Origin of the sequence: Polaribacter sp. AHE13PA (genome assembly GCF_019278505.1) — a bacterium.
Taxonomy (GTDB): domain Bacteria; phylum Bacteroidota; class Bacteroidia; order Flavobacteriales; family Flavobacteriaceae; genus Polaribacter.
The window spans coordinates 3,615,343-3,730,685 of sequence record NZ_CP058985.1; the positions used below are offsets into that span (position 1 = coordinate 3,615,343).

Genomic DNA, 115,343 nt, shown 5'->3' on the forward strand with positions numbered 1-115,343 from the left:
CATTAGGCATTACATCTGAAATGTTAATATTTGTAACAGGATTAACACCTTTACTTTCTACTATAATTTTAAAAGTAATGTTTTCTCCTTCCATAACTTCAGTCTTATCAGCAGTTTTGTTAATAATGATATCTGGGTTACAATAATAAGCAGAAATTGGTTGAGAATCATAGGTACAACCTCCTTTAGAAACACGTACGTAATAATCTCCAGATGTTGTTGGGGTATATGTAGGTCCGTTTTCACCAGGTACTAAAACACCATTGTCATACCATTGGTAAGATTCAAAATTTTTAGTTACTACTTCAATAGCACCACCAGGTAAACAACCTCCACCTGTTATAGCTAATTCTGTAACAGGTACAGTATCAAACCCAGAAAAATAACCAGCAATACCTCTAGCTCCATTAAAACCTAAAAATCCTACAGCTATAGGTCCTGAAGATTTTACAGATACATCTCCTGTAAGTCCTGTAATATAAAATGTTTTCCAGTCTGATGTGCCTGAAACAGTTTTTTCTGTAGGTAAATTAATTTGAGTAGTACCGTCAGTACCGTTATAAACTTCAATAGCTGAGTTTGGTGTTGTAGTTGATGCTATAATATATAAACCTCCAGAAGCTGTAATTCCAGAAATATCTTCAATATTAGAAATTTGATCCATTGTGTCAGGCAATAAACAGTTTACGGGAGCAACGAAATTTAAACTTACCGTTATAATAGATGTATCTCCTGAAAGAACTTGATATGCATAAACGTCTTTTGTTGATGAAACAAACATATTTTCACCACTTGAAGTCCCAGAATATTTAGAAGATGGTATTTCTGCATATTCTCCTACACCAATTGTAGCATAAGGAGTGGTTTCGTCATTTACATAGATTTCTGTGTTTGCTTGGGTTCCTATGATAATCACAAACTCATTGCTTGAACCTCCGTTGCCACGTACAAAAACGTATTCTTTTCCTAATTTGTCTTCAGGTACAGGCTGGTCTGCACCAGCATCTCTAGCTTGACTATTAGCATTTACACCAAAATTTAACATTCCGTTACTAATAGCAATATCTTTATCAGACACAATAGAAGCGCCAATCCATCCGTCTATATTGGCTGTAGTAGCATCTTTTGCAGCTTCAAGAACATAAGACTGTCCTTTATTTAATGTAATATTTATGGTGTTAGCAGTAATACCATCAACAGTGGTTGTAGCTCTAAATTTACATTCTGTATTATAACCACTTATTGTTATCGAGGTATTGTCTTCAGTAGCCATAACACCTAATGTAGCACTCATTGTTTTATGGTTCGCTTCAATAGGAGCGCCTCCCCATTTAAATTTCTGACCTAAGGCTGCTCTACCTTTAGAGGTAATTGAAGCTGCTTGTGAAGCAGATCTACCTCTATAGTTTACATAAAATTTTTCACCATTTTCAGATTCGAAACGTAACCCGCTATTAGATAATACGATACCTGTGTTTGCGTTGGTTACTAAAGTTATATTGTTGTCTCCGTTACCTGGGTTGTATGTTTTTGGAGTTGTTTTTGATAGAGATAAAGTAGCAACTGCTGTAGTACTAGTTCCTTTATAGATCTTTACATTAAAACTTGAAGTTTCTGGTGTAGATAAATAGATGGTTTGTTGCTGAATAGCTTGGTTATTAGCATCCTGTTTTAATGGCGGAAGGAAGTGTAAGTCACTTAATTGACTATAACCAACTTGTGTTATGGTTAATAAAACTATACAGATAAATATTTTATGTAAATTATGTTTCATTTTATAAGTCTTTTAAAATTTGTATAACAATGTGCAAAGTGTTATAAGTTAATCTGTTGCGATACAAATTTATAGAAGACTCTTTAAAATTAGGATATTATTATTTGATTCGTTTTGTAGGTTAGACGAATTGCAAGTTACTTTCTTTAAACGGTATTTTTTTTTTGATAAAAAAGAGTAATAGTAGCTGTGTGTAGTGTTTTAAAGCTTTTTCTCGTTTTATGAAAGGTATTTGTGTGTTGTTTTAAAAAAACTACACTTTATCTAACAGAATCTCAAAAGTAGTTCCTTTTCCTATTTCAGATTTTTGCACAAATATTTTTCCTTTGTGATAATCAGAAACAATACGTTTAGATAGCGACAAACCTAAGCCCCAACCACGTTTTTTGGTCGTAAAACCCGGTTTAAAAATCTGTCTAAATAGTTTTTTTGGCATTCCTTTTCCGGTGTCTGAAATTGTAATTTTTACTTTTTTAGGTGTGTTTTCTATGTTTAGGTCTAGTAGGCCTTTGCCTAACATGGCGTCAATAGCATTTTTAATAAGGTTTTCTATAACCCAACCAAACAATTCTGTATTTAAATTGGTGTAAATCTCTGTATCTGAAGTTGTAAAAGAGAAAGAAATTTGTTTAGAACTTCTAGATTCTAGGTAATCGAAAGCTTGTTTTGTTATGGCAACTACGTTTTCTTTTTCAAGCTCTGGCGTAGAACCAATTTTAGAAAAACGATTGGCAATGGTATTTAATCTACTAACATCTTTTTCTATTTCTTCTACATATTTGTCATCTACTTTTTCCATTTTTAAAATGGCAATCCATCCTAAAAGAGAAGACAAAGGTGTACCAATTTGATGTGCCGTTTCCTTAGCCATACCAGTCCAAAGTTTATTAGTTTCTGCAACTTTATTAGAGCTGTAAAACATATAAATAACACTCAAAAATAGAAATAAAATTAAAATTAACGCAATAGGATAATAGGTTAATCTGTTTAGTAAATCAGAATTCCGGTAATAGATAAATTGTTTATTTTTTCCTTTATAGCTAACCTCTATTGGTAGGTTTTCTGCCTTCATTTCTAGCAGCTGTTTTTCTAGATATTTAGGGTTTAAAGCTTTTACGGAATCAAGGTTCTGAAAATATTCTATTTCTCCTTTATCATTCACCAAAATCATAGGAATATTATTGTTATTCTCAATAATTTTTAAGGGTAAATCTACATTGGCATCTAAGTTGGTATCGCTAGCAATTTCTTTTTGGGCAGTTGCTAAAATTTCCATTTTTATACGCTCTTCTTGTTTAAATTTCTGAAAGAAAGTATAGGTGTTCCATAAAATTAAAGAAACAATAATAAACGAAACAAGAATGGTAATTCGTTTAAATAAAAGGGTATTAGAAAAAATGTTCATCAAAACAAATATAAGGTTTCCTCTGTATAACTCATTTAAAGATTAGATAGTATCTTTACAAAGCAAATAATATTTGCCAGTTAGCATTTTTACTTTTTTTCAAAATTTTATTCTGATAAAAGTATCAAACGAAGATATAGAATTTCGTTAAACTTTTTAGTTGTGCTCTAAATGGCATTTAGTAAAATTTATAAGTATGCTATCTATCAATCCAAAAGAGATTTCTACCCAAAAATTACATGGTTATTTATTAGGCGCCATTGCGCCAAGACCTATTGCTTTTGCAAGTACGGTTGATGCAGATGGAAACCCTAATTTATCTCCTTTTAGTTTTTTTAATATTTTTGGAGCAAATCCGCCTATATTAGTTTTTTCGCCTGCCAGAAGAGTAAAAGATAATACTACAAAACACACGTTAGAGAATGTTTTGGTTACCAAAGAAGTGGTTATAAATGTGGTAAACTATGCCATGGTGCAACAAATGTCTTTAAGTAGTACAGAATATCCGCAAGGGGTAAATGAATTTGAAAAAGCTGGGTTTACCATGTTGCCTTCAGATCTTATAAAACCATTTAGAGTAGCAGAATCTCCAGTGCAATTAGAATGCAAAGTAAATGATGTTATTTTTACTGGTGATGAAGGTGGAGCTGGAAATTTAATAGTTTGCGAGGTGGTTAAAGTACATATTTCTGAAGACGTTTTAGGAGATGACGGAAGCATAGATCAGCATAAAATAGACTTGGTAGCAAGAGCTGGTGGTAATTTTTATACTAGGGCTAAAGATGGTTTTTTTGAGATACCAAAACCAGTAAGTACTTTAGGTATTGGAGTTGACAAAATACCTTTAGAAATAAGAAATAGTACGGTGTTAACGGGGAATAATTTAGGCATGTTAGGTAATGTAGAACAATTGCCAACAGAAGCAGATGTTAATAACTTTAAGAAAGATCATTTAGAGTTTATTGGACTAGAAACCACAAAAAAACATACATTTGCCCAAGAGTATTTAAAAAAGAATGATGTAGAAAGTGCTTGGAAAGTACTTTTATTAAATTAGAAATTATGGAAGTTATTGGTAAAGTAAAATTAATTGGAGACGTTCAAACATTTGGATCAAACGGATTTCAAAAAAGAGAATTAGTGGTTACAACAGATGATCAATATCCGCAAATGATTAATATCGAGTTTCAACAAGATAAAACTGATTTATTAAACAATTACAAAGTTGGGCAAGATGTAAAAGTATCTATCAATTTAAGAGGTAGAGAGTGGATTAACCCACAAGGTGAAGCTAAATATTTTAACTCAATAGTTGGGTGGAGAATAGAGAATTTATCTCAAGCAGCTGCAGGTGGTGGTAATTTGCCTCCAGTAGATCAATTTCAGCCAGCATCTAAAGTTACAGATGAAGAGCCAGACGATTTACCGTTTTAAATAGCATCAAGATTTTTAGCATTAAGAATCAAGACAAATAAAAAGAGAGATTTCATTATTGAAATCTCTCTTTTATATTTTATAAAGGTTTGTTTATTTTTTTGTTAGTCTTGTTTCTTGTGTCTAAAAGCGAAACAATCTAAACATCAAAAAAATAAAAACTTATTTCTTTTCACCTTTTTTAGGCATTGGTCCACGTAAATGAACAACCAATCCGTTTAAGAAATTACGTAATATTTGATCTTGACATTCTACATATTTTGGGTGTTCTTCACTTCTAAATAAGGCACCTAGTTCTGCTTTACTTACTTTAAAATCTACCAAAGCACAAATCTCTACAATATCTGTATCTCGTAATTTATGAGCTACACGTAGTTTTTTTAAAATGTCATTATTTGTTAATCCCATAATACTAATATAATTATTTTAATCTGAATTTAATCTACAACCTGAAAAATTGCCCAAGCATATATTGCAAATCTAATAAAACGAAATAAACCAAAAAAGATAACTTTATTAAATGGGTATTTTATCATTCCTGCAGCAATACAAGCAATAGAAAAGGGTAATGGAAACAAAGCACCTACTAGAATTAAAATACCACCCCATTTTCGAGTGTTTTTTAAATTCTTAGCCATTTTTACTTCTAAATATTCTTTAACAGATTTAATTCTTAATGCAGTTTTACCTATAAAGTAAGAAACTAAACCACCAGAATATGATAAAGTAGCTAAAATTGCTAAGTTTAATATTGGGTCTGGTGTTTTTTTAGACCACGCAATAAATATTTCTGGAGGTACCAAGCCTAACAAGGTTTCAGAAGCAAAGAAGAATATTAAAACTGTAAGTCTAGAAACCGTTTCTGTAAAATGATGTAATCCATCATTAATGTTGTATACATATTCGTTAAAAAGAAATAAACATGCAACAACAATTACAATTGGCCAGAAAGCTTTCTTTAAACTCTCCCATATAAACATATAGAACCCTGTTCTATGGAAATAGGAGTGCATCAATTTAGCTCTATGCGTTTTTGTTTTTTGTTTTGTTTTTTTTGCCATTTTTAGATTTCTCTTTTTCTTTAAACAGAGTACAAAAATAAGGACTTAATTTTTATAAAGTGAACAATAATTTATATTCCTACTCTTTTATGAATTCCTTAATTTAGCAACAAATAAATTTTTATGATTTGGCTTACAGATAAAATTGAATTTCCGCCCTATGAATTTACTACAAATGATGGAATTATCGCTTTAGGTGGAGATTTATCTGATGAACGGTTAATTTGTGCCTACAAAAATGGAATTTTTCCTTGGTTTTCAGAAGGAGAACCTATTGTTTGGTATTGTCCGTTGGAAAGAATGGTGTTGTTTCCCGGTGAAATTAAAGTTTCTAAATCGATGCGAAAAATCATTAATAAAGGTGAGTTTACCATCACAGAAAATAAAGCGTTTAGAGAAGTAATCTACCATTGTAAAAACATTGAAAGAAGTGATGGTTTTGGTACTTGGATTACTGATGATATGGAGCAGGCTTACATTAATTTACATAATAAAGGTATTGCAAAATCTATAGAGGTTTGGCAAGACAATCAATTAGTGGGTGGTTTATACGGTTTAGAGATCAACAATATTTTCTGTGGAGAAAGTATGTTTAGTAAAGTTTCTAATGCTTCTAAATTGGCATTTATTCATCTAGCTGAAAAGAAAGAGTATACTTTAATAGATTGCCAAATGTATAATGATCATTTAGCGAGTTTAGGAGCCCAAGAAATTGATAGAAATATATTTTTAAAAATACTAAAGGATTAAATATTAAAAAGAATATAGGCAATGGAATAGTTATTGCTTAGGTTTTGGTACCCAATATGATGCAATGAAAAAAATACTACTTTTACTCCTTTTTTTTTGTACGATTCAAACTTTACTATCACAAGAAAAACTTGGAAAACCCTTTTTTACAGGTTCTGCAAACTTAACTTTTGCGGTTAATGAAAATTACACGTTAGACCCAGATGATGGCGAAACGTTTTTTATTCCTTCAGCAATTTTTTTTAGAATGGGGTTCGGTTACGAATTTAAAAAAAGAGTAGCCGTCAGTGTAAACGGTGGTTTCGATTATCATTGGAGTTATGCCGTTAGTGCTTTTCCTACTTATGTGAGTCTAAAGTACAATATTACAGAAGATGAAGATGATACTTTTTTTACGGAAGTGAGTTACGGAAAAATGTGGCGACCTTCTACTAATTATCCAGATGGCAATTATTACAGAATAGGTTTAGGTACTCAAATTGCAGGAGAAGAAAGATGGAACACAATTATTCGATTAGATTTTCATAGAAAAGGAATAATTGGTTTCGAAAATGATAGGTTAGATAGTGTTTCTTTAGGGATAGGTTTCTCGTTTTTCTAAAAATTTGGGGCTACTGTAAAGCTCATTTTTTTATGAGTTGTCGGATGCGAGAATTCAATAAATTCTGCATGTAAATGCAACCTGTTTTCTTTGTTTCCGTATAAGTCGTCACCAATAATAGGTTTATTTAGTCCCTTTTTATGCGCTGCATGAACTCTTAATTGATGTGTTCGTCCTGTAATAGGATAAAAATGAACTCTTGTCCTTCCGTTTTCTCTTTTGATGATTTTCCAATCGGTTTCAGCATTTTTTCCATGAACAAAATCTACCAATTGCTTAGGTCTGTCATCTAAATCTACACGTAAAGGGAGTTTTATTTTTCCTTTTTCTTCGGTTAAGTTTCCGTCTAATAAAGCAACGTAACGCTTCTTTACAGTTCTGTTTATAAACTGACTTTGTAGTACTTTATTGGCCTCTTTTGTTTTGGTCAATAATAAAATTCCAGAAGTAGACATGTCTAATCGGTGTACAATTAATGGCCCTGTAGCATCTGGATATTTTTCTTTAATGCGAGTATATACAGAGTCGGAAATATCTTTTCCTGGTACAGATAAAAACTCGGTTGGTTTATTTACAACCAATAAAACATCATCTTCATAAATGATTTCTAATTCTTGTTTTTCAGCTAAATTTTCTAACAATAAATTTTCATCCATTGTAATACCATCTAACATATGTGTTAAAATAGGTTTACATCTACCTTGGCAGGCAGGATAAAAGTTCTTGTGTTTTCTAATTGCTGAGTTTGGCGAAATTCCCCACCAAAATTCTGCCATACAAATAGGCGTATAGTCGTTTAAAAAAGCATGTTGTAGTAATTTAGGAGCAGAACATTCACCTGAACCTGCAGGAGGCTTTATTGTAGGATTGTTAAAAATATCTAACAAATTAAGTTCCTCTTTTTCTTTGTTCAAAAAAGCATATTTACTAAAAAGAGTCTGTTGTAAATAATTTGATTTTTCTTTTCTATCTTTTTTTAATGCTGCAATTTTGTCTTCAAAAAGAATTAATTCTGTCCTTTTTTTTGCGATTTTATCTTCGTAGTATTCTACTAATTCTTTGTAATAAAATTGGTCGTTAAAACTTTCTTGGACTAATTCTTTGCTGAGGTTGTTAAAATCTATCTCATTTAAAGTTGCTTGTCCGTTTGTTTTTCTAGTCTTTCTATTTTTTTTTTGAAGTTTCAGTTTTTTTCTTTCTAGGACTAAATCTTCTTCTATTTCTTTGGATAGTTTCTGAACCGTTTTCTTCAGTTTTAAATAACTTCTATCTTTTTTTAAAAGAGATAATTGAGCGTTTATTTGGTCTATTTCTTTTTCCCCTTTTATGTAAAAACTTCCTTCTTTTCTCATGTTAAAAACAGGAGGAACAAATTTTACTGGCAAACTTTTATCGGCTAATTTTCCTGAAAAGGCAGCTAAATAACCAATTTCATTTTGTTTGTTTTTAACCACTAAAACCCCAAACATTTTTCCAATTGGCAATTCGTTTTCTATTTCCGTAAGACCAAAATTATGTTTAAAATCTGTCTGATTTTCTAAATATTCTTGCAACTCATTTGTGGCAATTGTAGCCAATTGATGAGGTTGATAGTAAAACGGAAAAGTAAATTTTTCTGGAAGTTTAATGTCAGAAATATCTGCTTTAAATTTTTGAAAATAAGTCAAATTAAAAAAATATCAAGTTAAAGGCTAAAAGTTGCTCTTTGCAAACGGTCGTTAATAGATTTTCCTAAACCAAATTCAGGGAATCTTTCTGCAATAATTACATCTAATTTTAGATGGTCTAATTCGTGTAAAGAATCGTATAATTTTGATGCAGCTTCGTGCATAGATCCTTTTTCTGATAATATAATTTCTGTTAGAGAAACATCATTCAAAGAATTTTTAAAAGGTAATACACCAATTTTTTTGCCTAAATGCTTTTTAATTTCATTCGCAATATCATCAACCAAAAAAGTACGAGTAGCAGGCGCATAATGTCTTGCCAACATTCCTGGAGCATCCGGACTTACTTCTTTTTTGTTTTTAATGCTAATTTTACCAATAACCGCTTCAATATCTTCTAATGCCAAAGCGCCTAATCTGTAAATAATAGGTTCGTCATTTATAAAACCAATAATGGTAGATTCAATTCCGTTTGTACAAGCTCCACCATCCAGCACCATTTTTATATCGTCTTTAAAATAACGTTCTACATGTGCTGGTTTTGTAGGGCTTATGCTTCCAAAAGGATTCGCACTTGGTGCTGCTAAAGGAAATGGTAATTGTCTTAATAACTCTAAAGTTACTGGGTGATTAGGTACACGAACGGCAACCGTATCTTTGCCTGCAGTAATAATATCCGGAATGTTTTTGTTCTTTTTTAAGACCAAAGTCATAGACCCTGGCCAAAAAGCATCTGCTAATAACTTTGCTTTTTCAGGAATGTGCGTTACAATTCCGTCTAAAGCATCAACAGAAGGAATGTGTACAATTAACGGATTAAAAAATGGACGCTTTTTAGTTGAAAAAATACTTTTAATTGCTTTTTCGCTAAAAATATTCCCTGCTAAACCATAAACTGTTTCCGTAGGTATGGCAACCAATTCTTCATTGGTTAATAATTGTATGGCTTTTTGTATGTCTTTAGAAATGATGCTCATTGATTATTCTTATAGACCGCAAATTTAATTATAAAATAGCACAAATAGGTTTAGTTAGTTTGATAAGAAATAAAGATCTAATTTTTTTTGATAATTAATGCTGTTTTTATTTTGTTATGAACGTAGGTTCATTAACTTTGTGTAAAATTTAAGAGATGCCTAGACCTCATAAGAAAAGAAAAGTAAATCATCCACCAAAAATGCTGGGTTTTAAGCCGTTTGGAATTCGGTTTTGTGATACGGAGCATGTCGATATGCAGTATGAAGAATATGAGGCTGTAAAGTTGGTTATTTATGATAATCTTTCTCAAGATGCTGCGGCAGAAAAAATGGAGGTTTCTAGACCTACGCTTACTAGAATTTATAACAGTGCCTTAAAAAAAATTGCACAAGGTTTTGTGGAAGGTAAATCGATTGTTATTAAAGGAGGGAACTTCGAATTTGAAAAAGATTGGTACAAATGTAAAACGTGTTTTAAATTAATTGATGGTGTTACAAATCCTACAACATGTGGTGATTGTCCTGCCAATGATAAAGATGAGTTAGTGAATCTAAATGAATAGAATATGCCAAATTTTGATAACAATGGTCCACAAGGTTTAGGTCCAAAAACAGGAATGAAATTAGGAGAATGTAGAAAAACTAAATCCGATGCCAATCAATCTCCAGAAAATAGACCTTTTAGAAAAGGAAGACGTAAAAAAGACAATACGAGAACAATAGTGATAATAAATGATTCGTTATGAAAAAAATAGCAATACCAATAACAAAAGACAACAAGATTGCAGACCATTTTGGAAGATGTAAGTTCTATGAAATCTATACTTTTTCTAATACAAATGAAATTTTAGACTTAAAATTGTTAGAGTCGGATGGTAAGTGTGGTTGTAAATCTAATATTGTTAGTGTTTTAGTAAAGGAATGTGTAACATTTATGTTGGCGGGTAATATTGGTGATAGTGCAATGAGTAAGTTAGTGGTTGCTGGTATTGGCGTAATACGCGGTTGTTCTGGTAAATCTGCAGACGTTATTTTAGAGTTTGTTGAAGGTAAAATTTCTGATACAGATGTTAGTTGTGCAAGTCATGGTCACAAGCATAAAAAAGAGCATGCACACGCATGTCATCATTAGTAATTTATACATTATTTAAAAACTAAAGAGCGTCAAATGGGGAATCAACTTAGTGATGAAAAATTAGAGCGGAATTGTTATGATAACTGATCTTTTTCAATTAAAACCTCGTTATGGAGAAGTCGATAAAATGGGCTATGTTTACCATGCCAATTATGTAGTCTATTGTCATCAAGCACGCAATGAATTATTGCGAAAATTGGGTTTAGATGAAGTCAAGTTAGAGGAAAATCAAATAATGTTACCTGTAGTTTCTTTTGATATAAAATACAGAAAACCAGCTCACTTTGATGAGTTGATTACCATAAAAACAATTATTAAAGAAATGCCAAAAGTTCGTTTCAGTTTTGAATTTGAAATAACAAATGAACAAAAGGAGTTGCTAAGTAAAGCTAAATTAGATGTTGTTTTTGTCGATATTCTGTCTCGTTTGCCGAAAAGAATTCCAAGTTTTATTGGAAAGAAATTAGCTACTTATTTTTAAAATATAACTGTGTAAAATGATTGATTTTAAAAGCTACTTATTTCTGGTTAGAAACCTACACAGTCTCTTTTTGTGATTGATTTAATAATGCAGAGTTAAAAACTGAAACAGTTCTGTGGTATTACAGTTTATATAAATAAAAAATTAACAAAGTAATTCATTAATTAACCCTTTTTTTTCAGAGTTTTGCAACTGAAAAAACACTAAATATTTACAGGTTAAATAATCTGTAAAATATTCTCATTAGAGAAAGCGACGTTGTAATAAACGTTTAAAATAAAGCACTTATGACAAATAATATAGCGATAGAAGATCAATATAAAAGAACTTCTTTATTTGAAAAAGAAAATATTAATTATCTAGTTCATGTTTTAAAGAGATTTAATACGGTCCCAAAAATAAATAACATTAATATTATTACTTCTAATACGGTCCCAAAAGTTTTTAAAATTGTTCCGAATGAATCGATAATAATTGGTGCTTTATATTTAAGAAACCCAGTTTTGGCATTGGTTTATTTACGATACGGAATAGAATGGCAACTTTGGTATAAAGCCTTAGAAAGTGAAAAGAAAGATACTTCTTTATGTAATATTGCTGCCTTAGAAGTAACTAGAATTTTTTACAAGTTGCTACCTAAAGAGGATAAAGAAAAGTTAGAAAATGTTGATTATTTTTTAATTAATTTGATTAAAAATGAAGACAGTCTAAGTGCTGAATCTTTATTAGAGCATGAAGAATTAGAAGCGTTTCATGGATTAAATACAGGGAGTAAAGTATTTGAAAAATCTTGGAAACCTATTATTGATAACCTTGCAAAACCAACAGAGTATTTATTAATGGATGGAGGTGACCATAGATTAAATATTGATGAAATAGCTTTATTAAATAAATATGGTTGCAGGCCTTTTCCAAGACCAGAAGCTTTTACGTTTGCCTCTTCTACAGCAACCAGTGTTTCTAATTTTTCTTTTGATAAAACAGATAAAGCTAGAAGTATTTTAATTAAGAATAGCTTAAAAAATGGATTTAAAGAGAGTGCCATAGAATTTTCTGAATTATTAAAAAGTAATTTGAGAAAAATTTTCACTTTAAATGATGCTTGCGAAATAATTTTTTCTCCTTCAGGTACAGATTCATCACTTCAAATAGCAGCTATTAGTCAAATTGTTACGGACAAAGAAATTACACATATTTTAGTTGCTTCCGATGAAACGGGTAGTGGAGTTCCTGCGGCATTAAAAGGATGTCATTTCGAAAATAATACAGCTTTAAATTTTCCAGTGAATAAAGGCGATAAAATGGAAGGTTTTAGAGACGTAGATCTTATTAAAATTCCGTTTAGAGATGAAAAAGGAGCATTAAAATCAACAGAAAAATTAGATTCTGAAGTTTTTACAGCAATTACTGAAACTCATAAATTAGGAAGACAAGTTGTATTACACGTGATGGATCATTCTAAATTAGGTTATCAGTCACCTAGTGTAAAAATGATGCGAGAAATAGATGCTCTTAAAGATTTGTCATTGCAAGTAATTATTGATGCAGCACAGTTAAGATTAGATCCTACAGATATTCAGAACTATTTAAACAAGGGATATATTGTTAGTATTACCGGGAGTAAATATTTTACAGGACCTCCGTATTCTGGAGCATTAATTTTTCCGGAATGTGTAAGTCTGCAAATTAATGATGCCAAAAAGAAGTTGCCAAAAGGATTAACGCAATATTTTAATCATTCTGATTGGCCAGTTAATTGGTTTTGTTCTAAAGAATTATCAGACGGATTTAATTATGGTTCTTATATGCGTTGGAATGCTGCAATTGTAGAGATGGAACGATATTATAAAACACCTATTTTATATAGAAATATGGGAATAGAAATGTTTTGTAATTTTGTAGAAGACTCTATAAAAGAAGCTACTTTTTTAGAACCTGTTTATGGTTATGAGTCTAATTTAAATACAAATAATGACGAAGAATTTGGAATTAGAAATATTCGAACTATTTTTCCTTTTTTCATCCTTAAAAATAAAGAAGCATTGTCTGTTGATAAAGTGAAAAAACTTTATGCGCTTTTAAATTCTGATCTTTCCAATAAATTTGAAGGAGCTTCTTTAGAAATTATAAGACTTGCAGCACAAAAATGTCATATTGGGCAAGCAGTAAACGTAAAGTTTGAAGACGATATACAAAGTGCTGTCTTAAGAATTAGTTTAGGGGCCAGAGTAATTTCTGAAAGTTGGGTAAATAGAGATATCAGTCTATATTTTAGAAATATTGAAGCACAATTGAGTCAAATTACTGTAATTATCAAGAAAATAGAATTGATTCTTAATACGCCAGAATTATTGAAATAATTTTTTAATTGATTGGAGCATTACCTTGTTGTTAAATTTACAAGGTGATGTGTTTCGTCTCTTTATAATTTTGACTTATTTTAATACCAAAATCGTTGACTTTTTTCCAGTCAGTGAACTCTATAGGTTCTTTAGATTTTGTAGGGCCATCAGTTAATCTCATAATTAGTTTAATCATAATTCTATCTAATAAAGAGTATGATTTATAATCTAATTTACCAGCAAACACTTCTAATAAATCAGGAGTCCAGTTTATATCTTTTATAAATTTAATTAGATATGGATTTGTAGAAGGGCTGTTTTTATTTTCTTTTCTTGCTACCAAATTAACTGAGAAAAAGGCTGTTTTTATTTCTTTAAGGTACTCTTTGTTTTTTAAGATAAAATCATAAACTTGTTTATTGTGTTTTCCATATCTAATACTTGCTCCAATTATTAGTGTGTCAAATTCCGATAAATTATCATTAAAATTCTCAATTGAAAATAGTGCTGATTTTATTTGCTCTTTCTTGAAATGAGCATTTAGTTCTTCACAAATTTTTTTAGTTTGTCCGTCTATAGAAGAGTAAATAATTCCGATTTTTCTTTTCATAACATTCTTTTGTCACTTTGTCTTGAATTATTACTTTATTACTTTATTACTGTAAAATGTTCCTATTTTACAGACTACTAATTTACGAAATTCAGTGGAGTTTTTTGTTATTTAAAAAGGAGGAATATTGTATGTTTTTAAAGGGGGCGGTTTTTCGTGTCTATTGATTTTTATTGAATAATTTACTCCTCATCAAAAGTAGCTGTGGGGCAAAATAATAAATCGGTAGGGTTGTCAATTTCATATAAATATTCATATCCTTTAGACTCTTTTTTGCAAAAAGGTTCCAAAAGTCTTGCCATATTTCTAAACCCTTCTAGGGTTAAAATACAGAAAAAAGTTTCGTTATCTTTGGTTAAGATTCCTTCATCAGTTTTAAATAAACCGAAAATTAAATTGCAATTTCGTGGCGTTATAAAATCTAAGGTAGCTAAATCTAACTTTTGTTTTTTATCAATAATGGTATCTACAATTAGGTCTCTAAATAGAATTGCTTCTGCTTTGTCAAAATTGTATAAACGAACAATGTTCTGATCATGTCCGTCTATGTTTTCAATATAATCTAATTCCATTTATCGTTTTTAATAAGTTTTTCTACAGGTTATAGTAGAAAGTGAGGTGTAATGAATAATTGCTGAAAGTATTTTAAATTTCCTTCATCACTAAAAATAATATCTTTTTATCTTTTTCTGTTAATTCATGAGATAACTCCTTTGGGTTAAAATGAAGTTTAAAAGAATAAATAGCATTTTTAATATTGTCTGTATTGTAGCCAATATATTTTAAAGCAAAAGTAATATTAAAGTCTACCGGAAGTGTTACGGTCTTTAAATCCTCTTCAGTATACCAAATTCCAAAACCACTTTCAGCTAATGATTTCCAAGGAAATAATGCACTCGGATCTGTTTTTCTTCCAGGAGCAATATCCGAATGACCAATAATATTTTGCGCAGGTATTTTATATTTTTTCGTCAGCTTTTCTAATAAGAAAGTTAAACTATTAATTTGAGCATAAGAAAAAGGTTCTGTACCATTATTATCTAGTTCAATACCAATAGAAGAGCTGTTTATGTCGGTGTTTTTACCCCAACTTCCATTGCCTGCATGCCAACCTCTAACCAAGTCGTTTAGCATTTGTGTAATGGTTCCATCATCGCAAATTACGTAGTGAGAGCTTACTTGTGTACGCTCTAAAGCAAAGGTTTTATAGGTTTGCATACAACTATCTTGAGCAGTGTGATGTATAACAACTAAATTAGGTTTTCTTAAATTAAAATTCTGAGATTCTATAACCTTACTCGTTCTGTTTCCTATGGTGTCTGACTCAATTTTAACTAGAGATTTACCGAGTTTTTTTGCTTTTTTATGATACGTGTTCTTAGATATTTGATAGATGTTTTTAGAACACGAAGCAAATACCGTAATGATGATTAAAAGTCTTAAATATTTCATTGTTTAATTTTTAATGTGCCTGTAACCAGTTTTCTCCAATTCCCATTTCAACATCTAAAGGAACACTCATTTTAAAAGCGTTTTCCATTTCGTACTTTATAATAGGTCTAATAATTTCTAACTCGTCTTTATGCGCGTCAAAAACCAATTCATCATGTACTTGTAAAAGCATTCTAGATTTAAAACCTTCTTTTTCAAATCGATTATGAATGTTAATCATGGCTAGTTTTATAATGTCTGCAGCAGAACCTTGTATAGGAGCATTTACAGCATTTCTTTCTGCACCAGATCTAACCATGGCATTCCTAGAATTGATGTCTTTTAAGTACCTACGTCGGTTTAATATGGTTTCTACATAACCATGTTCTCTAGCAAAATCTACTTGTGCAGACATGTATGCTTTTAACTTCGGATACGTTTCATAATACGTGTCAATCAATTCTTTTGCTTCACTTCTGGATAAATCAGTTTGATTGCTTAATCCGAAAGCAGAAACTCCATAGACAATTCCGAAATTGACTGTTTTAGCGTTACTTCTTTGTTCTCTTGTAACTTCATCTAACGGAACGTTAAAAACTTTTGCAGCGGTAGAAGCATGAATATCTTCACCATTTTTAAAAGCTTCCATCATATTTTCTTCTTCACTTAAAGCCGCAATAATTCTTAATTCTATTTGAGAATAATCCGCCGCTAATAATACATAGTTTTCATCTCTTGGAATAAACGATTTTCTAACTTCTTTTCCTCTTTCGGTTCTAATAGGAATGTTCTGTAAATTTGGGTTGTTAGAACTCAATCTTCCTGTAGCAGCAACCGCTTGCATGTACTCTGTATGAATTCTTCCTGTTTTCGGATTCACTTCATTTGGCAAGGCATCTACATAGGTACTTTGTAATTTTTTATACTGACGATATTCTTGAATATCTCTAATAATTTTATGGTCTTTTGCTAAGAATGATAAAATATCTTCGCCTGTTTTATACTGACCTGTTTTTGTCTTTTTAGGTTTTTTAACCAATTCCATTTTCTCGAACAACACAATTCCTAATTGTTTTGGTGAAGCAATATTAAATTCTTCACCTGCTTGTTCGTAAATATTTTTTTCAAGTCTGTTGATGTCATCCGTTAAGGCAACAGATAATTCTTTTAAGAAATCAATATCGATGTTAATTCCTTCAATTTCCATGGCTGTTAAAACCGAAACTAAAGGCAATTCAATAGTATTAAAAAGAGTGCTAACATTTCCGCTTTCTAATTCACCGGTAAAAAGTTGTTTTAATTGAAACGTGATGTCTGCATCTTCCACCGCATATTCTGTTTGATCTGCAACCGGCACAACACGCATAGAAAGCTGATTTTTCCCTTTTTTACCAATCAAATCTACAATAGAAACCGGCTGATAATTCAAATATGTCTCTGCCAACATATCCATATTGTGGCGCATATCTGGATTGATTAAATAATGCGCAATCATCGTATCAAATAATTTCCCTTTTACAGGCATTTCATAATTCGATAACACTTTTATATCATACTTTAAATTATGACCTATTTTTTCGATTCCATCGGATGTGAAAAATGGACGAAATTCCTCTAAAATTGCTTTTGTTTTTTCTTGGTCTTCAGGGAAAGAAACATAATATCCTTTACCAACTTCGTAAGAAAAAGCAATTCCTATTAGTTCCACTTCCAAAGCTCTTAAACCCGTAGTTTCTGTATCAAAACAAACCGAAGTTTGTTCCATTAATTTTTTAAGTAATAATTTTCTAGCAAAAGGCGAATCTATATGTTGGTAAAAATGACTCGTATCTTTTATCGATTTAAAACCAGATGCAATTTCTTCTTCAGAAACACTTCCGCTTCCTGGTGCTGCAAATAAATCAAACTGACCTTCAGGAACTGGAGCTGCTTTTTTAGTTGATGACTTCTCAACTGCGCTCGAAGGGACATCTATAGAATTTTCGGCAGAATTTGCTTTTTCAGCATTTTCAACAGCAAAAGTTCGTAAGAAATTGGTTAATAGATTTCTAAATTCTAGCTCGTTAAACAGTTCTGTTACCTTGTCTTTATCTGGCTGATCTAATTCAAAATCTTTGGCATCAAAAGTTACCGGAACATCCAACATTATTGTTGCCAATTGTTTAGAAAGCAAGCCTAATTCTCCGTTTGCTTCTATTTTTTCTTTCATTTTTCCTTTTAGCTCGTGCGTATTTGCTAAAAGATTTTCCATAGAACCGTAAGCAGCCAAAAACTTTTTAGCTGTTTTTTCTCCAACACCAGGTAAACCTGGGATATTATCTGCAGAATCTCCCATCATTCCTAAGAAATCGATTACTTGATCTGGATTTTCTACACCAAATTTTTCTTTCACTTCATCCACGCCCCAAATATCGTAACCACCACCAAAACGAGGTTTGTACATAAAAATATTCTCAGAAACTAACTGAGCAAAATCCTTATCTGGCGTTACCATATAGGTTTTATAACCTTCTTTTTCTGCTTGTTTAGAAAGGGTTCCAATAACATCATCAGCCTCAAAACCTTCTTTTACCATAATAGGAATGTGCATGGCTTTTAAGATTTCTTGTATGTAAGGAACGGCTAATTTAATCGCTTCCGGAGTTTCATCTCTGTTGGCTTTATAAGCTTCAAACATTTCTACTCTGTCTACACTTCCGCCTTTATCAAAACAAACCGCTAAATGATCTGGTCTTTCACGTTTTATAACGTCTAAAAGCGAGTTCATAAAACCCATAATTGCAGATGTGTCTAAACCTTTGCTGTTAATTCTTGGGTTTTTTATAAAAGCATAATATCCTCTAAAAATTAATGCAAAAGCATCCACTAAAAAAACTCTTTTTTGATCTGACATTATATTTGTTTTGTGGTTTAAGTTGATGAAAATTTGACCTCAAAAATAGTGTTTTTTGAGATGCGAGAAAGGTACAAAACTTTAACAAGACGTTAAAATCCAATCGAAACTTAAAAACTTACCTTTGCCAACATTTTAAAATTTATTTATGCCACGTTGGGTTTTTCCTTTAATCATATTAACTATTGTTATCACGCTTGTAGAAATTTATACGTTTCAAGCGTTTAAAACAGTCTCTAAAAGTAAAATAGTTCGTTATTCTTTTCTATTGATAAGTATCGCGGTATACATTAATTTTTTCATCACTTTCTTAACATACTCTAGAAGTGTAGGACAAACGCCACAGTTTCAAATGGCCGTAGGTTTGTTGCTAACAATTTCTATTCCTAAATTGGTTATTATCATCTTGCTTTTTGGAGAAGATGCATATCGTTGGGTTTTAAAATTATTTTCTGCAATTTCAAGCGGAGAAACAAAACAGCTTGTAGGTAGAAGAAAGTTTATTTCGCAGATTGCTTTAGGTTTGGCAGCAATTCCTTTTGCAGCTTTTATTTACGGAATTATTCAAGGGAAATACAATTACAAAGTTTTAAAATACCAACTAAGCTTTAAAGATTTACCAGATGCTTTTGATGGTTATACCATTACGCAAATCTCAGACATTCATTCTGGGAGTTTTACCAACAAAGAAAAAATTAAATATGGTGTAGATTTGATAAATCAGCAAAAATCGGACATAATGTTATTTACAGGAGACATTGTGAATAACAAAGCAGATGAAATGGATAATTGGATGGATGTTTTTGATAAGTTAGAAGCAAAAGACGGTAAATATTCCATTCTTGGTAATCATGATTATGGCGATTATATGGATTGGGATAATCCGCAAGACAAAATAGATAATTTTCAAAAAGTAAAAGATATTCACCAGAAAATAGGGTTCGATTTATTACTAGACGAGCACCGTTATTTAGAAAAAGACGGACAAAAAATTGCGTTATTAGGCGTAGAAAATTGGGGAAAAGGATTCAACCAAGCGGGAGACCTTGCAAGGGCATCGGCAAACATAAAACAAGAAGATTTTAAAATATTAATGAGTCACGATCCAAGCCATTGGGAAATCAAAGTAAAACAAGATCCTTTTAACTATCAACTTACGTTAAGTGGGCATACACATGGTTTGCAAATGGGTATCGAAATTCCGGGTTGGTTAAAATGGAGTCCTTCAAAATATGTTTACAAACAATGGGCAGGTTTGTATGAAGAAGCAGGTAGGTTTATCAACGTAAACCGAGGTTTTGGTTACCATGCATTTCCGGGTAGAGTAGGTATTTGGCCAGAAATTACAGTGATAGAATTGAAAAAAGGCTGATCCTCAGACCATTTAATTACTTTTCTATATATTTGTTAAGTTACAAGTGATTATTTATACGTTTTTTCCCCCTTAAAAAATCTATATTATGGCAAAATTTGGTGATTTAATAAGTGCTGAAAAGCCTGTTCTAATTGACTTTTATAAAGATTGGAGCGAGGTAGATAATACCGTACATACTTTAAGAGATGTTGCTGCCGTTTTAGGTGATAAAGCTAAAGTAATTAAGATTGACATCGCTAAAAATGAAGCGCTTGCAGAAGCGTTGTTAGTTAAAGGAAATCCTACTTTTATGATTTATAAAAATGGCGAAATGAAATGGCGCCAAACAGGTGCTCAAGATGCAAATACTTTAATTGGTTTGGTGCTTAAGTATCTTTAATTTTTAGAAGCTATTTCCTGCTTTCCACTATATCTTTTTGTTTAAAAAAAAACAAAAAGGATGCCGTTTCAATCAGGGCTAAAACTTGGTTGTAGAATTTAAATATCTATTGCTCTGTAAAAAACTCATTGAAGCAATTAATTCTGCTAAAATCTGTTTCAATTTCTATTTTTTGAGAAGTTGTATTTGCTATCCAAACTTTTTTAATATTCTTAATTTTTAAACGATCTGTTTTATCAACGATTGCAATAATATTTGTACTGTTATCCGTATTTAGATTGCAGTAACCTATGGTTATAGATTCAGCATTTTTTAAATTAGAAATACTTAAAGTATCTAAAATTTTATAAGAAACGTTTTTAACGGAGTCGGTAGTAATGCCTTTAAAAATCACTAAATGTGTCAATTCGTTTTTTAGATGTAGAATTCCATATTTGTCTTCTCTTTTATTTTCATAAATAGTGGTATCAGTAACTTTTACATACGCTTTAAGTAGAGATATGTCTTTAAAGTTTCGAGAAGCAGATTCCATTCCAATTATAGAGTGATTTTTTTTGTTTGTTTTATGACCACAACTAACAATCATCAATAAAATTATTATATAGAATGCATTTTTCATGATGTTTGCTTTTAGAATCACTTTTTTGAATTACAAAAGTTATGCCTTTTTTAATTATAAGACTATTTTTTATAAAACTTATACCAGATGAGGCGTGTGTGAAATACAAAAGAAGGGTGTTATAAGGTTTGTCAACGTGCAAAAAAATATTTAGAAATGATACTCCGTAACTTTTATATTGACTTAAATACAAATCCTTTATCAGAAAAATGTTTTAATACTTTAGGTAGCGCATATTTCATTCTTTCAGCAGCTTTTACGCTATCATGAAAAACAATAATGCTTCCTGGTTCAGTATTTTTTAAAACGTTTTCTAAACACTTTTCATTAGAAATTTTGGTGTCAAAATCTGCAGATAAAACACTCCACATAATAATTTTGTACCCTTTTTTAATTAGTTGTTTTGCTTGGTTCTTTTTTATTTTTCCGTAAGGAGGCCTAAAGAGTTTCTGTGTAATTGTTGAAGTGTTAAATTGTTTAATTGTTTGCTCGCACTCTAAAGCATTTTTTACATAGGTGTTGGTTTCGCTTTTCCAGCCCTTTAAATGGTTTTGGGTATGGTTGCCAATGCTATGACCATCAGAAATAAGTTTACTGAATATTTCTGGGTGATTTTGTATGTTTTTTCCAATGCAAAAAAAGGTGGCTTTTGCTTGGTGTTTTCTTAATTCAGTTAAAACAAACTCGGTGATTTCTGCCGTAGGTCCATCATCAAAAGTGAGAAAAATCTCTTTTTTATCAGAAAGAAAACGCCACGTATATGTAGAGAAAAATCTCATCATAAAACGTGGCGTTCTGGGGAAATAACTTTTCATTTAAAAGGTGTTATTCTTCATCTGGCATTAGATGATCAAATAGTTTTACAATGCTTATAAATTCGTTTTGTAAGTCATCTAAATATTCTTTATCTACTTCGCCTTGTTCTACTTGTGTAATAATGTTTCTGTACATGTACAACGTAGTATCAATGTCATCAAAAATTAATTCAGTATCTTCCATAGAGAAAGTACTTAACCAAATTAATTTTTCTTTAAATAAATCAATCAATGTTCTAGCAGTTTCTCTAGCTTTTTTACTGTCTTTTAGATTGTAATAAGCTTCTGGGTATCCCATAGATAAACTATAATGATCAAAGTCTTTAATAGGCATTTTATCTAATGATAAATCTAAAATTTCTAAAGCTTTTGCTGTGTCTCCTTCTTTTGCGAAAGCTTCAGATAAACGCAATAAGCTATTACGCATAGAAATTGAATTTCTTTTGGTTTGTTCGTCTAAATAAATTTTACCATCGTTAATATTTCTCCAATCCCATTTCTGAACATTGGTGTACATTTTTTCGGTGTCTATTCTACCCATATCAAACAAGCTCTTGTTAGCCATAGGGGTTTTAATAGGTACTAACTTGTAAGCCAAACCATCTAACTGTAGGTAATCTTTTAGCCAAAGGTACTCTTCTGCAGCATTTGCGCCACCTGTAAAGTAAATTGGTCTTTCCCAATTGTTATTGGCAAGAATATCTAACATTAAAATTCTGTTCTTAAACAAAGCTCTATCATCAATAGTAATGTCTATGTATGGTAAAATTTTATCAGCATCTTTTTGTGCTACAATTCCGCTTTTTAAGACCGCTTCTTTATTAACAGGAAGTCTAATTTTATTAGTCGGATAAAACTTTTCTTTCTGCCCATTTTCTGTTTCTACATAAGTTGCATCACTATCTGAAGCAATCCAACGCATAAAGTTTTTAATAGTCATCACAGAGTCTTTAAAACGCGGGTGATCCATAGAATAAGCAACATCTAAAGTTCCGTATTTGTATTGATCGTGTTCTAATTGAGACGGAATAGGAGCAGCCTTATAGGTAGCTCTTTTCATTTGGTCTATGTACCAATCTGTAGCAAAAAGTGAAGTGTTTACAAGTTTTACATCTGTTCTAAAGTCTTCTACCTCTTGCATGTACCAAAGTGGAAATGTATCATTGTCTCCAATGGTAAACATAATAGCGTTTTCGTCACAACTTTGTAAATATGCCTTCGCGTTTAAGTGTGTTGTGTATCTGTTAGAACGATCATGATCATCCCAGTTTTGAGAAGCCATTAAAGTTGGTACTGCTAATAGAGAAACCAAAGAAACTGCAATGGCAATTGTTTTTTTATTACCAAAATTCTTTAAGTATTCATAGAGTGCAAGTACACCAAAGCCAATCCAAATGGCAAAAATGTAGAAACTTCCTACAACGGCATAGTCTCTTTCTCTAGGTTCAAATGGTTTAGGGTTTGTGTAAAATATAATAGCAAATCCTGTAAACGCAAAGAATAAGAAGAGCGTAAAGAAATTTTCCTTATCCCATTTAATTTGATATAATAAACCAATAATACCTAAAATTAACGGTAAAAAGTAGTATTTGTTTCTTCCTTTGTTTTCTAAGGTTTGAGAAGGTAGATCCTTTTGTGAACCTAATCTCATTTCGTCTAATGCATTAATTCCACTAATCCAATTTCCGTTAAAAATATCTAAGTTTCCTTGTATATCATTTTGCCTTCCAACAAAATTCCACATAAAATAACGTCCGTACATGTAGCCAAACTGATAGCTCATCATAAACTTTACATTCTCTGCAAAAGTAGGTCTACGTTTACTGTTTTGCGGAATGCCAGCAATAGATTTGTACATTTTTTCTGAAGCAGGGTTTACCATTCTTGGTATAAAACCTTTGTGCTTGTCAGACCAGTTTGGTACAACTCCTTCGTAGTTATTTACAATCTCGTATTTACCATTTAATTTTTCATATTTTGGCTTATCATCTTTGTAAGGATTCTTGGCGTCTTGCTCTCTGTCGTAAGAATTTGAGTAATACGTGTCATAAAAAACATTAGCATCACCATATTGTTCACGATCATAATACGCTAATAATTCACGTGCACTAGAAGGATTATTTTCGTTAATTGTGGTGTTTGCGTTTGCTCTAATTGGTAACATCATCCAAGAAGAGAACCCAATCATAATAAATAATACAGAAAGAATTAAGGTGTTTGTGTGAATTTTATTTTTCTTACGAGTGTAGTTTAATCCTAAGTAAAATAACACAATTAAAATAATTGCAGCAATAATACTTCCAGAATTATAAGGCATTCCTATAGAATTGATGAAAAATAACTCTGAAGCACTAAAGAATTTTAATGTAAACGGAAATAAGAATTTAAAGACAAACATTAACGCTAAAACAGAAATTACGGTTGCAATAGCAGTTGTTTTTATGTTGATGTTTTTGTACATCTTAAAGAAATATAACATTACAATAGCCGGAATAACCAACAAAGAAAGAATATGTACTCCAAATGATAATCCTACCACAAAACTGATTAAAATTAACCATTTGTTTCCTCTAGCTGTGTGTAGTTCGCTTTCCCACTTTAAACCTAACCAGAATAATAAAGCCATTAAAAAAGATGACATTGCGTATACTTCTCCTTCTACGGCACTAAACCAAAAACTATCTGAAAAAGTGTATGCTAAAGCTCCTACTACAGAACTTCCTAAAATTGCTATGTATTTACCTTCTGAACCTTCACCATTTTTTAAAGCAAGTTTTAGAGCTAAATTAGATATAGTCCAAAACATAAACAAAATGGTGAATGCACTTGCTAATGCAGACATAAAGTTTACCATTTTAGCAATATGTGTAATATCTGTAGTAAACATTGCAAAAAATGCACCTAACATTTGAAATAAAGGCGCTCCCGGTGGATGTCCAACTTCTAATTTAACGGATGTAGAAATGTACTCTCCACAATCCCAAGCACTCACAGTTGGTTCTAGTGTAAGGTAGTATGTAATTAAAGCAATTACAAATGTTGCCCATCCTAAGATGATGTCCCATTTTTTAAAGTTTGCTGATGTCATAGTCGTTTTAATAATGTGTGGCGAATTTACTAATAAATATGAATTAAATTAGTTTGGGATTGGTATTATAACTGATAATTTCATCTTAAATGTTTGTTAAATGTAAAAAAAAATAAAAAAATGTTTGCAGATTCTAAATAAAGGTTTAAATTTGCACCCGCATTACAGTATTGGCCTATGGTGTAATTGGTAACACACCGGTTTTTGGTACCGACATTCAAGGTTCGAGTCCTTGTAGGCCAACTGCAAACCCTTTTAATTATTTGATTAAAAGGGTTTTTTATTTTTAGCTTTTTTTTTGTGTTGGTAATTGTGTCGGTTTTGTAAGATTACTTATCAAGCAATAATACGCCAAATGAGGTTGGTGTATGAAAATCAGGAGTTTCTGTGTTTGGGTTTATCCAAGTAATCCAAGTAGGTTTAAATGTATTGTCTTCTTGTTGGTTGTATTTTGCTCTATAAATTCCTGTTTCTATAGCACCATTTTTTAACAAGTTTAGATCTTTTAAAGATTGAAGTGAAATTTCAATTTCTACAATAAAGTTATTTTTGTTTACTGACGTCTTAACTGCTATTTCTTGTGTGGGCCAATTCCAATTAAAATCGAATTCTCTATTTGGACGAGCTTTAAAATCCATAATTCTACCTGTAGTGTCTATTTCTAAACAGTAATATGGGTCTAAAGAAGTATCACTTCTAAAAAATAATTCTACTCTATCAGAATCATTTATACTTTTATTTTTATCATCAGAAGGATGTATGTGTGTCTGATGATCTTCTACTTTAAATTGGAAGAATATTTTTTCTGAAGTATGAAGGGCTCTCAATTCTATTTTCTTTACAGGTTTGTCATTCCAAGGAGATGTAAAATTGGTTAAAGAATCTGCTTTTTTCCAGATCGGATTATTGCCATCTGCTGAAATATTTATTTCTGTATCTTTTATTAATTTTACGTTGTAGCTATTCATTTGTAATTTTATGTTATCAAATTTATTTTCTTCCAATACGGGAACATTACCTTTTCTAGCAGATGTAATCACGGTTTGTCAAAAGATGATGTATTATATCCAAATTTACTATTTAAATTTCTTTTATATTTTGTGAGTAGACGAAGTATTAGATGTTGTTGTTCTTTTGATGTATGTGTCTCTTTTTTTAGTCTTTTAGTTTCAAGTTTATTAAACAGATAGCGTTAATATAAATATCATCTCAGTTAAAAGGGATTCTACATAAAATTTATTTTTGTATTGAAATAGAATATTAATCTTTAAAAATATAAAAAAATGAAAGTACAATCATATTTAGCATTTAATGGAAATTGTCAAGAAGCATTAAATTTTTATGGAGAATTATTTAACGCAAAAATAGAAAACAAGACAACTTACGAAGATAAAAAAATAGATGTTCCTTCTTCGTATAGAAAAAAGTTACAGCATGCAGAGTTAAAAGGTAAGGGTGTGGGTTTTATGGCTTATGATGCTGCTCCAGATACACCAATAAATTCAGGGAATCAGGTTCATATGAGTGTTGATTTTAATGACAAACATGAAGCGGAGTCCGTTTTTAATGATTTATCTAAAAATGGAATTACGCATACCGGATTCGGAGAAAAGGAATGGGGTTTTTATGGAAGGTGTACAGATGAATTTGGTATAAATTGGATGGTAAATTCCAAGAAATAAGAAATTTAAAAATAAAAAAGGATAGCAAATTAATGTTATCCTTTTTTTGTTTTTACCCTTTGTTTTAAGATGTTTTGTTTAGTATTTTTTATAACCTTATCTGTTTTAGTGTCTTTAATGATGATTATCTTAGTAAGTGTAGGGGTAACACCATAAAAGTTAACAACAATAGATGTACTGGTAGTGTTTTGTTAGCTGATTTTTTTTTTTAAAGCAACAAAATCACAATTTATAGCTACTTTTTTCGAATCAAAGACATCTAGGTAATGTGTAGAAAAAATCACCTTAGATTGGGAGGTTTTGAAGCTTAGTTTCATGAAACAAAACTTAGAACTTAGTTTAAAAGTTTTAAATTCTTTTGAAATCATATTTAATTCAGTGAGATTGAAGTGAAGCTTATTTTATTTGAGGTTCTGTTTAGTTAGTTTAAAATAAGTGAAAAGAGTTATTGGTAATAATAATTTTAGAATATCAATTGAACTGTCTCTAATAGTAAGGTTTTAAAGAGCAAGGTTCTTATTCTTTATATTACTCCAAAGGTTTTTATATTGTTTTGGTTTTTATCCAAGTAATCCAAGTAGGTTTAAATGTATCGTCTTTTTGTTGGTTGTACTGTGCTCTGTAAATTCCTGTTTCTATAATATCGTTTTTTAACAAGTTTAAATTTTTTAAAGATTGAATTGAAATTTCGATTTCTACAATAAAGTTATTTTTGTTTAATGATGATTTAACTGCTATTTCTTGCGTTGGCCAATTCCAATTAAAATCTAATTTTTTATTTGGGCGAGCTATAGGATTCTTAATTCTACCTTTTGTGTCTATTTCTAAAAAGTAATTCGACTCTATCAGAATCTTTATAATTTCATTTTTATGTTTAGAGGTGTATGTGGTATTCTACTTTAATAAAATGAAAAAAATGTTTTTCCTAAATTATGAGTTGATTTAAAATCTAATTTTTCACATTAAAAATAGTTAGAATATTTGTATTCCTAATTTTAAAAAAAAAGTTTAAGATAAAATTATGATATTTTCTGAGTGGTACAAGTTTATATTTTTGTAGTACTGTATTATTGCTAATGATAGCTTTATTTTTTGAGGAATTGATTTGGGTTTGTGGATTATTTTTATGTTTCTTTGTGTGTTGAAATAAATATATAATATATTTATTTTATTAGTCTTTTTTGATTTTTTTTTAATGTACCAAATTATAAAATATATATTATTGATGAGATTTTTACTTTTACTATTGATTCCATTTTTTGTTTTCTCTCAAACCAATACTAATAGTCAGTCTCAAAAATTTGATTCTATTTATTACGGCATTGCTGTTAATGTTTCATCTGAAAATCCAATTAAAGCAAAATATTTAGCAGATTCGTTGTTGGTTTACTCATCTAATGACAAGCAAAGAATAAAAATATTGATGCTTATAGCTGATGTTTTAGATAAACAAGAAAAAAAAGGAGAATCTATATTAAAGGCTTTAGATGCTTTAGAAATATCTAAAAAAGAAAGGGATTATATTTGGCAATCTAGGATTTATGGTTTTTTATCAAGCCAGTACAGGTCTATTGGTTTTATTGACAAGGGTAGAAGTTTTTTGAATGAAGGGGTAGAGGTTAGTAATCAAATTAACGATAAAAGAAAAGTATTAAAATATAAGGCTATGATTAATCATGAGTTGGCCGAATATGCTTTTGAAGAAAAAGATTATTACAAGGCTATTGATTATTTGCAATTGGCCATGATTTCATATGAAAAAGAAGAAGACCCTAGTTTTAAAAACTTTGTTAAAGCTAATGTAGAAGAATTAATTGGTCGTTCTTTTCTGTGTTTGGGTAAAAAGAATTTGGCAATAACCCATTTCTCTAGGGCAAATATACTTATTAATAAATCTGGATCGGGAAATTCATTACATGCTGCTTTAATTTATCAAGGTTTAGGAGATTCTTTTTTACATAAAAAGAAATGTGACAGTGCAATAATTTATTTAAATAGAGCTTTGGGTATTTCGGAAAAAAGTGATAATGAAAACCTGAAAGAAAAGGTTTATGGTAGTGTTTCTAAGTATTATGCCAAAGTTAACGTTTTAGATAGTTTTATTGTCTTTAGTAATAAGTACCATGGAATTTTAAGTAAAAATAGTAATCATAAAAAACAAATGATTAATAGTGCATATAATGCGCTTCAAGTTGGTATTAGTACTAATAATAATTTATATTATATTATAATTGTTATTATTGTGTTTTTAATATTATTTTTTGTTTTCTTTGGTAAAATAATGGCTATGTTTGGAATTACTAATGATAATTCTATTTTAATTACTGATGATAATAAAGTTAGAGATTTTGTAATTTCACAAAAAACGGAGATAGAATTACTTGAGAGGTTGAAGGAATTTGAGGCGTCGAATAACTTTCTAGATAAAGATATTTCTTTACCTACACTAATAGGTCAACTAAATACAAATACAAGGTATTTTAGGCAATTTCTAAAAAAGAATAGAGATACAGATTATAACGATTACATTAATGAATTAAGAATTCGTTATATTTTAGATAAGTTAAAAACTGATAATAAATATTTAACATACAAAATAAGTTATTTGGCTGATGAGTGTGGATTTTCTTCGCATAGTAAATTTTCAGCTAGTTTTAAAAATGTAACAGGCTATACTCCTTCTGATTTTATACGTAAAATTAAGTGTGATAATTACGCTTAAATTTTTCATAAAACATATTATCTTAATAAATTATTAATTTTAGTTAATACTAATGTTATTTAGTAAAATGTTTTTCTCGAAAAATTAGAAGATATAAAAAAGTTCTATTTGTGGTAAATAAATGATGTTACAAAATTGCTTAGTTAATGCATGTTACTTTACTACAGGTATAATTTAGTGTTTTTCTTTATTGAATGATTTTGCTCATTCAAAAGTATCTTAGAAAAGAAAAATATTGAGATTTATATCTTAATTTCGTAAAATTAAGTATTTATTTTTTTAAGAAACTTTATCTTTTCTGTAATAATAAATTATTCACTTTGTATTTTTAGATAACAAGGCGAATTAAAACAGGAGGGTTTTATGGTGAATTATGAGAATATAGTGTTAAAATTAAAATTTTCTTTGAAACTTAATTGTTCAGCAAAATACTTTAGATAGTGAATAGCAAGAAAAGTATTTGATTATATAGTTAGAATTATTTTAAAAATAAAGTAATTATAGAGCAGTAAATGATGTTAAAAAAATACTTTTAAAATTCAATATTTAGATAATTATTATAATAAAACAATCTTTCTTTTTTAATCTCTATAAAAACCTTAAATATTCTACCTAATAATATTATTACTTAGTTAAAGTTAGTCTGTAGCAGGTTGTTTTCTTGTTTTTTTTGTGTTTGAGAGTCTAAAAGTAATTCTTTTTCTGTAATACTAAAACATCTTACTAATATATATATGCACATATATATATATTAGTAAGGTGTTTTTTTTAAATTATTGTCAGTGTTTTTGGCTTTTCGTTATGTAATGTTAGCTGTTTTGCGGTAAATGGCTACTGGATAAGTTTAAAATAAGTGTTGTGTGATGTATTTTCGTCCAATAAAAATAGTTATTAGAGATTTTTGAAATTTCAGTAAACTGTTTTGGGGGAACTTTTAGTTATGCTTTTAATTCTTTAAAAAGAGTAATGAATTCAAATCATTCACAGGCTAAGTAATTAAAAAAAAATGTTAATTTTATGAAGAAGAAATGGTTAGTGTTTATATTATTGGGGGGGGTTTTTATTCAATCAAACTTTTCTCAAGAAATTTGTAATAATGGTATTGATGATGATAATGATGGTTATGTAGATGAACATGATTCAGATTGTTATTTGGCTACGGTGCCGGCGTGTACTGCTTTAGCTGCAGCACCAGATTTTTCAATACGGGTAGCTATGCAAGGGCCTGCAAATACATTAGACCCTTCCATGTCACCTACTATAGGTGATCTAGATGGAGATGGTGTTTCAGAAATTATTGCCCCTTTAGGTGATAGTTCTAAAGGGTATATGACCTATCATGTAGATAATGGGGCTGTTGTTGATGCAGGTGTTAATTTTACAATTTCCATACATGCACCAGTAGACGGTTCTGTAGTTCAACCAGCTATTGCAGATATAGATAAAGATGGTGTGCCAGAAGTTATAACGGTAGGTGTAGACGGTTATGTTTATGTATTTGCCAATACAGGGGGTAGTGCTACTACCTATAAATACAAATCAGACCTTAATACGTATATCAATTATGGATCTCCAAGAATAGCAGATATAGATGAAGATGGTGTGCCAGAAATTATTGTAGGTACCAGTGTCTTTAAATTTGATTTAATAAACAACACTTTAAATAGGGTTATTTATATGCCGGCAGGTTACCCTCGTGGTCGTGATGGTGCTGTGCCTTCTGGTTATTGGGGGGCAGACGTAGTAGTTGTAGATATATTACCTTCTAATCCAGGTAAAGAAATAGTTGCTGGTTCTATTGTTTATGGAGTAGATTTAACAGCAGGGACCTTTACCGTATTAAAAAATTTATACAATATTAATGCTGGTTTTGGAGCATGGTCAGATGGGCCAACAGCTGTAGCGGATGTAGATCTTGATGGTGATTTAGATATTGCTTTTGACACCGGTACTTTCTTTACCGTTTGGGATCCTAATGAAGATAAAACATTAATGATTGTATGGTCAACTTCAGGTTCGGAGTATAGAAGTATGCCTACTATTACTAATATTTATGATGATATTTCAAATGATGGACAATCAGAAGATTACCCCGAGATTTTAATAGGTCAAAATAATAGAATCATGGCTTATAATGTTCAAAGAACAAATTTTCAAGTTTGGAATTTAGCTACAACAGATAGTTCTGGAGAAACAGGGATTACTTCCTTTGATTTTAATGGAGATGGAGTGCAAGAACTTATTTATAATGATCAAACTCAAATTCGTATTATTGATGGAAATACTACAAGTCCTACAACTTTAGCCGCCTTTACTTCAGGTACATTAACATGGATGGAGCATCCTGTAGTGGCAGATGTAGATAATGATGGTCAAGCAGAAATGATTACTTTCACTGGAAATGTTAATGCGAGTAATGGGACAGGTCGTGTTAATATTTTTAAAGCAGGTGTAGGAACAGTTTGGCAACCCGCCAGAAATATGTGGAATCAACGTGGATATCGTGTGGTAAATATTAAAGATGATTTAACGGTTCCAGTAGAAGAAACAAATATTTCAAACTTTATTCCTACAAACTCTACTACCTCAAGAGCTTTAAATCAATTTAACGTTCAGTTTAATCCTAATAATTTAATATTAGAACCTGGCACTGTTGCGGCAACGGATGCACAAGTAGATACTGCAATTTATAGTTTAATAACAGGGGAGTTAGTAATAGATGTCAGTGTTTCTGGAAGCGCAAATTTGCCTGTAGGCACACCAATACAAGTGTATGATGGAGATCCTACAAGCATAGCTTCTTCAGTAATAGCAACTACAAATACAGCAGAGACTATTTTTATTGGAGATTCTAAAACCATAACTATTACAGTTCCTACAAAACCAGTTAACTCACTGTATGTTATTATTAATGATGACGCTTCTATACCAACACCTTTTAATTTAGTAGATTTTCCGTCTACGGGTATTGTAGAGTGTGATTACACTAATAACATGAAGTTGGCTATTAATGATGCAGATGGAGATGGTATTTCTGATGAAATTGATATCGATGATGATAATGATGGAATTTTAGATACGGTAGAAGGTGTTAAAACAACAAATCAATTAATCGAAGGTGGTTTTGATGGTTTTGTAGCGCCAAATGAAGGGAGTAATCTGGATGTGTCAATATCTCCTTGGGTATTATCATCGGGTCCGGGTAGAACTAATGTAATTAAAGTAAATGGTACCTCTACAACTGTACCGGTACCTCCTTTTGATGCTAGAGGTGGAGCGGGTAATATGTTTGATATTTATGGAGCAGATGCAAATATCTATCAAACTTTTACTTTAACAGAAGCTTCCTTAGTTCAATTTGGAGGGTATTTTTCTGTAATAAATAATGTTGCCTCAATTGGAGTTATTAATCTATTTTCTGGAGCAGCAGGTGCAGCTGGTACTCAACTAACAACAACAGGCGTAATAACCTATACAAGTAGTGATGCTTGGGTGTTAAATAAAAACGCTGTATCCCTTCCGGCGGGTACCTATTCATTTGTTATGTATATGGATAACTTTACCGTTTTTGATGAAGCTTTTGTATATGCGACACCAGACAATGATTTAGATGAAATACCAGATTATTTAGACCTAGATGCTGATAATGATGGAATACCTGATAATATAGAAGCACAAACTACCTTGGGTTATATTACGCCAAGTGGATTTAGTGCAGCAATGGCAGATACAAACAATAATGGTTTAGATGATAATTATGAAGACTTAACAAATATAGGAATTACCACTGTAGATACAGATTTAGATACAATACCAGATTATTTAGATTCTGATTCTGATGATGATGGAATACCAGATATTTCAGAAAATGGAGATACGGATAACGCACTTTCAGGAAATGATGCCGATGGAGATGGGTTAGACGATAACTTTGAAGAGAATATAGGAGCTATTGTAAATGATGGTGTAAATACGACTACCACCATTACAATTGTGAATGATTTATTAGCTTATGGAGACAATGATAATGATTACAATACCTTTGGAGATTTAGACTATAGAGATAGTACCGTAGACGGAACTCCTATGATAACTCAAATCTATCAAAAGGGTTCAGAAAGGTGGTTAGAGATTACTAATGTTAGTAAAACCCATAGTATTTCAGCCAATAGTATTCAGATACAGTTATATGCAGATTTATTAGCTACTGAAGTTCCAAGTGGTATTCCTACATCAACGTTGACTATTTCTAGTATTTTAGAGCCAGGTAAATCTGTGTTAATTAAAAATAGTACTGATGTTATTACAAATATAAGTGCTAATGCAACGGTTATTGTCGATGATCTTTTGATAGCAATTGCAGGTGGTGATGATGTAATTACCTTGTCAGGGACCAACGATGCTACTTCTTACTCTAATAGATATGATGCTATAGCGTCTTTTGCAGATAATACCTCTTTTGTAAGAATAGATGAAATCTTAATACCTAATAAAGACTATGAAGCAGATGAATGGGTAGTTTTTATAGATGATGCAATTGAAACCTATTCTAATCTAGCCGATACAGACCCAAATAATGAACGTCATGCTCATGTACCTTTAATTTCTGAGATTGCAAATGCAAATGCAGAAGCAAATATTAGATTAGGTTTACATAGTATTGAATTAACAGATAGAACTAGTGGTATTTGGTCTAATGGATATCCTGATAGATCTAGAAATGTAAAAGTTTCAGAAGATTATAATCACAATGATAATGTCTTAAATAAATTAAGTGCAAGAAAGTTAGAGGTAAAAAACGGAAGTATACTGAGTGTTACGGATAATTTATTAGTTGTTACTAATAACATAGTAATAGCAACGGCTAATGATCAAATTAGATTAATCAGTTCTAATGATACTAACCTAGCTCAGTTAATACAAACGCATACAACTGGTTCTCAAGTAACAGGAGATGGTAAATTGTTGATAGACCAAAACTCTAAAATACCAAGTAGATACAGATATAACTATTTAAGTTCTCCTGTAAATACTATCGGAGCTACAACCTACTCTATAGAAGATGTTTTAAAAGACGGGACAACACCATTAAGTGCTACTTCTGCGATTACAGACATTACTTTTGTAGCTGGTTATGACGGAGATTATACAAAATCTCCTATAGAAATTGCAGATTACTGGATTTATAATTACACAGCATCTTCAGATGGAAGATCTAATTGGAACCACATGTATAAATCTGGAGATATCAAACAAACAGATGGATTTATCTTTAAAGGACCAGGGAGTTTAAATCAGAGTACAAATGGACAAAATTATACGTTTGTAGGTACTCCAAAAGACGGTTTGTTAGAAACGACTATTGGTACAGGAGAGTCTTATTTATTAGGAAATCCGTATGCATCTGCTATAAGTGCTAAAAAGTTTATAGAAGATAATTTAGATATAAGTACTGGTAGTTTATATTTCTGGGAGCATGAACAAAGTGTTTTAGGGGATAACGATATTAGAGGTCATTATTATGGTGGTTATATTGGAGGTTATGGAGTAAGAAACCTATCTATGGGAACTGCGGCTAATAATGTATCTATAAACGCTGATGACCCTAACGATGGTGCTCCGAGTTTAGGGAGTGGTTCTTATACAGAGCCAAAAGCTTTTATTGCTATCGGCCAAGGATTCTTTATAGAAGGAGATGATGCGGCCTCTACAGGTGTAGATAATATTAAATTTAACAATAGCCAAAGAGAGTATATACAAGAAGGAACAAATTCTCATTTCTTTAAAAGTGAAAACAAGGAATCTAGTGCTAAAACAACAACTTATCAAAATACGTTACCTATTATTAAATTAGGAATGGATTATGTTAATGATGATAATTTAGGACTGCATAGACAATTAGGTATTTCTTTTAAAAATAACAATTCATTTGAGTTTGATAAAGGATATGATACCGGAATTTTTGATATCGGAACTACGGATGTTTATTGGAAGTTTCCAGGTGATGATAGTAAATACGTAATTGCTGGTGTACAAAGTATTTCTGATGATTTAGAAGTGCCTTTAGAATTGCTAATGTCTAAAAAAGGAGAAGTGACTTTTGGTATAGATGAATGGAATGCAATTAATAAAAATGTTTATATAATAGATAAATTAACCAATACTTCTTATAAAATTACAGAAGGAAAAGTTACTGTAGCCATAGAAAAAGGTATTTATTCAGATCGTTTCGTACTTGCTTTTAGAGAAAGAGGTGTGCTTGGCTTAGAAGGAAATGTTTGGTCCAATGGTCTTCATATTTATTCGGATAATAATAACCATAGTATTGTAATTTCTAAAAATCTAGAATTAAACCTTCACAAAGTAGAATTGTTTGATATTCTAGGCAAAAAAGTAAGCTTTTGGAATATTAATGAACAGAAAACGTCTTACCAATTAGAGATTGAAGAGCAGATTACAACAGGTATTTACATCGTAAAAATAAATACGGATAATGGTATCATAAATAAGAAAGTTGTAGTAGAATAAAAAAGTAGAGATAATTTTTCTAAAAACACAAAAAACCAATAGAAATAAGCTACAATAGAAAAGATTAATTAGAGGGGGTTTAAGTAAGTTTCTCCTTTTAATTGTAATTTTTAGTTCAATCCCCATAGAACTAAACTCTTTTCAATTGAGCTTTTAAAAAAAAAAGAAGATATGATTTTTTTACAAGTACCACCACCAATGGGACCACCACCACCTCCAGGACTTCCTATTGATTCAGGAGTAATTATATTACTAAGTATAGCTGTTATTTATGGAATACTACTTATTAGAGCAAAATCCAGTAAGGATCATCTAAAAAGTAGCTCTATTTATAATTTAAAAAAAAATAATCGTTTAGACAAAAGTTATTTTTTTAAAGGAATAGCTATTCTTACTAAAAAATATGATTTTAAAAATGTATTTGTAATACTGCTGTTTTCGAAAGTAAAGCGTAAGGTTGTTTTTACAATTCAAGACAATAACTAAGTTGAATTTTAACTGATATAAAACAATACTGATGAGAAATTTTTTATGTATTCTATTTAGTACCTTTATCATTGCTCAATCCTTTGGTCAATCTAATGATGAAAAAACTATAAATAAAGACAGTATCGAAGTAAAAGGTAAGGACATTATTAAAGACAATAACACCTGGGCAATTGGTGGTGGTTTTAGTAATTTTATGATGCATGGAGATTTACGTTCTATAAGCGTTGCTGATGATTCTAATTATTGGAATTTCGGTGGTTATATATATGTAGATAAAATGTTCAACCCAATCTTAGGTTTAGAACTTAAAGCTACATATACTAAAATGTCTGGAGGAGTACAATCATTCTCAAACGGATATTCTCTTATGTATGTACCAAACAATGTTATTAGTGATGCTGATTTTCGCTTTGAAGGTAGATCTTACGGTGCTGAGTTAAATTTAATCGTAAGTTTTACAAATATGTTTAAAAGAGAGGCTACTAAATGGCATGCTGCAGGATATTTTGGAGTTGGATATCATCAATATGATTCTGCTCTTTATAAAACGGATCCAACAGGAGCAACACCAGATGAACTTTTAGTTGACTTTGGTTACAACCGTGATAGAAATAGTGTAAATGAAGCAAGTTCTATCTTTTTATCTGCACAACTAGGGGTAAAAAGAAAAATAAGTAGAAGATTAGATCTAGAATTTAGAACAGGAATGTACTTTAATAATGAAGATCATTTAGACGCAGCTATTTCTGATAAACAAACTTGGGAAAGCTTTTTTGTGACTAGTTTAGGAGTTGTTTTTAAATTAGGAAAGAAAAAAGAATACATTATATGGGCTGCTGAAGAAGCTCCTGGAGCACAATTTAAAATTGTTGATACAGATAACGATGGCGTAATGGATCAATTAGATGTAGAGCCCAACACTCCAAAAGGTGCAATGGTATATGGTAACGGTCAGGCTGTAGATACAGACGGAGATGGTTTACCAGATTACAAAGATAAGTGTCCTTTAGAATTTGGACCACTATCAAATGAAGGTTGCCCTTTAAATATAGATACAGATGGCGATGGTGTTATGGATGCTAAAGATTTATGTCCAAACACACCAGGTCTAGTAGAAAATAGAGGTTGTCCTAAACAAGAAGCAGTAACACCTATTAACATTACGCAACAAATTGGTTTGCTAGCTACTACTATTTACTTTGACACAGATAGGGATGTTATAAAATTAATATCATATAATACTATTGATCAAATTATCGGACTAATGAAGCAAGTACCAAATGTAAGGTTTGTTATTGAAGGTCATACTGATAGTAGAAATAGTGATAGATACAATTTGTATTTATCTCAAAGAAGAGCAGAAAGTGTAAGGAAATACATGATCAAAGGAGGTATTGATAACGAAAGATTAGAACCTAAAGGTTATGGTGAGTCTAGACCTAAATTCTCTAACGCTAATGAAGGCGGAATGCAATTAAACAGAAGGGTAGAAATTAAACCAATTGATGCAATTGGACCTGTAGAAACTGTTGAGTGAAACAAGTTAAAACTAAAATGATAGTTTATCGCTTCATGTTTAAAAAGAAAAAAAGATTATTTAATAATGAAGATTGGTTTAGTAAAAGGGAATCTCGTTACTATTTAGTGGAAGATTTAATTAAAAGGAAACTGATTCTTCAAATGACAAAGAAAGATGTCATAAAATTTTTAGGAGATGAATTTAATGACATAAATTGTAATATTTGGACTTTTTATCTTGGTAAAAAATATTTAATCAATTTTAAAGAACGTAAACTAAATATCATTTTTGGAGATAAAGGAAAAGTAAAACAAGTATTAATTAAATAGAAATTTATTTAAAAAAACAAAAAGATATTTTAAATTAATATTTTAAAATTTAATGATGATAAGCTTAATAACTCCTGAAAGTGAAATTTCTGGGAATCTTGTAACTATAGTGTTTTTTGTAATTATGTTAACATTATTGTTATTGTTTCGAAAAATATATGACAAAAAAAATAAATATTAAATAAGAAACCTAGGGTTGCGTACTAAAATTACTTAAAAGGATTTAGAACGTATTTAAAATAAAAACTCCTAACAATTTAAATTGTTAGGAGTTTTTATTTTTATAAGAGGTAACTTATTTGATTATTTCATCAAATAAGCCTTTAAATCTTGATAGTTAGAAGCTTTTATAGCAACTTTAGTATTGTTGATTACTTTTTTAATTTGTGCTGGTATTTCTACTTTTACAGGTAACGTTTCTTCTACAACGTCTAAAAACTTCACTGGATGAGCCGTTTCTAAGAAAACACCAAATTCGTTTTCTTTTAATCCATGTTTTTTTAATCCTAAATAACCAACGGCTCCATGAGGATCTGCAACATAACCAGAATTGTTATAAATTTCTTTCATGGTAGCGCGAGTTTCATCATCAGAAAAACTATACGAAGAAAAAGCACTTTTAAGAGCTTCTAAATCATTATTGAATAATTCTTGTATTCTGATAAAGTTACTTGGGTTACCAACGTCCATAGCGTTAGAAATGGTTGCTTTAGATGGTTTTGGTTTGTAAACTCCGTCTACTAAATAATTAGGTACGGTATCATTTACGTTTGTAGAAGCTACAAAGTGTTTGATAGGTAAACCTAGTTTTTGCGCCATAATTCCTGCGCAGATGTTTCCGAAGTTTCCGCTTGGTACAGAAAAGATTAAATCTTTGTGTTTTTTGTGTAATTCTTTATAAGCAAAGAAAAAGTAAAACATTTGTGGCAACCAACGTGCAACGTTTATAGAATTTGCTGAGGTTAATGTTTTTGTAATTTCTTCATCTAAAAAGGCGGTTTTCACCATTTCTTGACAATCATCAAAAACTCCATCAACTTCTAAAGCAGTAATATTCTGACCTAAAGTTGTTAATTGTTTTTCTTGAATGTCACTTACTTTTCCTGAAGGATATAAAATAACAACGTTTACGCCTTTTGCGCCTAAAAATCCGTTAGCAACTGCGCCACCTGTATCTCCAGAAGTAGCTACTAATACAGTAACTTCGTCATCACTATCTTTATTAAAATACTCTAAACATTGTGCCATAAATTTAGCGCCAACGTCTTTAAAAGCCATGGTTGGGCCGTGAAACAATTCTAAAGAAGCAATATTATCATCCACTTTTACCAAGGGAAAATCGAAAGAAACCGTTTTTGCAACAATGTCTTTTAATTTTTCAGCAGGAATTTCATCTCCTACAAACTGTTTAATTACTTCATAAGCAATTTCATGATTAGAATAATCAGAAATGTTTTCGATAAAATCTTTTGAAAGCTGTTGAATATTATCAGGAAAATAAATTCCTCTATCTTTTGCTAAGCCTTCTACAACTGCGTTTTTAAATGTTGATTTTGGCGATTTATGGTGTAAACTGTAGTAGTTCATTTTTTGTTGATTATTAGTCATTTCGAGAGGAACGAAGTAATCTGTTTGCTATAAAGAGATTACTTTAGTCATTCTTCCTTTGTAATGACGATTAATATTGTTTTAATATTTTCATTCCTTCATGATTCACTTTAGAAATAAACATTTCAAAGGCGATACCTGTGTTTTTATAGCTTTCTTCGATGCTTTTGTAAACCTCATTGGCAATTTCATCTCCTTTACAAAGCGCAAAAATTGTTGGTCCAGAACCACTAATTCCTGCACCTAAAGCACCTGCTTTTATGGCTGCGTTTTTAACATCGTCAAAATGTGGAATTAATTTTTTACGATGAGGTTCTACAATAATATCTACTAAAGAATTACTGATTAAGTTGTAATTATCAGAGTATAAACCGCTAATTAAACCACCAACATTAGCCCATTGTGTAACAGCATCTTTCAAAGCTATTTCTGTAGGTAAAACTTCTCTAGCATCTTTTGTTTTTACTTCTACCTGCGGATGAATGGCTACAACTCTTAATTCACTAGGAACCGGTAATTTTATAATTTCTAAAGGACTATAGCTTCTTACTAAAACAAAACCTCCATAAATTGCAGCCGAAACATTGTCGGCAATTGGAGTTCCGCAAGCTACTTCTTCACCAAACATGGCAAATTTTGTCAATTCTAAATCCGAATAAATATTACCTAATAATTGATTTGCGCCAAAAGCAGCACCAGCAGCACTAGCGGCAGAACTTCCTAAGCCACTTCCTGGAGAAAAGCCTTTGTGAATTGTTAATTCAATTCCAAAATCTGCATTTGCTTCATTCAGTATTTTTTTAACAACGGCACTTGCGGCATTTTCATCAACATTGTATGTTAAATTAGCGCCTGTAATATTTGTTATTTTAACGCCTTTTGCAGTTGTTTTTGTAAAGGTCATTTCATCTCCAATTGCATCAACGGCAAAACCTAAAGAATCGAATCCGCAAGAAACATTAGCAACAGTAGCGGGAGCAAAAATTTTTAAATAATCCATTTGTTTAAGTCTTCAGTATGCAGTCTTCAGTTTGCAGTCAGTATGTTTCTGAAAACTACGAACTAAAGACTTTTTTATTGTTAGTTTATGATTTTTAGAAACAGTTTTCGGTCAGTTTATGACTGCGAACTGCCTACTAAAAACTGCTTACTTATTTGCAATTCTAATTACATCAGCAAAAATACCAGAAGCAGTAACATCTGCACCAGCACCAGCACCTTTTATAATTAAAGGATTTTCTGGGTATCTGTCTGTAAAGAATAATACAATATTATCACTACCTTCTAAATTATAAAAAGGATGATCTGAAGCGATGTGTTGTAAACCAACATTTGCTTTTCCATCAGCAAATTCAGCAACATATTTTAAACGGCAATCTTTATCGTTTGCTTCTTTAAATATATTTTGAAAATGCCCTTCATTTTTAGTTAATGATGCGTAAAAATCATCATTATTATCTGTGTTTAAACTTTCTTCAGGTAAAAAGGCATTTTTTGCAATGTCTTCTAATTCCATTTTATAGCCACTTTCTCTGGCTAAAATTAAGATTTTTCTAGCAACATCAACACCGCTTAAATCAATCTTTGGATCTGGTTCTGTATATCCTTCTTTTTGAGCAGCAGCAACCACATCATGAAAAGTTGAATCTGCATTAAAGTTATTGAAAACAAAATTTAAACTTCCAGATAATACTGCTTGAATTTTATTGACCCTATCGCCAGAGTTTACTAAATTCTTTAAAGTATCTATAATTGGTAATCCTGCACCAACATTTGTTTCAAATAAGAAAGAAGCATTGTATTTTCTAGAAACTTGTTTTAAAGTTTTATAATTATCGAAGCTAGAAGCACAAGCAATTTTATTACAAGTTACAACAGAGATACTATCACGTAAATATTTTTCATAGATTTCAGAAACTTGCTGATTAGCAGTATTGTCTATAAAAACACTATTAATATGATTACTTTCTTTTACTTTTTTATGAAAACTGTCTAAAGTTGTAGGTTCTCCGTTTTCTAAAGCTTCTTTCCAATTATTTAGATCGATACCATTATCATCGAAAGCCATTTTTCTAGAATTCGCAATTCCGATAACTTTAATGCTTAATTTTAAGTTATCTTTTAAAAACTTTTTTTGTTGATGTATTTGAGCTAAAAAGCGTTCGCCAACATTACCAACACCAGTTACAAATAAGTTTAGTTGTTTCGTTCTTTCTTCAAAGAATTGCTCATGTAATGTGTTTAAAGCTTTTTTTGCATCGTATTTATTAATAACTGCAGAGATGTTTTTTTCTGATGAACCTTGTGCAATTGCTCTAACATTTACATTGTTTCTACCTAAGGCGCTAAACATTTGTCCGCTTAAACCTTGGTAGTTTTTCATGCTTTCACCAACTACGGCAATAATTGCTAAATTACTTTCAACAATAATTGGTTTTATTTTTTTCTTGTCTATTTCTATACTGAAGGTATCGTCTAAAAGTTCTTTAGCTTTTGCTGCATCATTTTCAAAGACTCCTACACAAATAGAGTGTTCTGATGAAGCTTGAGTAATAAAAACAACATTTATTTTAGCGACAGAAAGAGTTTCGAACAAGCGTTTAGAAAAGCCAGGAATTCCAACCATTCCACCACCTTCTAAAGTGATTAAGCTAATGTCTTCTATATGAGAAATACCTTTTACTTCATTTCCGTTTTCTGGATTCTTACAAATTAAAGTTCCTGCGCTTTCTGGTTCGAATGTGTTTTTAATACGAATAGCAATTCCTTTTCTTAAAGCAGGTTGAATTGTTGGTGGGTATAGAACTTTTGCACCAAAATGTGATAATTCCATGGCTTCTTCATAAGAAATTTCTGAAATAGGATATGCGTGCTTTACAACTCTAGGGTTTGCAGTGAACATACCAGAAACGTCTGTCCAGATTTGTAATTCATTCGCTTCTAAAGCAGCAGCATAAATGGCAGCAGTAAAATCAGAACCACCTCTGCCTAGAGTAGTTGTTTCTTCAAAAATATTAGAAGAGATAAAACCTCCTAAAACAACAACCTGATGCTTATTTTCTTCAAAAAATGAAGTAATATTATTATTAGTGACTTTAAAGTTTACCTGCGCATTTAAATATTCATTGTTTGTAATAATTAAATCTCTACTTTCTTTATGAGCAGCGTCAAACAATTCTTTTGCAGCATTTGCAATAATGTAAGATGATAGTCTTTCTCCAAAACTATATACTTTTGCTAATGTTTTGTCAGATAATTCTTGCAATAAGAAAACGCCTTCGTAAATAGATGTTAATCTATCAAATAAATAGGTGATTTCTTCGTGAACTTCTTTTTTGTTTTTTACAATTAAATCATCAATTACTTCAAAATGAAGTTCTTTAATGGTTTCTAATGTTTCTTTAGCTGTGGTAATGTCTTCTAAAGCTTCATTAGCACCGGCTAATAATTTATCGGTAGTTTTTCCGAATGCAGAAACTACTACGGCTATTTTTTCTTTTTTAGATGCAGCCTCAACAATAGCTAAGACTTTTTGTATTTTCTCTGAACTTGCGACAGATGAACCGCCAAATTTTAATACTTTCATTTTTAATGAATAGTTTAAGTAATTAAATTTTTTTTGAGTTTGTTTCGTTTTTACCCGAAACAATATATAACCTGTGGTGATATGAATATAGTAGAACCCCTAAAGGGTAATTGTTGTAATCGTGCGTGTAATTGTGCGCATAGAAGTATAAACTACGTTGGTAGTTTTAGAAGAATTAATATGTGTATTAGATAAACTCACAAAGCAAAAATAGGAGTATTATTTAATATTTCCCCTTTTGATGGAGATTATTTCGTAAAATTTAATGATTTATGCAGTATTATTAAAAATAGGTTATTTCTAATATGGTTTTACGATTATTTGTTAATTGGTTTTATTTTTTCTTTAATAATTAAAGCAATCGGTTTATTTTGAATTTTGCTTTCTAACCAAGATAGGATGTCTAAATATAAGAAGGCTCTTTTTTCATACGGATGGTTCTCAAATGTTTTTAATTTGGCATGAATCTTCTTAAATTCATTTTTAATCTCATGTGGAAAAACATCACTTAAATCTCTAATGGAAGTTAGAAAAACCTTTTGTACTTCTTGTAGGTTTTCCATTTTTAGTAAGAACTTGTAGGTATCTACAAACTGTCTTTCTAGATCGTAATCTAATCCACATTCATAATGTGCAATCAAGTTTAAAATACGTGCAAAACATTGTAAGTCCTCTGCAGAACCTATGTTTTTAGAGCGAATTATTTTTTGTAAATAAATAATGCACAATTTGTTTTTACCCATTCCAAAATACAAGCAAGCTATTTTATAATAGAGTAAAACAATAAAATGACTGTCTAGTCTGTTTTTATACTTTTCAATTTTATTATTAATAATTTCAACAAGATATTCTCCTTTTTCAAAAGAGCCTTCTAAGAAGTGTAAGTGTAGTTTGTTAGCGTACAAATACAAGAATATCAACAACTCTGTATTGGTATTCATTGGTATTTCTTTCCTGTCAATTTCCTCTTCAAAAGCGGTAAGTTCTTTTTTAAAGGTTGATACTTTTTTTACGAGAAAACAAGATTCTAATAGGTAGTTTTTAGATTTTAAATAAAAAACTGGGTGCGTGTTTATCAGTTTAGGGCAGTCAAATAAATCTACACATTTTTTAGCATATTTATAGCTTAATAAAAAGTCTTGCACCAAAAAACTATGCCATAAATGCGCCTTGTATAGCCATAATTTTTCACGAAATCCTAATTTTTGATAATCGTACTTTGGCATTCGGTCGCTAAAATATTTATCAACAAACTGTAATTCTTCTTCGTTTTTTACATAGCCGTTTTGTATTAAATGACTGTATAACTGTAGCGATAAATTAGAAAGTTTACTATGAATTACATTGTCTTGACTTAATTCTTTTGCTTGTACAGATAGTTGATTTGCTCTGTTGCTTAAACTTCTGGTAATGTATTGTGTTTCTATTACTTTTTCTAGTTCTACAATTTCATAAGCTATATTTTTTTCCTCATTATCCAAAGCCATGTTTTTGGCCTTTTCTAAAAGTTTCAAACTTTGTTTGTAGAGTCCTTTTTGATATAATACCGTTGCAAAATCTAATTGTTCTCTAATTTGAATTCGTACGTTTTTATGAGCAGGGTTTAAACGTAAACTAATTAAAATTTGTTTGTATAAATGCGCCTTTAAGTTAGAAAGTTGTTGTTTAGAAACAATTCCGCTGCCAATAATAACTTTTTCATCATATACCTTTAGTTTTTCTAAAAATTTAAATAAAGAAAAAAACTTAGCATCGATGTTTCCACCTAATCTTCCTACATATAAGTTAAACTGCCTCTTTTCTGATTTAGTTAAAGACTTAATTAAAACAAATAGAGCATCATTTTGTTGATTGGCTAATGTAACATTTTTACTCATAAAAAACTGGTAATTAGATATTTAAGTTTTTATAGGTGATATTAGAAATCGTACGGAGCTGTAAAAATAACTATTTATTTTAAGTTCGATATATACATTTGAGTTTAAATAAGATAATCTTTACAGATATTATGCAAGATAACAAGGTTCAAATTTTTGATACAACATTGAGAGATGGGGAGCAGGTCCCTGGGTGTAAGTTAGATACAAAACAAAAATTGGTAATTGCTGAAAGATTAGATTTGTTGGGTGTAAATGTAATTGAAGCTGGTTTTCCGGTTTCTAGCCCAGGAGATTTTATTTCAGTAACTGAGATTTCAAAAATTATAAAAAATGCTACAGTTTGTGGTTTAACCAGAGCTGTAGAAAATGATATTAAAGTAGCTGCAGAAGCACTAAAATATGCAAAATACCCAAGAATTCATACGGGTATTGGTACAAGTGATTCTCATATTCAATTCAAATTTAATTCAACAAGAGAAAAAGTAATAGAACGTGCTGTAAAAGCAGTTTCTTATTCAAAGTCTTTTGTAGAAGATGTAGAGTTTTACGCAGAAGATGCGGGTAGAACAGATAATGAATATTTGGCAAGAGTTTGTGAAGCTGTTATTAAAGCTGGAGCAACAGTTTTAAATATTCCAGATACAACGGGGTATTGTTTGCCAGAAGAGTATGGGGCAAAAATTAAATATTTACGTGAAAACGTAAAAGGGATAGATAACGTAATTCTTTCATGCCATTGTCATAACGATTTAGGTATGGCAACAGCAAATTCTATTGCAGGTGTAATTAATGGTGCTCGTCAAATTGAGTGTACTATTAATGGTATTGGAGAAAGAGCTGGTAACACGGCGCTAGAAGAAGTAGTTATGGTGTTAAAGCAACATCCGTATTTAAACCTAGAAACAAGTATCGATACAAAGCTATTGTACGATACAAGTATAATGGTTAGAGAAAGTATGGGAATGCCGGTACAACCAAACAAAGCAATTGTTGGTGCAAATGCATTTGCGCATAGTTCTGGTATACATCAAGACGGAGTTATAAAAAACAGAGAAACATACGAAATTATGGATCCTGAAGATGTTGGTGTTACAGAAAGTGCAATTGTATTAACTGCAAGAAGTGGTAGAGCAGCATTGGCGTACAGAGCCAAAAAGATTGGTTATGAGCTAACAAAAGTTCAGTTAGATGTTGCTTATGATGCTTTTTTAAGTACAGCAGATAAGCAAAAAGAAGTAAAAGATGACGATATTCATGCTATTATGATAGAGGTTAGTAAAATCTCTAAGGTAGCAACAGTGTAAAAAGAAACTTTGTCTTCGAGGGTAGTTGTGAATTTTGATACAACAATTAAAAATAATCAACTACCTTTGATAACAGAATAATTTTAGATTACAAGTACAGAATGAAATATACAATTGCAATAATCCCGGGAGATGGTATTGGACCAGAAGTAACCACGCAAGCAAAAAAAGCTTTAGATGCGGTGGCAGAAGTTTACGACCATATATTTTTATATAAAGAAGCTCAAATGGGCGCTTGTGCAATTGACAAAACAGGTGATCCATTACCGCAAGAAACCATAGAAATATGTAAAAATGCAGATGCAGTTTTATGTGGGGCTATTGGAGAATTAAAATATGATAATGACCCAACCTTAAAAGTAAGACCTGAACAAGGTTTATTGCGTTTAAGACAGGAGTTAGAGTTGTTTTGTAATGTAAGACCTGTAAAAGCATATCCTAAATTACTTAAAAACTCTCCTCTTAAAAAAGAAATTATTTCAGGAACAGATATCGTTATTTATAGGGAGTTAACATCTGGAATTTACTTCGGTAAAAAAGAAATAAGTGAAGATGGTTTAAAAGCATCAGACGTTTGTTCTTATACGGTAGATGAAATTTCTAGAATTACACACTTAGCTTTTAAAGCTGCTCAAGACAGAAAGAAAAAAGTAACTTTAATTGATAAAGCAAATGTTTTAGCAACTTCTCGTTTATGGAGAAAAACAGTTGCAAAAATTGGAGAAGAATATCCAGATGTTGCTTTAGATTTTATGTTTATAGATAATGCAGCAATGCAAATTGTATTAAACCCAAAACGATTCGATGTTATATTAACAGAAAACCTTTTTGGAGATGTTATTTCAGATGTAGCCTGTGTGATCGGAGGTTCAATCGGTATCTTGGCATCAAGTTCAGTAGGAGAAAAAAATGCATTATTCGAGCCAATTCACGGTTCATATCCGCAAGCAGCAGGTAAAGATATTGCCAATCCTTTAGCGTCTATTTTATCAGCAGCACTTATGTTAGAACATTTGGGTTTACATGATGAAGCAGATGCAATACAAAGAGCTGTAGAAAAATCGTTAGATTTAGGTATTACAACACAAGATTTAAAAGGTAAAAACCAGTATTCGGCTTCTACTGCAAAAGTGGGCGATTTTATAGCAGATTATATTGCGAACCAAGAAGATAGTAATATGAATTTTAAAAACATTCATATGGGGCAAAGCACAATCATTTAAGTTTTTTAGAAGCTGTTTCCAGCTTTCATTACTCGCTTTTTTTGTAAAAAACAAAAAAGAGCTCAAACAGACCATTCAATCTGGGCTAGACTTATTTTCTAGCAGTCATCAATAAAAAAATATTAGTTGCGTATTAAAATATAAATCGCAATATTTACACCAGTGAAAAAACAATTATTAAATATTATTTCTATTATCAACGTCATCGTAATTATTACGAATTGGTAAGGAAGTGATATTTATATTTTTTATAAACGAACCTTCCATTAAAATGGAAGGTTTTTTTATGAATTTATTTTAAAGATTGAGTATCATAATTAAGTGGGCTTAAATGCTTTAATTTCAGTTGATTAAGGTGCTTTTTTAACACGTGAATTTAAAGTAAGTTATTGAATTTTATTCAATAAAAATGGAGAAACATAGTAATTTAGACAACAAATTGAAGAAAACATTAAATGAAACTAAATAAGCACAGTAGCAGATTAACACAAGACGAATCTCAACCAGCATCACAAGCAATGTTGTATGCGGTAGGTTTAACGGATGAAGACATGCAGAAAGCGCAAGTTGGTATTGCGAGCACTGGTTATGATGGTAACCCATGTAATATGCATTTAAACAATTTGGCTGCAGAGGTCAAGATTGAAAGCAAAATTGCAGGTTTAGTCGGTTTAGGATTCAATACAATAGGTGTTTCAGATGGTATTTCTATGGGAACCTCTGGTATGAATTATTCATTAGCTTCAAGAGATATTATTGCAGATTCTATAGAAACTGTAATGAATGCTCAAAGTTATGATGCTTTAGTATCAGTAGTTGGTTGTGATAAAAATATGCCAGGAGCCGTAATTGCAATGTTGCGTTTAAATCGTCCATCAATTATGATGTATGGTGGTACAATTGCATCTGGAAACTACAAAGGAAAAAAGTTAAATATTGTTTCTGCTTTTGAGGCTTTAGGTCAAAAAATGGCTGGAGAAATAGAAGAGGAAGAATATAGAGAAGTTATAAAAAGAGCAATTCCTGGAGCTGGAGCTTGTGGTGGTATGTATACTGCAAACACAATGGCTTCTGCAATAGAATGTATGGGGTTCTCTTTACCATATAACTCATCTATACCGGCAGAAAATCCTAATAAATTATCTGAAGCAGAAAGAACAGCTTTGGCAATTAAAAACTTATTAGAATTAGATTTAAAACCTTTAGATATTATTTCTAAAAAATCTTTAGAAAACGCAATCGCGTTGGTAAATGCTTTAGGTGGATCTACAAATGCAGTATTACACTTTTTAGCAATTGCGCATGCAGCAGATATTGAGTTTACATTAGAAGATTTTCAAAAAGTTAGTGACAGAACTCCGTTAATTGCAGATTTAAAACCATCTGGAAAATATTTAATGGAAGATGTACATAGTATTGGAGGAACACCTGCAATAATGAAATACTTGTTAGATAAAGGATACTTACATGGAGATTGTATGACGGTTACTGGTAAAACATTAGCCGAAAACTTGGCGGATGTAGTAGCAATGGAATTTGATGAACAAGATGTAATTCACCCAACAGATAAAGCTTTAAAGTCTTCTGGTAACTTACAGATTTTATATGGAAACTTAGCAGAGGAAGGAGCTGTAGCAAAAATATCTGGAAATGAAGGATTGCTTTTTGAAGGAAAAGCAGTGGTTTATGATGGGGAACAAGCAGCAAATACCGGAATTATAAACGGAGAAGTAGAAAGAGGAGATGTAGTCGTCATTAGGTATGTTGGACCTAAAGGAGGACCAGGAATGCCAGAAATGTTAAAACCAACTTCTTTAATTATGGGAGCAGGTTTAGGGAAATCTGTAGCTTTAATTACAGATGGTCGTTTTTCTGGAGGAACCCATGGTTTTGTGGTTGGACATATTACACCAGAAGGACAAGAAGGAGGAACTATCGGAATTCTTGAAACTGGTGATAAAATTAGAATTAGTGCAGAAGATAATTCAATTAATGTATTGCTTTCTGATGAAGAGTTAGCTGCTAGAAGAGCAAATTGGATTGCTCCTGCATTAAAGCACAAAAAAGGGATTTTATATAAATATGCAAAATCAGTGGCATCAGCATCTAAAGGGTGTGTTACCGATTTATAGTTTTATAATAAAATCAAGAAACAAGATAAAAAAAAGAGACAAGATATCCTACGAGGTTTCAATAGCCTTGTAGGTATTTAAAAATATAAAACTATGGAAACTCAAACCATACAAAATAAACAAAACACAGCAAAAGTTACAGAAAGGATTTCTGGTAGCGAAGCAATCGTTAGGTGCTTAATTGCAGAAGACACAAAAATAATTTATGGGTATCCTGGTGGAGCAATTATGCCAGTGTATGATGAGTTATATAAATATCAAGATAAAATTCATCACGTTTTAACACGTCATGAGCAAGGTGCAACACATTCTGCACAAGGGTTTGCAAGAATCTCTGGTAAAGTAGGTGTATGTATTGCAACTTCTGGTCCGGGAGCAACCAATTTAATTACTGGTATTGCAGATGCACAAATAGACTCTACACCAATGGTGTGTATTACGGGGCAGGTGTTTTCTCATTTATTAGGAAGTGATGCGTTTCAGGAAACAGATATTGTAGGTATTTCTACACCAGTTACAAAATGGAACTGTCAAGTTACCAAAGCATCTCAAATTCCAGAAATGATGGCAAAAGCTTTTTACATTGCAAAGAGCGGAAGACCAGGGCCTGTTTTAATTGATATTACAAAAGATGCGCAACAGGAAATGTTCGATTTTTCATATGAAAAATGTACAAAAGTTAGAAGTTATAATCCAGTTCCAAAAACAGATGCTTCCACTTTAGAAGCAGCTGCTAAATTAATTAATGCTGCTAAAAAGCCATTAGTGGTTTGGGGACAGGGAGTTATTTTAAGTGAAGCAGAAGAAGCGTTTAAAGCTGTAATTGAAAAAGCAGGAATACCTTCTGCTTGGACAATATTAGGAGCTTCTGCAATTCCTACTTCGCATCCATTAAATGTGGGTATGGTTGGTATGCACGGTAATTATGCGCCAAACGTTTTAACAAATGAGTGTGATGTTTTAATTGCTATTGGTATGCGTTTCGATGATCGTGTTACGGGTAGTTTAAATACGTATGCAAAACAAGCCAAGGTAATTCACTTTGAAATTGATCCTGCTGAGGTAGATAAAAACGTAAAAACAGATGTAGCTGTTTTAGGTGATGCAAAAGCTAGCTTAGAATTATTGTTACCAATGTTAAACGAAAATAAGCATCCAGAATGGCGTCAAAAATTTGCAGATTTATACGCTATTGAATATGAAAAAGTAATTAAAGACGATATTCATCCAACGAAAGAAGGTTTAACTATGGGTGAGGTTTTAAAAGAAATCAACATTCAGAGTAAAGGAAACGCGGCAATTGTAAGTGATGTTGGTCAACATCAAATGATTGCTTGTAGATATGCTGAGTTCAATCAGTCAAAAAGTAATATTACTTCTGGTGGTTTAGGTACCATGGGCTTTGGTTTACCAGCGGCAATTGGTGCTAAAATGGCAGCTCCAGAAAGAGATGTAGTTTCAATTTCTGGTGATGGTGGTTACCAAATGACGATTCAAGAATTAGGAACTATCTTTCAGCAGAAAGTTGCTTTAAAAGTAGTGGTCTTAAATAATGAGTTCTTAGGAATGGTACGTCAATGGCAGCAATTGTTTTTTTGATAAACGTTATGCCTCTACAGAGATGACAAACCCAAACTTTGTGGCTATTGCAGAAGGGTATTATATAAAAGCAAAGAAAGTTACTAAACGAGAAGAATTGGCTGCGGCAGTTGAGGAGATGATGGCAAGTAAAGAAGCTTATTTCTTAGAGGTTTGTGTAGAGAAAGAAGGAAATGTTTTTCCTATGATTCCTACCGGAGCAAGTGTTTCAGACATTAGACTAGAGTAATAAAAAGAACAAGGAGTAGAGAACAAAGGGTAAAGGTTTATTAGAATAAAAGGCAATAATGGTCTATTTTCTATCATCTTTCTTCTAATATCTTTAAAAAAATGAGTACAGAAAAACAATTTTACACAGTATCTATTTATACTGAAAATAATATTGGATTGTTGAACAGAATTTCAGCAATTTTCCAAAGAAGACATATAAATATAGAGAGTTTAAATACATCTCCATCAGAAATACCTGGTGTTTCTAAATTTACCATTGTTGTAAGTATGACAGAGGAAAATATTAAGAAAATTATTGGTCAGATAGAGAAACAAGTAGAGGTTATTAAGGCGTATTATCATAATGATGATGAAACAATTTATCAGATTTCTGGGTTGTTTAAAATTAAATCTGAATTATTATTTGAAGAACCTCAAATTCAGAATATCATTAAAAAGAGCCACGCAAGAATTGTTACTGTAAATACTGAGTTTTTTGTGTTGGAAAAATCAGGGAAAAAAGAAGAGATAGTAGCATTATATGATCAATTAAGCGTTTTTGGTATTATGCAATATACACGTTCAGGACGTGTTGCTATTACTAAAGAAGAAATGAAAATATCAGCATTACTAGAAACATACAACAACTAAATAAAAAGAGTAAAGAGGCTAGAGGTTAGGTTATAGATGATTACGTAAAGTTAATATGGTGTCTATATTCTAAAATCTTAATTCTAAACAACAAACAAAAACAATAAAAATGTCAAATTATTTTAACACATTAACATTAAGAGAGCAATTAGAACAATTAGGGAAATGTCGTTTTATGGACGCTTCAGAATTTGAAGACGGAGTAGAAGCGTTGAAAGGGAAGAAAATTGTGATTGTAGGTTGTGGTGCACAGGGTTTAAACCAAGGTTTAAATATGAGAGAATCTGGTTTAGATATTTCTTATACATTAAGACAGGCTGCTATAGATCAAAAAAGACAGTCTTATATTAACGCGTCTTCAAATAATTTTGAAGTTGGTAGTTATGAAGAAATGTTACCAAGTGCAGATGTGGTTATTAATTTAACACCAGATAAACAACATACAAATGTTGTAACTGCAGTAATGCCTTTAATGAAAAAAGGAGCTACATTATCGTATTCTCATGGTTTTAATATCGTTGAAGAAGGAATGCAGGTTCGTGAAGATTTAACCGTAATTATGGTGGCGCCAAAGTCTCCAGGTTCTGAAGTTAGAGAAGAATATAAAAGAGGATTTGGAGTACCAACATTAATAGCAGTGCATCCAGAAAATGACCCACAAGGAAAAGGTTGGGCAGAAGCAAAAGCATATGCAGTTGCAACAGGAGGTCATAAAGCAGGAGTTTTACAATCTTCTTTTGTTGCTGAGGTAAAATCTGATTTAATGGGAGAGCAAACTATTTTATGTGGTTTGTTACAAACAGGAGCAATTTTATCTTTTGATAAAATGGTTGAAGAAGGAATTGAACCAGGTTATGCTGCTAAATTAATTCAGTATGGTTGGGAAACTGTAACTGAAGCTTTAAAGCATGGTGGAATTACCAATATGATGGACAGGTTGTCTAATCCTGCAAAAGTGGAAGCTTTTAGATTGTCTGAAGAATTAAAAGACATTATGCGTCCGTTGTTTCAAAAACACATGGATGATATTATGACAGGTCACTTCTCTCAAACAATGATGGAAGACTGGGCTAATGATGATAAAAACTTATTAACTTGGAGAGCTGCAACAGGAGAAACTGCTTTTGAAAAACAAGAAATTACAAGTGATGAAATTTCTGAACAAGAATACTTCGATCACGGAACTTTATTAGTTGCTTTTGTAAGAGCTGGTGTAGAATTAGCTTTCGAAGCAATGACAGAATCTGGTATTATAGCTGCTTCTGCTTATTATGAATCTTTACACGAAACGCCATTAATTGCAAATACAATTGCAAGAATGAAATTAGCAGAAATGAACCGTGTAATTTCTGATACTGCAGAATATGGTTGTTATTTGTTTGACCATGCTTGTAAGCCTTTATTAACAGATTTTATGAAAAATGTAAAAACTGATATTATTGGTAAATCTTTTAGCTCAGAAAATGGAGTTGATAACCAAGAATTAATTAGAATTAATGCTATTATTAGAAACCATCCAGTAGAGGTAGTAGGAGCAAAATTAAGAGCTTCTATGACAGCTATGAAAGTTATAAAAACGGCTTAATATAGTTCGTTTTTATAATGAAATAAATCCTTGAAAGAGGTGTAATTTAGGTTTCTATAAATTATAATGTCCCCCAAAAATTGAGTTAAAAAAACCTGTTAGATTTCATAATCTGACAGGTTTTATTTTTACATTTGATCGATGCAAACAAACCAAATTTATTATCCAAGTTTAGAAAGTGTAAGAGAGGCTTTAGAAAACTTAAAAGGTGTCGCTTTTGAGACGCCGCTTAGTAAAAACTTTAATTTATCAAAAGAACTAGCAGCAAACATTCTTTTTAAAAGGGAAGACTTACAGGTGGTTCGTTCTTATAAAATTAGAGGAGCATATAATAAGATGTCTTCTTTAACTTTAGATGAAAAACAGCGAGGAATTGTTTGTGCAAGCGCTGGTAATCATGCACAAGGAGTTGCTTTGTCTTGTAAACTACTGCAGATTAAGGGAACTATTTTTATGCCGTCTCCAACACCAAATCAGAAAATTAACCAAGTAAAAATGTTTGGTGAAGATTTTATTGAAATTGTAATTGAGGGAGATACTTTTGATGATGCTTCTGATGCTGCAAAACTAGAATGTGACTCAAAGAACAAAACTTTTATCCATCCTTTTAATGATGAAAAGGTAATAGAGGGGCAGGCTACGGTTGGTTTAGAGGTTTTAAATCAAACTAAAGAAAAAATAGATTATGTTTTTGTGCCTATTGGAGGTGGAGGTTTGTCTGCAGGATTGTCTTCTGTTTTTAAATATCTATCACCAGAAACAAAAATAATTGGTGTTGAGCCAGAGGGAGCTCCTTCTATGCTGACATCTATTCAAAATAAAGAAAATACAACGCTAGATAAAATTGATGCTTTTGTGGATGGAGCTGCTGTAAAGAGAGTAGGCGATTTAAACTTTGCTATTTGTCAGCAAAACCTAGCGGAAGTAATTACAGTTCCCGAAGGTAAAATATGCCAGACCATTTTAGATTTGTACAATAAAGATGCTATTGTAGTAGAGCCTGCAGGTGCTTTAAGTATTGCTGCTTTAGATTTTTTTGCTGATAAAATTAAAGGAAAGAATGTAGTCTGTGTAGTTAGTGGTAGTAATAATGATATTACAAGAACTGCAGAAATTAAAGAACGTGCATTGTTGTATGCAAATCTTAAGCATTACTTTATAGTAAAGTTTCCACAAAGAGCAGGGGCATTAAAAGAGTTTGTAGTAGAGATTTTAGGGCCTAATGATGATATAACTCATTTTGAATATACTAAAAAGAATAACAGAACAAATGGGTCTGCAGTTGTTGGTTTAGAGTTAAAATCTTCTCAAGATTTGGCTCCTTTAATTCAAAGAATGAAAGAAAACAATTTCTTTGGCGACTACCTAAATGACAAGCCAGATTTATTTCAATTTTTGGTGTAATTACATTGAATATTTAAATTATAATAAAAATAGAACCTCGAAAACCATTTCGTGTTTAAAAGTGTAAATGAGGTGTTATACAGTTATTTTTAGTTAATTTTGGACTATAAATAATTAAACTATTTATTTTTAATTATTATTTTTTTTATACAATTTATAAAATTAATTTATGAAGAAACAATTTACAGAGATTCCAGAAGCATATAAGATAACATCACTATTGCACCAAAAAACATATTTAGTTAGTGGTGAGTTAAAAGAGTGGAAAGGTGAAACTACAGAAGTATATTCTACAATTTCATCAACAAAAGAATACAAACCAACCTTATTGGGTACTGTTCCTAATTTAACAGGAGAAGAAGGTTTAGAAGCATTAAATTCTGCTTATAGAGCTTATGATAAAGGGCAGGGTTTATGGCCAACAATGCGTGTTGCAGACAGAATTGAATGTATGGAGGAGTTTGCAGAGCAAATGAAAACCAAACGAGATGAAGTTGTAAAACTGCTAATGTGGGAGATAGGAAAGGCATTACCGGATTCTGAAAAAGAATTTGATAGAACCATCGAGTATATCTACGATACTATTGAAGACTATAAGCAAATGGATAGAGATTCTGCTAAGTTTGAAAAAAGTAGTGGAGTACACGCGCATATTAGACGTGGTCCTTTAGGGGTAGTTTTATGTTTAGGACCTTATAATTATCCTTTAAACGAAACGTTCGCTTTGTTGATTCCTGCATTAATTATGGGGAATACAGCTGTTTTTAAACCTGCAAAACATGGAGTTTTATTATTATCTCCGTTGTTAGAGGCTTTTCAAAATAGTTTTCCAGAAGGTGTGGTGAATATTATTTATGGTAGAGGTAGGGTTTTAGCTACGCCTATCATGAAAACAGGTAAAGTAGATGTGTTGGCTTTAATAGGTAACAGTAAATCTGCGAATGCAATTCAAGCAAATCACCCTTTTAAAAACAGATTGCGTTTAGTGTTAGGTTTAGAGGCTAAAAATCCTGGAATTGTATTGCCGGATGCAGATTTAGACTTGGCAATAGATGAATGCCTTTCTGGAGCAACTTCTTTTAACGGACAACGCTGTACTGCTTTGAAAATTTTATATGTACATGAGCATATTGTAGATAAGTTTAACAAACGATTTGCAAAGAGAGTTGATGCTTTAAAATTTGGAAACCCATGGGAAGATGGTGTAAAATTAACACCTTTACCAGAACCAGAAAAACCAGCATATATTCAAGAATTAATTGACGATGCGACTTCTAAAGGAGCAAAAGTAATTAATAAAAAAGGAGGTAAAACTTCTGAAAACTATATTTTTCCAGCTGTTTTATATCCAGTTTCTAAAGATATGAGAGTTTTTAAAGAAGAGCAATTTGGACCAGTAACTCCTATTGTTTCTTTTAAAAATATTCAAGAGCCTTTAGATGATATGGCAGAATCTAATTACGGACAACAAGTAAGTGTTTTTGGTAGTGAAGTAAAAACTTTGGCACCGTTAATTGATACTTTGGTTAATTTAGTGTGTAGAGTAAACTTAAATAGTGCTGCGCAAAGAGGTCCAGATGTATATCCGTTTACGGGAAGAAAAGACTCTGCAGTATCAACTTTAAGTGTACATGATGCTTTGCGTTCTTTTTCTATTAGAACTTTTGTAGCTTCTAAAGACACACCTTACAACAATGCTATTTTAGAAGAGTTGTTAGATAAAAAGGCATCTAATTTTATCAATACAGATTATCTTTTGTAAAAAAAAGGTAGAAATTATATATTTAAAAAACCTCCAATTTTGGAGGTTTTTTTATTCTTGAAACCTACCTAAAAATTAAACCTTAATAGTTAACATTGGTTTTAAAGCATTTTTAGTCAAGTTTTTAATAACACTACCTGTAAATAAATGAGCCAGACCACTTCTACCATGGGTACTTAAGGTAATTAAGTCAGCATTAACATCTTTAGAAAAGTTTAAAATGCCTTTTTCTACTGAAACATCACTATACACGTTTATTTTATGTTTTGGTAAATTGTAATCAGAAATAAAATCTTTTATTTTATGTTTTGCTTCCGAAGTTGATTGAAAGTTCGCGGGAGTATTTATTTTTAGTAAATGGATATTGCTATTAAAAATTTTTGAAAAATCAACAAACTTACCAAACACTTCCTTATTCTCATCTTTGAAGTTAGATGCGAAAACTAAATTTTTTAATTTAAACTTTTTACTGTCTTTTTTTACAACAATAACTGGTCTTTTAGAATTTCGTACTACTTTTTCTGTATTAGAGCCAATAAGTATTTCTTCTAGTTCAGAATGACCTTTAGACCCCATTATTATTAAATCTGTATCAATTTTATCTGCATATTTTTGTATGCCCTCAAAAGGATTGTTCAGTTTTATAAAATACTTAACATGGGTGTCTTTACTAAAAAAGTTTTCTTTAAATTCTAGTATCTTTTCTCTAACTTTTCTTAAATACAGCATGCTTTCAGGAATACTAAATTTACTTCCATATCCCATGTCTGTAATACCTTTAGGGAGTTCTATTAAATGAATAAGATAAACGGTGGCCTTTGTTTTTCTAGCCATTTTTTCGGCCATTTTACATGCGTATTCAGAAGTTTTAGAAAAATCTATTGGGACTAAAATTTTTTTCATAGTACAACAAATTAGAGGTTAAAGTGATTGTATATAAAGTTACAAAAAATAATTGACTTCAACTTAGTTTGGTAAATCCCAAACATTTAGTATATTTGCACCGAAATTTACAATAAATGGAGAAGGAAGGGGACTAAAGAGTCCCCTCTTTTTATATTTTATTTTAGGATTTAAAATGAACCAAACCAAAGTAAGAAATTTAGTAGAGGAAGCACTGGCTGAGAATGAGTCGTTATATCTGATAGATTTGTCTATCTCAGAAAACAACAAAATTCAGGTTACAGTAGATGGTGATAATGGTGTTCCTTTAAGTGAATGCATTAGAATTAGTAAAAGTGTAGATGGTAATTTTGACAGAGAAGAAGAAGATTTTTCTCTAGAGGTTTCTACACCAGACATAGCGCATCCACTAAAAGTGAAGAGACAATATATTAAAAACATCAATAGAATACTTAAAGTAAAAACTTCTGAAGAAGAATTTGAAGGAACTTTGGTAGAATCGGATGAGGATAAAATTGTTTTAAATTGGAAAGCAAGAGAGCCAAAGCCAATAGGTAAAGGGAAGGTTACTGTAACAAAAACAGCAACTTTAGCCTATAAGGATATTATAGAAGCAAAAGTGAAGATTGTATTTTAAGCAAAAAATGTAATGGAGAATATAGCATTAATTGATTCGTTTTCAGAATTTAAAGATAACAAGAGTATAGACAGAGTAACATTAATGTCTATTTTAGAAGAGGTTTTTAGAGCTGCCCTAAAACGTAAGTTTGGTTCGGATGATAATTTTGATATAATTATTAACCCAGATAAAGGAGATTTAGAAATTTGGAGAAATAGAGTTGTTGTTGCAGATGGTTTTTCTGAAGATGATAATGAAGAAATTGAATTAGCGGAAGCAAGATTAATTGAGCCAGATTTTGAAATTGGTGAAGATGTATCTGAAGAAGTTAAGTTGATAGATTTAGGTAGAAGAGCTATCTTAGCATTACGTCAGAACTTAATTTCTAAAATTTACGAACACGATAGTACAAATATCTTTAAACAATTTAAGGATTTAGAAGGCGAGTTGTATACTGCCGAAGTACATCACATTCGTCACAATGCAATTATTTTGCTTGATGATGAAGGAAACGAAATTGTATTACCGAAAAGCGAGCAAATCCGTTCAGACTTTTTTAGAAAAGGAGATTCTGTAAAAGGAATTATTAAAACGGTAGAATTAAGAGGAAACAAACCAGCGATTATTTTATCTAGAACATCGCCTGTTTTCTTAAATAAATTATTTGAGCAAGAAATTCCTGAAGTTTTTGATGGTTTAATTACTGTTGAAGGAGTTGCAAGAATACCAGGGGAAAAAGCAAAAGTAGCGGTAGATTCTTATGATGATAGAATAGATCCTGTTGGAGCTTGTGTTGGTGTTAAAGGTTCAAGAATTCATGGTATTGTACGTGAGTTAGGTAATGAGAATATAGATGTTATTAACTATACCAAAAACGAGCAGTTATTTATTTCAAGAGCATTAAGTCCTGCAAAAGTGACTTCAATGGAAATAGAAATGTTTGAAGAAGAACGAAATGGTAAAAAAGGACGTGTAAGCGTTTTATTAAAACCAGAAGAAGTTTCTAAAGCAATTGGTAGAGGTGGTGTAAATATTCGTTTGGCAAGTGAGTTAACCGGTTACGAAATAGACGTTAAGAGAGAAGGTCTAGAAGAAGAAGACGTAGAGTTAACAGAATTTGGAGACGAAATTGAAGATTGGGTTATTGCTGAATTCAAGAAGATTGGTTTAGATACTGCTAGAAGCGTATTAGAAACTAGTGTTGCAGAGTTGGTAAAAAGAACCGATTTAGAAGAAGAAACAATTACGGATGTTCAAAAAATCTTGAAAGAAGAATTTGAGGACTAAGTATAGTAAAGAAGTAACGTAAAAAGCATATTTTTACAAGTATAAAGTTAAAAAGAATATATGTCTGTAGGCAAAACAATGAGGCTTAATAAAGTTTTAAGAGAATTAAACATTTCTCTTGATAGAGCAGTCGAATATTTAGCGGGAAAGGGTCACGAAATAGAATCGAGGCCAACCACTAAAATTACGGGTGACGTCTATCAAGTTTTACTTGATGGCTTTGAAAAAGATGCTAATAAGAAAGCTGCATCTAAAGAAGTTGGTGAAGAAAAACGAAAAGAGAAAGAAGCTATTCGTTTAGAGCATGAAGCTAAATTAGAGAAGAAAAGAGCGGAAGAGGTTAAGAAGGAAGAGGTTTTAAGAGCCAAAGCAGATAAATTAGAGTTTAAGACTGTTGGTAAAATCGATATTGATAATATTGGTAAAAAACCTGCTGAAAAAGTTGAAAAGGTAAAAGAAGAACCTGTAGAGGTTGTTGCAGAACCTAAAGCTAAAACAGAAGAGCCTAAAGTTGAAGAACCTAAAGTAGTAGCAGAAGCACCAGTTGTAGAGACTAAAGCAGAGGCTTCTAAGGAACAAGAAACTCCGGCTGTTGAAAAACCAGTTGAAGAAAAACCAAAGGTGGTAGCACCAGAGGTTAAGAAATCTGTTTCTGAAATAGAAAAAGAAGTTTCTAAAGTTGGTGATAAACCAAAAGGGAAAAAAGACGCTTCAAAATCAGAAGAGAAAGCTGAAGAGGTTACTGCAGAAAATGCAGAAGCTATCAAAACGCAATATAAAAAATTAGACGGTCCTAATTTTACAGGTAAGAAAATTGACTTAAAACAATTTGAAAGACCTAAGAAAAAGAAACCTGAACCTAAAAAAGATGCAAACGCAGACAAGAAGAAACGTAAGCGTATTGTAACTAAAGCTGGTGCACCAGGTTCTGCTACGGCAAGACCAAGTAGACCAGGTCAAGGAAATAGAGCAGGTGGAAGTAGACCTCCATTTAATAGAGGTGGTAGAGGTGCCGCTAGACCAGCAGCAGTTAAAAAAGAAGAACCAACTGAAGCAGAAATTCAAAAACAAGTAAGAGAAACACTTGAGAAACTGCAAGGAAAATCTTCTAGAGGTAAAGGAGCAAAATACCGTAGAAATAAAAGGGATGCCCACAGAGAACATTCTGATGCTGAGTTAGAAGCTCAAGCATTAGACAACAAGATCTTAAAAGTAACAGAGTTTGTTACTGTAAGTGAAGTTGCTACAATGATGGAAGTTCCTGTAACAAATATTATTTCTGCATGTATGTCTTTAGGTATGATGGTAACAATGAATCAGCGTTTAGACGCAGAAACATTAGTTATTGTTGCTGAAGAATTTAACCACAAAGTAGAATTTGTTGGTGCAGAAGTAGAGGAGTCTATAGAAGAGGTAGTTGATAAACCAGAAGAATTAGAAAATCGTGCACCAATTATTACGGTAATGGGTCACGTAGATCATGGTAAAACATCTTTATTAGATTATATTAGAAAAGCAAATGTTATTGAAGGCGAAAGCGGAGGAATTACACAGCATATTGGTGCGTACTCTGTAAAAGTTGGAGATCAAAAAATAGCATTTTTAGATACACCAGGTCACGAGGCGTTTACAGCAATGCGTGCACGTGGAGCTCAGGTAACGGATTTAGTTATTATTGTAGTTGCAGCAGATGATGATGTGATGCCGCAAACTAAAGAAGCAATTTCTCATGCGCAAGCTGCGGGAGTGCCTATTATATTTGCAATCAATAAAATTGATAAACCAAATGCAAATCCAGATAATGTAAAAACGCAATTATCTCAAATGAATTTGTTGATAGAAGAATGGGGTGGTAACATACAGTCTCAAGATATATCAGCAAAACATGGAACAGGTGTTCCAGAATTATTAGAGAAAGTTTTATTAGAAGCTGAAATTTTAGAATTGAAAGCAAACCCTAATAAAAATGCAGTTGGTGCAGTAGTGGAAGCATTATTAGATAAAGGTAGAGGATACGTTTCTACGATACTAGTACAAGCAGGAACTTTAAAAATTGGAGATTACTTGTTAGCAGGTAAGCACAGTGGTAAAGTAAGAGCAATGTTTGATGATAAAGGAAACAATTTAAAAACTGCCGGACCATCAACACCAGTATCTATTTTAGGTTTAGACGGAGCGCCACAAGCTGGAGACAAGTTTGTAGTATTTGATGATGAAAGAGAAGCAAAACAAATTGCCTCTAAACGTTCTCAATTACAACGTGAGCAATCTGTAAGAACTCAGAAAACATTAACGTTAGATGAAATTGGACGTAGAATTGCGTTAGGAGACTTTAAAGAATTAAACATTATCTTAAAAGGAGATGTAGATGGTTCTGTAGAAGCTTTAACAGATTCTTTCCAAAAACTATCAACAGAAGAAATTCAAGTAAATATTTTACATAAAGGTGTTGGAGCCATTACAGAAAGTGATGTGTTATTAGCAACAGCTTCAGATGCAATTATTGTTGGGTTTAATGTACGTCCGCAAGGAAATGCAAGAGCAGTAGCCGATAGAGAAGAAGTAGATATTAGAACATACTCTATTATTTATGCAGCTATCAATGACTTAAAAGACGCCATGGAAGGAATGTTATCTCCAGAAATGAAAGAAGAAGTTACTGGTAATGTAGAGATTAGAGAAATCTATAAAATCTCTAAAGTTGGTAACATTGCAGGTTGTATGGTAATGTCTGGTAAAATCCAAAGAGATTCTCAAATTAGAATTATTAGAGACGGAATTGTAGTGCACGACGGAACTTTAACAGCGTTAAAACGTTTTAAAGATGATGTTAGAGAAGTTACAAAAGGATTCGATTGTGGTATTCAAATTAAAAACTATAATGATATTATAGAAGGAGATGTAATTGAAGCTTACAAGGAAGTAGCAGTTAAGAAGAAATTGAAATAATAATTTCAAAACTTAGATATAAGATCGAGATTTCAGCATGCTGAAATCTCGATTTTTTTTTTATAACAATGAATTTAATCAGTCGTTTTGGTGTTTATTTGCTATTATACTTATTTTAGCATAAATAATCATAAACATTTGTAAGGTTTTCACTTTTAAGAGGACTTGAATACTAATATTATAAATAAATATAACAAACCATGAAAAAATCTATTTTATCAATTGCAATTTTTGCTATTACATTAATTAGTTCAACAGGAACAAATGCACAAGACTTTAAAGGTTTAGATAAAAGCCCAATGGATGGTGCTGCATACCCAAGTAGTTATAAAATTTCAGACAAAGTTGTAAAAGTAACTTACGGAAGACCACAATTAAATGGAAGAGAATTAAGTAAATTAGCTCCTGTTGATGAAGTTTGGAGAACAGGTGCAAATGAAGCTGCAGAAATTACTTTCTACAAAGATGTTGTTTTTGGTGGTAAGGCTGTAAAAGCAGGAACTTATACGTTATTTACAATTCCTAAAACCGAAGGAGATTGGGTTGTAATTTTAAGTACAGCAAAAAATGTTTGGGGATCTTATTTTTATAAAGAAGACCAAGATGTTGTTAGAGTACCAGGTACGGTTTCTACATCAGATAAAAACATAGAAGCGTTTTCTATGATGTTTGCAGATGATATGACTTTAAAAATGGGATGGGCTAATACAATAGTTTCTGTTTCTATTAAATAATTTTCTTTAAGAAATAATTGAATCCGTCTAAAGAAATTTAGACGGATTTTTTATGTCATTTAATTTAAAGAAATGAATTTCTTGCTTACAAAGAATAAACGTAAATTTGTGCACTTTAATAAAAGAATCAAATGCAATATAATCACTTAGATATAGAAAAGAAATGGCAAAAATTTTGGGCAGAGAACCAAACTTTTAAAGCCAGTAATGAATCGGAAAAACCTAAATATTATGTTTTAGACATGTTTCCTTATCCATCCGGAGCAGGTTTACATGTTGGACATCCTCTAGGATATATTGCTAGTGATATTTATGCACGTTACAAGCGTCATAAAGGTTTTAATGTATTGCATCCGCAAGGATATGATTCTTTTGGTTTACCAGCAGAACAATATGCAATTCAAACAGGTCAGCATCCAGCAAAAACTACTGAAGATAATGTAGCTACTTACAGAAGACAATTAGACACTATTGGTTTTTCTTTTGATTGGAGTAGAGAAGTAAGAACTTCTAGTCCGGAATATTATAAATGGACTCAGTGGATTTTTATTCAATTGTTCAATTCTTGGTACAATAAAGATTCGGATAAAGCGGAAGATATTTCTACTTTAGAAACAATCTTTAAAAAAGATGGAAATGCAACTGTAAATGCTGTTTGTGATGAAGAAATTAAATCTTTTTCTGCAGATGAATGGAAAGCGTTATCAAAAAAAGAACAAGAAGAAATATTATTACAATACCGTTTAACATTTTTATCAGATACAGAAGTAAACTGGTGTCCTGCATTAGGAACTGTTTTAGCTAATGATGAGATTGTAAACGGAGTATCAGAAAGAGGAAGTCATCCTGTTATTCGTAAAAAGATGACACAATGGTCTATGAGAATTTCTGCATATGCACAGCGTTTGTTAGATGGATTAGAAAAAATAGATTGGCCACAACCATTAAAAGACTCTCAAACCAATTGGATTGGACGTTCGCAAGGAGCAATGGTTTCTTTTGATGTTGATAATGGTGCTAAAAATACTTCTTCGGAAGTAAAATTATCTTACAAAGAATTAGAAGCATTAAAAGAATTACGTCAGAATTTATCGAAAGCAGAAGCAATTCTTTGGGATGAATTAAAGAATAAAAAAGGAGCATCAAAATTTAGAAAAAAATATACAATTGGTACCTTTTTGGTAGATTATGTATGTTTAGCTAAAAACTTAATTGTTGAATTTTCTGGTAAAGAAGATGAAGAAGCAAGAACAGCATTTTTTAATAATGAAAGTTTTAATGTTGTTCGTTTTAAAAACGAAGAAGTAGTTGAAAATGTATTAAAAGTGGTTGCTGCGATTAATACAGCAATTCAGTTTCCAAAAAAGATTGAAAAATCAGTAGAAACAGAAGTAGTTGTAAAAGACGAGAAGTCTTATAAGATTGATGTTTTTACAACAAGACCAGATACCATTTACGGAGTAAGTTTTATGACATTAGCTCCAGAACATGAGTTGGTATCAAAAATTACAACAGATGCTCAAAAAGCAGAAGTTGAGGCATATATTACAGCTACTGCAAAACGTTCTGAACGTGATAGAATGGCAGATGTAAAAACCATTTCAGGAGCTTTTACAGGTGCGTATGCAATTCACCCTTTTTCAGGTGAAAAGGTCCAAATCTGGATTGGAGATTACGTGTTAGCAAACTACGGAACAGGAGCTGTTATGGCTGTACCTTGTGGAGATCAGCGTGATTATGATTTTGCAAAACACTTTGGAATTCCGATTCCTAATATTTTTGAAGGTGTAGATATTTCTGAAGAAGCACACACTGGAAAAGACGGAACAAAGATTGCAAATTCTGATTTTTTATCAGGATTAAAATATAAGAAAGCCTTAAAATTAGCCATTTTCGAAATGGAAAAACGTGGCTTTGGTTACGGAAAAATAAACTATAGATTAAGAGACGCTGTTTTTAGCAGACAACGTTATTGGGGAGAACCTTTTCCTGTTTATTATAAAGACGGAATGCCACAAATGATTGATGCAGAACATTTGCCAATCGTATTGCCAGAAGTGGTAAAATACTTACCAACGGAAGATGGAAAACCACCTTTAGGGAACGCAACAGAATGGGCTTGGGATTCTCGAGGCAAGAAAGTGGTTTCTAACGATAAGTTAAAAAACAAAACTGTTTATCCTTTAGAATTAAATACAATGCCAGGTTGGGCGGGTAGTTCTTGGTATTTTAACAGATACATGGATGCTACAAATTCTACCGAGTTTGCAAGCAAAGAAAACCTAGACTACTGGAAAGAAGTAGATTTATATATTGGAGGATCTGAACATGCAACTGGGCATTTATTATATGCTCGTTTTTGGCAGAAATTCTTGTTCGATAAAGGAATTGTACCTGTAGATGAGTTTGCTAAAAAGCTTATTAATCAAGGAATGATTTTAGGAACTTCTGCTTTTGTTTACAAAGCAACTGCTTTTGTTAAGAATGGTTGTGGTTGTTCTGATGAAAAATCTATGGATGATGTTTTAGAGAAAATACCAACCGTATTTGTGTCTAAAAATACATTTACTTCTGATGATGAATTTGAAACGGTTGTTATAAATTACTTATTAGATAATAAATTCTTAGATCCTAATTTTGCAGATTTAGTAATGATTACTAAAACAGCTTTACATGCAGATGTTTCTTTAGTAAATGCTTCTGATGAATTAGATGTTGATGGATTTAAAAATCATGCTTTAAATGCTGATTATAAAAATGCTGAATTTGTTTTAGAAGACGGAGCTTATAAAGTAGGACGTGAAGTAGAAAAAATGTCTAAGTCTAAATACAATGTTGTAAATCCTGATGCTATTTGTGAAGAATACGGAGCAGATAGTTTACGTTTATTCGAAATGTTTTTAGGCCCTTTAGAACAAGCGAAGCCTTGGAAAACTTCTGGTATTTCTGGAGTTTCATCTTTCTTAAAGAAATTATGGAAACTGTATTTTAATGAAGAAGTATTTGAAGTATCTGATACCGCAGCAACAAAAGACGAGTTAAAGACATTGCATAAAACCATTAAAAAAGTAGAAGATGATATAGAGAATTTCTCTTTTAACACATCGGTTTCTACTTTTATGATTGCTGTAAACGAGTTAACTGCTTTAAAATGTAATAAACGTGCAATATTAGAACCTTTAGCAATTTTGGTTTCTCCTTATGCACCTCACATTGCAGAAGAGTTATGGAGTTTATTAGGTCATAAAGAATCTATTTCTACTGCAGATTTTCCTGTTTTTGAAGCAAGTCATTTAGTGGAAAGTGCTAAAAATTATCCTATTTCTTTTAACGGGAAAATGCGTTTTACATTAGAACTTCCTCTAGATTTATCAAAAGAAGAAATAGAGAAAATAGTAATGGAAAATGAAAAAACAATTGCACAATTAGAAGGTAAAGCTCCTAAAAAAGTAATTATTGTTCCTGGTAAAATTATAAACATCGTAATCTAGTACACGTAACGTGTTCTTTTGTATTAGCTTGTTTTTGTCATTCCGAACCAAGAATTGAGGAGGAATCTTATAAAGATAGTAACTGTTTTTTATGAGATTTCTCAATCGCAAAAAAGCTCATTTCGAAATGATAAATTATGCAATTCATATATTAGAAAATATAAGTAAGTCAAACATATTTTAGAGATAATTAAAAGCCATTGCAATTTTGTGATGGCTTTTTTTATTTAACTATCTTGTGAGCTGAATGAGTGTAACAAAAGAGCAACTTTTTAAACGTCAAATTACTTTATCTGAGATTGGTGAAGAAGGTCAGGATCAACTACAAAAAGCATCTGTTTTAGTGGTTGGTTGTGGCGGATTAGGAAGTCCGATTGCTGTGTATTTGGCCGCAAGCGGAATTGGGAAAATTCACCTCGTAGATTTTGATACTGTTGATGTTTCTAATTTACATAGACAAGTTTTTTATAGTTTAGAAGATGTTGGCAAATCAAAAGCAGCAGTTTTATCAGAATTTATAAAAAAGAGAGCCGCTTTTACTGATGTTAGTTTTACTAATAAACCAATTACTAAAGAAAACGTTTTTGAGTTGATTTCTGAATTTGATATTATTGTAGATGGCACAGATTCTCTACCTACAAAATATTTGTTAAATGATGCTTGCGTCATTAAAAATAAGCCATTGGTTTATGGTTCTTTGTATAAGTTTGATGGATATGTAGCTACTTTTAATGTTTTACAAAATGACGGAAGTTATTCAGCCAATTTAAGAGATGCTTTTCCAGAAATGGCAACAGATGTTCCTAATTGTTCAGAAGCGGGAACTATGAACGCTATTGTTGGTCTCATTGCTACGCAACAAGTAAATGAAGTTATAAAATTGATAACAAGTATTGGAAAACCGTTAGCAAATGAATTATTGATTTACAATTCGCTTCAAAATACACAATTAAAAATGAAGTTAAAACCAACCGTTTTAAAAGATAAGATTGCTAAATTATTTGAAGTACAAGCGTATTTTGATGCAGTTTGTGAGCTTCAAAATAAGGATTGGCAAATATCATCAGAAGAGTTAAAAGAACGTTTGGCACTTCAAGAGCAATCGAAAAGTTTAGAATTGATAGCCGTTTTACCGAATTTAAAATTGCCTTTTAAGGTGGATCAAACAATTCCTATTCAAGAGTTTGATGTAGATGCTATTCAGGTAGATTTTAATAAAACCTATGTAATGGTTTGCCAAAGAGGGTTAAATAGTTACAGAGCGACCAGAATATTAAAGAAAAAATATCCAGCATTAACTGTTTTAAGTTTAACTGGAGGAATATCTGTTTATTAAGTTTTGAAGGATAAAAACGTAATTATTCACTTTGGCAAAAGATCTATTTTCAGTAGAGCTCTTGCGGCAATTTTCTACTCATTAACGTTGTTTTTAGTGTATAAATATTTTATTATAGAAAGTTCGTTTTCTCTTAATAAGTTAAGGTCAAATGTGTTTTCTATTACATCATTAATTATACTTGGTATTAAGTTTTCGGTTTTGGAAAGTCATCATTTTAATTTTCAAGAAATGAAATACAGAAAATTTTATTCTGTAGGCCCTATTGGTTTTGGAAAATGGAAAGCAATAAGAAAATTAGATAGAGTTTCTACATTTTTAAATAATAGAAAAGAATGCGAAGTTAATATTTGGGATATTAGTAATAAAAGATATAGAATTGCCGTTTTTGATGAGATAGATAATGCTGTTATTTATGGTAGAGATTTAGCCAAAAACTTAGAAATTAAATTTTTAGAAAGAAATTAAAAGAATGAAAACTCCTGTAGATTTTTATAGTCAAGAAAAGTTAACATTAGAAAAAGAAGCCACCATTTTAAAACGTAAATCGGTAAACTTAAGTGTTTTTAGATTTGCAGTTTTCTTAGCGACTTGCTTTTTAGTGTATTTAACTTTTGGTAGTTATCCCGATGTTTTTATCGTTGCTTTTTTAGGGATTTTATTGTTTGGGTTTTTAGTCGTAAAACAGGTTAGTTTACAAAGAAAACGAGCTATTGTTAAAGCTAAAATTAACATCAATAATACAGAACTAGAAGTTTTAAATAGGAATTTCCATCATTTAGAATCTGGAGAGGAATTTGTTAACCCAACTCATTATTATAGTAATGATATCGATTTGTTTGGTGTTGGTTCATTTTTTCAATATGCAAATAGAACGGTAACAGGTGAAGGGAAGAAACTACTTGCAAATACGTTTACAGAAAATAAAACAGACGGAATTGTAGAGAAGCAAAATACTATTAAAGAATTAGCTACAAAAGTAACTTGGAGGCAGCATTTTTCCGCTTTGGCAAGTTTAATAACCACAAAAGATACGTCTGGTTTTATTGTAAATTGGATTCAGGAGTATACAGCAGTTTTACCTGCTTTTTTAAAGGGAGTACAAATTGGTTTTTCGGTAGTTTCTTTAGTTTTAATTAGTTTAATTTCTTTTGGATTTGTTTCGTTTACTTATTTAATTCTTTGGTTTTTTATAGGTCTATTCATCACAGCAGCTTATGTTAAAAAAACAGGTAACTTATATGCTGATACAGATAAAGTGAGAGAAACTTTTAAGCAATATCACGTATTATTAAATGAAATTGAAAACGAAAAATTTACTTCTAAAGTTTTAGTAGAAAAACAAGCTATTATTAATTCCGAGAGTAAAAAAGCTTCTACAATTTTTAAAGAATTTTCTAAAGTTTTAGATGGATTTGATCAACGTAATAATATTTTAATTTCAGTGGTTGGTAACGGACTTTTTTTAATTGAAATTTTCAATGCTTGCAGAGTAGAAAAATGGATTACTACCTACAAACACACGGTAGATAAATGGTTTTCTGTGGTTGCTTTTTTTGATGCTCAAAATTCGTTAGCAAACTTTCATTTTAATCATACAAAATTCATTTTCCCAGAAATTACAGTAGAGAAAGTAGTTATAAAAGCTGCTAATTTAGGACATCCTTTATTAAAGGTTGATAAAAGAATTGACAACGATTTTACTATTGATAAAGAACAGTTTTTTATTGTTACAGGAGCAAATATGGCTGGAAAAAGTACTTTTTTAAGAACTATTTCTTTGTCTATTGTTATGGCAAATTGTGGTTTACCCGTTTGTGCAGAGAGTTTTAAATATGCGCCAATTAAGTTGATTACAAGTATGCGAACTACAGATTCTTTAACGGAAGATGAATCGTATTTTTATTCTGAATTAAAGCGTTTAAAGTTTATTGTTGATGAAATTAAAACTACAGATTACTTTATCATTTTAGATGAAATTTTAAAAGGAACCAACAGTAAAGACAAGGCAATTGGTTCTAAAAAGTTTGTTGAAAAGTTAACAAAATCTAAGTCCACCGGAATTATTGCAACCCACGATGTGAGTTTGTGTGAATTAGAAAACGAGTTTACTGGTATTAAAAACTATTATTTTGATGCAGAAATTATAGACGATGAATTGCACTTCGATTATACCTTAAAAAACGGAATTTGTAAAAACATGAATGCTTCTTTTTTATTGAAAAAAATGGAAATTGTTTAGTGTGTTAATTCGATGAAAAGTATAGAATTGTTACTTCAGCTTTAGGAGAAGTCTCATAAAGAGGAGAACGCAAAATGGGGCAATATTATGTGATTTCTCTCTGCGGTCGAAATGACAAAAGAACGTAAAAAAAACACCCAATTGTCACTTCGAAGTATTTAGAAGTCTCATGACAGTGATAACACAACGTGAGCTACTTTATGCGATTTCTTCCAAAAGGTTGAAAAGATAAACACCGTAAACAAAAGCGAGCAAACAGGTTTAGCCCTGATTGAAACGACATCCTTTTTGCTTTTTCTGCAAAAAGATACAGTGGAAAGCAGGAAATAGCTTCTAAAAACACTTCTAAACTTTCTGTAAGACGCTTAATGCCGTTTTTACAGTATCAATTCTTATAAAAGTGATTAATAAACGAATTCCGTTTTTAGATTCTTTCTCTTTCATTACGCAACTTTTAGGGTTTAGTTGCACATATTTTAACATTCTTGTAAACGCATCTGTGTGATAAAAATCGCTTTGTTGATTTGCTACAAAATAACCCATCATTCTTTTTTGCTTTAGAATCACTTTCTCTAAACCAAGTTCTTTTGCCAACCATTTTATACGAACAGAATCTAATAAATCTTCTACTTGCGTAGGGATTTCTCCAAAACGATCTATAATTTCAGTTTCGAAAACCTGAATTTCATCTTCTGTTTTAAGTTCTCCTAATTTATTATACAAAGCCAATCTTTCTGTAATGGAGTTGATGTAGTCATCTGGGAATAAAATTTCGAAATCAGTATCAATTGTAACCTCTTTTACGTACTCTTTTGGTTTGGAATTATCTGTAGGATACAATTCTTTAAATTCATTCTCTTTCAGTTCTTCGATGGCTTCTTGCAATATTTTCTGATAGGTGTCAAACCCAATATCATTGATAAAACCACTCTGTTCTCCACCTAATAAATCTCCAGCTCCACGAATTTCTAAATCTTTCATGGCAATGTTAATTCCGCTTCCTAAATCTGAAAATAATACCAAGGCTTCTATACGTTTTCTGGCATCATCCGTCATCATGTGATACGGAGGTGTTATAAAATAACAGAAGGCTTTTTTGTTAGAACGACCAACTCTACCACGCATTTGGTGTAAGTCTGAAAGGCCGAAATTATTGGCATTGTTAATAAAAATAGTGTTGGCATTTGGTACATCTAAACCACTTTCTATAATGGTTGTAGAAACCAAAACATCAAAATCTCCATTCATAAAACCGAGCATTAATCCCTCTAGTTTTTTACCTTCCATTTGTCCGTGACCAATACCTACTTTTGCATTTGGTACTAAACGTTGAATTAAACCTGCAACTTCTTTAATATTCTCTATTCTATTATGGATAAAGAAAACTTGTCCACCTCTAGAAATTTCGTAAGCAATAGCGTCTCGTACTGTTTCTTCAGAAAAACGGATGACATTACTTTCTATAGGATGTCTGTTTGGTGGCGGTGTTTTTATAACCGATAAATCTCTTGCAGCCATTAAACTAAACTGCAACGTTCTAGGAATTGGAGTTGCGGTTAAGGTTAAAGTATCTACATTTTCCTTTAAAGTTTTTAACTTGTCTTTTACAGCAACACCAAATTTTTGCTCTTCGTCGATAATTAATAAACCTAAATCTTTAAATTGTAAGCGTTTGTTTGTAAGTTGATGCGTACCGATTATAATATCTACAGAACCATCATTTACACCATTTATAGCTTCGGTTTTTTGTTTTGCTGTTCTAAAACGGTTTAGGTAATCTATACGGACAGGGAAATCTTTTAAACGCTCGGTAAAAGTTTTATAATGTTGAAAAGCTAGTATGGTTGTTGGTACTAAAATTGCAACTTGCTTGCCGTTATCTACCGCTTTAAAAGCAGCTCTTACGGCAACTTCTGTTTTACCGAAACCAACGTCACCACAAACCAAACGGTCCATTGGTTGTTCTTTTTCCATATCTAATTTTACAGCTTGTGTAGATGTAAATTGATCTGGCGTATCTTCATACATAAAACTACCTTCTAGCTCATGTTGAATGTGAGTATCTGGACCAAAAGCAAATCCTTTTTGAAGTTTTCTTTTTGCGTATAATTGAATTAAATTAAAGGCAACATGTTTAACTCGGGCTTTTGTTTTTTGTTTAATTTTTTTCCAAGCACCAGAACCTAATTTATATATTTTAGGCGCTTTACCATCTTTTCCATTAAATTTAGAAATCTTGTGAAGCGAGTGAATACTTACATATAAAATGTCTCTTTCTCCATAGACCAATTTAATGGCTTCTTGCTTTTTACCTTGAACGTCTATTTTTTGTAAACCACCAAATTTTCCAATTCCGTGATCCATGTGTGTTACGTAATCGCCAATTTCTAGTTTGTTTAAATCTTGAAGGGTAATGGCTTGTTTTTTAGCGTACCCGTTTTTTAATCGGAATTTATGATAACGTTCAAAAATTTCATGATCGGTGTAACAAACCAACCTATTATCTACATCTACAAAACCTTGGTATAATGGAAAAACAACGGTTTCGTAATGTACTTCTTGTTCTGCATCATCAAAAATATCATGAAAACGTTTTGCTTGTTGATCGTTGGCACAAAAAATGTAATTAGTAAATTCTGCTTTGTGGTATTCTTCTAAATTATCAATTAATAAATCGAATTGTTTGTTAAATGAAGGTTGCGCAATGGTATTAAATTTAATTTCTGAAAGACCTTTCGTTTGTGTTTTAGTAGATATTTCTATGAGTGAAAAATCTTGTATTTGATTTTTGATATAACTTCCATCACAAAATAACTCACTTGGTTTTGCGTGTTTTATTTCTTTGGATAAATTTTGGAAAGCATCTTCTGCCTTTTGATAAAATTTATCTAGATTTCCGGTAATTAAATCAATGTTTTTTGCAAAAATGACTGTTTTTGAGGAGATGTATTTAAGAAAACTTTCTCTGTTTTCTTGTAATGTTTTGTTTTCTACATTTGGCATAATAGAAACCTTTTTCAGTTTCTCATTAGAGAGTTGTGTCTCTACATCAAAAGAACGAATACTGTCTATTTCATCACCAAAAAATTCTACTCGATAAGGTTCATCATTAGAAAAAGAAAAGACATCTATAATTCCTCCACGTACAGAAAAATCACCTGGTTCTGTAACAAAATCTACACGTTTAAATTTGTATTCGAATAAAACTTCGTTAACAAAATCGAGTGATAAACTTTCGCCTACAGCTACTTTTAACGTATTTTTTTCTAATTCTTTTTTGGTAACCACTTTTTCGAATAAAGCAGTTGGGTAGGTTACAATTACAGCAGGTTTTTTACGAGAATTAATTCGGTTTAAAACTTCTGATCGTAATAAAACATTGGCATTGTCTGTTTCTTCTATCTGATAAGGTCTTCTGTAAGAACCAGGATAAAAAAGAACATTTTTTTCACCTAACAATTGTTCTAAATCGTTAAGGTAATAAGCTGCTTCTTCTTTATCATTGAAGATTAAAAGATACGGTTTATCTACTTTTTTAAAAGTTTCTGAAATAACAAAAGACAACGAAGATCCGACCAAATTCGATATTTGAAAATGGTTTCTATCTTGTTGAAGTTGGTTAATTATCTGCGATACATTCGCAGAGTTTTGATATTGATTTACAATGTTCTGCTTGCTCAACCCGAAATATTTTAGCAAAGATATTAATTTGAATTTGTTAAATATAAAATGTTTAAAAACTATTTTAAATAAGATTTAATCTTTTATTAAAATAGTTTAGTGAAATTTACGTTTCATATTCTATAATGAGGATTTAATTATCTTTGTTGCATCTTAAAATAGTAGATTATAATGTAAGGTATTTGTTTGTAAATTATCAATTTAGAATTTATTAGGTGTTATTTTTATCATTTTCGAATAAATAAAACTTTAACGCAAATAAAATATACAGCACTTTATTTTCTTCGTTAAATCAATATCTTTGCCAAAAAAAATATTAGAAATTGCAAATTGCTTTTCTTCTCCCTAAAAAAGAAAATTAAAATGAAAAATATAGTTCTTATTCTTGTTTTTTTATTCACATTAAATAGTTTCAGTCAGAATGAAGTTAATAAATGGGCTGTAACAATTGGTACCGGTTCTGTTCTTTATTCTGTAGAAAATGGCCCAGATATGGGAGGTAGGCTTATTCCTCAATTTCCTAGATTATCTGTTGCTACCTACCTTTTTAAGAATATAACTTTAGCTGGTAGTATTTCTAGTGATTTTAATGATAGTCAAAAATACACCACTTATGATGGTGAGGTTAGATATGATTTTGGTACTTCAGGAAACACAATAAATCCCTATATATTAATTGGAGGTAGTCTTGTAAAGTCTAAACATGTATTACCAACTTTAAATTTTGGTATCGGTGGTACACTTTGGATTTCTGATCATTTTGGTTTACAAGGTGTATTAATGCATAAGTATAATGAAGAAAGATTCCAAAGTCAACGTTCTCACACATTTGGATCAGTCGGTGTTACATATCGTTTTTCACTAAGTGGAGGGAATGGTCGTTCTACTTCTGGAAGAAAACGTATTTGGGAATCTAAGCATTAATTTCTTCTATTATCTTATGGTAATTTGCCATTATGATTTTTATTTGAGCGCTATGTAACTTGTTAATATTTTAGTGATTTCTTCTGCTGATAGAAAAGAGTCTATCTGCTCATCAATCGTATTGTTTGTACTTATAATAATAGTAGAAGGATAGCTGATTGTGTTGTTTTTAGAAGCGAGCACTTCTACTATCTGATGAACTCCTGATTTATTTTTAAAAATTCTACCTTTTATGTTTATGGAGTCTTTACTTTCTGCATCAAAAGAAACAAAGTAAAAATGTTTGTTTAATAAATTTATAACTTTTTTATCGATAAAAGTATTCTTTTTCATAGCAAAACAATACTTACACCAGCTTGTGTGAAAAAAGACTATAATTGGCTTCTTTTCTTTTTCTTGTAATTTAAAAGCTTCTTCAAATGAATAATTTAGTAAAGTGTTGTTTTTCTGCCCATATAAAATACAGGTGGAAAGTATAAAAAAGAAAAGAAGCGTGTTTTTCATTATTGTATTTTATATCTAAGTCCTGCAAACATACGTATACCTTGGTTACCGGCATATACATAAGCTGGGTCGAATGCTAATTCTGGATTTGTTTCTGTATCTACTCCAACGTCAAAAGGATTGTCGCTATTTAAGATACTGTTAGCAGCAGGAGTGAAGTTTAATAAATTTTTTACCCCACCAAAAACTTCAAAAGTGTTGCTAATTTTTTTAGTAGCTTGTATGTTTTGTATACTATACCAAGGAGATGTTGGAGATCTAGGGTCATTTTCTCCCAATAAAGGTAAATCCATAGGTCCGTAAATGTTACCAGTGTAGTCAAGTAATAAATCGATAGATTTTATTCTGTAAGAAATACTCCAAGTACCACTAAAACTCTCTGTTAATAGCTGTCTTTCGGTAACTCCTTCTTCTGTTGTAGATACATCCATTAAAGTTGCACCAGCTATAATTGAAAGACCATTTCTAAAATTAATATCTGTATTTAGAGATATACCTTTAGATACTGCATAACCATCATCTAAGTTACCATAGATTATTTTGGAAGTATCAGTTTCATAATCTGCAACTATTTTATTGTTGAAATGCGTGTAAAAAACACTTCCATCTAAATTAATAATGGTATTATTTTTTGTAACTATTTTTTTAACATAGTTAATGTTTGCATTCCAAGAAGTTTCTGGAAGTAATTCATCTTCAAAAAATACGTCTCTGTTTCCTGTAAGGGCAGCATGGTCTTCTGTAAAAACATTAGCAACTCTAAAACCATTACCAATACTAACTCTTAAAACATCTTCATTATTATCAGAATTCCATTTGTAATTTACTCTTGGAGAAAAAACGCTTCCGTGTACATTATTATGATCATATCTTGCCCCTAACAACAGTTTGCTTTTTGGTGCTAATGTAATTTCATCTTGAATAAAAACACCTGGTAAGTGAGTAATTGATGGATCGTTTTCTGTTTCACTGCCAGTTGCAGTGGTATTGTCGTCGTAATTTGTGTAACGATAAGCAACTCCCATTAATATATCATGGTTTTTTCCAAAAGTAGTGTCGTATGTTAATTGTCCAAAAGCGATAAATTGATCAGCTTTGTAAAAAGTATCTCCGTAGTAAGAATTTTGGTCATGTCCATTCGCACTAAATTGAAAATTTAATTTTTCATCTGTAGGTAATTGGTAAGTTCCAAAAGTTTCCCATCTACTTGTGTAAATACTTTCTCCGTAAATTTCTGTTCCACCTCTAAATTCAGGTGTCCAATCCATTTCTCCACCCCATCTATCTTCGTAAACATAACGACCAGCTACCGTAAAAACACGATTGTTTTTTCTTTCGAAATCAAATTTATTAAAAATAGAAATTCTGTTTTGTAAGGTTAAATCTGTAAAACCATCATTGTTGTTATCAATTGGGTTTTGGTAATTAAAATAATTGATCCCTAATAAAGCATTCGTTTTTCCTAGCTTGTATTTTAAGCCAATATCAGTATTCACTTCTCCCCAAGAACTAGCGTAAGAATCTATCGTAAACAAAGGTGAAGAAGATGGTTTTTTAGTGATAATATTAATGATACCTCCAACTGCCTCAGAGCCATATAAAGTTGAAGCGGGTCCTTTTACAATTTCTACACGTTCTATTAATGCTTGCGGAATTCCTGTTAGTCCATAAACCGTAGAAAGTCCGCTTACAATTGGCATTCCGTCAATCATAACAAATGTATAAGCACCCTCTAATCCGTTTATATGAATATCACCAGTGTTGCAAACACTGCAGTTTACTTGTGGACGAACACCATTTACATTCTGCATTGATTCGAATATGGATGGTGATGGGTTTTTCATAAAAAAGGTAGGAGAGTATACTTCTACGGGCACAGGACTGTCTAATTTCTTAACAGGTTTCATGGTTCCAGAAATAACTATCTCATCTAAAGAGTTATCTTCTGATAGAGATAAATTTTGAGTAATTTTTTGATTTTCATCAATCGTTATTTTTATGAATTTAGATTGATAACCAACACTACTCGCAACAAGTGTGTAATTTCCTTTAGGGATATCTTTTAGTTTATAATAACCGTTTTCGTTAGAAGCTGTTCCAATTTTAGAGTTTTTTAAATAAACATTCACGTAAGCTAATGCATTTGAGCTATTCGTTATTTTTCCAGAAATAGAATTATTTTGGGAAAAAATTGTGTTTAAGCTGATAAGTGCTGTAAATAATAGAAGTCTTTTTAGTTTCATTTGATAAATATTTTTGACAAATATAATTTATTTTTTAGACCTGTCTAAAAATATATTTATTAAATTAAAAAAGTATATCTTTGTAGTATAAAATTTATAGATGTTTACACTTTCTGAAGAAAATTATTTAAAAGCAATTTATCATTTAGAGTTAGATGCTGTTAAAGGAATCAGTACAAATGCTATTGCTAAAAAATTAGAAACAAAAGCTTCTTCTGTTACAGACATGATAAAAAAATTGTCTGAAAAGGAAGTTGTTGTGTATAAGAAGTATAAAGGAGTTAAATTAACTAGTTTAGGAAAGAAGACTGCTGCAAATATTGTACGTAAGCACAGGCTTTGGGAAGTTTTTCTGGTAGATAAGTTAAATTTTTCTTGGGATGAAGTACATGATGTTGCGGAGCAATTAGAGCATATCAAATCTTCAAAATTAGTAGAGCAATTAGATGCTTTTTTGGGTTTTCCAACGCATGATCCTCATGGAGACCCTATTCCAGATAAAGACGGGAATTTAAAAACGATAGATAAAAGTTTATTATCAACTTTATTAAAAAATGAAAGCGGAATTTGTATTGGTGTTGATGATTCTTCTTCAGAATTTTTAAAGTTCTTAGACAAAAAAGGAATTACTTTAGGGCAACATATTACAGTTTTAGAAAAAGAAGACTTTGATGACTCCGTTTCTATTAAGGTTGATGATAAGAAATTATCAATTTCAAATAAAATAGCTAACAATTTATATATAAAAAAAATATGAATACCTACAACCCAATAGTAGCGCTCTTAGTGTTTTTTGGCGTTATTTTAATCTTGTATTTTATATTTAATCCTAAAAAAGGACTCTTTTTTAAATATCTCAAGGCTCGTAAAGAAACAGAAAAAACAGCGATTGAAGATATTTTAAAGTTATTGTATCATGATCCTAAAACATCTATAAGTACCATTTTTGATGAATTAGATTTTAGTCATAGTTTGTTATTAGAAAGTATTGATACTATGCTAGAAACTGGATTGATAAAAAAAGAGCATGAGCTTTTTTCATTGACCGAAGAAGGCGATGAATATGCATTAAGAATTGTAAGAGCACACCGTTTATGGGAAAAATATTTATCAGAAAAAACGGGTTTTCATAAAACTGAATGGCATAGTAGGGCAGAGAAAAAAGAACACGAGTTATCTGGTGAAGAAGTAGAAGATTTATCTACACTTTTAGGAAACCCAAGGTACGATCCTCATGGAGATCCAATTCCAACCAAAGCTGGTCAAATTCCTGAGAAAAAAGGAATGTTACTTGCAGATTTGCCTATTCTAAATTTTGGGAAAATTATTCATATAGAAGATGAGCCTACAAGTATTTATAAGCAAATTTTAGCAAAACATATTCATTTACATTCTCAGGTGTATATGAAAGAGATAAGTGAAAATCGCATTGTTTTTGAATCCGAAGGAGAGCAATTTGTTTTACCGCCATTAGTAGCAAAAAATATTACCGTAATTTCTTTAGACAAAGCAGATGTTGTAGAAACAGATACGTTACGTTTATCTAATTTAGAAAATAACCAAAAAGCAACAATTATAGGTGTCTCTAAAGAATGTAGAGGGGAAAATAGACGTAGATTATTAGATTTAGGTTTTGTAAAAGGAGCAACGGTTAGTATCGATTTATTAAATCCGTTAGGAGATCCAAAAGCATTTTTAATTAAAGGAACTGCTATTGCCTTAAGAAAAGATCAGGCAGTTAAAATTTTAATTACCAAAGCATAAAAAAATGAAAACAGCAACAAAATCAGCTTGTGACACTTGTGCACATCATACTTTAGAAGGTGTTAAAAAACTGGGTGTAGATACAGAGAATGTAGACTTTGTAATTGCGTTAGCAGGAAACCCAAATACAGGAAAAAGTACTGTTTTTAATGCATTAACAGGGTTGAGGCAGCATACAGGTAATTGGCCAGGAAAAACAGTAACTAGAGCAGAAGGAGCGTTTGAATATCAGCAACAAAAGTTTAAATTAATAGATTTACCAGGTACCTATTCTTTAATGTCTCGATCTGAAGATGAAGAAGTTGCTAGAAATTTTATCCTTTTTGGTAAACCAACATTAACGGTAATAGTTGTTGATGCAAGCAGGTTAGAGCGTAATTTAAATTTGGTACTTCAAATTTTAGAAATCTCTTCGAACGCAGTTCTTTGTCTAAACTTAATGGACGAGGCGGAAAAAAATAATATAAACATAGACTATAGAAGTTTATCTAGAGAATTAGGAATTCCTGTGGTACCAACAAGTGCAAGATCTAAAGAAGGAATTCCAGAATTAATTGCCGCAATTAGTGATTTGGCAAACGGAAAAATAGTTTGTAAACCTTATAAAATAAAAAGCATTCCAAAACATGTAGAAGATGCTGTGCAGAAATTGAGTGCAGCTATTAAAGAAGAGTATCCAACTGTTTCAAATAGCAGGTGGTTAGCTTTTAGGGTTTTAGAAGGAGATACGCATATTTTAGATGCCTTAAAAACAGGTGATTTTATTTAATTGAAGAGAATGGGAACAAAAAACATTGATAAAATTATAGAATTATCTAACGAATTGCGTTGGCAAATTGGCGATGATTTTCACGATAATTTAACGGAAGCAATTTATGCTGATGCTTCTAAGATTGTTGAAAAAACAGTTGTAAAAGATAATAAAAAAGGAGCTTTTTATTTAAATGCTAAAATAGATAAAATAGTAACTAGTAAAATTTGGGGTTTTCCAATTATGCTATTGTTATTAGGTTTAGTACTTTGGTTAACTATTATTGGGGCAAATTACCCATCATCTATGTTGGCAAGTTTGTTGTTAGATACAATTCATCCTTTATTAAAAGAGGGTGCTGCATTCTTGAGTTTTCCTTGGTGGTTGTCTGGTTTTTTAATTGATGGTATTTATTTAGCAGTTGCTTGGGTAATTGCTGTAATGTTGCCGCCAATGGCCATCTTTTTTCCATTATTTACCTTATTAGAAGATTTTGGATATTTACCTAGAGTTGCCTTTAATATGGATTCACTTTTTAAAAAATCTGGAGCACATGGTAAGCAAGCTTTAACTATGACAATGGGCTTTGGTTGTAATGCGGCCGGAGTTGTAGCAACTAGAATTATTGATAGTCCGAGAGAGCGATTAATTGCAATTATTACTAATAATTTTTCTTTGTGTAATGGTCGTTGGCCAACGCAGATTCTATTAGCAACGATCTTTATTGGAGCTGTTGTTCCGTCAACATATTCAAGTTTAATTTCTTTGGTTGCTGTTGTAGGAATTGCCGTTTTAGGAATCTTTTTTATGTTTTTCTTTTCTTGGGCATTGTCTAAAACAGTTTTAAAAGGAGAGGTTTCAACTTTTAATTTAGAGTTGCCTCCTTATAGAACACCTTTATTTTGGAAAACCATTTACACTTCTTTAATAGATAGAACATTAATAGTTTTATGGAGAGCCATTGTGTTTGCGGCACCTGCTGGAGCGGTAATATGGTTAATTTCTAATATTTTTATTGGTGATGAAAGTATTGCGTTGCATTTAATTGATTTTTTAGATGGCTTTGGATTTCTATTAGGCTTAAATGGTGTTATTTTATTGGCTTATGTAGTTGCTATTCCTGCTAATGAAATTGTAATTCCGTCTATATTAATGTTAACAGTAATGGTAACGGGAGCTGTTGGTGGCGCAGGAGCGGGTGTAATGTTTGAGTTAGATTCTGTTACAGCAACAGGTGATATTTTAAAAAGTGGTGGATGGACGCTTTTAACAGCGGTGAATGTAATGTTGTTTAGTTTGTTGCATAATCCTTGTAGCACAACTATTTATACTATTTATAAAGAAACAAAAAGTAAAAAATGGACTGTGGTAGCAACAATTTTACCCGTTATAGCAGGTTTTATAATTACGTTTTTGGTAGCTCAAATTTGGAGAATTTTAAGCTAATCACTCTAAAATAAATTTTGATATTTAACTGAAATTAATTGCTTAATTTGTATTTTGCAGTAAAATAAATTGTGCAAAATACATCATCCTTTCAGGTTTATAACGCTTCTGCAGGAAGTGGAAAAACCTTTACGCTCGTAAAAGAATACATTAAAGTTTTATTAACTTCTGATGATATTTTTTCATTTCAGAAAATTTTAGCAATCACGTTTACCAATAAAGCAGCTGGTGAAATGAAAGAGCGTGTATTGTCTAGTTTAGAAGATTTTGCAGATGGTGAGGAAAATGATTTATTGAATATTATTGTTGATGAAATAAAGATTGATAAAGCAATCATTCAGGAAAGAAGTAAGAAAATTTTAGATGCAATTTTAAAAAATTATTCTGCTTTTTCAATTACTACAATTGATAGTTTTACACATAAAATAATTAAAAACTTCGCGTTCGATTTAGGTTTGTCACTTAATTTTGAAGTAGAAATGGATGCCGTTTCTCTTTTAAATGAAGCTGTAGATGTTTTAATTTCTAAGATTGGAACAGATGAAAAACTGACAAACCTTTTAATAGATTATTCACTAGATAAAACAGATGATGATAAGTCTTGGGATATTTCTAGAGATTTAAGTGAGTTTGCAAGAATCTTATTAAATGAAGATGATGTGCAACATTTTAGAAGTCTTGCGGATAAAAAATTAGAAGATTTTACAAACTTAAAGTCGAAGTTATATAATCAGCAAAAAGAATTAAAAGATTCCATTAAAAAAGTTGGTGAAGAGTGTCTTGAGTTAATAGAAAACAACGATTTAGAGCATAAAAATTTTATGCGAGGTACTATTCCTAAATTCTTTGCAGATTTAAGCACGAAATCTGTAGATATAGATTTTATCAAACGAAGTGAAACGATAAAAAAAGCAATCGAGAATAATCAATATTACTCAAAGTCTACCGCAGAGTTTATTGCAAGTTCTATAGATCAAATTGTTCCTGATATTGTTCGATTATTTAAGGAAGCTGAAGTTGTTTATCAGCAATTCTCCATGAATAAATTGGCGTTGAAAAGTATTATTCCTTTAGCCGTTTTAAATAATATAAATTCAGAGTTAGAAAATATAAAAGAAGACAATAATATTCGATTAAATGCAGAGTTTAATCAATTGATTTCGGATAATATAAAAGACCAACCAGCTCCTTTTATTTATGAAAGAATTGGGCAACGTTTTCAGCATTATTTTATTGATGAAATGCAAGATACTTCTGTGTTGCAATGGCAAAATTTAGTGCCGTTAATAGACAATACGTTGGCGCAAGAAAATAGCAATTTATTATTGGTTGGTGATGGAAAACAAGCCATTTATAGATGGCGTGGAGGAAAAGCGGAACAATTTATTGAATTAGGTTCAGATAGATTGAATCCTTTTCATGTTTCTAAAGAAATTAAGAATTTAGAAACCAATTTTAGAAGTTATTCAGAGGTTATTAATTTTAATAATTCGTTTTTTCAGCATACGGCAAATTTCATTCATAATGAATCGTATAAGAATATTTTTATAGAAGGTAACAAGCAAATAGAAAATGCTAAAAAGGGAGGTTTAGTTTCGTTAACCTTCCTTGAAAAAAATGAAGACAAAGAGCTCGAAAAAGTAAAATATCCGCAAAAGGTTTTAGAGAAAATCCACCAATTAAAGGAGAGTTTTTCTTTGAGTGAAATTTGCGTGTTGACTCGTACTAGAAAAGACGGAGTTGCAGTGGCAAATTATTTATCAGAAAAAGGAATTGATATTGTTTCGTCGGAAACCTTATTGCTTAAAAATAGTGCAAAAGTTACTTTTATTGTTGATGTTTTAAAGGTTTTACAAAACCCAAGTGATGAGGAAACACGTTTTGAAATGCTGTATTTTTTACATCAACATTTACAGATAGAAAAACCAAAACATGTCTTTTTTAATGAATTTGCAAAATCGGATAATCAAACTATTTTAGAGTCTTTAAAAAACCTTGGTGTCACGTTTAATATTTCGGCATTTCATCAATTGCCGTTTTATGAGAAAATAGAAGAAATTATTAGAGGTTTTAATTTGATAAATTCCTCTGATGCATATCTTCAATTTTTTCTAGATGTTGTTTTAGAACAGCAAAGAAACGGAACTGATGTTGGAGAGTTTTTAGAGTTTTGGGAACTTAAAAAAGAACGACTAAGTATTGTTGCTCCAGAAAGTGCTGGTGCAGTTCAGATTATGACGATTCATAAATCGAAGGGATTGGAATTTCCGGTGGTTATTTTTCCTTGTGATGTAGATGTCTATCGACAGATAAAACCAAAATCATGGTTAGATCAATTGCCAGAATCATATGAAGGTTTCGACGAACTATTAGTTGATTATAGTAAAAGTTTAAGTATTGTTAGTGAAAGAGGTTTAAATATTTATAACAAGCAACGCGAAGAATTAGAATTAGATAATTTTAATCTATTGTATGTTACTTTAACAAGAGCTGTAGAGCAATTACATGTTATTACTGATAAAAAAATATCAGCTAAAGGAGAGGAGAATACTAATTTTTATTCAGGTGTTTTTATCAATTATTTAAAACAGCAAAACCTTTGGAATGATGATCTTTCTGAATATATTTTTGGAGATGTGCAAAGGGTCAGTGAAAAGAAAGAAGAAAGTTCTGTTGCAGAAATCCATGAGAAATTTATTTCAACTCCTTGGCAAGAACATAATATTGTTTTGTTAGCAAATTCTTCTAAATTATGGAATACAGAACAAGGAAAAGCTATTGATTTTGGGAATTTATTTCATGAAATTTTATCTAAAATTATTACTTCAAAAGATATTGAGAAAGTTATTTCTATTTATTATCAACAAGGAGTTATAAATAAAGAACAGCAAATTTTTATTACAAAAAGTGTTTTTAGTATTGTAAATCATCCTGAATTAGAACTTTATTTTTCAGATAAAGTTAAAGTTTTTAATGAAAGGGAAATTGTTGATGTAGATAATCAGATTATTATTTTAGATAGGTTGATTTTTATAGCAGATAAAAAAGTGGTTATTATTGATTATAAGACAGGGAACCCTTCGTCAGAATATCATCAGCAGTTATTAAGGTATGAAAGAACTCTAAAATCAATGAATTTTAAAGTAGAAAAAAAACTATTGATCTATATTAATGAAGAAATTGACGTTGTTGAGGTGTAATTTGTAGAAAAGTATCAACTTAAAAATTAAGATAAATTTATAATTAAAAATAGTAATTTAACTGCTTAATTCTTTTCTCTTTAGAGCTGAAAAAAAAAGTTAGAAAAAAGAATTGGTTATCCTTTAGTTCATGCTAATGAGTGTTTTAAAGAACTTGATTAAAGTCTTTATAAAAATTATAGAGTGAATTCAAGGGGAATTAGAATTAATAAAACGTATTGTTTTAATAATATTTTGTAGATTTGTCTTTGTATATACGATTTAAGGATTTACTTTTGCGTATAATAATAACGAACTTTTAATTTAAAAATTTGATAATGAAACGATTAAGAATAGCTGTGATAGCTTTGTTTACGTTGGTAACAGTTGGTAACGTAAACGCACAAGATGAAAACAACCCGTGGGCTGTAGGTTTTGGTGTAAACGTAGTAGACTTTTACAATGGTGATGACTTTAGTGACCAAATAAAAGATTTATTAGGTAACGGAGATTGGAATATTTTACCTTCTATTTCTAGAATATCTGGAGAAAAGTATTTAGACAAAGGTTTCTCTTTACAATTAGCGGGGTCTTTAAATAAAATTGAAACAGTTACAATTAAAGATGATTCAGATTTTCTTTATTGGGCTGTAGATGCAGTTGTAAAGTATGACTTAAATAACTTAGTTGGACAAACAGGTTGGTTTGATCCTTATGTATATTTAGGTGGAGGTTATACTTCTGTAGATTCTAGTGGTGAAGCAATGTTAAATGGAGGTGTTGGTTTTAACACTTGGTTTAATGATAACTTAGGATTAAACTTTCAAACAGGAACTAAAAAAGGTTTTTCTGATAATGTAAGAGCGCATTACCAAACTTCTTTAGGTTTAGTGATTAAATTTGGAGGAACAGATACTGACGGAGACGGAGTATATGATAAAGATGATGCTTGTCCAGAAGAAGCAGGTTTAGTAGAATTTAATGGTTGTCCTGATGCTGATGGCGATGGAGTAAAAGATTCTGATGATGCTTGTCCTTCAGTTGCAGGTTTAGCAGCTATGAATGGTTGTCCTGATTCTGACGGAGACGGTGTAGCTGATAAAGATGATATGTGTCCTAGTGCTAAAGGAACTAAAGCTAATAAAGGTTGCCCAGATACAGACGGAGATAGTGTAGCTGATAAAGATGATAAATGTCCATCTGTTGCAGGACCAGCTGATAATGCAGGATGTCCTTGGCCAGATACTGACGGAGACGGAGTTTTAGATAAAGATGATAAATGTCCTGAGTTTGCAGGTGTTGCTTCTAATAATGGTTGTCCAGAAGACGCTATGACAGCAGAGCAAATTGCAGCTTTATCAGGATATTCAAAAGAAATCTTATTTAGTACAGATAGCGCTAAAATTAATAGAGCATCTGCTGGAAAATTAGATAAAGTTTATGATTTAATTAGTTCTGTAGATAATGTAATCTATGTAATAGAAGGTTATGCAGATAGTAGAGGAGCTAGTGCTTACAACTTATACTTAACTGAAAGAAGAGCAGAATCTGCTAAAGCTTATTTAGTTGAAAAAGGTTTTGACGCTAATAGATTAGAAACAGTTGGTCAAGGAGAGAAAGATCCTATTGCATCTAACAACACTAGTTTAGGAAGAAGTAAAAACAGAAGAGTAGTTATTAAGTTATCTGATAAATAATTTTTAACTACATTTTAATATAAAACTCTGCTCATTTTGAGCAGAGTTTTTTTTGTTTCTGTTATTTGTTTCTTTTTCAATTAAAAAAGAGGAAAATCTTTTTTAATTAAGGACAAAAAAATTACCTTTGCAATCTGAAAAAAGAGGCTGAAATCTCTGAAATAAAATAATAACTTTAATTAGATACATAATGTCTACAATAACAGGTAAAGTTTCACAAATTATTGGGCCAGTAATTGATGTTGAATTCAATACTGAAAATGAACTTCCTAAAATTTACGATTCGTTAGAAATCAAAAAAGCTGACGGCTCTATTTTAGTATTAGAGGTACAACAGCATATTGGAGAAGATACAGTTAGAACTATCTCAATGGATGCTACTGATGGATTAAGTAGAGGAACTGAGGTTGTGGCTACAGGTAATCCTATTCAAATGCCTATCGGAAACGATATTTATGGCCGTTTGTTTAATGTAACTGGAGATGCTATTGATGGTTTAGGTAACTTGAAAAAAGAAGGTAAAGATGGTTTGCCAATTCACAGATCTGCACCTAAATTTGAAGATTTATCAGTATCTACTGAAGTTTTATTTACAGGTATTAAAGTAATCGATTTAATTGAGCCTTATGCAAAAGGAGGTAAAATTGGATTATTTGGAGGAGCAGGAGTAGGTAAGACAGTATTAATTCAAGAGTTAATTAACAACATTGCAAAAGGACATGGTGGTTTATCAGTCTTTGCAGGTGTTGGAGAAAGAACTCGTGAAGGAAACGATTTACTTCGTGAAATGTTAGAGTCTGGAATTATAAAATACGGAGACGATTTTATGCATTCTATGGAAGCAGGAGGATGGGATTTATCTAAAGTAGATAAACCTGGAATGAAAGGTTCTAAAGCTACTTTCGTATTCGGTCAAATGAACGAGCCACCTGGAGCACGTGCACGTGTTGCGTTATCTGGTTTAACAATTGCAGAATACTTTAGAGATGGAGCTGGAGAAGCAGAAGGTAAAGATGTTCTTTTCTTTGTTGATAATATTTTCCGTTTTACACAAGCAGGTTCTGAGGTGTCAGCACTTTTAGGACGTATGCCATCAGCGGTAGGTTACCAACCAACATTAGCAACAGAAATGGGTGCAATGCAAGAGCGTATTACATCAACTAAAAAAGGTTCTATTACATCTGTACAAGCAGTATATGTACCTGCAGATGATTTAACAGATCCAGCACCAGCAACAACGTTTGCGCATTTAGATGCAACAACAGTATTGTCTCGTAAGATTGCAGAATTAGGTATTTACCCAGCGGTAGATCCTTTAGATTCAACTTCAAGAATTTTATCTGCAGAAATTTTAGGTGATGAGCATTATAATACTGCAACAGCTGTAAAAGAAATTTTACAACGTTATAAAGAATTACAAGATATTATTGCAATTTTAGGTATGGAAGAATTATCTGAAGAAGATAAATTAGTAGTTCATAGAGCTAGACGTGTACAACGTTTCTTATCTCAACCTTTCCACGTAGCTGAACAATTTACTGGTATACCAGGGGTTTTAGTTGATATTAAAGACACTATTAAAGGTTTTAATATGATTATGGATGGTGAGTTAGATAAATACCCTGAAGCAGCATTTAACTTAAGAGGATCAATTCAAGATGCAATTGATGCTGGAGAGAAAATGTTAGCAGAAGCATAAAATTAGTCAGCGGTTTGCAGTTTTCAACCTTAAAAAAGAAAGTAAACTGCAAATTGAAGACTGTAAACTATAAGAGATATGTTTTTAGAAATTGTAACACCAGAAGCTATATTATTTTCAGCAAGAATTGACTCATTGTCAGTTCCTGGAGAAAATGGTGAGTTTCAAATGTTAAATAATCACGCACCAATTGTTGCTAACTTAAAGGAAGGAATAGTTAAAATTCATGTTCATAGTAAAGAACATTTAGAATTTGATCAATTTAAAGGGCATTATGAAATTCATATAGATGATGATAATATTCTAACAATTGCTATTAAATCTGGAACTTTAGAATTAAAAGATAATAAAGCAATTATTTTAGCAGATTAAATTTCTAAAATAATTATAAAAATTAAAAGTCTCAAAACAACAGTTTTGAGACTTTTTTAATTTAAACACTTTCTATAAAGTATCAAGTGTATTTTTTGCAATTTCCCCCTTTACTTTTCTTTTTATTTCATACTTCAAAATTGGTAAATAATTAGGAATAAATGGTTAGTGTAAATCATTGAATTTATACAGGAAAAACCCCTTTTTAAGCAAGTTTGATATAAGTAGTGTTTCGATTAAGTGTTTGATATATAGTGTTTAATATTGTTTTTTACTTTTACTCTTCTTAGATTATAATTTAATTTGTATTTTCAAGCGTATTAATCCAACTACTATATTATGAAAACAGTTTTTAAATTTTATCAAATATTTTTTTTAGCATTATTTATAATTAGTTGTAAGTCTGAAACAATATCTCAGGTTACTGAAGTTGATAGTTCTAGGCCTTCTAATACGATCACTTATAAAGAAATGGCTAGTATGTTTCATCAATATGATGTAGGACAGAAACCTGTTTTAGACAAGTATAGGAAAGAACTTACAGGTGATGCTAATGAAATTGAGAGTATTTCTCATTTTTACGATATTAATCAATTAAAGCAATATATTGCTTATGTAGAAAGGTTATCAAAAGAAAAAGATATTGAGCTTACTGGTGTTAGAATTTTTACTGCTGCATATCCTAAAGATTATCCAGAAGAGATTTTAAGAGGTAGACAGACTTTAATTTTTATGCCAACTGCAGATACTAAAGAAAAGAAAAATGTTGCTTATGAGCCTTTGTATTCTAATAAAGGAGAAGCAATCCCTTTTACAAAATTTTTAGATCAATTTAGTAGTAAAGAAACCAAGCAGGTAGTTAGAGCTTCTTTTTTACCTTTTATTGGTGCTCAAGAAGATCTTAAAAGTTCTGGGGCTAATAGATTGAAACCAACACCACCAATGTAATATTTTGGATAAATTAATTTACATATTATATTTTGTAGCCATAGTAGTCTATGCTATTTTCTATTTTAAAAAATCTTTTGATGTTGATTTAAAATACTTTTTGGGGTACTTGATTGCTATGTTTGCTTGTGAGATGATTGCAAGCTATGTAAAATATAGTTTAGAGCTAGATAATTTGTGGGTATATAATACTCTTACTTTTGTCGAATTTAATTTCTTATTTTTATTTGCAAAACAAATATTATTTTCAGCAAAAACTCGAAAAACAGTTACGGGTCTTATAATTCTTTTTAATGTAGTTTATTTCTTAACTACGCTCTATTATTTGTATCAAGGAACTTATTTTGAGGTTTACAATAGTATTGCCTCCATTTCTGGTAGTTTGTTAATTGCTATTGTTTTATTTTTATTTTATAAGGATTTTTTATCTTCTAATGAAATTCTTAATTATAAGCGATCTCTTACTTTTTGGATCGCTTTTGGACTATTGTGCTATTATTTAGGTACCATACCAATCACTTCTATTTTAAACAATATGAAAGGTACTTCTAGGGCTGTAATAGACTATTTATATAATATTCAGTTAGTGTTAGTGATATTTATGTATAGTTGTTTTATATTGGGAGCACTATGGAGTCAGAAGCGAGTCAAATAATATTAATTGTAACCACTATAATAATCATCACATTTGTTATTTTTATTATTTTATTGTTTACTGTTTTTCAAAAAAGAAAGAATAGCCTTCTAGAACTGCAAGCGGAAAATAAAAAAAGGTTTGAAAGAGAAATAGCCGAAACACAAATAGAAATTAGAGAAGAAACTTTAAGAAATATTAGTTGGGAATTGCACGATAATATTGGGCAGTTATTAACTTTAGCTAAAATTCAATTGCAGAATGCTTCTCCAGAAAATATCCACGAAGTTTCAGAAACGATTACTAAAGGTTTAACAGAGGTAAGAGCATTATCAAAATTAATTAACCCTGAAGCGATAAAGAATATAAAATTAAGAGAAGCCGTACAATTAGAAATAGATCGTTTTAATAGATTAAACTTTATAAATGCGAGCTTGATAATTTTAGGGAATGAACATATAATTAATGAAAAATCTAGCATCATTATTTTTCGAATTTTGCAGGAGTTCTTTTCTAATACCATAAAACATTCTAAGGCATCCAAATTAACCGTTGAATTAAATTTTGGTGCCATTAATTTAGAAATTACTGCAAAAGATAACGGAGTTGGTTTTTCATCATTAGAAAATAAACGAAACGGTATAGGACTTGAAAATATTAAAAATAGAGCAAAATTAATTGGAGCTACAGCAGTTTTTACTTCTGAAGTAAATAAAGGTACTTCCTTAAATATAGTATATAGGTTATGATGAAATATTCAGTTGTTATTGTAGATGATCACACATTGCTTTCACAAGCAATTGCTGCTATGGTAAATACTTTTAATAAATTTAAAGTTTTATATACGTGCAAAAATGGACAAGAATTAGTTGATAAATTCTCTTCTTCACCAGAATTTATTCCAGATGTTGTTTTAATGGATATCAATATGCCTATAATGAATGGAATTGAAACAACTGAATGGATCTCTAAAAACCATAATGAAGTACATGTAATGGCACTTTCTGTGGAAGATGAAGACGCTACTATTTTAAAAATGTTAAAAGTTGGTGCTATTGGTTACTTATTAAAAGATACCGAAAAAGTAGTTTTAGAAAAAGCTTTGGTGGAAATAGCAGAAAATGGATTTTATCATACCAAAAATGTAACCAATTTATTAATGAAATCTCTTTCTGGAAATGGAGAGGCAGAAATAAAATTTAAAGAAAGAGAAATTACTTTTATGAAACATGCTTGTTCTGAATTAACCTATAAGGAAATTGCAGAAATTATGTGTTTAAGTCCAAAAACAATTGATGGGTATAGAGATGTTTTGTTTACTAAATTACATGTAAAGAATAGAGTTGGTTTGGTTATGTATGCAATCAAAAATAAAATTTACACTCCATAAAAAAAGTGTAAATTTGCAGCATGGAAGAAACGAACAGACAACGTAAAATTGCAGGAGTATTGCAAAAGGATTTGGTAGATGTTTTACAGAAAGCAGCGCAAGATGGAATGAAAGGAATAATTATTTCTGTTTCTAAGGTTCACGTAACATCAGATTTAGGAGTCGCTAAAGTTTATTTAAGTGTATTTCCTTCTAGCAATAGAGAAGAAATTATTAAAGGTGTACAATCTAATACGGTTTTAATTCGCCATGAAATGGCAAAAAGAACAAAACACCAATTACGTAGAATGCCAGAATTATTATTTTTTGGAGATGATACGTTAGATTATATTGAGGAAATTGATAAATCTTTAAAAGGTGAAGATGACAACCCTATTAAAGATCCTAGCGTTTTACCAAGACGTAAAAGAAGTTAAATTCATTCTCGCATTTGAACTTTCCCTTATACATAGCCAAAAGATATTTATTTACAAAAACAAGTAATAATGCCATCAATATTATTACAATTATTGCTTCTTTTGGTGTAATTGTAGGCTCTTTAGCCTTGTTTATTATCCTTTCTGGTTTTTCTGGCTTGCGTACATTTAGTTACAGCTTGTTAGATGTATCTGATCCTGATATTAAAATTACTTCTAATAAAGGGAAAACTTTTTTCTATTCGGATGATGTCCATCAAGCATTAATAAATAATACTTCTATTAAAGCAACATCTAAAATTATAGAAGAACGCGTTTTTTTAGAGTACAATGATAAGAATGAAATTGCTTATATAAAGGGTGTTGAAGAGAGTTATACTTCTATTACAGATATAGATTCTGTAATCAGTTTAGGAGGTTGGTTAGATTTAGATCAGCCAAATACTGCAGTTGTTGGTAATGGAATTTCAAGAAAGTTATCATTAGGAGTTTTAAATTATGGATCTCCTTTAACAATTATGGTTCCTAAACCAGGAGTAGGTTTTATTAACCCTAATAATGCTTTTTATAAAAAAGATGTACAAATTGTTGGTTTGTATTCTGGTACGGAAGAGTTTGAAAGTAAATTTGTTTTTGTTTCTATAAATGAAGCAAAGAATTTATTGAATTTTGATGATAACCAAATAACAGGTGTTGAAATTAAATTAAAAGACAATTTAGACGCCGATTTGTTTTCGGAAGAACTACAACAGCAATTAGGAAATCAATTTAAAGTACAGACTAAACAACAATTAAATGAGGTTTTCTATAAGGTAATTAATACAGAGAATTTTGTGTCGTATCTTATTTTTACATTAATTGTAATTATAGCATTATTTAATGTTATTGGTGCAATTATAATGATGATTATTGATAAAAAATCGAACTTAAAAACTCTTTTTAGTTTAGGTGCATCTATTAAAGAAATTAAAAAAGTTTTTATTTTACAAGGTTTCCTATTAACCTTTTTAGGAATGATTATCGGGTTAACTCTGGGTATTATAATTGTTTTTATTCAGAAAGAATTTGGCATATTTATGATTACCCAAAACTTTGCTTATCCGGTAGAATTTAGATTCTCGAATCTTTTTATTGTAATAGCTACCATTACAATTTTGGGCTTTATAGCCTCTAAAATTGCTAGTAGTAGAATTTCTAAAGAGTTTGTAGAAAAGTAATTTTCATGAAAAATTCGTTTAATTTATTAATACTATTTCTTTTGCTTGCATTCGTTTCTTGTGCTTCACTAAATCAGAAAAGGAAATGTAAAACGCAACCTTTTCAAGAGTTAGACAGTCTTCAAAGAGCTGAAAAGGTTTTAAACTATACAATTGACTTACCTGATAATTGGGAGAAATCTAAATATAGTAGCGGAGATTGGTATTATATTAAAGGAGAGTTTGTTGATTCTTTAAATTATAATCGAAGACTTGCTGATGTATACATAAGTAGTGATAAAATTGATAATGAATGTAAATTAGAGTATACCTTAGAAGATTATTTAGATCTTTTTTTAAGCAGAAAGAAACGAATGTGGGGTAAGGGTTTTAGTTATCAATTAGTTGAGTCTAAACATAAAAAATATGAAAGGATGTATCTTTTAAAATTTAAAGAGAAGTTTCCTCATGCAATTTATGAAAGTGTTGTCTTTCTAATTTATTATAAACAAAATGGTTATACTGTTGAATATAAAAATGAAGAAAAAAACTTTAAGAACTATATAAAAGATATAGATAAAATAATTAACTCTTTCTCAATCGTAGAATAACGGTCTAATATTGAGGAATAATCGTGTTCCCAAACTTAGCTTCCACTTCATCAAACGTCGCAAAAACATCTTTTGCATCATCAGAAGTTACCATTTTCATTCTGTATTCTTTAAAATGCGGAATCCCTTTAAAGTAATTGGTATAATGTCTTCTAGTTTCAAAAACACCTAATACAGGTCCTTTCCAATCAATGGCCATTTGTAAGTGCCTTCTTGCCATTTCTACACGTTGTGCAATTGTTGGTTTTGTTAAATGTTCGCCGGTTTTAAAGAAGTGTTTTATTTCATTAAAAAACCAAGGATAGCCAATAGCAGCTCTACCAATCATACAGCCATCTAAACCATAAGAATCTCTCATTTCCATGGCTTTTTCAGGAGAAGTTACATCACCATTTCCAAAAACAGGTATGTGCATTCTTTGGTTGTTTTTTACGTCTGCAATCGGTTTCCAATCTGCCTCACCTTTATACATTTGGGCACGCGTTCTACCGTGAATTGAAATTGCTTTACAACCTACATCTTGCAAGCGTTCTGCAACTTCTACAATTCTAATAGAATCATGATCCCAACCTAAACGCGTTTTAACTGTAATAGGTAAATTAGTGTGTTTTACCATCGCTTCAGTTAATGAAACCATTAAATCTATGTCTTTTAAAATTCCTGCTCCTGCACCTTTAGAAACGACTTTCTTTACGGGGCAACCAAAGTTGATATCAATAATATCTGGCTTTGATTTTTCAACAATTTCCACTGTTCTTAACATCGATTCTAAGTTGGCTCCAAAAATCTGAATTCCTACCGGACGTTCTTTTTCATAGATGTCTAGTTTCATAATGCTTTTTGCTGCATCACGAATCAAGCCTTCAGAAGAAATAAACTCTGTATATACCACATCTGCTCCTTGTTCTTTACATAAAGCTCTAAATGGTGGGTCAGAGACATCTTCCATTGGTGCTAATAAAAGAGGAAAGTCTGGTAATTCTATGTTGCCGATTTTAATCAAAACGATATAATTTTTTGCAAATTTAGTGTTTTTTTAAACCTTTAAGGTGAAAAATATTTTTTGCTGTTTTTTCAGTTGAAATATTTCTAAATTCATTTTTTAAATCATCTCTTAGAAATATGAAAAGCTTTGTATTTTAAAAATAAAATTATATCTTACAGTATAAAAGAATCAAATTATATTATGGGAGCAAAAGAAGATATTTTAAAAAAAATCAATTTTTTAATCACTAGTAAATTTCAAAGTCCGGCAGAAGCTTTTCTTTTTTTTGATAAAGATAAAGACGGTAAATTAAATAAAGATGAAGTAAAAGACCTATTAAAAGATGCAGATATCAGTGGCTTTTTTAGAGGAATTGTAGCTGGTGAATTGATAAAAGGATATGATAAATCGGGTGATGAATGCATCAATCTAGAAGAATTTAAAGTAGCAATTGCAGAATTAGAAAGAGATTTGTAAATCTCTTTCTAATTTAAAATTTATATCACCAAAAAGCACACTTAGCAAGGTTTTAAAAATGCTTTTCTTCTAGACTGCAAAAAATAGCTGTCAACTGCAAAAATTAAGATACTTTTAGTTATTTAATTCACAAACTTATTTACCTATCTTTGTCAGTTGAACGCAGTTAGAAAACGAAGTATGAAAAACATTAGAAACTTTTGCATTATCGCACATATAGATCATGGTAAAAGTACGTTAGCAGATAGGTTATTAGAGTACACAGGTGCTGTAACAGATCGTGAAAAGAAGGATCAATTATTAGATAATATGGATTTAGAGCGAGAACGTGGTATTACCATAAAATCGCATGCTATCCAAATGGATTTCGAGCACAAAGGAGAACACTATATCCTTAATTTAATAGACACTCCTGGTCACGTAGATTTCTCATACGAAGTTTCTCGTTCAATTGCCGCTTGTGAAGGCGCATTGCTAATTGTAGATGCCGCACAAAGTATACAGGCACAAACAATTTCTAACCTATATCTAGCTTTAGAGAATGATTTAGAAATTATTCCTATTTTAAATAAAGTAGATTTACCTTCTGCAAATCCAGAAGAAGTAACAGATGATATTGTAGATTTATTAGGTTGTGACCCAGAAGATGTAATTCACGCAAGTGGAAAAACAGGTTTTGGAGTCGATAATATTTTAGCTGCCATTATTGATAGAGTTCCTGCTCCAAAAGGAGATCCAGATGCTCCGTTACAAGCCTTAATTTTCGATTCTGTTTACAATTCTTATCGTGGAATTGAAACGTATTTCCGTGTTTTAAACGGAGAAATAAAAAAAGGACAAGAGATTAAGTTTATGGCAACTGGTAAAAATTATTTTGCCGATGAAGTTGGTACTTTAAAGCTGACTCAAGTTGTAAAAAAAACTGTAAAAACAGGAGATGTTGGATATTTAATTACAGGAATTAAAACAGCAAAAGAAGTAAAGGTAGGAGATACTATTACAGATGCATACAAGCCAACTACAGAAATAATTGATGGTTTCGAAGATGTAAAACCAATGGTTTTTGCGGGTATTTATCCAGTGGATACAGAAGATTACGAAGAGTTGCGTTACTCTATGGAAAAGCTGCAATTAAATGATGCTTCTTTGGTGTTTCAACCAGAAAGTTCTGCCGCTTTAGGTTTTGGTTTCCGTTGTGGATTTTTAGGAATGTTGCACATGGAAATTATTCAAGAACGTTTAGAGCGTGAGTTTAATATGACTGTTATTACAACGGTTCCCAACGTTTCTTACCATGCGTACACAAAGAAAAATCCGAACGAAATATTACTTTTAAATAATCCTACAGATTTACCGGATCCATCTAGATTAGATAGAGTAGAAGAACCTTTTATCAAAGCAAGTATAATTACCAAGTCTGATTTTGTTGGGCAAGTAATGAGTTTGTGTATCGAAAAACGTGGAGAAATTACCAATCAAACATACTTAACTACAGAAAGAGTGGAGTTAACGTTTGATATGCCTTTGGCAGAAATTGTTTTCGATTTTTACGATCGTTTAAAAACGGTTTCTAAAGGGTATGCTTCTTTCGATTATTCTCCGATAGGAATGAGAGAGTCGAAATTAGTAAGAGTAGATATTCTTTTAAACGCACAACCTGTAGATGCGCTTTCGGCCCTTTTACACGCTGATAATGCGTATACAATTGGTAAGAAAATTGTAGAGAAGTTAAAAGAATTAATTCCTCGTCAACAGTTCGATATTCCTATTCAGGCAGCAATTGGTGCAAAAATTATTGCCCGTGAAACTACCAAAGCATTGCGTAAAGATGTTACTGCAAAATGTTATGGAGGAGATATTTCTAGAAAACGTAAGTTGTTAGAAAAGCAGAAAAAAGGGAAGAAAAGAATGCGTCAGGTTGGTAATGTAGAAATTCCGCAAGAAGCATTTATGGCGGTCTTAAAGTTGAATGACTAAGTAAATATTAAGATTTTTAGAACTAAGAATCAAGATGAAATAAATAGAATAGAAACCTTTTTGAGAAATCAAGAAGGTTTTTTTATACACGTCATTTCAGAGTTTACTTTTATGTAAGCTGTCGATCTGTTAATCTTTTTGAAGCTATCTCCAGCTTTCACTACTCGCTTTTTTTATCCTTAAAAAGGAATAAAAAAGAGCTCAAACAGACCGTTCAATCTGGGCTAAACTAGTTTGTCAGCTTAACTTTTATCCTGCGAAAGCAGTATTAATAAAACTATTTTTACATCAAGTTTCCAATCAATATAAATCAAAAAAACACTTTCGAAATAAATCAAAAGTGTTTAAATATAATTTATCACTTAAAAAGTAAATACAAAAAGCATCTGCGATGCTAATCTCTTCCTCCTAAAATTTGCATTCCCCAGTATAATAAGGTTGCTAATGAACCCAAGGCAGCAACTAAATACGTTCTTGCAGCCCATGTTAAAGCATCCGTTGCTCCTGCTAATTCTTCTTGAGAAACCATGTTTTTGTTTTTTAACCAAGCCAATGCTCTATTACTAGCATCGTATTCTACGGGTAAAGTAATAAAACTAAAAACAGTTGCAAAGCCCATAAAAACTAAACCTGCAACGGCAATGTAAAAACCAATTCCAGTAGCTCCTGAAGCTGCTCCCATAATTAACCCACCAATTACCAACCATTGAGAAAACTTAGAAGTTACACTAACAACGGGTACTAATTTAGATCGCATTGTTAAATAACTATATGCTTGTGCATGTTGCACTGCGTGACCGCATTCATGCGCAGCAACAGCAGCTGCAGCCGCATTTCTTTGGTTGTAAACAGATTCACTTAAATTTACTGTTTTATCTGCAGGGTTGTAATGGTCTGTTAATCTACCAGGAGTAGAAATTACTTTTACATCAAAAATACCGTTATCAGCTAACATTTTTTCTGCAATTTCTGCACCACTCATCCCGTTTCTAAGCTGAATTTTAGAGTATTTTTTAAATTTATTCTTCAGCGTATTACTCACTAACCAACTAGCTAAAGCAATTACGCCAATTAAAATATAGAATCCTATCATAATTTATATTGTTTAAAAATTGTATTTCATTTTTGTTTGATAAATTTACAACATAAAGTATTCCAATTTATTGTTTGGAAGATAAAAATGACAAAATGACAAGAAAACCTAACATATTACTTATATATACTGGAGGAACGATTGGTATGATGAAAGACTATAAGACAAATGCCTTAAAAGCATTTGATTTTAGTCAGATTGTAGAAAAGATTCCAGAATTGCAACAGCTAAATTGTAATATAGAAAGTGTTTCTTTTGAAGATGCAATAGATTCATCAAACATGAATACCAAATACTACATAAGTATTGTTGAAATTATTGAAGAAAATTATAAAAAATTTGATGGTTTTGTTGTGTTAACAGGTTCCGATACCATGGCGTACACTTCTTCTGCGATTAGTTTTATGTTAGAAAACTTGCAAAAACCAATCATTTTTACGGGATCTCAACTGCCAATTGGAGATTTAAGAACAGATGCTAAAGAGAATTTAATTACCTCTATAGAGGTAGCGTGTGCATATAAGAATGGAAAACCAATTGTGTCTGAAGTATGTTTGTATTTTGAATATAAGTTATATAGAGCGAATAGAACCACTAAAATAAGTTCAGAGTTATTTGAGGCATTTACGTCTATGAATTTTCCGCCATTAGCAGAAAGTGGTGTGCATCTTAAATTTAATGAGCATTTAATTTATCAAGAAGAACAAGAGGAAGCATTAATTGTTAGAAAGCATTTGGTTGATGAAGTTGTTATTTTAAAATTATTTCCAGGGATATCAAATCTGGTAGTAGAGAGTATATTAAATATTCCTAATTTAAAAGGAGTTGTACTAGAAACGTATGGATCTGGTAATGCACCCAATTCCGAAAGCTTTATTTGTTTGTTAAAAACGGCAATTGACAAAGGAATTAAAATTATAAACGTAACCCAATGTAAAAGTGGTAGGGTAATGATGGGGCATTATGATACAAGTTTGCTGCTTTTAGAAATAGGAGTGATTAATGGTAGAGATATTACTACCGAGTCTGCGATAGCTAAGTTAATGTACTTATTAGATAAAAACCTATCAGATGATGACTTTAAACATTTCTTTGAAAAATCTTTAAGAGGCGAATTAACTGATAATTATCATTTTTAAACATATTATTGAGTTAATTGAAGTTTTTAATATCAAATAGATTGATTTTTTTTTTAAATGCTCAATATTTTTTTGTTACTTGGCACTCTCAAAAGTAATAGAGGGATGATTTTTTAAATATTTTAGTTAAATTATCTTTCATATTATTTTTTTGAGATGAAAATTAATATCTTTAACCCGTTAACTATTAAAAATTAATTATAACAAAGATGAAAAAAGTAGTAAATGTCCTATCCGTAACAGGATTTATGTTTTTTGGAGCTATTCAATCAACTTTCGCACAAGAAGCAGCTGAAGAGTCAAAAACTTTCCACCAAGAATTAAAACAACGTTTTATTGAGGGTGGCCCAGAATTTATGGGAATTGTATTAGTAGCCTTAATTTTAGGTTTAGCAATTGCAATTGAAAGAATTATTTATTTAAACATGGCAACAACGAATACTAAGAAATTAGTAGCAAGTGTAGATGATGCTTTAAGTTCTGGTGGTATAGAAGCTGCTAAAGAAGTTTGTAGAAACTCTAAAGGACCAGTTGCATCTATCTTTTACCAAGGTTTAGATAGAGTAGATGAAGGAGTAGATGCTGCAGAAAAAGCTGTAGTTTCTTATGGAGGAGTTCAAATGGGACTTTTAGAGAAAAACATCTCTTGGTTATCTTTATTTATTGCTTTAGCACCGATGCTTGGGTTTATGGGTACAGTAATTGGTATGATTCAGGCTTTTGATATGATTGCAGTAGCAAATGATATTTCTCCTGGAGTTGTAGCTGTTGGTATTAAAGTAGCATTATTAACAACTGTATTTGGTTTAATAGTAGCAATTATTTTACAGATTTTTTATAATTACATCGTATCTAAAATCGATAGTATTGTAAACAACATGGAAGATGCATCTATTCAATTAATAGATTTATTAGTGAAATATAAAAAATAAGATATATTATGAAAAATAATTTATCAAAAATTTTAAACATATTTATAGCTGTAATAGCTGTAATTGGAGCCTTTCTCTTTATCAACATCTTTATGTCAGATGAGGGAGATACAGCAGCCTTAAGTGGTTCTGTTGGTAGTATAGTTACTTTTTCTACTATATTACTTTACTTTGCAGTAGGTGCAACATTGTTGCTTTCTTTATTTAGCCTTTTTACAAATCCAGAAAATTTGAAAAAGACTTTGTTAGGTGTTGCTGCTTTAGGTGTAGTATTAGTTTTTGCTTACTTTTTAGCAGATAGTAATGCTGTACTTGATACACAAGGAAAAGTACTTGTAGGTGGTGAAGCAGGAGCTTCTAGTAACCAATGGGTAGGAACAGGTATATGGTATAGCGTTTGTCTAGGCCTAGTAGCTAGTTTATTCTTTGTATACGATTTAGTAAAAGGATTAATAAAATCATAATAATATGGCAAGAAGAGAGAATCCAGAAATTAATGCAGGTTCTATGGCAGATATTGCCTTCTTGCTGTTAATCTTTTTCTTAGTAACAACAACAATGAATGTGGATTCAGGAGTTTCTAAAAAACTATCTGAAAAACCACCAGCAGATTATGTGCCACCTGTTATTAAGGAAAAAAACATTTTTGAGGTAAGTATTAATAGAAATAATGAGCTTTTAGTTGAAGGCGAAAGAATGGATATTAAAGACCTAAAAGAAGCCGCTATCTCATTTGTAGATAATGGTGGAGGAGAAGGTAAAGTTGAAAATGGCGTTGCTACCGGACCATGTAGTTATTGTAAAGGTGATAGAAGTGATGAATCTTCAGATCACCCTAATAAAGCTATTATATCGGTACAAAGTGATAGGTTAACAGAATATGGAACTTATTTAACTGTTCAAGATGAATTGTTAAAAGCTTATAGTTTTTTAAGAAATAGACTAAGTGTTGAAAAATACAAGATTCCATTTGAAGAACTTGAAGAAAGTTATAAGGACGATAGAGCTAATGATAATTTGAAAAATAAAGTTGAGTTTATCAAAACAGCTTATCCTCAAATTATTTCAGATCAAGAACCTACAAATTAATTTTTAAAATTTAACAGTATGTCTAAATTTAGAAAAAAGAAGAAAGGAATGCCAGCAGTAAATACTGCAGCTTTACCAGATATTGTATTTATGTTGTTATTCTTTTTTATGGTTACTACTACCATGAGAGAAACTTCTTTACAAATTGATGCTCCAAGGTTACCTTCGGCAACAGAAGTAAAGAAATTAGAGCATAAAAGTTTGGTAACTACTATTTATGTAGGTAAAGCTAAAGATGCTAAGTATGGTACAAGTTATAATAGAATTCAATTGAATGATAAAATTGCTACTGCGGATGAAGTTCCTGCATTTATAATAAATGCAAGATCTAAAGTTTCTGAAGCAGAAGTTCCATTTATGACAACTTCTATTAAGGCAGATACTGAATCTAGTGTTGGTACAATTACAGATATTAGATTAAAATTAAGAGATGTAAATGCTCTTAAGATTAGTTATTCTGCTTCAAAAAAGACTGAGTAATCTAAACAATATAATTTTTAAAAAAAGGATAATTCATTGAATTATCCTTTTTTTTATGTTTTTTTTAGAAATTAAAATTCTAATAAAATATTATCACTTTGTAAAACGTTTAATTTGTATATGAAAACAGCCTTAACTCTCTTTATAATTTTGATTAATGTAATTGGGTCTTTTGCACAGAAAGATTCCTTAAACCTAGGAGATAGGTATGCGGAAGATCAAATTTATGTGGCAGTTTCTTATGCTCAGTTTGTAGATCAACCTCAAGAAATATTTAAAAGTAACTTTTCATATGGACTTTCGGTTGGTTTTTTAAAAGATGTAATTTTAAATAAACAAGGTAATGTCTCTATTGCAGCTGGTGTAGGATATGGATTTGATTTTTTTAATCATGAGCTTAAAGTCGAAGAAATAAACAATGCAACTGATTTTAGTAGTGATGCAAGTATTAGTGCTAATCTATTTAAATCTCATAATTTAGAATTTCCATTAGAATTTAGATGGAGAACTTCAACAGCGAATAAATATAGTTTCTGGAGGATATATGGTGGTATTAAGTTTTCATACAACTTCTCTAATAAATTTCAGTTTGATGATGAAAATGGGAACACCTTTAAGTATCAGGATGTTTCTAATTACAATAAATTGCAGTATGGCTTAACTTTATCAACGGGGTATGATGAGTTTAATATCAACCTTTATTACGGTTTAACACCTGTTTTTGAAAATAGTACTATAAACGGAGAAGTTATAAATACTAAAATCTTAAAATTTGGACTTATTTTCTATCTTTTATAAAAAGTAGAAAACAATACTTGGAGATACAAAGCCTAGTATAAAGCCTAAATATACTTCTTTATGTGTGTGTGCTTTTAAGTGCAACCTTGCGCTAGCTAAAATTCCGGAGAGAAGTAAACCACAGATAAGTACTGCCGTTAGGTTTTGCTGATACATAAAACTCAACACGTAAAAGAAGCCAATTGTAATCCCTATGGATATTAAATGGATGCTTGTTTTTATTTTAAAAGCAAACAATATGTATATAAATACCAATCCTAATGAGGTGGCGTAAAAAAGCATTCCTAAATCTCTTAAGTTAGCTATTCCATATAGTGTATTACCTAGTAAATAAAACAATACAATCATCATAGCAACAGGAACTTTTCTTTCCTTTATACTTTCTGCTTTAAATGATTTTATAAGCTTAAACCTCCTAAAAAGAATGAGTATGAGTAAAGGTACTAAGTAAGTTGTTACAAAAATCAGACCTAGTACGGCAAACTTTTGATTCTTGCTAAAACTATTTTGAATTAATATAAAATATAAGGTTATTCCAATTGTAGGTATTACAATTGGGTGCAGCATAACGGATATAAATTTATAAAACTTCATTAAATCTCTTTACGTAAACGTGCTACCGGTAAATCTAATTGTTCCCTATATTTTGCCACCGTTCTTCTAGCAATAGGATATCCTTTTTCCTTTAAGATTGCTGCCAGTTTTTCGTCAGTTAGAGGTTTCTTTTTATTCTCTTCTAAAATTACGGTCTCTAATATTTTCTTTATTTCTTTGGTAGATACATCTTCTCCTTGGTCGTTTTTCATAGATTCAGAAAAGAATTCCTTTATCAATTTTGTACCATAAGGAGTTGATACATACTTACTATTTGCAACCCTAGAAACTGTAGAAACATCCATATTAATTTTGTCTGCAATATCTTTCAAAATCATTGGTTTTAGCTTGCGCTCATCACCTGTTAAAAAATAATCATACTGATAGTGCATAATCGTATTCATTGTTACTAGAAGCGTTTGTTGACGCTGTTTAATTGCATCAATAAACCATTTTGCCGAATCTAATTTTTGCTTGATAAAGAATACAGCATCCTTTTGTGACTTACTTTTTACAGTAGCTTCTTGGTAGCCTTTAAGCATATTGTTATATTCTCTAGAAATATGTAATTCGGGAGCATTTCTTGAGTTTAAAACTAAATCTAATTCACCATCAACCAACTTAATAGAAAAGTCAGGAACAATTTGTTCTGCTATTTTATTATTACCAGCATAAGAACTTCCTGGTTTAGGGTTTAGTTTAGAAATTTCTTTATTTACTTCTTTTAATTCCTCTTCAGAAATGGTAAACTTTTCTTGTAATTTTTTATAATGTTTTTTTACAAAATGATCAAAAGCAGTTTCTAGAATTTCAATTGCTAAACTTCTAATTTTGTTGCTTTCTTTTCTCTTTAATTGAATAATTAAACATTCTTTTAAATCTCTGGCTCCAACACCAATGGGATCTAAAGTATGCACCACTTTTTTTAGAATAGAGATAACTTTTTCTTCTGTAGTAAAAACATTTTCTGTAAAAGCTAAATCGTCTACTACATCTATAATATCTCTTCTTATATAACCACTGTCATCTATACTACCCACTAAAAATTCAGCTATAGAAAGTTCTTCATCGGTAAAAGTATAGGTGCTTAATTGATTTTTTAAGGATTGATGAAAACTAGTACCACTAGCATAAGGTACGTTTTTCTCTTCATCATCAGCAGAGTAATTATTAGCTTGTGTTTTATAATTTGGTATTTCGTCATCACTTAGATAATCATCTATATTGATGTCTTCTGCTTCTATTTTCTCCGTTCCAGCATCATCATATTCATTCGATAAATCATCATCTATGGAATCTGCATCATCCTTTCCAGTATCTAATGCAGGATTTTCTTCAATTTCTTGTTTTAGACGTTCCTCAAAAGCTTGCGTAGGCAATTGAATTAACTTCATCAACTGTATCTGTTGAGGAGATAATTTCTGTAATAGCTTGTATTGTAAACTTTGTTTTAGCATATATACAAATATATGAAATAGGTTAAAATAAAAAACGTCATTCTGATAGGAATGACGTTTTAGTGCTTTAATTTTTTATTTACTTTTAAAAATCTGCATTTTGTGGCGTTCTTGGGAATGGAATTACGTCTCTAATATTACTCATTCCTGTGGTAAATTGTACGAGTCTTTCAAAACCTAACCCAAAACCAGAATGAACTGCTGTACCAAATTTTCTTAAATCTAAATACCACCAAAGTTCTTCTTCAATACCGAGTGTTTTCATTTTATCAGCTAAAACATCATAACGTTCTTCTCTTTGTGACCCTCCAACTATTTCTCCAATTCCAGGGAATAGAACATCCATAGCTCTAACTGTCTTTCCATCATCATTTAAACGCATGTAAAATGCTTTGATGTCTGCTGGATAATCAAATAAAATAACCGGACATTTAAAGTGTTTTTCAACTAAAAAGCGTTCGTGTTCAGATTGTAAATCTGCTCCCCATTCATTAATTGGGAATTGAAATTTTTTCTTTTTATTTGGTTTAGAATTACGTAAAATATCGATTGCTTCTGTATAAGAAACTCTCTTAAAGTTGTTGTCTACAACAAACTTTAGTTTGTCTAACAATCTCATTTCACTTCTTTGTGATTGTGGTTTGCTTTTTTCTTCTTGTGTTAAACGTTGGTCTAGAAAAGCTAAATCATCAGCACATTTATCTAAAACATAGTTTATCACATACTTAATAAAGTCTTCTGCTAAATCCATATTACCATCTAGATCCATAAAGGCAACCTCTGGCTCTATCATCCAAAACTCTGCTAAATGTCGCGTAGTATTAGAGTTTTCGGCTCTAAATGTTGGTCCAAAAGTATAGGCTTTTCCTAAAGCCATTGCAAAAGTTTCAGCTTCTAATTGGCCAGAAACAGTTAAATTGGTTTCCTTACCAAAGAAATCTTTAGAATGGTCAATTTTACCATCCTCGTTTACTGGAGCTTCGTTGTCTTTAAAGGTAGTTACTTTAAAGATTTCTCCTGCACCCTCTGCATCAGAACTAGTCACTATTGGTGTGTTCACATAATTAAAATCTCTTTCCTGAAAATACTGATGTACCGCAAAAGATAATTTAGAACGTACACGCATTACAGCACTAAAAGTATTTGTTCTTACACGTAAATGTGCATTTTCTCTTAAAAATTCGAAACTGTGTTTTTTTGGTTGAATAGGATATTCATCTGGATTAGAGTCTCCCAAAATTTCAATTTCTGAAACTTGAATTTCTACAGATTGTCCTTTTCCTTGGCTTGCAGCCAAAGTTCCTTTTATGCAAATAGCTGCACCAGTTGTAATTCTTTTTAATGTGGTTTCATCTGTGTTTTCAAAATCGATAACACATTGTATGTTGTTAATAGTAGTACCATCATTTAAAGCAATAAAACGATTGCTTCTAAATGTTCTAACCCATCCTTTTAGGGTTACTTCTTGTAGTAATAATCCTTCCGATTTTAAAAGTTCGGCTACGTTGCTGTTTATCATATTCTTATAATGTTGATATAAATATATGTTATTAATAGGTTGTATTATTCTGATGTTTTTTTCTAGAAAACTCTTTTTTTAGGAAGAATTATATAGAAACCCAATTTTTTGATTGTAACAGATCTTTAAAAAAAAGAAATATTTTTTATTAAAAAAAGTTAACTATAATATACAAAAAATGTTTTTTTATTAAGGAGTAAAGATACTTTTTTGTGAGAAGATGAGCAATGATATTTACAGTAGTTTTAGGTGATGTTTGCTTAAAATACTGTTAATTTCTATAGTTAAAACATTGTTCATTCTTCTATTAAAAAATCGGATGTTAAATAATAAGATCCGATTTTTTTAGTAAATATTTATATATCAGCTAAATATTTATTCTTCTAATTTGTCTTCTTCCGGAGGAATAATTCTTATAGAAGGTTCCTTAAATACTTTCTTGTTTGCTATTTTCTTTTCAAAAGTTAATAATAATGATGGTAATAATAGTAAGTTAGAAACCATTGCTAATAATAAAGTTACAGAGACTAAGCCTCCTAATGCAATGGTACCTCCAAAACTAGAAAGTGTAAAGGTTAAAAAGCCAAAAAAGAGTACAATAGAAGTATAGAACATACTTACTCCTGTTTCTCTAAGTGCTCCATAAACCGATGGTTTTACACGCCAATTATTAGCCATTAATTCTTGTCTGTATTTTGCTAAAAAGTGAATAGTATCGTCTACAGAAATACCGAACGCAATACTAAATACTAGTATTGTTGATGGTTTTATAGGAATACCAAAGTAGCCCATTAAACCAGCTGTAATTAGTAATGGCAATATGTTAGGCAATAATGAAATAAAAATCATTGGTGGAGATCTAAACATCCAAGCCATAAAAATGGCAATTAAGAAAATTGCCAATGATAAAGAAATAACTAAATTCTTAATTAAATAATTGGTTCCTTTTATAAAAACTAATGCTTTTCCTGTAACTGAAACTGTATATTTATCTGATGGAAATTCTTTAGCAATTACCTCTCTTAAACGTTCTTGAATTACATTCATCTTTTCAGTACCAATGTCTTTCATAAAAGTAGTTATTCTTGCATAGCGTCCTGTAGTATCTACAAAGTTTTTAAGCATGCTAGCATCACTATTTGAGTTTTTGGTATATGCAAAAATGTAACTCTGTTCTTGACTTGTTGGTAATTGATAATATTTAGGATTCCCTTTGTAATAAGCCTGTTTAGAGTATTTTACTACATTGGTAATAGAGATTGGTTTAGAAAGTTCTGGAAAAGCTTCTATGGCTTCATTTATTTTTTCCATCTTTTTTAAAGTGGATAAACTCATGACTCCTTTTTCCTTTTTAGTATCAACTAAAATCTCTAATGGCATTATACCTCCAAACTCACTTTCAAAGAATTTTATATCTTGATAAAACTCTAAACTTTTAGGCATGTCTTCTATTAAACTACCCGAAACTTTTATTTTATAAACTCCTATAATTGCCGCAACTATTACAATAACTGTGGTAAAATAGATTGTTATTCTCCTGTTTCGTACCATTTTTTCCATCCAATTCACAACATTTTCAATCCACTTTGTTTCTAAGTGGTTTAAATGTTTCTTTTTTGGAAGTGGCATAAAACTATATAAAATAGGTATAATTAATAAGGCTAGTATAAAAATACTAATGATGTTTACGGAAGCTAGAATACCAAACTCTCTTAGTAAACTACTTTTTACAAAGACAAATGTAGCGAAACCAGATGCAGTTGTAATGTTCGTCATTAATGTAGCATTACCTACCTTAGAAATTACACGTTGTAAGGCTTTAGCTTGCTGACCATGTTTCTTTATTTCTTGCTGATATTTATTAATTAGAAAAACAGCATTGGGTACTCCAATAACAATAATTAAAGGAGGTATTAATGCCGATAAAACTGTTATCTCATAACCGAACCATCCTATAAAACCAAAGGCCCAAATAACACCAGTCATTACTACTAAAAGTGTAATAAAGGTTGCTCTAAAAGATCGAAAGAAAAAGAAGAAAATAACTGCTGTAATTCCTAATGCACCTGCTACAAAAAGTAATATTTCATCTTGAATATTTTGTGCATTTAACGTTCTAATATATGGCATCCCAGAAACCCGAATGTCTACATTATTTTCTTTTTCAAATTTAGTTATAGTTGGTATTAATGTATTAAAAATGAAATCCCTACGTTTTGGCGTATTTATAATTTCTTTTTTAATATAAATGGCTGTTTGTAATGTACCTGTTTCTTTATTGAATAGTAAATTATCGTAGAAAGGGAGTTTTTCAAATAACTGTTTTTTGATGTCTAGAACCTCTTGTGTTGTTGTTGGTTCTTTTTCATATAAAGGTTCTAGTACAAATTTTCGTTGTTTTCTATCTGCCTTTAATTTTTGTACATCTGCAATAGAAATTGTAAAATCTACTTCGTCTAAGCTATCAAATTTTTGTACTAAATTATTCCAAGCATTAAACTTTTTTGGTGTAAAAACGGTAGAATCTTTAATCCCTAAAATAACTAAGTTACCTTCTTCTCCAAAAATTTCTAAAAATTGATTGTATTCTAGATTTGCTATGTGATCTTCAGGTAATAAATTGGCTTCTGTATATGAGAATTTCATATACTTCATTTGAGAAGCTAATAAACCTGTAATGATGGCAATACCTAGTAAAACCAAATAACGGTTTCTTAAGATAAGACCAGCAACTTTTGTCCAGAAATTCATTAAGTTAAATTTTAGAAATTGTAATTAATTGTACATTGTTGTAAATAAAAAGAGAGTGTTAAGAAACACCCTCTTTTTTTTATTGTGTCGGTTTTTTTAAACCTTCATGATTTCAACTTCTTTTACAGCTAGTTTTTCTTCTATCTGCTTTATAAAAGTATCTGTTAATTTTTGCACATCAGCTTCTGATATTTTCTTAAGATCATCTGACACATCTGTTTTTTTGATATCATTATTTGCGTCCTTACGAGCATTTCTAATACCTACTTTTGCGTGTTCTGCTTCTGCTTTTGCTTGTTTTGCTAAACCGATTCTTCTTTCTTCTGTTAATGGCGGAACGTTTATCATAATAATATCGCCATTGTTCATTGGGTTAAAACCTAAGTTGGCAACCATTATAGCTTTTTCTATAGGTTGTAACATGTTTTTCTCCCAAGGTTGCACAGATATTGTTCTTGGGTCTGGTGTAGTAACATTTGCAATTTGGCCTAACGGAGTTTGAGACCCGTAATAATCTACCATTACATTTGCTAACATTGCAGGGGTTGCTTTACCAGCTCTAATAGTTCTTAGTTCTTTAATTAAATGCTCAATAGCATTATTCATCGCTTCTTTAGCGGAATCAAGAATAAATTCAATTTCTTCGTTCATCGTCAGTAAATATTTTTATAAAACCTAATTATTGAGTATTAACAATAGTACCAATTTTTTCACCAGAAACCAACTTCATTAAGTTTCCATTTGTATTCATGTCAAAAACAATAATTGGCAATTTGTTTTCTTCACTTAATGTAAATGCAGTCATATCCATCACTTTAAGACCTTTTTTAATTACGTCTTTAAAAGTTATGTTTTCAAATTTGATGGCACCTTTATTCTTTTCTGGATCTACATCATAGATTCCATCAACTCTAGTTCCTTTTAAAATAGCATCTGCATCTATTTCTATTGCTCTAAGAACTGCAGCTGTATCTGTTGTAAAATACGGATTTCCCGTACCTGCACCAAATATAACAACTCTTCCTTTTTCTAAGTGACGAATTGCTTTTCTTTTAATATATGGCTCTGCCACTTCTTTAATTTCTAAAGCTGTTTGCAAACGCGTATGCACATCTTCATCTTCTAAAGCACTTTGCAGTGCTAGACCGTTAATACAGGTTGCTAACATACCCATATGGTCTCCTTGTACACGATCCATACCATTTGCAGCACCAGCAACACCTCTAAAGATATTTCCACCACCAATTACAATGGCAACTTCTATTCCTTTTTGTACTACTTCTTTAATTTCTTTTGCGTATTCAGCTAAACGTTTAGGATCAATTCCGTATTGTCTTTCGCCCATTAAAGCTTCTCCACTTAATTTTAAAAGAATTCTCTTGTATTGCATAGTTTATTTTGAAAGTTGTGCAAAATTAAGCTTTTTTTTTGAGTTTCCTTTTTTTGGGATACAAAAAAACCTCGCAATTCTAAAATTATAGAATGCGAGGTTTTAAATATTTAAATTCTTGTATTTACAAGAATAGAAGATAAATGTTTATCCTAAAGTAACTCTTTTGAAACCACTTACAGAAACATCACCAAATGTACTTACATATTGTGCAACATTTTTCTTTTCATCTTTAATAAAAGCTTGGTCTAAAAGACATTGCTCTAAATCTAAAGTTGTGTTGTCTGCAATAAATCTTTCCATTTTTCCTGGTAAAATTCTATCCCAGATTTTTTCTGGTTTTCCTTCTGCAGCTAATTCAGCTTTTGCAGCTTCTTCAGCTTTTGCTAAAACTTCGTCAGATAATTGAGACATAGAGATAAATTGAGGTACGTTTTTCAACGTTTTCCCTAATCTTCCTAATTCAATATTATCTTTTTCAATTACAGCAATTCTTGCTTCAGTTTCAGCAGCAACAAATGCAGGATCAAAATCTTTGTAAGATAAAGAAGATGCACCCATAGAAGCTACTTGCATAGCTACGTCTTTAGCTAAAACGTCTGCATTGTCTACTACAGCAGTTAAACCTACTAAAGCAGCAATTTTACCAATGTGAGTATAAGCACCAACATAAGCAGCTTCGATTTTCTCAAAAGCAGTTATCTCTAACTTTTCTCCAATAACACCAGTTTGCTCAATTAATTTATCAGCAACAGTCATTCCTCCAAAATCAGCAGCTAAGAAAGATTCCTTATCAGCATGATTTAAAGCAATTTCTGCAAATTGACTTCCTAATTCAACGAAAGCATCGTTTTTACCAACAAAATCAGTCTCACAAGCTAATACGATTGCTACACCAGCAGTATTATCAGCATTGATTTTTGTTACTGCAACTCCTTCTGTAGATTCTCTATCAGCTCTTTTTGCAGCAATTTTTTGACCTTTTTTACGTAAAATATCAATTGCTTTATCAAAATCACCAACAGCCTCAACTAATGCCTTTTTACAGTCCATCATTCCAGCTCCAGTTGCTTCTCTTAATTTTTTAACATCAGCAGCACTAATCTTTACTGTTTCCATGTTATGTATGTTTTTTAGTTAGAATTATTTTTTTTCTTCAGCAGGTGCTTCAGTAACTTCTGCCTTAGGAGCTGCTGCTTCAGCTTTTGGAGCTGCAACTTCTTTAGTTTCTTTTACTTTTTCTTTGTCTGCTTTTCTATCAGATAAACCTTCTGCAATTGCATCAGTAACATAAGATAATACTTTGTCTATAGACTTAGAAGCATCATCATTTGCTGGAATGATAAAATCTACTAATCTAGGATCAGAGTTTGTATCAACCATTGCAAAAATAGGAATGCTTAATTTTTGAGCTTCTGCAACAGCAATGTGCTCTTTTTTAATATCTACTACAAATAATGCACCAGGTAAACGAGTCATATCTGAAATAGAACCTAAATTCTTTTCTAATTTTTCTCTCTGACGATTGATTTGTAATTTTTCTCTTTTAGATAATGCATCAAAAGAACCATCTTGCTTCATTCTATCAATATGAGCCATTTTCTTAACAGCTTTTCTAATAGTTACAAAGTTAGTTAACATACCACCTGGCCATCTTTCTGTAATGAAAGGCATGTTTACTGCTTTTGCTTTTTCTGCAACGATATCTTTTGCTTGCTTTTTAGTAGCTACAAATAAAATTTTACGTCCAGAGTTAGCTATCTTTTTTAAAGCATCTGAAGTTTCTTCTATTTTTGCTGCTGTTTTATACAAATCGATGATGTGAACACCATTACGTTCTGTATAAATGTATGGAGCCATGTTTGGGTTCCATTTTCTAGTTAAGTGTCCAAAGTGTACACCACTATCTAATAATTCTTGAATGTTTACGTTTGCCATTTTCTTAAATGTGTTTACTTTCTGTTTTGAAATCAATAGTTAGGTAGTCTTTCGAGTCCTAACTATTTAGATGCTAAACTGTTTAATATTAAAATATAATAACAGTTCTCGATATAATAAATTGCAGAATAAATTCTGACAAATATTAACGTTTCGAGAATTGGAATTTTTTACGTGCTTTCTTCTGACCGAATTTCTTACGTTCAACCATTCTTGGGTCACGAGTTAATAAACCTTCTGGTTTTAATACCAATCTGTGCTCTTCGTTGATAGCAACTAAAGCTCTTGTAATAGCTAAACGGATCGCTTCTGCTTGTCCTGTTACACCACCACCGTAAACATTAACTTTAATATCGTAAGATTCTAAGTTTTCTGTTAACATTAAAGGTTGTTGTACTTTATACTGTAAAGTTCCAGTAGTAAAGTAGTTTTTGTAATCTTTTTTGTTTACTGTAATGTTTCCTGTTCCTTCAGAAAGATAAATACGAGCTACAGCTGTTTTTCTTCTACCGATTTTATGTACTATATCCATTATTTAAGATCGTTAAGGTTAATAGCTTTAGGTTCTTGACCTGCATGTTTGTGCTCTGTACCTGCATATACATACAAGTTTCTGTAAAGTGCCGCTCCTAAAATATTTTTAGGTAACATTCCTTTTACTGCTTTTTCGATTAATCTTGTAGGATCTTTCTCAAACATTTCTGTTGCAGTTAACGATCTTTGTCCTCCTGGATAACCTGTGTGACGGATGTAAGATTTCTCTTTCCATTTGTTACCAGTTAAAACAATTTTTTCTGCGTTGATGATAACCACGTTATCTCCACAATCTACGTGAGGAGTAAAATTAGGTTTGTTTTTACCTCTAATTAGCTTTGCTACTTTAGAAGCTAGACGACCCAACGTTTGCCCGTCTGCATCAACTAAAACCCACTCCTTGTTTACGGTAGCTTTGTTTGCTGATACTGTTTTGTAACTTAATGTGTTCATAATTACACTATTAGTTTTTGTTTATTAATGATTGAATTTTCCTTAAAAAAGGAGTGCAAATGTACTGTATTTTATTTGATTGACAAATAGTGTTTTGTATTTATTTTACGCTTAATCCATTAATTACTTATTCATTACATTAATAAAGTAGGGATTTATTTTTAAGGGGTAAAATATAGGTTTAGGTACTCTTTTTATAATAACAATTCATAATGGATATAATTGGAGCTTAGTTAGAATTCTGTTTTGTTATAAAAAAGGCTTTAGATAGTTGCGTGTTAAAAATCTATTTTTTAGAACTTATACTTAGTTTTCCTGTTTTTAATCCTTTGCTGGTAACAGTTAATTCTATATCTCCTTCTTTTTTTGAAGCTTGGACAATGACCACTAATTTACCACTAAAAAGCTTCATTGTTGGTAGGTGAAATAATTCTAATGAAGTAGCATCTCCATTACAAGCAGCTCTATAGCTAGCGTTTCCTTCTACTTTAAATTTAAGTTGATTAGTTGCTGTTGGACATTCAATTCCATTTTTATCTATAACAGAAACTGTAACAAAAGATAAATCTTTCCCATCTGCTTTTATAATTTTTCTGTCTGGGCTAAGAATTATTTTTGCAGGTTTGCCAGCAGTATGAATTTCTTTTTCAGAAACTGGGTTTCCTTTTTCATCAAAAGCAACCACTTTTATAGTTCCTGGTTCGTATTTTACATTCATCCACATTAAGCGATATCTATTTTGTGGACTAGAATGATCTTTCTTTTGAATCCCCATACTTTTTCCATTTACAAATAGTTCTGCGCTATTGTAATTTGTGTACACAAAAACGGGTGTTTTTTCACCTTCTCTTCCTTCCCAATTCCAATGTGGTAAAATATGTAAGGTTTCTTCTTTGGTATTCCATCTACTTCTGTATAAGTAATATCTGTCTTTTGGCAGACCTGCTAAATCATTAATACCGAAATAAGAACTTCTAGAAGGCCAACTTTCATCATACGGAGTTGGTTCTCCTAAATAATCAAAACCAGTCCAAACAAACTCACCAATAACCCAAGGTTTATCATCTTGTAAGATAAAATCATCTTCTGGTAAGTTAGACCAACTACAATATTCTAAGTCATAAGAAGAACTTTGAAAATCATCATATTTTTTCATAGCTGCTTTTTCTACAGGAAATTTATAGATGCCTCTAGAGCTAACTGTTGATGCTGTTTCTGAACCTAATAAAATCCCTTGAGGGAATTTTTTATAAGCTTCATCATATAAATGTACTCTGTAATTTAATCCAGGGATGTCCATAATTGCTCCAAACCCAGAAGCCATAACTGCTTTTACTTGATCCATGCCAACTGTAACGGGTCTTGTAGGGTCTTCTCTATGAAAAATATCTTGCAACCATTTTGCGCGTTTTACACCTTCCGCTCCCCATTGATCTGGTACTTCATTTCCAGAACTCCACATTACAATTGAAGGATGATTTCTGGTAGCTCTAACTAAATTAACAATATCTTTTTCTGCATATTCATCAAAAAAACGGTTATAGCCATTTTTTACTTTTGGTTTTGCCCATTCATCAAAACTTTCTGCTAAAAAAAGAAACCCCATTTCGTCACAAAGTTCAAGTTGCTCAAAAGAAGGCATATTGTGCGAACTTCTAATTGCATTAACTC

General features: G+C 31.1%; 89 protein-coding genes, 1 tRNA gene and 2 pseudogenes (2 of these 92 only partly in view). 57 read left to right on the forward strand and 35 right to left on the reverse strand.

What is annotated here, in order from left to right; all coding sequences use genetic code 11:
- Together H0I28_RS15410 and H0I28_RS15415 are read right to left on the reverse strand one after the other, a co-directional pair.
- Positions 1–1,774: the start of a T9SS type A sorting domain-containing protein gene (locus H0I28_RS15410; RefSeq protein WP_218759653.1), read on the reverse strand. Its footprint begins 3,011 nt before the window's first position; only the first 1,774 of its 4,785 coding nucleotides appear in the window; it begins with the start codon at positions 1,772–1,774; its stop codon lies beyond the left edge, outside the window.
- A gap of 253 nt (positions 1,775–2,027) precedes the next feature.
- A complete protein-coding gene (locus tag H0I28_RS15415; protein ID WP_218759654.1) occupies positions 2,028–3,179 on the reverse strand; it encodes a HAMP domain-containing sensor histidine kinase in 1,152 nt (383 codons plus the stop codon).
- A gap of 196 nt (positions 3,180–3,375) precedes the next feature.
- On the opposite strand from H0I28_RS15415, the gene H0I28_RS15420 reads away from it, so the two are divergent.
- Positions 3,376–4,236, forward strand: a complete 861-nt coding sequence (locus H0I28_RS15420) for a flavin reductase family protein (RefSeq protein WP_218759655.1) — start codon at positions 3,376–3,378, stop codon at positions 4,234–4,236.
- Positions 4,237–4,241: 5 nt separating this feature from the next.
- Complete coding sequence (locus tag H0I28_RS15425) at positions 4,242–4,613, forward strand: DUF3127 domain-containing protein (RefSeq protein WP_165733870.1); 372 nt, start codon at positions 4,242–4,244, stop codon at positions 4,611–4,613.
- A 162-nt stretch (positions 4,614–4,775) separates the two neighbouring features.
- Here the strand turns inward: H0I28_RS15425 and H0I28_RS15430 are convergent, their stop codons facing one another.
- A complete protein-coding gene (locus H0I28_RS15430) occupies positions 4,776–5,021 on the reverse strand; it encodes a DUF1456 family protein (RefSeq protein WP_068449322.1) in 246 nt (81 codons plus the stop codon).
- Between the two features lie 29 nt (positions 5,022–5,050).
- The gene (locus H0I28_RS15435; protein ID WP_218755041.1) at positions 5,051–5,674 is read right to left on the reverse strand and encodes a YqaA family protein; all 624 of its coding nucleotides are present in this window, start codon (positions 5,672–5,674) and stop codon (positions 5,051–5,053) included.
- 123 nt (positions 5,675–5,797) lie between these two features.
- Between H0I28_RS15435 and aat the strand changes: the two genes are divergently transcribed.
- The gene (aat, locus tag H0I28_RS15440) at positions 5,798–6,424 is read left to right on the forward strand and encodes a leucyl/phenylalanyl-tRNA--protein transferase (protein WP_218755042.1); all 627 of its coding nucleotides are present in this window, start codon (positions 5,798–5,800) and stop codon (positions 6,422–6,424) included.
- Positions 6,425–6,488: 64 nt separating this feature from the next.
- Complete coding sequence (locus H0I28_RS15445; protein WP_218759656.1) at positions 6,489–7,025, forward strand: hypothetical protein; 537 nt, start codon at positions 6,489–6,491, stop codon at positions 7,023–7,025.
- Here the strand turns inward: H0I28_RS15445 and H0I28_RS15450 are convergent.
- Both H0I28_RS15450 and H0I28_RS15455 read right to left on the reverse strand, forming a co-directional pair.
- Complete coding sequence (locus H0I28_RS15450; RefSeq protein ID WP_218759657.1) at positions 7,022–8,692, reverse strand: RluA family pseudouridine synthase; 1,671 nt, start codon at positions 8,690–8,692, stop codon at positions 7,022–7,024. The two genes, H0I28_RS15445 and H0I28_RS15450, sit on opposite strands and share 4 nt — an antisense overlap.
- A gap of 17 nt (positions 8,693–8,709) precedes the next feature.
- Positions 8,710–9,669 carry an L-threonylcarbamoyladenylate synthase gene (locus tag H0I28_RS15455; protein ID WP_218759658.1) on the reverse strand — a complete coding sequence of 320 codons (960 nt, stop codon included), beginning with the start codon at positions 9,667–9,669 and terminating at the stop codon, positions 8,710–8,712.
- Between the two features lie 155 nt (positions 9,670–9,824).
- On the opposite strand from H0I28_RS15455, the gene H0I28_RS15460 reads away from it, so the two are divergent.
- From H0I28_RS15460 to H0I28_RS15480, 5 genes are all read left to right on the forward strand, one after another.
- On the forward strand, positions 9,825–10,232 hold the full coding sequence (locus tag H0I28_RS15460) for a DUF134 domain-containing protein (RefSeq protein WP_218759659.1): 408 nt from the start codon (positions 9,825–9,827) through the stop codon (positions 10,230–10,232).
- 3 nt (positions 10,233–10,235) lie between these two features.
- A complete protein-coding gene (locus H0I28_RS15465) occupies positions 10,236–10,415 on the forward strand; it encodes a DUF5320 domain-containing protein (protein ID WP_218755046.1) in 180 nt (59 codons plus the stop codon).
- Complete coding sequence (locus tag H0I28_RS15470; RefSeq protein WP_218732321.1) at positions 10,412–10,801, forward strand: NifB/NifX family molybdenum-iron cluster-binding protein; 390 nt, start codon at positions 10,412–10,414, stop codon at positions 10,799–10,801. Before H0I28_RS15465 ends, H0I28_RS15470 begins: the two co-directional genes overlap by 4 nt.
- 79 nt (positions 10,802–10,880) lie before the next feature.
- Positions 10,881–11,285 carry a thioesterase family protein gene (locus H0I28_RS15475; protein ID WP_218759660.1) on the forward strand — a complete coding sequence of 135 codons (405 nt, stop codon included), beginning with the start codon at positions 10,881–10,883 and terminating at the stop codon, positions 11,283–11,285.
- Between the two features lie 287 nt (positions 11,286–11,572).
- Positions 11,573–13,645, forward strand: a complete 2,073-nt coding sequence (locus H0I28_RS15480) for a hypothetical protein (protein WP_218759661.1) — start codon at positions 11,573–11,575, stop codon at positions 13,643–13,645.
- 37 nt (positions 13,646–13,682) lie between these two features.
- Here the strand turns inward: H0I28_RS15480 and hemG are convergent, their stop codons facing one another.
- From hemG to polA, 4 genes are all read right to left on the reverse strand, one after another.
- Positions 13,683–14,237, reverse strand: coding sequence for a menaquinone-dependent protoporphyrinogen IX dehydrogenase (hemG, locus tag H0I28_RS15485; RefSeq protein WP_218759662.1), 555 nt, complete (start codon positions 14,235–14,237; stop codon positions 13,683–13,685).
- 182 nt (positions 14,238–14,419) lie between these two features.
- Positions 14,420–14,809 carry a hypothetical protein gene (locus tag H0I28_RS15490; protein ID WP_218732325.1) on the reverse strand — a complete coding sequence of 130 codons (390 nt, stop codon included), beginning with the start codon at positions 14,807–14,809 and terminating at the stop codon, positions 14,420–14,422.
- 73 nt (positions 14,810–14,882) lie between these two features.
- Positions 14,883–15,689, reverse strand: a complete 807-nt coding sequence (locus tag H0I28_RS15495; RefSeq protein ID WP_218759663.1) for an N-acetylmuramoyl-L-alanine amidase — start codon at positions 15,687–15,689, stop codon at positions 14,883–14,885.
- 10 nt (positions 15,690–15,699) lie between these two features.
- Positions 15,700–18,561, reverse strand: a complete 2,862-nt coding sequence (gene polA / locus H0I28_RS15500; protein WP_218759665.1) for a DNA polymerase I — start codon at positions 18,559–18,561, stop codon at positions 15,700–15,702.
- A 148-nt stretch (positions 18,562–18,709) separates the two neighbouring features.
- Here polA and H0I28_RS15505 point away from each other — a divergent pair, with 148 nt between their 5' ends.
- A complete protein-coding gene (locus tag H0I28_RS15505) occupies positions 18,710–19,933 on the forward strand; it encodes a metallophosphoesterase (RefSeq protein ID WP_218759667.1) in 1,224 nt (407 codons plus the stop codon).
- An 88-nt stretch (positions 19,934–20,021) separates the two neighbouring features.
- Positions 20,022–20,315 carry a co-chaperone YbbN gene (locus H0I28_RS15510; protein WP_218732329.1) on the forward strand — a complete coding sequence of 98 codons (294 nt, stop codon included), beginning with the start codon at positions 20,022–20,024 and terminating at the stop codon, positions 20,313–20,315.
- 106 nt (positions 20,316–20,421) lie between these two features.
- Here the strand turns inward: H0I28_RS15510 and H0I28_RS15515 are convergent, their stop codons facing one another.
- The 3 genes from H0I28_RS15515 to H0I28_RS15525 all read right to left on the reverse strand — a co-directional run bounded on the left by H0I28_RS15515 (position 20,422) and on the right by H0I28_RS15525 (position 24,837).
- Positions 20,422–20,934 (reverse strand): hypothetical protein, encoded by a 513-nt coding sequence (locus tag H0I28_RS15515; protein ID WP_218755053.1) that lies wholly within the window; start codon positions 20,932–20,934, stop codon positions 20,422–20,424.
- Positions 20,935–21,107: 173 nt separating this feature from the next.
- Positions 21,108–21,749: a polysaccharide deacetylase family protein gene (locus H0I28_RS15520; protein WP_218759669.1), complete on the reverse strand. Its 642-nt coding sequence runs from the start codon at positions 21,747–21,749 to the stop codon at positions 21,108–21,110.
- A 10-nt stretch (positions 21,750–21,759) separates the two neighbouring features.
- A complete protein-coding gene (locus H0I28_RS15525) occupies positions 21,760–24,837 on the reverse strand; it encodes a DUF2723 domain-containing protein (RefSeq protein WP_218759671.1) in 3,078 nt (1,025 codons plus the stop codon).
- A gap of 171 nt (positions 24,838–25,008) precedes the next feature.
- Between H0I28_RS15525 and H0I28_RS15530 the strand changes: the two genes are divergently transcribed.
- Positions 25,009–25,080, forward strand: a tRNA-Gln gene (locus H0I28_RS15530).
- Positions 25,081–25,166: 86 nt separating this feature from the next.
- Here H0I28_RS15530 and H0I28_RS15535 read toward each other — a convergent pair.
- Positions 25,167–25,877, reverse strand: coding sequence for a carbohydrate-binding family 9-like protein (locus H0I28_RS15535; RefSeq protein WP_254712797.1), 711 nt, complete (start codon positions 25,875–25,877; stop codon positions 25,167–25,169).
- A gap of 243 nt (positions 25,878–26,120) precedes the next feature.
- On the opposite strand from H0I28_RS15535, the gene H0I28_RS15540 reads away from it, so the two are divergent.
- The 6 genes from H0I28_RS15540 to H0I28_RS15565 all read left to right on the forward strand — a co-directional run bounded on the left by H0I28_RS15540 (position 26,121) and on the right by H0I28_RS15565 (position 38,106).
- Entirely contained in the window at positions 26,121–26,519 is a 399-nt protein-coding gene (locus H0I28_RS15540; RefSeq protein WP_218755057.1) for a VOC family protein, read from the forward strand.
- A gap of 1,225 nt (positions 26,520–27,744) precedes the next feature.
- Positions 27,745–29,241 carry a helix-turn-helix domain-containing protein gene (locus H0I28_RS15545; protein ID WP_218759673.1) on the forward strand — a complete coding sequence of 499 codons (1,497 nt, stop codon included), beginning with the start codon at positions 27,745–27,747 and terminating at the stop codon, positions 29,239–29,241.
- 1,017 nt (positions 29,242–30,258) lie between these two features.
- Complete coding sequence (locus H0I28_RS15550) at positions 30,259–35,769, forward strand: T9SS type A sorting domain-containing protein (RefSeq protein WP_218759675.1); 5,511 nt, start codon at positions 30,259–30,261, stop codon at positions 35,767–35,769.
- Positions 35,770–35,940: 171 nt separating this feature from the next.
- The gene (locus H0I28_RS15555; protein ID WP_218759676.1) at positions 35,941–36,255 is read left to right on the forward strand and encodes a hypothetical protein; all 315 of its coding nucleotides are present in this window, start codon (positions 35,941–35,943) and stop codon (positions 36,253–36,255) included.
- Positions 36,256–36,286: 31 nt separating this feature from the next.
- Entirely contained in the window at positions 36,287–37,795 is a 1,509-nt protein-coding gene (locus tag H0I28_RS15560; protein WP_218759678.1) for an OmpA family protein, read from the forward strand.
- 17 nt (positions 37,796–37,812) lie between these two features.
- On the forward strand, positions 37,813–38,106 hold the full coding sequence (locus H0I28_RS15565) for a hypothetical protein (protein WP_218759680.1): 294 nt from the start codon (positions 37,813–37,815) through the stop codon (positions 38,104–38,106).
- 303 nt (positions 38,107–38,409) lie between these two features.
- Here H0I28_RS15565 and thrC read toward each other — a convergent pair whose 3' ends face one another.
- The 4 genes from thrC to H0I28_RS15585 all read right to left on the reverse strand — a co-directional run bounded on the left by thrC (position 38,410) and on the right by H0I28_RS15585 (position 45,177).
- Positions 38,410–39,693 (reverse strand): threonine synthase, encoded by a 1,284-nt coding sequence (gene thrC, locus H0I28_RS15570; RefSeq protein WP_218759681.1) that lies wholly within the window; start codon positions 39,691–39,693, stop codon positions 38,410–38,412.
- A gap of 91 nt (positions 39,694–39,784) precedes the next feature.
- Positions 39,785–40,714, reverse strand: a complete 930-nt coding sequence (locus H0I28_RS15575; protein WP_218759682.1) for a homoserine kinase — start codon at positions 40,712–40,714, stop codon at positions 39,785–39,787.
- 147 nt (positions 40,715–40,861) lie between these two features.
- The gene (thrA, locus tag H0I28_RS15580) at positions 40,862–43,300 is read right to left on the reverse strand and encodes a bifunctional aspartate kinase/homoserine dehydrogenase I (RefSeq protein ID WP_218759683.1); all 2,439 of its coding nucleotides are present in this window, start codon (positions 43,298–43,300) and stop codon (positions 40,862–40,864) included.
- Positions 43,301–43,617: 317 nt separating this feature from the next.
- Positions 43,618–45,177, reverse strand: coding sequence for a hypothetical protein (locus H0I28_RS15585; RefSeq protein WP_218732341.1), 1,560 nt, complete (start codon positions 45,175–45,177; stop codon positions 43,618–43,620).
- Between the two features lie 131 nt (positions 45,178–45,308).
- On the opposite strand from H0I28_RS15585, the gene H0I28_RS15590 reads away from it, so the two are divergent.
- From H0I28_RS15590 to H0I28_RS15625, 8 genes and pseudogenes are all read left to right on the forward strand, one after another.
- Complete coding sequence (locus tag H0I28_RS15590) at positions 45,309–46,484, forward strand: 2-isopropylmalate synthase (RefSeq protein WP_218732342.1); 1,176 nt, start codon at positions 45,309–45,311, stop codon at positions 46,482–46,484.
- A 101-nt stretch (positions 46,485–46,585) separates the two neighbouring features.
- A complete protein-coding gene (leuB, locus tag H0I28_RS15595; RefSeq protein WP_218732343.1) occupies positions 46,586–47,707 on the forward strand; it encodes a 3-isopropylmalate dehydrogenase in 1,122 nt (373 codons plus the stop codon).
- Positions 47,708–48,162: 455 nt separating this feature from the next.
- Positions 48,163–49,839 (forward strand): dihydroxy-acid dehydratase, encoded by a 1,677-nt coding sequence (gene ilvD / locus H0I28_RS15600; RefSeq protein WP_218732344.1) that lies wholly within the window; start codon positions 48,163–48,165, stop codon positions 49,837–49,839.
- 93 nt (positions 49,840–49,932) lie between these two features.
- A pseudogene (ilvB, locus tag H0I28_RS15605) lies at positions 49,933–51,667 on the forward strand (biosynthetic-type acetolactate synthase large subunit).
- A gap of 101 nt (positions 51,668–51,768) precedes the next feature.
- Positions 51,769–52,299 carry an acetolactate synthase small subunit gene (gene ilvN, locus H0I28_RS15610; protein ID WP_165734284.1) on the forward strand — a complete coding sequence of 177 codons (531 nt, stop codon included), beginning with the start codon at positions 51,769–51,771 and terminating at the stop codon, positions 52,297–52,299.
- Positions 52,300–52,408: 109 nt separating this feature from the next.
- Positions 52,409–53,884 carry a ketol-acid reductoisomerase gene (gene ilvC / locus H0I28_RS15615; RefSeq protein WP_208890923.1) on the forward strand — a complete coding sequence of 492 codons (1,476 nt, stop codon included), beginning with the start codon at positions 52,409–52,411 and terminating at the stop codon, positions 53,882–53,884.
- A gap of 141 nt (positions 53,885–54,025) precedes the next feature.
- Positions 54,026–55,288, forward strand: coding sequence for a threonine ammonia-lyase IlvA (gene ilvA / locus H0I28_RS15620; RefSeq protein ID WP_218755069.1), 1,263 nt, complete (start codon positions 54,026–54,028; stop codon positions 55,286–55,288).
- Between the two features lie 169 nt (positions 55,289–55,457).
- Positions 55,458–57,050, forward strand: coding sequence for an NADP-dependent glyceraldehyde-3-phosphate dehydrogenase (locus tag H0I28_RS15625; RefSeq protein ID WP_218732347.1), 1,593 nt, complete (start codon positions 55,458–55,460; stop codon positions 57,048–57,050).
- 75 nt (positions 57,051–57,125) lie between these two features.
- Here H0I28_RS15625 and H0I28_RS15630 read toward each other — a convergent pair whose 3' ends face one another.
- Entirely contained in the window at positions 57,126–57,953 is an 828-nt protein-coding gene (locus tag H0I28_RS15630; RefSeq protein ID WP_218759684.1) for a universal stress protein, read from the reverse strand.
- Between the two features lie 175 nt (positions 57,954–58,128).
- On the opposite strand from H0I28_RS15630, the gene rimP reads away from it, so the two are divergent.
- From rimP to H0I28_RS15670, 8 genes are all read left to right on the forward strand, one after another.
- Entirely contained in the window at positions 58,129–58,590 is a 462-nt protein-coding gene (gene rimP / locus H0I28_RS15635) for a ribosome assembly cofactor RimP (RefSeq protein WP_218759686.1), read from the forward strand.
- Positions 58,591–58,602: 12 nt separating this feature from the next.
- Positions 58,603–59,859, forward strand: a complete 1,257-nt coding sequence (gene nusA, locus H0I28_RS15640) for a transcription termination factor NusA (RefSeq protein ID WP_165734290.1) — start codon at positions 58,603–58,605, stop codon at positions 59,857–59,859.
- Between the two features lie 60 nt (positions 59,860–59,919).
- The gene (gene infB / locus H0I28_RS15645) at positions 59,920–62,808 is read left to right on the forward strand and encodes a translation initiation factor IF-2 (protein ID WP_218759687.1); all 2,889 of its coding nucleotides are present in this window, start codon (positions 59,920–59,922) and stop codon (positions 62,806–62,808) included.
- A gap of 200 nt (positions 62,809–63,008) precedes the next feature.
- Positions 63,009–63,542 (forward strand): DUF2911 domain-containing protein, encoded by a 534-nt coding sequence (locus H0I28_RS15650; protein WP_218755072.1) that lies wholly within the window; start codon positions 63,009–63,011, stop codon positions 63,540–63,542.
- 131 nt (positions 63,543–63,673) lie between these two features.
- Positions 63,674–67,033 carry a class I tRNA ligase family protein gene (locus tag H0I28_RS15655; RefSeq protein WP_218759688.1) on the forward strand — a complete coding sequence of 1,120 codons (3,360 nt, stop codon included), beginning with the start codon at positions 63,674–63,676 and terminating at the stop codon, positions 67,031–67,033.
- A 247-nt stretch (positions 67,034–67,280) separates the two neighbouring features.
- Entirely contained in the window at positions 67,281–68,369 is a 1,089-nt protein-coding gene (locus H0I28_RS15660; RefSeq protein WP_218755074.1) for a HesA/MoeB/ThiF family protein, read from the forward strand.
- Positions 68,370–68,600: 231 nt separating this feature from the next.
- Positions 68,601–68,837: a hypothetical protein gene (locus tag H0I28_RS15665; RefSeq protein WP_218759689.1), complete on the forward strand. Its 237-nt coding sequence runs from the start codon at positions 68,601–68,603 to the stop codon at positions 68,835–68,837.
- 4 nt (positions 68,838–68,841) lie between these two features.
- Complete coding sequence (locus tag H0I28_RS15670; RefSeq protein ID WP_218759690.1) at positions 68,842–70,611, forward strand: DNA mismatch repair protein MutS; 1,770 nt, start codon at positions 68,842–68,844, stop codon at positions 70,609–70,611.
- A gap of 345 nt (positions 70,612–70,956) precedes the next feature.
- On the opposite strand, the gene mfd is transcribed toward H0I28_RS15670, so the two are convergent.
- Positions 70,957–74,292 (reverse strand): transcription-repair coupling factor, encoded by a 3,336-nt coding sequence (mfd, locus tag H0I28_RS15675; RefSeq protein ID WP_218759691.1) that lies wholly within the window; start codon positions 74,290–74,292, stop codon positions 70,957–70,959.
- A 363-nt stretch (positions 74,293–74,655) separates the two neighbouring features.
- Here mfd and H0I28_RS15680 point away from each other — a divergent pair, with 363 nt between their 5' ends.
- Positions 74,656–75,216 (forward strand): hypothetical protein, encoded by a 561-nt coding sequence (locus H0I28_RS15680; protein ID WP_218759692.1) that lies wholly within the window; start codon positions 74,656–74,658, stop codon positions 75,214–75,216.
- A 39-nt stretch (positions 75,217–75,255) separates the two neighbouring features.
- Here the strand turns inward: H0I28_RS15680 and H0I28_RS15685 are convergent, their stop codons facing one another.
- Positions 75,256–75,720, reverse strand: a complete 465-nt coding sequence (locus H0I28_RS15685; protein ID WP_218759693.1) for a thioredoxin family protein — start codon at positions 75,718–75,720, stop codon at positions 75,256–75,258.
- Complete coding sequence (locus tag H0I28_RS15690) at positions 75,720–77,963, reverse strand: TonB-dependent receptor (RefSeq protein WP_218759694.1); 2,244 nt, start codon at positions 77,961–77,963, stop codon at positions 75,720–75,722. The genes H0I28_RS15685 and H0I28_RS15690 overlap by 1 nt, the downstream gene beginning before the upstream one ends.
- Positions 77,964–78,063: 100 nt before the next feature.
- On the opposite strand from H0I28_RS15690, the gene H0I28_RS15695 reads away from it, so the two are divergent.
- The 14 genes and pseudogenes from H0I28_RS15695 (at position 78,064) to H0I28_RS15760 (ending at position 94,066) form a co-directional block, all read left to right on the forward strand.
- Positions 78,064–78,720 carry a metal-dependent transcriptional regulator gene (locus H0I28_RS15695; protein ID WP_218759695.1) on the forward strand — a complete coding sequence of 219 codons (657 nt, stop codon included), beginning with the start codon at positions 78,064–78,066 and terminating at the stop codon, positions 78,718–78,720.
- Positions 78,717–79,727 carry a DtxR family transcriptional regulator gene (locus tag H0I28_RS15700; RefSeq protein WP_218759696.1) on the forward strand — a complete coding sequence of 337 codons (1,011 nt, stop codon included), beginning with the start codon at positions 78,717–78,719 and terminating at the stop codon, positions 79,725–79,727. The genes H0I28_RS15695 and H0I28_RS15700 overlap by 4 nt, the downstream gene beginning before the upstream one ends.
- A gap of 4 nt (positions 79,728–79,731) precedes the next feature.
- Positions 79,732–81,924 (forward strand): annotated as a pseudogene (gene feoB / locus H0I28_RS15705) (ferrous iron transport protein B).
- A gap of 71 nt (positions 81,925–81,995) precedes the next feature.
- Positions 81,996–85,124: an exodeoxyribonuclease V subunit beta gene (locus tag H0I28_RS15710; RefSeq protein WP_218759698.1), complete on the forward strand. Its 3,129-nt coding sequence runs from the start codon at positions 81,996–81,998 to the stop codon at positions 85,122–85,124.
- A gap of 317 nt (positions 85,125–85,441) precedes the next feature.
- Entirely contained in the window at positions 85,442–86,800 is a 1,359-nt protein-coding gene (locus H0I28_RS15715; protein ID WP_218759700.1) for an OmpA family protein, read from the forward strand.
- A gap of 190 nt (positions 86,801–86,990) precedes the next feature.
- Positions 86,991–88,499, forward strand: a complete 1,509-nt coding sequence (gene atpD, locus H0I28_RS15720) for a F0F1 ATP synthase subunit beta (protein WP_165734304.1) — start codon at positions 86,991–86,993, stop codon at positions 88,497–88,499.
- Positions 88,500–88,577: 78 nt separating this feature from the next.
- Positions 88,578–88,871 carry a F0F1 ATP synthase subunit epsilon gene (locus H0I28_RS15725; RefSeq protein WP_165734305.1) on the forward strand — a complete coding sequence of 98 codons (294 nt, stop codon included), beginning with the start codon at positions 88,578–88,580 and terminating at the stop codon, positions 88,869–88,871.
- Positions 88,872–89,210: 339 nt separating this feature from the next.
- Positions 89,211–89,819: a hypothetical protein gene (locus H0I28_RS15730; protein ID WP_218759701.1), complete on the forward strand. Its 609-nt coding sequence runs from the start codon at positions 89,211–89,213 to the stop codon at positions 89,817–89,819.
- Between the two features lie 4 nt (positions 89,820–89,823).
- Positions 89,824–90,474, forward strand: coding sequence for a hypothetical protein (locus tag H0I28_RS15735; RefSeq protein ID WP_218759702.1), 651 nt, complete (start codon positions 89,824–89,826; stop codon positions 90,472–90,474).
- Positions 90,450–91,202, forward strand: coding sequence for a sensor histidine kinase (locus tag H0I28_RS15740; RefSeq protein WP_218759704.1), 753 nt, complete (start codon positions 90,450–90,452; stop codon positions 91,200–91,202). The genes H0I28_RS15735 and H0I28_RS15740 overlap by 25 nt, the downstream gene beginning before the upstream one ends.
- Complete coding sequence (locus H0I28_RS15745) at positions 91,199–91,843, forward strand: response regulator transcription factor (protein ID WP_218755085.1); 645 nt, start codon at positions 91,199–91,201, stop codon at positions 91,841–91,843. The genes H0I28_RS15740 and H0I28_RS15745 overlap by 4 nt, the downstream gene beginning before the upstream one ends.
- A 20-nt stretch (positions 91,844–91,863) precedes the next feature.
- Entirely contained in the window at positions 91,864–92,259 is a 396-nt protein-coding gene (gene rbfA, locus H0I28_RS15750; protein WP_165734310.1) for a 30S ribosome-binding factor RbfA, read from the forward strand.
- Positions 92,260–92,273: 14 nt separating this feature from the next.
- Entirely contained in the window at positions 92,274–93,476 is a 1,203-nt protein-coding gene (locus tag H0I28_RS15755) for an ABC transporter permease (protein ID WP_218755086.1), read from the forward strand.
- A gap of 5 nt (positions 93,477–93,481) precedes the next feature.
- Positions 93,482–94,066, forward strand: coding sequence for a hypothetical protein (locus tag H0I28_RS15760; RefSeq protein WP_218759706.1), 585 nt, complete (start codon positions 93,482–93,484; stop codon positions 94,064–94,066).
- Between the two features lie 4 nt (positions 94,067–94,070).
- Here H0I28_RS15760 and dusB read toward each other — a convergent pair whose 3' ends face one another.
- On the reverse strand, positions 94,071–95,069 hold the full coding sequence (dusB, locus tag H0I28_RS15765) for a tRNA dihydrouridine synthase DusB (RefSeq protein ID WP_218732371.1): 999 nt from the start codon (positions 95,067–95,069) through the stop codon (positions 94,071–94,073).
- Positions 95,070–95,252: 183 nt separating this feature from the next.
- On the opposite strand from dusB, the gene H0I28_RS15770 reads away from it, so the two are divergent.
- Together H0I28_RS15770 and lepA are read left to right on the forward strand one after the other, a co-directional pair.
- Positions 95,253–95,528, forward strand: coding sequence for an EF-hand domain-containing protein (locus H0I28_RS15770; RefSeq protein ID WP_218755087.1), 276 nt, complete (start codon positions 95,253–95,255; stop codon positions 95,526–95,528).
- Between the two features lie 180 nt (positions 95,529–95,708).
- Positions 95,709–97,505, forward strand: coding sequence for a translation elongation factor 4 (gene lepA, locus H0I28_RS15775; RefSeq protein ID WP_218759708.1), 1,797 nt, complete (start codon positions 95,709–95,711; stop codon positions 97,503–97,505).
- Positions 97,506–97,899: 394 nt separating this feature from the next.
- Here lepA and H0I28_RS15780 read toward each other — a convergent pair whose 3' ends face one another.
- On the reverse strand, positions 97,900–98,598 hold the full coding sequence (locus tag H0I28_RS15780; protein WP_218759710.1) for a zinc metallopeptidase: 699 nt from the start codon (positions 98,596–98,598) through the stop codon (positions 97,900–97,902).
- A gap of 95 nt (positions 98,599–98,693) precedes the next feature.
- Between H0I28_RS15780 and H0I28_RS15785 the strand changes: the two genes are divergently transcribed.
- From H0I28_RS15785 to H0I28_RS15810, 6 genes are all read left to right on the forward strand, one after another.
- The gene (locus H0I28_RS15785) at positions 98,694–99,737 is read left to right on the forward strand and encodes an asparaginase (protein WP_218759712.1); all 1,044 of its coding nucleotides are present in this window, start codon (positions 98,694–98,696) and stop codon (positions 99,735–99,737) included.
- A gap of 209 nt (positions 99,738–99,946) precedes the next feature.
- A complete protein-coding gene (locus H0I28_RS15790) occupies positions 99,947–100,669 on the forward strand; it encodes a MotA/TolQ/ExbB proton channel family protein (RefSeq protein ID WP_165734317.1) in 723 nt (240 codons plus the stop codon).
- Between the two features lie 8 nt (positions 100,670–100,677).
- Positions 100,678–101,133: a hypothetical protein gene (locus tag H0I28_RS15795; protein WP_218732376.1), complete on the forward strand. Its 456-nt coding sequence runs from the start codon at positions 100,678–100,680 to the stop codon at positions 101,131–101,133.
- A 4-nt stretch (positions 101,134–101,137) separates the two neighbouring features.
- Positions 101,138–101,758 carry a biopolymer transporter ExbD gene (locus tag H0I28_RS15800; RefSeq protein ID WP_218755091.1) on the forward strand — a complete coding sequence of 207 codons (621 nt, stop codon included), beginning with the start codon at positions 101,138–101,140 and terminating at the stop codon, positions 101,756–101,758.
- Between the two features lie 18 nt (positions 101,759–101,776).
- Positions 101,777–102,238, forward strand: coding sequence for a biopolymer transporter ExbD (locus H0I28_RS15805; protein ID WP_165734320.1), 462 nt, complete (start codon positions 101,777–101,779; stop codon positions 102,236–102,238).
- A 120-nt stretch (positions 102,239–102,358) separates the two neighbouring features.
- A complete protein-coding gene (locus tag H0I28_RS15810; RefSeq protein ID WP_218759713.1) occupies positions 102,359–103,036 on the forward strand; it encodes a porin family protein in 678 nt (225 codons plus the stop codon).
- Here the strand turns inward: H0I28_RS15810 and H0I28_RS15815 are convergent.
- The 11 genes from H0I28_RS15815 to H0I28_RS15865 form a co-directional block, all read right to left on the reverse strand.
- Positions 103,031–103,630, reverse strand: a complete 600-nt coding sequence (locus H0I28_RS15815) for a hypothetical protein (RefSeq protein WP_218732379.1) — start codon at positions 103,628–103,630, stop codon at positions 103,031–103,033. The two genes, H0I28_RS15810 and H0I28_RS15815, sit on opposite strands and share 6 nt — an antisense overlap.
- The gene (rpoN, locus tag H0I28_RS15820; RefSeq protein WP_218732380.1) at positions 103,630–105,087 is read right to left on the reverse strand and encodes an RNA polymerase factor sigma-54; all 1,458 of its coding nucleotides are present in this window, start codon (positions 105,085–105,087) and stop codon (positions 103,630–103,632) included. Before rpoN ends, H0I28_RS15815 begins: the two co-directional genes overlap by 1 nt.
- An 85-nt stretch (positions 105,088–105,172) precedes the next feature.
- Positions 105,173–106,606 carry an asparagine--tRNA ligase gene (asnS, locus tag H0I28_RS15825; protein ID WP_218759715.1) on the reverse strand — a complete coding sequence of 478 codons (1,434 nt, stop codon included), beginning with the start codon at positions 106,604–106,606 and terminating at the stop codon, positions 105,173–105,175.
- 375 nt (positions 106,607–106,981) lie between these two features.
- Positions 106,982–109,357, reverse strand: coding sequence for an RND family transporter (locus tag H0I28_RS15830; protein WP_218759716.1), 2,376 nt, complete (start codon positions 109,355–109,357; stop codon positions 106,982–106,984).
- 96 nt (positions 109,358–109,453) lie between these two features.
- Positions 109,454–110,008 carry a ribosome recycling factor gene (frr, locus tag H0I28_RS15835; RefSeq protein WP_218732383.1) on the reverse strand — a complete coding sequence of 185 codons (555 nt, stop codon included), beginning with the start codon at positions 110,006–110,008 and terminating at the stop codon, positions 109,454–109,456.
- Between the two features lie 28 nt (positions 110,009–110,036).
- Positions 110,037–110,747: a UMP kinase gene (gene pyrH, locus H0I28_RS15840; protein ID WP_218732384.1), complete on the reverse strand. Its 711-nt coding sequence runs from the start codon at positions 110,745–110,747 to the stop codon at positions 110,037–110,039.
- Positions 110,748–110,894: 147 nt separating this feature from the next.
- Positions 110,895–111,866 (reverse strand): translation elongation factor Ts, encoded by a 972-nt coding sequence (gene tsf, locus H0I28_RS15845; protein WP_218755095.1) that lies wholly within the window; start codon positions 111,864–111,866, stop codon positions 110,895–110,897.
- 24 nt (positions 111,867–111,890) lie between these two features.
- Positions 111,891–112,685: a 30S ribosomal protein S2 gene (rpsB, locus tag H0I28_RS15850; RefSeq protein ID WP_218759717.1), complete on the reverse strand. Its 795-nt coding sequence runs from the start codon at positions 112,683–112,685 to the stop codon at positions 111,891–111,893.
- Between the two features lie 145 nt (positions 112,686–112,830).
- On the reverse strand, positions 112,831–113,217 hold the full coding sequence (gene rpsI / locus H0I28_RS15855) for a 30S ribosomal protein S9 (RefSeq protein WP_218732387.1): 387 nt from the start codon (positions 113,215–113,217) through the stop codon (positions 112,831–112,833).
- Positions 113,217–113,672 carry a 50S ribosomal protein L13 gene (gene rplM, locus H0I28_RS15860; protein ID WP_208890954.1) on the reverse strand — a complete coding sequence of 152 codons (456 nt, stop codon included), beginning with the start codon at positions 113,670–113,672 and terminating at the stop codon, positions 113,217–113,219. The genes rpsI and rplM overlap by 1 nt, the downstream gene beginning before the upstream one ends.
- 286 nt (positions 113,673–113,958) lie before the next feature.
- Positions 113,959–115,343 carry the 3' portion of a DUF4982 domain-containing protein gene (locus H0I28_RS15865; RefSeq protein ID WP_218759718.1) on the reverse strand. Its footprint extends 1,048 nt past the window's final position, so the window shows 1,385 of its 2,433 coding nt (coding positions 1,049–2,433); the start codon falls outside the window, past its right edge — the gene reads right to left on this strand; the stop codon is at positions 113,959–113,961.

What these genes read in the sequence shown, in the direction of transcription:
- ilvC (WP_208890923.1), top strand. Translation starts at nt 52,409, where the DNA reads ATGTCAAATTATTTTAACACATTAACATTAAGAGAGCAATTAGAACAA.
- H0I28_RS15415 (WP_218759654.1), bottom strand. Translation starts at nt 3,179, where the DNA reads ATGAACATTTTTTCTAATACCCTTTTATTTAAACGAATTACCATTCTT.
- frr (WP_218732383.1), bottom strand. Translation starts at nt 110,008, where the DNA reads ATGAACGAAGAAATTGAATTTATTCTTGATTCCGCTAAAGAAGCGATG.
- thrC (WP_218759681.1), bottom strand. Translation starts at nt 39,693, where the DNA reads ATGAACTACTACAGTTTACACCATAAATCGCCAAAATCAACATTTAAA.
- H0I28_RS15465 (WP_218755046.1), top strand. Translation starts at nt 10,236, where the DNA reads ATGCCAAATTTTGATAACAATGGTCCACAAGGTTTAGGTCCAAAAACA.
- H0I28_RS15475 (WP_218759660.1), top strand. Translation starts at nt 10,881, where the DNA reads ATGATAACTGATCTTTTTCAATTAAAACCTCGTTATGGAGAAGTCGAT.
- H0I28_RS15435 (WP_218755041.1), bottom strand. Translation starts at nt 5,674, where the DNA reads ATGGCAAAAAAAACAAAACAAAAAACAAAAACGCATAGAGCTAAATTG.
- H0I28_RS15730 (WP_218759701.1), top strand. Translation starts at nt 89,211, where the DNA reads ATGAAAACAGTTTTTAAATTTTATCAAATATTTTTTTTAGCATTATTT.
- H0I28_RS15525 (WP_218759671.1), bottom strand. Translation starts at nt 24,837, where the DNA reads ATGACATCAGCAAACTTTAAAAAATGGGACATCATCTTAGGATGGGCA.
- H0I28_RS15770 (WP_218755087.1), top strand. Translation starts at nt 95,253, where the DNA reads ATGGGAGCAAAAGAAGATATTTTAAAAAAAATCAATTTTTTAATCACT.
- lepA (WP_218759708.1), top strand. Translation starts at nt 95,709, where the DNA reads ATGAAAAACATTAGAAACTTTTGCATTATCGCACATATAGATCATGGT.
- atpD (WP_165734304.1), top strand. Translation starts at nt 86,991, where the DNA reads ATGTCTACAATAACAGGTAAAGTTTCACAAATTATTGGGCCAGTAATT.
- ilvA (WP_218755069.1), top strand. Translation starts at nt 54,026, where the DNA reads ATGCAAACAAACCAAATTTATTATCCAAGTTTAGAAAGTGTAAGAGAG.
- H0I28_RS15420 (WP_218759655.1), top strand. Translation starts at nt 3,376, where the DNA reads ATGCTATCTATCAATCCAAAAGAGATTTCTACCCAAAAATTACATGGT.
- H0I28_RS15700 (WP_218759696.1), top strand. Translation starts at nt 78,717, where the DNA reads ATGAATACCTACAACCCAATAGTAGCGCTCTTAGTGTTTTTTGGCGTT.
- H0I28_RS15585 (WP_218732341.1), bottom strand. Translation starts at nt 45,177, where the DNA reads ATGAGTAAAAATGTTACATTAGCCAATCAACAAAATGATGCTCTATTT.
- H0I28_RS15655 (WP_218759688.1), top strand. Translation starts at nt 63,674, where the DNA reads ATGCAATATAATCACTTAGATATAGAAAAGAAATGGCAAAAATTTTGG.
- H0I28_RS15785 (WP_218759712.1), top strand. Translation starts at nt 98,694, where the DNA reads ATGACAAGAAAACCTAACATATTACTTATATATACTGGAGGAACGATT.
- H0I28_RS15430 (WP_068449322.1), bottom strand. Translation starts at nt 5,021, where the DNA reads ATGGGATTAACAAATAATGACATTTTAAAAAAACTACGTGTAGCTCAT.
- H0I28_RS15790 (WP_165734317.1), top strand. Translation starts at nt 99,947, where the DNA reads ATGAAAAAAGTAGTAAATGTCCTATCCGTAACAGGATTTATGTTTTTT.
- H0I28_RS15795 (WP_218732376.1), top strand. Translation starts at nt 100,678, where the DNA reads ATGAAAAATAATTTATCAAAAATTTTAAACATATTTATAGCTGTAATA.
- H0I28_RS15815 (WP_218732379.1), bottom strand. Translation starts at nt 103,630, where the DNA reads ATGAAGTTTTATAAATTTATATCCGTTATGCTGCACCCAATTGTAATA.
- H0I28_RS15460 (WP_218759659.1), top strand. Translation starts at nt 9,825, where the DNA reads ATGCCTAGACCTCATAAGAAAAGAAAAGTAAATCATCCACCAAAAATG.
- H0I28_RS15455 (WP_218759658.1), bottom strand. Translation starts at nt 9,669, where the DNA reads ATGAGCATCATTTCTAAAGACATACAAAAAGCCATACAATTATTAACC.
- leuB (WP_218732343.1), top strand. Translation starts at nt 46,586, where the DNA reads ATGAAATATACAATTGCAATAATCCCGGGAGATGGTATTGGACCAGAA.
- H0I28_RS15725 (WP_165734305.1), top strand. Translation starts at nt 88,578, where the DNA reads ATGTTTTTAGAAATTGTAACACCAGAAGCTATATTATTTTCAGCAAGA.
- H0I28_RS15665 (WP_218759689.1), top strand. Translation starts at nt 68,601, where the DNA reads ATGAAATACAGAAAATTTTATTCTGTAGGCCCTATTGGTTTTGGAAAA.
- polA (WP_218759665.1), bottom strand. Translation starts at nt 18,561, where the DNA reads ATGTCAGATCAAAAAAGAGTTTTTTTAGTGGATGCTTTTGCATTAATT.
- H0I28_RS15625 (WP_218732347.1), top strand. Translation starts at nt 55,458, where the DNA reads ATGAAGAAACAATTTACAGAGATTCCAGAAGCATATAAGATAACATCA.
- ilvN (WP_165734284.1), top strand. Translation starts at nt 51,769, where the DNA reads ATGAGTACAGAAAAACAATTTTACACAGTATCTATTTATACTGAAAAT.
- H0I28_RS15480 (WP_218759661.1), top strand. Translation starts at nt 11,573, where the DNA reads ATGACAAATAATATAGCGATAGAAGATCAATATAAAAGAACTTCTTTA.
- H0I28_RS15680 (WP_218759692.1), top strand. Translation starts at nt 74,656, where the DNA reads ATGAAAAATATAGTTCTTATTCTTGTTTTTTTATTCACATTAAATAGT.
- rpoN (WP_218732380.1), bottom strand. Translation starts at nt 105,087, where the DNA reads ATGCTAAAACAAAGTTTACAATACAAGCTATTACAGAAATTATCTCCT.
- ilvD (WP_218732344.1), top strand. Translation starts at nt 48,163, where the DNA reads ATGAAACTAAATAAGCACAGTAGCAGATTAACACAAGACGAATCTCAA.
- H0I28_RS15550 (WP_218759675.1), top strand. Translation starts at nt 30,259, where the DNA reads ATGAAGAAGAAATGGTTAGTGTTTATATTATTGGGGGGGGTTTTTATT.
- H0I28_RS15650 (WP_218755072.1), top strand. Translation starts at nt 63,009, where the DNA reads ATGAAAAAATCTATTTTATCAATTGCAATTTTTGCTATTACATTAATT.
- H0I28_RS15670 (WP_218759690.1), top strand. Translation starts at nt 68,842, where the DNA reads ATGAAAACTCCTGTAGATTTTTATAGTCAAGAAAAGTTAACATTAGAA.
- H0I28_RS15745 (WP_218755085.1), top strand. Translation starts at nt 91,199, where the DNA reads ATGATGAAATATTCAGTTGTTATTGTAGATGATCACACATTGCTTTCA.
- tsf (WP_218755095.1), bottom strand. Translation starts at nt 111,866, where the DNA reads ATGGAAACAGTAAAGATTAGTGCTGCTGATGTTAAAAAATTAAGAGAA.
- H0I28_RS15495 (WP_218759663.1), bottom strand. Translation starts at nt 15,689, where the DNA reads ATGAAATATTTAAGACTTTTAATCATCATTACGGTATTTGCTTCGTGT.
- H0I28_RS15760 (WP_218759706.1), top strand. Translation starts at nt 93,482, where the DNA reads ATGAAAAATTCGTTTAATTTATTAATACTATTTCTTTTGCTTGCATTC.
- infB (WP_218759687.1), top strand. Translation starts at nt 59,920, where the DNA reads ATGTCTGTAGGCAAAACAATGAGGCTTAATAAAGTTTTAAGAGAATTA.
- H0I28_RS15800 (WP_218755091.1), top strand. Translation starts at nt 101,138, where the DNA reads ATGGCAAGAAGAGAGAATCCAGAAATTAATGCAGGTTCTATGGCAGAT.
- H0I28_RS15515 (WP_218755053.1), bottom strand. Translation starts at nt 20,934, where the DNA reads ATGAAAAATGCATTCTATATAATAATTTTATTGATGATTGTTAGTTGT.
- H0I28_RS15505 (WP_218759667.1), top strand. Translation starts at nt 18,710, where the DNA reads ATGCCACGTTGGGTTTTTCCTTTAATCATATTAACTATTGTTATCACG.
- H0I28_RS15555 (WP_218759676.1), top strand. Translation starts at nt 35,941, where the DNA reads ATGATTTTTTTACAAGTACCACCACCAATGGGACCACCACCACCTCCA.
- rplM (WP_208890954.1), bottom strand. Translation starts at nt 113,672, where the DNA reads ATGAACACATTAAGTTACAAAACAGTATCAGCAAACAAAGCTACCGTA.
- H0I28_RS15575 (WP_218759682.1), bottom strand. Translation starts at nt 40,714, where the DNA reads ATGGATTATTTAAAAATTTTTGCTCCCGCTACTGTTGCTAATGTTTCT.
- H0I28_RS15425 (WP_165733870.1), top strand. Translation starts at nt 4,242, where the DNA reads ATGGAAGTTATTGGTAAAGTAAAATTAATTGGAGACGTTCAAACATTT.
- rimP (WP_218759686.1), top strand. Translation starts at nt 58,129, where the DNA reads ATGAACCAAACCAAAGTAAGAAATTTAGTAGAGGAAGCACTGGCTGAG.
- rpsI (WP_218732387.1), bottom strand. Translation starts at nt 113,217, where the DNA reads ATGGATATAGTACATAAAATCGGTAGAAGAAAAACAGCTGTAGCTCGT.
- H0I28_RS15780 (WP_218759710.1), bottom strand. Translation starts at nt 98,598, where the DNA reads ATGATAGGATTCTATATTTTAATTGGCGTAATTGCTTTAGCTAGTTGG.
- aat (WP_218755042.1), top strand. Translation starts at nt 5,798, where the DNA reads ATGATTTGGCTTACAGATAAAATTGAATTTCCGCCCTATGAATTTACT.
- rpsB (WP_218759717.1), bottom strand. Translation starts at nt 112,685, where the DNA reads ATGGCAAACGTAAACATTCAAGAATTATTAGATAGTGGTGTACACTTT.
- H0I28_RS15740 (WP_218759704.1), top strand. Translation starts at nt 90,450, where the DNA reads ATGGAGTCAGAAGCGAGTCAAATAATATTAATTGTAACCACTATAATA.
- H0I28_RS15685 (WP_218759693.1), bottom strand. Translation starts at nt 75,720, where the DNA reads ATGAAAAACACGCTTCTTTTCTTTTTTATACTTTCCACCTGTATTTTA.
- thrA (WP_218759683.1), bottom strand. Translation starts at nt 43,300, where the DNA reads ATGAAAGTATTAAAATTTGGCGGTTCATCTGTCGCAAGTTCAGAGAAA.
- H0I28_RS15560 (WP_218759678.1), top strand. Translation starts at nt 36,287, where the DNA reads ATGAGAAATTTTTTATGTATTCTATTTAGTACCTTTATCATTGCTCAA.
- asnS (WP_218759715.1), bottom strand. Translation starts at nt 106,606, where the DNA reads ATGATAAACAGCAACGTAGCCGAACTTTTAAAATCGGAAGGATTATTA.
- H0I28_RS15695 (WP_218759695.1), top strand. Translation starts at nt 78,064, where the DNA reads ATGTTTACACTTTCTGAAGAAAATTATTTAAAAGCAATTTATCATTTA.
- H0I28_RS15690 (WP_218759694.1), bottom strand. Translation starts at nt 77,963, where the DNA reads ATGAAACTAAAAAGACTTCTATTATTTACAGCACTTATCAGCTTAAAC.
- H0I28_RS15520 (WP_218759669.1), bottom strand. Translation starts at nt 21,749, where the DNA reads ATGAAAAGTTATTTCCCCAGAACGCCACGTTTTATGATGAGATTTTTC.
- H0I28_RS15470 (WP_218732321.1), top strand. Translation starts at nt 10,412, where the DNA reads ATGAAAAAAATAGCAATACCAATAACAAAAGACAACAAGATTGCAGAC.
- H0I28_RS15540 (WP_218755057.1), top strand. Translation starts at nt 26,121, where the DNA reads ATGAAAGTACAATCATATTTAGCATTTAATGGAAATTGTCAAGAAGCA.
- H0I28_RS15660 (WP_218755074.1), top strand. Translation starts at nt 67,281, where the DNA reads ATGAGTGTAACAAAAGAGCAACTTTTTAAACGTCAAATTACTTTATCT.
- pyrH (WP_218732384.1), bottom strand. Translation starts at nt 110,747, where the DNA reads ATGCAATACAAGAGAATTCTTTTAAAATTAAGTGGAGAAGCTTTAATG.
- H0I28_RS15490 (WP_218732325.1), bottom strand. Translation starts at nt 14,809, where the DNA reads ATGGAATTAGATTATATTGAAAACATAGACGGACATGATCAGAACATT.
- H0I28_RS15810 (WP_218759713.1), top strand. Translation starts at nt 102,359, where the DNA reads ATGAAAACAGCCTTAACTCTCTTTATAATTTTGATTAATGTAATTGGG.
- hemG (WP_218759662.1), bottom strand. Translation starts at nt 14,237, where the DNA reads ATGAAAAGAAAAATCGGAATTATTTACTCTTCTATAGACGGACAAACT.
- nusA (WP_165734290.1), top strand. Translation starts at nt 58,603, where the DNA reads ATGGAGAATATAGCATTAATTGATTCGTTTTCAGAATTTAAAGATAAC.
- H0I28_RS15590 (WP_218732342.1), top strand. Translation starts at nt 45,309, where the DNA reads ATGCAAGATAACAAGGTTCAAATTTTTGATACAACATTGAGAGATGGG.
- H0I28_RS15565 (WP_218759680.1), top strand. Translation starts at nt 37,813, where the DNA reads ATGATAGTTTATCGCTTCATGTTTAAAAAGAAAAAAAGATTATTTAAT.
- H0I28_RS15445 (WP_218759656.1), top strand. Translation starts at nt 6,489, where the DNA reads ATGAAAAAAATACTACTTTTACTCCTTTTTTTTTGTACGATTCAAACT.
- H0I28_RS15510 (WP_218732329.1), top strand. Translation starts at nt 20,022, where the DNA reads ATGGCAAAATTTGGTGATTTAATAAGTGCTGAAAAGCCTGTTCTAATT.
- H0I28_RS15545 (WP_218759673.1), top strand. Translation starts at nt 27,745, where the DNA reads ATGAGATTTTTACTTTTACTATTGATTCCATTTTTTGTTTTCTCTCAA.
- H0I28_RS15715 (WP_218759700.1), top strand. Translation starts at nt 85,442, where the DNA reads ATGAAACGATTAAGAATAGCTGTGATAGCTTTGTTTACGTTGGTAACA.
- H0I28_RS15630 (WP_218759684.1), bottom strand. Translation starts at nt 57,953, where the DNA reads ATGAAAAAAATTTTAGTCCCAATAGATTTTTCTAAAACTTCTGAATAC.
- H0I28_RS15805 (WP_165734320.1), top strand. Translation starts at nt 101,777, where the DNA reads ATGTCTAAATTTAGAAAAAAGAAGAAAGGAATGCCAGCAGTAAATACT.
- rbfA (WP_165734310.1), top strand. Translation starts at nt 91,864, where the DNA reads ATGGAAGAAACGAACAGACAACGTAAAATTGCAGGAGTATTGCAAAAG.
- H0I28_RS15830 (WP_218759716.1), bottom strand. Translation starts at nt 109,357, where the DNA reads ATGAATTTCTGGACAAAAGTTGCTGGTCTTATCTTAAGAAACCGTTAT.